92 protein-coding genes, 1 other RNA gene, 2 pseudogenes and 2 riboswitches (1 of these 97 only partly in view) are annotated in these 102618 nt (G+C 67.6%); of the genes and pseudogenes, 42 read left to right on the top strand and 53 right to left on the bottom strand.

Going from position 1 to position 102618, the window contains the following annotated elements:
* Positions 1-496: 496 nt before the first annotated feature.
* Positions 497-1162 carry a peptide-methionine (S)-S-oxide reductase MsrA gene (gene msrA, locus IMX13_RS09160; RefSeq protein WP_053519160.1) on the bottom strand — a complete coding sequence of 222 codons (666 nt, stop codon included), beginning with the start codon at positions 1160-1162 and terminating at the stop codon, positions 497-499.
* Between the two features lie 30 nt (positions 1163-1192).
* A complete protein-coding gene (locus IMX13_RS09155; RefSeq protein ID WP_053519109.1) occupies positions 1193-1456 on the bottom strand; it encodes a DUF2007 domain-containing protein in 264 nt (87 codons plus the stop codon).
* A gap of 185 nt (positions 1457-1641) precedes the next feature.
* On the opposite strand from IMX13_RS09155, the gene IMX13_RS09150 reads away from it, so the two are divergent.
* The 6 genes and pseudogenes from IMX13_RS09150 (at position 1642) to IMX13_RS09125 (ending at position 6605) form a co-directional block, all read left to right on the top strand.
* Positions 1642-3390, top strand: a complete 1749-nt coding sequence (locus tag IMX13_RS09150; protein WP_053519661.1) for a glutamine--tRNA ligase/YqeY domain fusion protein — start codon at positions 1642-1644, stop codon at positions 3388-3390.
* A 43-nt stretch (positions 3391-3433) separates the two neighbouring features.
* Positions 3434-3618, top strand: a pseudogene (locus IMX13_RS09145) (hypothetical protein); the annotation flags it as partial.
* 33 nt (positions 3619-3651) lie between these two features.
* Positions 3652-4116, top strand: coding sequence for a hypothetical protein (locus tag IMX13_RS09140; RefSeq protein ID WP_193396233.1), 465 nt, complete (start codon positions 3652-3654; stop codon positions 4114-4116).
* Between the two features lie 407 nt (positions 4117-4523).
* The gene (locus IMX13_RS09135; RefSeq protein ID WP_065176235.1) at positions 4524-5084 is read left to right on the top strand and encodes a nucleoside deaminase; all 561 of its coding nucleotides are present in this window, start codon (positions 4524-4526) and stop codon (positions 5082-5084) included.
* Positions 5068-6135 (top strand): 23S rRNA (cytidine(2498)-2'-O)-methyltransferase RlmM, encoded by a 1068-nt coding sequence (gene rlmM / locus IMX13_RS09130; protein WP_065176234.1) that lies wholly within the window; start codon positions 5068-5070, stop codon positions 6133-6135. Before IMX13_RS09135 ends, rlmM begins: the two co-directional genes overlap by 17 nt.
* A gap of 71 nt (positions 6136-6206) precedes the next feature.
* Positions 6207-6605 carry a hypothetical protein gene (locus IMX13_RS09125; protein ID WP_065182845.1) on the top strand — a complete coding sequence of 133 codons (399 nt, stop codon included), beginning with the start codon at positions 6207-6209 and terminating at the stop codon, positions 6603-6605.
* Between the two features lie 66 nt (positions 6606-6671).
* Here IMX13_RS09125 and IMX13_RS09120 read toward each other — a convergent pair whose 3' ends face one another.
* Positions 6672-7853 carry a UbiH/UbiF family hydroxylase gene (locus tag IMX13_RS09120; RefSeq protein ID WP_193396232.1) on the bottom strand — a complete coding sequence of 394 codons (1182 nt, stop codon included), beginning with the start codon at positions 7851-7853 and terminating at the stop codon, positions 6672-6674.
* A complete protein-coding gene (ubiH, locus tag IMX13_RS09115; protein ID WP_065182844.1) occupies positions 7850-9058 on the bottom strand; it encodes a 2-octaprenyl-6-methoxyphenyl hydroxylase in 1209 nt (402 codons plus the stop codon). Before ubiH ends, IMX13_RS09120 begins: the two co-directional genes overlap by 4 nt.
* Before the next feature lie 109 nt (positions 9059-9167).
* On the opposite strand from ubiH, the gene IMX13_RS09110 reads away from it, so the two are divergent.
* The 10 genes and pseudogenes from IMX13_RS09110 to IMX13_RS09065 all read left to right on the top strand — a co-directional run bounded on the left by IMX13_RS09110 (position 9168) and on the right by IMX13_RS09065 (position 19012).
* Positions 9168-9752 (top strand): hypothetical protein, encoded by a 585-nt coding sequence (locus IMX13_RS09110; protein WP_053519669.1) that lies wholly within the window; start codon positions 9168-9170, stop codon positions 9750-9752.
* A gap of 8 nt (positions 9753-9760) precedes the next feature.
* Positions 9761-10315, top strand: coding sequence for a cob(I)yrinic acid a,c-diamide adenosyltransferase (locus tag IMX13_RS09105; protein ID WP_193396231.1), 555 nt, complete (start codon positions 9761-9763; stop codon positions 10313-10315).
* 9 nt (positions 10316-10324) lie between these two features.
* Positions 10325-11263, top strand: a complete 939-nt coding sequence (locus IMX13_RS09100) for a histone deacetylase family protein (protein WP_193396230.1) — start codon at positions 10325-10327, stop codon at positions 11261-11263.
* Between the two features lie 89 nt (positions 11264-11352).
* Complete coding sequence (gene lptD / locus IMX13_RS09095) at positions 11353-13809, top strand: LPS-assembly protein LptD (protein ID WP_080375337.1); 2457 nt, start codon at positions 11353-11355, stop codon at positions 13807-13809.
* Positions 13806-15134, top strand: a pseudogene (locus tag IMX13_RS09090) (peptidylprolyl isomerase); the annotation flags it as partial. The gene lptD and the pseudogene IMX13_RS09090, both read left to right, overlap by 4 nt.
* An 18-nt stretch (positions 15135-15152) precedes the next feature.
* Positions 15153-16133, top strand: coding sequence for a 4-hydroxythreonine-4-phosphate dehydrogenase PdxA (gene pdxA, locus IMX13_RS09085; protein ID WP_065176229.1), 981 nt, complete (start codon positions 15153-15155; stop codon positions 16131-16133).
* Positions 16130-16933: a 16S rRNA (adenine(1518)-N(6)/adenine(1519)-N(6))-dimethyltransferase RsmA gene (rsmA, locus tag IMX13_RS09080; RefSeq protein WP_065182841.1), complete on the top strand. Its 804-nt coding sequence runs from the start codon at positions 16130-16132 to the stop codon at positions 16931-16933. Before pdxA ends, rsmA begins: the two co-directional genes overlap by 4 nt.
* Positions 16934-16946: 13 nt before the next feature.
* A complete protein-coding gene (gene apaG, locus IMX13_RS09075) occupies positions 16947-17330 on the top strand; it encodes a Co2+/Mg2+ efflux protein ApaG (protein ID WP_053519676.1) in 384 nt (127 codons plus the stop codon).
* Positions 17331-17345: 15 nt separating this feature from the next.
* Complete coding sequence (locus IMX13_RS09070) at positions 17346-18368, top strand: symmetrical bis(5'-nucleosyl)-tetraphosphatase (RefSeq protein WP_128990584.1); 1023 nt, start codon at positions 17346-17348, stop codon at positions 18366-18368.
* Positions 18365-19012 (top strand): DUF1287 domain-containing protein, encoded by a 648-nt coding sequence (locus IMX13_RS09065; protein ID WP_164153075.1) that lies wholly within the window; start codon positions 18365-18367, stop codon positions 19010-19012. The genes IMX13_RS09070 and IMX13_RS09065 overlap by 4 nt, the downstream gene beginning before the upstream one ends.
* A gap of 59 nt (positions 19013-19071) precedes the next feature.
* On the opposite strand, the gene IMX13_RS09060 is transcribed toward IMX13_RS09065, so the two are convergent.
* The 10 genes from IMX13_RS09060 to IMX13_RS09015 form a co-directional block, all read right to left on the bottom strand.
* Entirely contained in the window at positions 19072-19563 is a 492-nt protein-coding gene (locus IMX13_RS09060) for a dihydrofolate reductase (RefSeq protein ID WP_193396229.1), read from the bottom strand.
* Between the two features lie 13 nt (positions 19564-19576).
* Positions 19577-20140, bottom strand: coding sequence for a hypothetical protein (locus IMX13_RS09055; protein ID WP_227255370.1), 564 nt, complete (start codon positions 20138-20140; stop codon positions 19577-19579).
* Positions 20137-20931: a thymidylate synthase gene (locus IMX13_RS09050; RefSeq protein WP_193396228.1), complete on the bottom strand. Its 795-nt coding sequence runs from the start codon at positions 20929-20931 to the stop codon at positions 20137-20139. The genes IMX13_RS09055 and IMX13_RS09050 overlap by 4 nt, the downstream gene beginning before the upstream one ends.
* A complete protein-coding gene (lgt, locus tag IMX13_RS09045; RefSeq protein WP_065182837.1) occupies positions 20928-21812 on the bottom strand; it encodes a prolipoprotein diacylglyceryl transferase in 885 nt (294 codons plus the stop codon). The genes IMX13_RS09050 and lgt overlap by 4 nt, the downstream gene beginning before the upstream one ends.
* A gap of 60 nt (positions 21813-21872) precedes the next feature.
* Entirely contained in the window at positions 21873-22367 is a 495-nt protein-coding gene (locus IMX13_RS09040; RefSeq protein WP_065182836.1) for a TPM domain-containing protein, read from the bottom strand.
* Positions 22367-23254, bottom strand: coding sequence for a TPM domain-containing protein (locus IMX13_RS09035; protein ID WP_193396227.1), 888 nt, complete (start codon positions 23252-23254; stop codon positions 22367-22369). Before IMX13_RS09035 ends, IMX13_RS09040 begins: the two co-directional genes overlap by 1 nt.
* 3 nt (positions 23255-23257) lie before the next feature.
* The gene (locus tag IMX13_RS09030) at positions 23258-23878 is read right to left on the bottom strand and encodes a LemA family protein (RefSeq protein WP_193396226.1); all 621 of its coding nucleotides are present in this window, start codon (positions 23876-23878) and stop codon (positions 23258-23260) included.
* A gap of 458 nt (positions 23879-24336) precedes the next feature.
* Positions 24337-25497 carry an MFS transporter gene (locus IMX13_RS09025; RefSeq protein ID WP_193396225.1) on the bottom strand — a complete coding sequence of 387 codons (1161 nt, stop codon included), beginning with the start codon at positions 25495-25497 and terminating at the stop codon, positions 24337-24339.
* A gap of 264 nt (positions 25498-25761) precedes the next feature.
* Positions 25762-26511, bottom strand: a complete 750-nt coding sequence (locus IMX13_RS09020) for a TerC family protein (protein ID WP_004144462.1) — start codon at positions 26509-26511, stop codon at positions 25762-25764.
* Positions 26512-26544: 33 nt separating this feature from the next.
* On the bottom strand, positions 26545-26940 hold the full coding sequence (locus IMX13_RS09015) for a diacylglycerol kinase (RefSeq protein WP_193396224.1): 396 nt from the start codon (positions 26938-26940) through the stop codon (positions 26545-26547).
* Between the two features lie 212 nt (positions 26941-27152).
* Here IMX13_RS09015 and IMX13_RS09010 point away from each other — a divergent pair, with 212 nt between their 5' ends.
* Positions 27153-27854, top strand: coding sequence for an SGNH/GDSL hydrolase family protein (locus IMX13_RS09010; protein ID WP_065182787.1), 702 nt, complete (start codon positions 27153-27155; stop codon positions 27852-27854).
* A gap of 80 nt (positions 27855-27934) precedes the next feature.
* Here the strand turns inward: IMX13_RS09010 and IMX13_RS09005 are convergent, their stop codons facing one another.
* From IMX13_RS09005 to IMX13_RS08995, 3 genes are all read right to left on the bottom strand, one after another.
* Positions 27935-29206: a HAMP domain-containing sensor histidine kinase gene (locus tag IMX13_RS09005; protein WP_053516416.1), complete on the bottom strand. Its 1272-nt coding sequence runs from the start codon at positions 29204-29206 to the stop codon at positions 27935-27937.
* A gap of 156 nt (positions 29207-29362) precedes the next feature.
* A complete protein-coding gene (locus tag IMX13_RS09000; protein WP_002811889.1) occupies positions 29363-30076 on the bottom strand; it encodes a response regulator transcription factor in 714 nt (237 codons plus the stop codon).
* 88 nt (positions 30077-30164) lie between these two features.
* Entirely contained in the window at positions 30165-30809 is a 645-nt protein-coding gene (locus IMX13_RS08995) for an arylesterase (RefSeq protein WP_053516417.1), read from the bottom strand.
* A gap of 75 nt (positions 30810-30884) precedes the next feature.
* Between IMX13_RS08995 and IMX13_RS08990 the strand changes: the two genes are divergently transcribed.
* Together IMX13_RS08990 and IMX13_RS08985 are read left to right on the top strand one after the other, a co-directional pair.
* Complete coding sequence (locus tag IMX13_RS08990; protein WP_080375229.1) at positions 30885-31532, top strand: ATP-binding cassette domain-containing protein; 648 nt, start codon at positions 30885-30887, stop codon at positions 31530-31532.
* Positions 31529-34036, top strand: coding sequence for an FtsX-like permease family protein (locus IMX13_RS08985; RefSeq protein WP_053516419.1), 2508 nt, complete (start codon positions 31529-31531; stop codon positions 34034-34036). The genes IMX13_RS08990 and IMX13_RS08985 overlap by 4 nt, the downstream gene beginning before the upstream one ends.
* Before the next feature lie 104 nt (positions 34037-34140).
* On the opposite strand, the gene IMX13_RS08980 is transcribed toward IMX13_RS08985, so the two are convergent.
* From IMX13_RS08980 to IMX13_RS08960, 5 genes are all read right to left on the bottom strand, one after another.
* Positions 34141-35067 carry a DUF6607 family protein gene (locus IMX13_RS08980; protein ID WP_065182789.1) on the bottom strand — a complete coding sequence of 309 codons (927 nt, stop codon included), beginning with the start codon at positions 35065-35067 and terminating at the stop codon, positions 34141-34143.
* Positions 35068-35140: 73 nt separating this feature from the next.
* Positions 35141-35740: a Hemin transport protein gene (locus IMX13_RS08975; RefSeq protein WP_106550134.1), complete on the bottom strand. Its 600-nt coding sequence runs from the start codon at positions 35738-35740 to the stop codon at positions 35141-35143.
* A gap of 4 nt (positions 35741-35744) precedes the next feature.
* Positions 35745-37901: a TonB-dependent hemoglobin/transferrin/lactoferrin family receptor gene (locus IMX13_RS08970; RefSeq protein ID WP_193396248.1), complete on the bottom strand. Its 2157-nt coding sequence runs from the start codon at positions 37899-37901 to the stop codon at positions 35745-35747.
* Between the two features lie 186 nt (positions 37902-38087).
* On the bottom strand, positions 38088-38282 hold the full coding sequence (locus IMX13_RS08965; protein WP_005412278.1) for a hemin uptake protein HemP: 195 nt from the start codon (positions 38280-38282) through the stop codon (positions 38088-38090).
* Positions 38283-38476: 194 nt separating this feature from the next.
* On the bottom strand, positions 38477-39448 hold the full coding sequence (locus tag IMX13_RS08960) for an aldo/keto reductase (RefSeq protein ID WP_053516475.1): 972 nt from the start codon (positions 39446-39448) through the stop codon (positions 38477-38479).
* A 192-nt stretch (positions 39449-39640) separates the two neighbouring features.
* Here IMX13_RS08960 and IMX13_RS08955 point away from each other — a divergent pair, with 192 nt between their 5' ends.
* The 6 genes from IMX13_RS08955 (at position 39641) to IMX13_RS08930 (ending at position 47084) form a co-directional block, all read left to right on the top strand.
* Positions 39641-40939, top strand: coding sequence for a nucleoside transporter C-terminal domain-containing protein (locus tag IMX13_RS08955; protein WP_053516424.1), 1299 nt, complete (start codon positions 39641-39643; stop codon positions 40937-40939).
* Between the two features lie 25 nt (positions 40940-40964).
* The gene (locus IMX13_RS08950) at positions 40965-41930 is read left to right on the top strand and encodes a ribokinase (RefSeq protein ID WP_053516425.1); all 966 of its coding nucleotides are present in this window, start codon (positions 40965-40967) and stop codon (positions 41928-41930) included.
* A gap of 240 nt (positions 41931-42170) precedes the next feature.
* Positions 42171-43166 (top strand): tRNA dihydrouridine synthase DusB, encoded by a 996-nt coding sequence (gene dusB, locus IMX13_RS08945; RefSeq protein ID WP_193396223.1) that lies wholly within the window; start codon positions 42171-42173, stop codon positions 43164-43166.
* Between the two features lie 51 nt (positions 43167-43217).
* Positions 43218-44045, top strand: a complete 828-nt coding sequence (locus IMX13_RS08940) for a class I SAM-dependent methyltransferase (protein ID WP_074901780.1) — start codon at positions 43218-43220, stop codon at positions 44043-44045.
* A gap of 163 nt (positions 44046-44208) precedes the next feature.
* Complete coding sequence (locus IMX13_RS08935; protein ID WP_193396222.1) at positions 44209-46068, top strand: hypothetical protein; 1860 nt, start codon at positions 44209-44211, stop codon at positions 46066-46068.
* Between the two features lie 11 nt (positions 46069-46079).
* Positions 46080-47084: a glycosyltransferase gene (locus IMX13_RS08930; protein ID WP_193396221.1), complete on the top strand. Its 1005-nt coding sequence runs from the start codon at positions 46080-46082 to the stop codon at positions 47082-47084.
* A 27-nt stretch (positions 47085-47111) separates the two neighbouring features.
* Here IMX13_RS08930 and IMX13_RS08925 read toward each other — a convergent pair whose 3' ends face one another.
* From IMX13_RS08925 to IMX13_RS08915, 3 genes are all read right to left on the bottom strand, one after another.
* Entirely contained in the window at positions 47112-48188 is a 1077-nt protein-coding gene (locus tag IMX13_RS08925) for a metal-dependent hydrolase (RefSeq protein ID WP_193396220.1), read from the bottom strand.
* Between the two features lie 64 nt (positions 48189-48252).
* Positions 48253-49056 carry a UDP-2,3-diacylglucosamine diphosphatase gene (locus IMX13_RS08920; protein ID WP_074901785.1) on the bottom strand — a complete coding sequence of 268 codons (804 nt, stop codon included), beginning with the start codon at positions 49054-49056 and terminating at the stop codon, positions 48253-48255.
* Positions 49053-50762 carry a lysophospholipid acyltransferase family protein gene (locus IMX13_RS08915; protein WP_053516432.1) on the bottom strand — a complete coding sequence of 570 codons (1710 nt, stop codon included), beginning with the start codon at positions 50760-50762 and terminating at the stop codon, positions 49053-49055. Before IMX13_RS08915 ends, IMX13_RS08920 begins: the two co-directional genes overlap by 4 nt.
* A 336-nt stretch (positions 50763-51098) precedes the next feature.
* On the opposite strand from IMX13_RS08915, the gene metK reads away from it, so the two are divergent.
* A complete protein-coding gene (gene metK / locus IMX13_RS08910; protein WP_053516433.1) occupies positions 51099-52310 on the top strand; it encodes a methionine adenosyltransferase in 1212 nt (403 codons plus the stop codon).
* Positions 52311-52449: 139 nt separating this feature from the next.
* Entirely contained in the window at positions 52450-52956 is a 507-nt protein-coding gene (locus tag IMX13_RS08905; protein ID WP_053516435.1) for an acyl-CoA thioesterase, read from the top strand.
* A 67-nt stretch (positions 52957-53023) separates the two neighbouring features.
* On the opposite strand, the gene ppc is transcribed toward IMX13_RS08905, so the two are convergent.
* The gene (gene ppc, locus IMX13_RS08900; protein WP_193396247.1) at positions 53024-55735 is read right to left on the bottom strand and encodes a phosphoenolpyruvate carboxylase; all 2712 of its coding nucleotides are present in this window, start codon (positions 55733-55735) and stop codon (positions 53024-53026) included.
* A 169-nt stretch (positions 55736-55904) separates the two neighbouring features.
* Positions 55905-58421, bottom strand: coding sequence for a prolyl oligopeptidase family serine peptidase (locus IMX13_RS08895; protein WP_193396219.1), 2517 nt, complete (start codon positions 58419-58421; stop codon positions 55905-55907).
* Between the two features lie 118 nt (positions 58422-58539).
* A riboswitch (S-adenosyl-L-homocysteine riboswitch) is annotated at positions 58540-58623 on the top strand.
* Positions 58624-58659: 36 nt separating this feature from the next.
* Here IMX13_RS08895 and ahcY point away from each other — a divergent pair.
* From ahcY to IMX13_RS08880, 3 genes are all read left to right on the top strand, one after another.
* Positions 58660-60105, top strand: a complete 1446-nt coding sequence (gene ahcY / locus IMX13_RS08890) for an adenosylhomocysteinase (RefSeq protein ID WP_193396218.1) — start codon at positions 58660-58662, stop codon at positions 60103-60105.
* A gap of 249 nt (positions 60106-60354) precedes the next feature.
* The gene (gene ybaK / locus IMX13_RS08885) at positions 60355-60828 is read left to right on the top strand and encodes a Cys-tRNA(Pro) deacylase (protein ID WP_053516440.1); all 474 of its coding nucleotides are present in this window, start codon (positions 60355-60357) and stop codon (positions 60826-60828) included.
* On the top strand, positions 60828-61313 hold the full coding sequence (locus IMX13_RS08880) for a hypothetical protein (RefSeq protein WP_193396217.1): 486 nt from the start codon (positions 60828-60830) through the stop codon (positions 61311-61313). The genes ybaK and IMX13_RS08880 overlap by 1 nt, the downstream gene beginning before the upstream one ends.
* A 26-nt stretch (positions 61314-61339) precedes the next feature.
* On the opposite strand, the gene IMX13_RS08875 is transcribed toward IMX13_RS08880, so the two are convergent.
* On the bottom strand, positions 61340-61897 hold the full coding sequence (locus IMX13_RS08875) for a DUF3228 family protein (RefSeq protein ID WP_065175850.1): 558 nt from the start codon (positions 61895-61897) through the stop codon (positions 61340-61342).
* A gap of 138 nt (positions 61898-62035) precedes the next feature.
* Between IMX13_RS08875 and metF the strand changes: the two genes are divergently transcribed.
* The gene (metF, locus tag IMX13_RS08870; RefSeq protein ID WP_053516480.1) at positions 62036-62863 is read left to right on the top strand and encodes a methylenetetrahydrofolate reductase [NAD(P)H]; all 828 of its coding nucleotides are present in this window, start codon (positions 62036-62038) and stop codon (positions 62861-62863) included.
* A 40-nt stretch (positions 62864-62903) separates the two neighbouring features.
* Complete coding sequence (locus tag IMX13_RS08865; RefSeq protein ID WP_193396216.1) at positions 62904-63482, top strand: DUF4124 domain-containing protein; 579 nt, start codon at positions 62904-62906, stop codon at positions 63480-63482.
* Positions 63483-63585: 103 nt separating this feature from the next.
* On the opposite strand, the gene IMX13_RS08860 is transcribed toward IMX13_RS08865, so the two are convergent.
* The 3 genes from IMX13_RS08860 to IMX13_RS08850 all read right to left on the bottom strand — a co-directional run bounded on the left by IMX13_RS08860 (position 63586) and on the right by IMX13_RS08850 (position 68592).
* Positions 63586-64539: a Nudix family hydrolase gene (locus tag IMX13_RS08860; RefSeq protein WP_193396215.1), complete on the bottom strand. Its 954-nt coding sequence runs from the start codon at positions 64537-64539 to the stop codon at positions 63586-63588.
* Between the two features lie 102 nt (positions 64540-64641).
* The gene (gene secA, locus IMX13_RS08855) at positions 64642-67374 is read right to left on the bottom strand and encodes a preprotein translocase subunit SecA (protein ID WP_053516445.1); all 2733 of its coding nucleotides are present in this window, start codon (positions 67372-67374) and stop codon (positions 64642-64644) included.
* Positions 67375-67638: 264 nt separating this feature from the next.
* Entirely contained in the window at positions 67639-68592 is a 954-nt protein-coding gene (locus IMX13_RS08850; protein ID WP_053516446.1) for a M23 family metallopeptidase, read from the bottom strand.
* A gap of 12 nt (positions 68593-68604) precedes the next feature.
* Between IMX13_RS08850 and IMX13_RS08845 the strand changes: the two genes are divergently transcribed.
* Entirely contained in the window at positions 68605-69054 is a 450-nt protein-coding gene (locus IMX13_RS08845; RefSeq protein ID WP_053516447.1) for a DciA family protein, read from the top strand.
* Positions 69055-69335: 281 nt separating this feature from the next.
* Here IMX13_RS08845 and lpxC read toward each other — a convergent pair whose 3' ends face one another.
* The 15 genes from lpxC to mraZ form a co-directional block, all read right to left on the bottom strand.
* Positions 69336-70247 carry a UDP-3-O-acyl-N-acetylglucosamine deacetylase gene (gene lpxC, locus IMX13_RS08840; protein ID WP_053516449.1) on the bottom strand — a complete coding sequence of 304 codons (912 nt, stop codon included), beginning with the start codon at positions 70245-70247 and terminating at the stop codon, positions 69336-69338.
* Between the two features lie 188 nt (positions 70248-70435).
* Entirely contained in the window at positions 70436-71671 is a 1236-nt protein-coding gene (gene ftsZ, locus IMX13_RS08835) for a cell division protein FtsZ (RefSeq protein WP_053516450.1), read from the bottom strand.
* Between the two features lie 161 nt (positions 71672-71832).
* Positions 71833-73068: a cell division protein FtsA gene (gene ftsA / locus IMX13_RS08830; protein ID WP_005408083.1), complete on the bottom strand. Its 1236-nt coding sequence runs from the start codon at positions 73066-73068 to the stop codon at positions 71833-71835.
* Positions 73065-73814, bottom strand: coding sequence for a cell division protein FtsQ/DivIB (locus IMX13_RS08825; RefSeq protein WP_053516451.1), 750 nt, complete (start codon positions 73812-73814; stop codon positions 73065-73067). Before IMX13_RS08825 ends, ftsA begins: the two co-directional genes overlap by 4 nt.
* On the bottom strand, positions 73811-74773 hold the full coding sequence (locus IMX13_RS08820) for a D-alanine--D-alanine ligase (protein ID WP_065182802.1): 963 nt from the start codon (positions 74771-74773) through the stop codon (positions 73811-73813). The genes IMX13_RS08825 and IMX13_RS08820 overlap by 4 nt, the downstream gene beginning before the upstream one ends.
* A complete protein-coding gene (gene murC / locus IMX13_RS08815) occupies positions 74770-76206 on the bottom strand; it encodes a UDP-N-acetylmuramate--L-alanine ligase (RefSeq protein WP_053516454.1) in 1437 nt (478 codons plus the stop codon). Before murC ends, IMX13_RS08820 begins: the two co-directional genes overlap by 4 nt.
* A gap of 40 nt (positions 76207-76246) precedes the next feature.
* Positions 76247-77335 (bottom strand): undecaprenyldiphospho-muramoylpentapeptide beta-N-acetylglucosaminyltransferase, encoded by a 1089-nt coding sequence (gene murG / locus IMX13_RS08810; RefSeq protein ID WP_053516455.1) that lies wholly within the window; start codon positions 77333-77335, stop codon positions 76247-76249.
* Positions 77332-78648 (bottom strand): putative lipid II flippase FtsW, encoded by a 1317-nt coding sequence (ftsW, locus tag IMX13_RS08805; RefSeq protein WP_065175812.1) that lies wholly within the window; start codon positions 78646-78648, stop codon positions 77332-77334. Before ftsW ends, murG begins: the two co-directional genes overlap by 4 nt.
* Positions 78649-78650: 2 nt before the next feature.
* Positions 78651-79736: a phospho-N-acetylmuramoyl-pentapeptide-transferase gene (mraY, locus tag IMX13_RS08800; RefSeq protein ID WP_053516457.1), complete on the bottom strand. Its 1086-nt coding sequence runs from the start codon at positions 79734-79736 to the stop codon at positions 78651-78653.
* On the bottom strand, positions 79726-81120 hold the full coding sequence (gene murF / locus IMX13_RS08795) for a UDP-N-acetylmuramoyl-tripeptide--D-alanyl-D-alanine ligase (RefSeq protein WP_193396214.1): 1395 nt from the start codon (positions 81118-81120) through the stop codon (positions 79726-79728). The genes mraY and murF overlap by 11 nt, the downstream gene beginning before the upstream one ends.
* Positions 81117-82616, bottom strand: a complete 1500-nt coding sequence (locus IMX13_RS08790; protein WP_193396213.1) for a UDP-N-acetylmuramoyl-L-alanyl-D-glutamate--2,6-diaminopimelate ligase — start codon at positions 82614-82616, stop codon at positions 81117-81119. Before IMX13_RS08790 ends, murF begins: the two co-directional genes overlap by 4 nt.
* Complete coding sequence (locus IMX13_RS08785) at positions 82613-84457, bottom strand: penicillin-binding transpeptidase domain-containing protein (protein ID WP_193396212.1); 1845 nt, start codon at positions 84455-84457, stop codon at positions 82613-82615. The genes IMX13_RS08790 and IMX13_RS08785 overlap by 4 nt, the downstream gene beginning before the upstream one ends.
* Positions 84454-84717, bottom strand: a complete 264-nt coding sequence (ftsL, locus tag IMX13_RS08780; RefSeq protein WP_053516463.1) for a cell division protein FtsL — start codon at positions 84715-84717, stop codon at positions 84454-84456. Before ftsL ends, IMX13_RS08785 begins: the two co-directional genes overlap by 4 nt.
* Positions 84714-85682: a 16S rRNA (cytosine(1402)-N(4))-methyltransferase RsmH gene (rsmH, locus tag IMX13_RS08775; RefSeq protein WP_053516464.1), complete on the bottom strand. Its 969-nt coding sequence runs from the start codon at positions 85680-85682 to the stop codon at positions 84714-84716. The genes ftsL and rsmH overlap by 4 nt, the downstream gene beginning before the upstream one ends.
* 14 nt (positions 85683-85696) lie before the next feature.
* Positions 85697-86143, bottom strand: a complete 447-nt coding sequence (gene mraZ / locus IMX13_RS08770) for a division/cell wall cluster transcriptional repressor MraZ (protein ID WP_193396211.1) — start codon at positions 86141-86143, stop codon at positions 85697-85699.
* A gap of 324 nt (positions 86144-86467) precedes the next feature.
* Here mraZ and IMX13_RS08765 point away from each other — a divergent pair, with 324 nt between their 5' ends.
* Complete coding sequence (locus IMX13_RS08765; protein WP_193396210.1) at positions 86468-87256, top strand: NRDE family protein; 789 nt, start codon at positions 86468-86470, stop codon at positions 87254-87256.
* 51 nt (positions 87257-87307) lie between these two features.
* Here the strand turns inward: IMX13_RS08765 and rnpB are convergent.
* Both rnpB and rsmI read right to left on the bottom strand, forming a co-directional pair.
* Positions 87308-87659, bottom strand: an RNA gene (gene rnpB, locus IMX13_RS08760) — RNase P RNA component class A.
* 87 nt (positions 87660-87746) lie between these two features.
* Positions 87747-88565 (bottom strand): 16S rRNA (cytidine(1402)-2'-O)-methyltransferase, encoded by an 819-nt coding sequence (rsmI, locus tag IMX13_RS08755; protein WP_065175817.1) that lies wholly within the window; start codon positions 88563-88565, stop codon positions 87747-87749.
* Positions 88566-88646: 81 nt separating this feature from the next.
* Here rsmI and IMX13_RS08750 point away from each other — a divergent pair, with 81 nt between their 5' ends.
* The 5 genes from IMX13_RS08750 to IMX13_RS08730 all read left to right on the top strand — a co-directional run bounded on the left by IMX13_RS08750 (position 88647) and on the right by IMX13_RS08730 (position 95768).
* A complete protein-coding gene (locus IMX13_RS08750; RefSeq protein ID WP_193396209.1) occupies positions 88647-90368 on the top strand; it encodes a penicillin-binding protein activator in 1722 nt (573 codons plus the stop codon).
* Positions 90358-90726, top strand: a complete 369-nt coding sequence (locus IMX13_RS08745; protein ID WP_053516467.1) for a YraN family protein — start codon at positions 90358-90360, stop codon at positions 90724-90726. The genes IMX13_RS08750 and IMX13_RS08745 overlap by 11 nt, the downstream gene beginning before the upstream one ends.
* A 97-nt stretch (positions 90727-90823) precedes the next feature.
* On the top strand, positions 90824-92209 hold the full coding sequence (locus IMX13_RS08740) for an FAD-linked oxidase C-terminal domain-containing protein (protein WP_193396208.1): 1386 nt from the start codon (positions 90824-90826) through the stop codon (positions 92207-92209).
* Between the two features lie 261 nt (positions 92210-92470).
* Positions 92471-94882 (top strand): autotransporter outer membrane beta-barrel domain-containing protein, encoded by a 2412-nt coding sequence (locus IMX13_RS08735; protein WP_193396207.1) that lies wholly within the window; start codon positions 92471-92473, stop codon positions 94880-94882.
* 475 nt (positions 94883-95357) lie between these two features.
* A complete protein-coding gene (locus IMX13_RS08730) occupies positions 95358-95768 on the top strand; it encodes a hypothetical protein (RefSeq protein WP_193396206.1) in 411 nt (136 codons plus the stop codon).
* Positions 95769-95885: 117 nt separating this feature from the next.
* Here IMX13_RS08730 and thiL read toward each other — a convergent pair whose 3' ends face one another.
* The 5 genes from thiL to IMX13_RS08705 form a co-directional block, all read right to left on the bottom strand.
* Positions 95886-96848 carry a thiamine-phosphate kinase gene (gene thiL, locus IMX13_RS08725; RefSeq protein ID WP_111186316.1) on the bottom strand — a complete coding sequence of 321 codons (963 nt, stop codon included), beginning with the start codon at positions 96846-96848 and terminating at the stop codon, positions 95886-95888.
* 126 nt (positions 96849-96974) lie between these two features.
* On the bottom strand, positions 96975-97454 hold the full coding sequence (nusB, locus tag IMX13_RS08720; RefSeq protein ID WP_053516471.1) for a transcription antitermination factor NusB: 480 nt from the start codon (positions 97452-97454) through the stop codon (positions 96975-96977).
* Positions 97451-97918, bottom strand: a complete 468-nt coding sequence (gene ribH / locus IMX13_RS08715) for a 6,7-dimethyl-8-ribityllumazine synthase (protein ID WP_010481977.1) — start codon at positions 97916-97918, stop codon at positions 97451-97453. The genes nusB and ribH overlap by 4 nt, the downstream gene beginning before the upstream one ends.
* Before the next feature lie 146 nt (positions 97919-98064).
* A complete protein-coding gene (ribB, locus tag IMX13_RS08710) occupies positions 98065-99165 on the bottom strand; it encodes a 3,4-dihydroxy-2-butanone-4-phosphate synthase (protein WP_053516472.1) in 1101 nt (366 codons plus the stop codon).
* Positions 99162-99773 (bottom strand): riboflavin synthase, encoded by a 612-nt coding sequence (locus IMX13_RS08705; RefSeq protein WP_111186317.1) that lies wholly within the window; start codon positions 99771-99773, stop codon positions 99162-99164. The genes ribB and IMX13_RS08705 overlap by 4 nt, the downstream gene beginning before the upstream one ends.
* 74 nt (positions 99774-99847) lie before the next feature.
* A riboswitch (FMN riboswitch) is annotated at positions 99848-99993 on the bottom strand.
* A 237-nt stretch (positions 99994-100230) separates the two neighbouring features.
* Between IMX13_RS08705 and IMX13_RS08700 the strand changes: the two genes are divergently transcribed.
* From IMX13_RS08700 to IMX13_RS08690, 3 genes are all read left to right on the top strand, one after another.
* On the top strand, positions 100231-100854 hold the full coding sequence (locus tag IMX13_RS08700; protein ID WP_053518907.1) for a hypothetical protein: 624 nt from the start codon (positions 100231-100233) through the stop codon (positions 100852-100854).
* 146 nt (positions 100855-101000) lie between these two features.
* Entirely contained in the window at positions 101001-101885 is an 885-nt protein-coding gene (locus IMX13_RS08695) for a hypothetical protein (protein ID WP_193396205.1), read from the top strand.
* A 490-nt stretch (positions 101886-102375) separates the two neighbouring features.
* Positions 102376-102618, top strand: partial view of a hypothetical protein gene (locus IMX13_RS08690; protein WP_193396204.1) — the 5' end (the start) only. It continues 717 nt past the right edge of the window; only the first 243 of its 960 coding nucleotides appear in the window; it begins with the start codon at positions 102376-102378; the stop codon falls past the right edge of the window.

Genomic DNA, 102618 nt, shown 5'->3' with positions numbered 1-102618 from the left:
CGCCTTTCCGGGGGCGGTGGTGCGCGCCCCCCCCCCCCCCCCCCCCCCCCCCCCCCCCCCCCCCCCCCCCCCCCCGCCCTCTGACAGTTTCCTGTGGCTGCCCGCCACGGAAGGAAGAAGGAAGAGCAACAGCGGGTCGCGCGCTTCGCTTGCTCGGAGCGGAGCATGGCTCCGCTCTACAAAAGACACCGCAGGATCAAACAAAAAGGACGCGGCGAAGGCCGCGTCCTTTTTGTTTTCCTTCAGTTCGTCAGTAACCAACGCTCTTGCCCACCGTCACCGGGAAATGATCGGAGGCGGGACGGGTACAGATGGCGGGACCGTCCACGGCATGGATGCCGTGGCCGAGCCCCCAAGGACGGGTTTACGGCGTGTCCCGCCATCTGTACCCGTCCCGCCCAACTCACAACAACCCAGAGCCGCTTTGGCTTTGGCTCTGGCTTTTGCTTCGGCAGTTGCTTTCCGCTTCTGCCCGCCGCAGGCGGACCACCGCGCGTCAGCGCGGCGCCTCCACATCCAGCCCGATCGGGCAGCTCACCCCGGTGCCGCCGATGCCGCAGTAACCGTTCGGGTTCTTCGCCAGGTACTGCTGGTGATAGTCCTCGGCGTAGTAGTACTCCGGCGCCGGGAACACGATCTCAGTGGTGATCGGGCCATAGCCGGCCGCGTCCAGCTGCGCCTGGTAGGCCTCGCGGCTGGCCAGCGCAGCGGCGTACTGCGTTTCGTCGGTGGCATGGATCGCCGAACGGTACTGGGTGCCGGTGTCGTTGCCCTGGCGCATGCCCTGGGTCGGGTCGTGGCTTTCCCAGAACAGCTGCAGCAGCCGTTCCAGGCTCACCACCTTCGGATCGAACACCACCTGCACCACTTCGGTGTGGCCGGTCAGGCCGGAGCAGACTTCTTCATAGGTGGGATTCGGCGTGACGCCGCCGGCATAGCCGACCGACGTGCTGTACACGCCCGGCTCCGACCAGAATTTGCGCTCGGCTCCCCAGAAGCAGCCAAGCGCGAAACGGATCTGCTGCAGGCCGGCAAAGCGGTCCTTCAGCGGGTGACTGTTCACGAAGTGCTGGTTGCTGTGCAGCGGCAGTGGCTGATCACGCCCTGGCAGCGCCTCTTCCGGGCGCGGCAGGCGCTGCTTGAAGGCGCCGATGCCCAGGATGCCCTGTCCGATTCCCAACATGATGCGCTCCTACGCCGGAAGGCCGGCAATGTCGTCTGCATCGGAAATGGGGGCGTCGGCGGCGTGGCCCAAGTCCAGGCCGGCAACGATGCCTTCAGCCTCGGCCCGCGCGGCGTCGGGGATGCCGACCCTCAGTACACCAAACAGCGGCAGCTCGCCCATGCCCCCCAGCAGCTGCTCGCCGAACACGAAGGCAGGAATGCCGGCATCTTCCAATGCGTGCTTCACCAGGTGGGCGTCGAACAGATTGTCGGCCTTGTACACGATGTGCATGGGGCGGCTCCACGGGAGAGGCCTCCAGCATACGCCCGGGGGCTGAATGCCGCCGCTGCGCTCGCCGGGCATGGCCCGGCGCTACCCCTGGCCCCCCCTGCGCCCGGTAGCGCGGGTGCAACCCCGGCAGCCCTTCCCCTTACGCGCTAGACTGTTGGTCTTTCTGCCCTTTTTCGCCCAGCCTCATGTCCGAGCACACCCCCGCCAGCCCCGAGACCCCCGCCGACAGCCACGAAAAGCGCGATTTCATCCGCCAGATCGTGCGCGAGGACCTGGCCAGCGGAAAGCACCAGGCGATCAAGACCCGGTTTCCGCCGGAGCCGAACGGTTACCTGCACATCGGCCATGCCAAGTCGATCTGCCTGAACTTCGGCATTGCCGGCGAGTTCAGCGGCGTATGCAACCTGCGCTTCGACGACACCAATCCGGCCAAGGAAGACCCGGAGTACGTGGCCGCCATCCAGGATGATGTCCGTTGGCTGGGGTTCGAGTGGAACGAACTGCGCCACGCCTCCGATTACTTCCAGGCCTACTATCTCGCCGCCGAGAAGCTGATCGAGCAGGGCAAGGCCTATGTGTGTGACCTGTCGGCCGAGGAAGTGCGTGCCTACCGTGGCACCCTGACCGAGCCGGGCCGTCCCTCGCCGTGGCGCGACCGCAGTGTCGAGGAGAACCTCGACCTGTTCCGCCGCATGCGTGCCGGTGAATTCCCGGACGGTGCGCGCACCCTGCGCGCGAAGATCGACATGGCCAGCGGCAACATCAACCTGCGCGATCCGGCGCTGTACCGCATCAAGCATGTCGAGCACCAGAACACGGGCAACGCGTGGCCGATCTACCCGATGTACGACTTCGCGCATGCACTGGGCGATTCGATCGAGGGCATCACCCACTCGCTGTGCACCCTGGAATTCGAGGACCATCGCCCGCTCTACGACTGGTGCGTGGACAACGTCGATTTCGCCCATGACGACGCACTGACCCAGCCGCTGGTCGATGCCGGCCTGCCGCGCGAAGCCGCCAAGCCGCGCCAGATCGAATTCTCGCGCCTGAACATCAACTACACGGTGATGAGCAAGCGCAAGCTGATGGCGCTGGTCACCGAGCAGCTGGTGGACGGCTGGGAGGACCCGCGCATGCCGACCCTGCAGGGACTGCGTCGCCGCGGCTACACCCCGGCGGCAATGCGCCTGTTCGCCGAACGCGTGGGCATCAGCAAGCAGAACTCGCTGATCGACTTCAGCGTGCTGGAAGGCGCGCTGCGCGAAGACCTCGATGGCGCCGCACCGCGCCGCATGGCCGTGGTCGACCCGCTCAAGCTGGTATTGACCAACCTGCCCGAAGGCCATGAAGAACAGCTCACCTTCAGCAACCATCCGAAGGACGAGAGCTTCGGCAGCCGTCAGGTGCCGTTCGCGCGCGAGGTCTGGATCGACCGCGAGGACTTCGCCGAAGTACCGCCGAAGGGCTGGAAGCGCCTGGTGCCGGGCGGCGAAGTGCGCCTGCGTGGTGCCGGCATCATCCGCTGCGATGAGGTGATCAAGGATGCCGACGGCACCATCACCGAGCTGCGCGGCTGGCTGGATCCGGAATCGCGCCCCGGCATGGAAGGGGCCAACCGCAAGGTCAAGGGCACCATTCACTGGGTCAGCGCCGTGCACGGCGTTCCGGCCGAGATCCGCCTGTACGACCGACTGTTCTCGGTGCCGAACCCGGACGACGACTCGGAAGGCAGGACCTACCGCGACTACCTCAATCCGGAATCGCGCCGCACCGTCACCGGCTATGTCGAGCCGGCCGCGGCCAGCGCCGCGCCGGAGCAGTCGTTCCAGTTCGAACGCACCGGCTACTTCGTTGCCGACCGCCGCGACCACACCGAAGCCAAGCCGGTGTTCAACCGCAGCGTGACGCTGCGCGATACCTGGTCGGCCTGAGGACCCGCGCGGGCGCCCGCACGGCGCCCGCACGCCCACGACGATGGTCACCGCCCTGTCCGCCCTGCTCTGGTTTCTGACGCAGCACCCGCTGCTGAAGTTTCTTTCGGCGATGGAGTTGGCCGGGCTGGTCTCGTAGGCTAAGCCATCATGGTCTTCCCGCTGGCGATGCTCGACGTCTTCCCCGGCCACTTCCTCAGCGCTGCCTTCCTCAATGAGGTGAGCGAGGACAGTGTGAAGTTTGGTTGATAGGAATCACTCATGAAGATGGATCGGGATTTCATGATCTTCTGCGCGGCGTTCTCCGGGATCGCTGAACGGGAAAAGAGCGTCGGCATACAAGGGAACGAGTCCGAGCCCTTCATGCTGAAGATCTATGGCGAGTATCTCTCGACGCCTCATCCAAGGCCGGACATAAAGTGGATCGACTCCGTCCCCGCGCCGACCCGGGAGTGGATGGTCGAAACAATCGCCACCCATTTTCTCTCAATGGACGAAGCTCCTCGATGGCTGCGAGAACCCAGTTGGCGCTTCATCGATGATGTCCCCATGGTCTTTGTCAGCCAGATCTATCTGGAAGACAACGCGATAATGAGGAAATACGCTTCGGCAGGCGAAGTTCTTTATCTGTTCAGCGGCAGGAGGGAGTGCGTTGAAGGCTGGGAGCTGAAGGTAAAGCTCGTCATACAGGACAAAGCGACTCCCGGAACGAGCTACCTTGACTAGTTCGGGCCAGACCGGCCCTATGCGTGTTTCTGAACACCAAGCGCACCATGGTGCTGGAGCCGTTGGCGCACAAACGCGCTGCGGGTGGATGCATCCATCCGCAGCGATGTCGACGACAGCTCGTGCCCGTGCTACCTGTTCACCCGAAGCATCGAAGCCTTCGACGAGCTGCTGAAGGCGCGCTCATTCCTGGCCATTCGCCTGTTTGCGCTACGCAATGCCGATCGCCCGTGCGAGCCGATTGCAGGGTCAACGGCCACGCTTTCGCCCCCGTTCTGCACCCGCTGCGCGCCTGTGCCGCGAGCTGGCCACAGGCCGGGCTGACCCTCGCCCACACCCGATACAGGCAGGGGCGGGCTACACTGCGCGCCGTCCTTTCCTGATCCCCCACACGAGGCACCCCCGCGATGCTGTATGCGCAAGTCCACCTGACCCTTCCCGCCTGGATCCACGACCAGATCGACCTGGATCGTCGATATCCGGGCGATGAGGCCAAGGTCGCGCTGGCCATCGAGCTGTCGCGACAGAACGTCGAGCACGCCAGCGGCGGCCCGTTCGGCGCCGTGGTGTTCGGTCCGGACGACAAGGTGATCGCCGCCGGCGTGAACCGGGTGATGCCGCATGCCACCTCGTTGGCACATGCCGAGAACATGGCCTACATGCTGGCCCAGCAGCGCCTGCAGACGCCGCGCCTGAATGCCGTGCTGTCGCCGGTCACCCTGGCCACCAGCTCGCAGCCGTGCTGCCAGTGTTACGGCGCTACGGTGTGGGCCGGCATCGACCGCCTGCTGATCGGCGCCAGTGCCGCCGATGTAGAGGAACTGACCCCGTTCGACGAAGGCCCGCTGCCGGCCGACTGGGTGGGCGAGCTCAACAAGCGTGGCATCGAGGTGGTGCAGGGCCTGAACCGCGACGCCGCACGCAGCGTGCTGCGCGCCTATGGGGAAAGCGATGGCGCCCGTTACTGAAACCGGCATCGGCCTGCTGTGCCTGTGCCGGCAGGGCTTCGAGCCGGAGCTGGCCGGCGAACTGCAGTTCCGCGCCGGTGAGGCAGGCTTCGCCGGCTACGCACGTACCCAGCGCAATGACGGCTATGTGTTGTTCATGTGCGACGAAGCGGCCGCGTTGGCACCGCGGTTGCCGTGGCGCGGCCTGATCTTCGCGCGGCAGAAGCTGGTGGTGCTGGCTGAACTGCCGCAGCTGGATCCGGCCGATCGCATCACGCCGATGCTGGAGGTGCTGGCCGATGCGCCACGCTTTGGTGATCTGTGGGTCGAACATCCGGATTCGGATGCCGGCAAGCCACTGTCCGGGCTCGCCCGTGCGTTCGGCAACGCGTTGCGCCCGGCGCTGCGCAAGGCCGGCAAGCTCAGCGACAAGCCCAATGCACGGCTGCCACGCCTGCACGTGGTGTTCGTCGACGGCACCCACGCCTTCATCTGCGTGGCCGACCCCGCCGACAGCGCACCGTGGGCACTGGGCATTCCGCGCCTGAAACTGCTGCCGGAGGCCCCCTCGCGTTCGGCGCTGAAGCTGGACGAAGCCCTGCTGACGCTGCTGGCGCCGGAAGAACGCGAGGCACTGGTGAAACCCGGCATGCGCGCGGCCGACCTGGGGGCGGCACCGGGCGGCTGGACCTGGGTGTTGACCCGCCAGCACATGCAGGTGCTGAGCATCGACAACGGCCCCCTGCGCCAGCACGTACTGGATACCGGCCTGGTCGAGCACCTGCGCGCGGATGGCTTCCATTGGCACCCGGAGCAGCCGCTGGACTGGATGGTGTGCGACATGGTCGAGCAACCGCGTCGCGTTGCCGAACGCATGGCCACCTGGTTCCGCGAAGGCTGGTGCAGGCATGCCATCTTCAATCTGAAACTGCCGATGAAGAAGCGCTGGGACGAGACCCGGCTGTGCCTGGACCTGTTCCAGGAGCAGGCAGGCACCTCGCTGGAAGTGCGTGCCAAGCAGCTCTATCACGACCGCGAAGAGATCACTGTGCTGGCGTCGCCGATGCGGTGATGCGCGGCAGGGTCATCGCCCGCACAGGATGCCGCGGGTACGCTTCCGTCAACGCCTGCCAGGAGTCCGTCATGTACCGTCCGCGTTTGCCCGTGCTGCTGGCTGCCCTGCTGGCCACGTCCCCCGTGCTGGCGCAGCAGCTGCCGCCCACACCCGCGCAGAGCCAACCGCTGGGTCCGACCGGCGGAGCCATCCGCCAGCAGCCCTTGAATGCCGGACGGGTCACCGGCAGCGTCGATATTCCGATGCCCGCAGGGGAGGCCCAGGTCACGGTGCGCTCGGTTGAACCCAGCAGCGTGACCGGCCAGTACCGCATCCACTTTGCCGCGCTGGATACCGACGGTGATGGCTTCATCAGCCGTGCGGAGGCCCAGGCCAATCCTGCACTGGCCGATGAGTTCACCGCGCTGGACAGCAAGCGCCGCGGCAAGCTGGATCGTGCCGACCTGGCCGGCTGGCTGATTGATTGATCCGGTTCACGGATCCCGCCGGGCATAGCCCGGCGCTACCGGCGGATCAACCGCCAAACGGGGTCGTCACACGCCGGCGGCGCGCTTCCAGAACGCCTGAACCAGTGGCGGCCACTTGCCGACGCAGCCCAGCGCGCGGCCACGGGCCAGGGCCAGGTGCATCTCGTCGTTGGAGAAGAGGCGGTTGATCGCATCGAAACTGTAGGCGGCCACCTGGTTGTCGCTGCGCCGCTCGCGGGCCCAGCGCTGCAGGCGCTGCGGCGACAGGCGCGGCTGGCCACGGCGCTCGGCTGACGGCGCCAGCCATTGCCGCAGGGCAGCGACATCCCGCAGCCCCAGGTTCACGCCCTGCCCGGCCAGGGGATGCACCACATGCGCGGCGTCGCCGAGTGCGAGCACGCGGCCGGCCACATAGTGGCGGGCCAGCTGGCGGCGCAGCGGGAACGCGGCGCGCGGCGACACCAGGCGCAGTTCGCCCAGCCGTGCGGCGAAGGCGCGGGTCAGTTCGCGATTGAATGCCTCCTCCTCCAGCGCCAGCACGCGCACCGCCTCTTCGTCAGGCAAGGTCCACACGATCGAGCTGCGGCGCTCGGCCACCGGCAGCAGCGCCAGCGGACCGGTCGGCAGGAAACGCTGCCAGGCCGTAGCCTGGTTGGGCAGCTCGCTGTCGACGTAGGCCACCACGCCACGTTGGTGATAGTCGTGGCGCACCACGTCGATGCCCGCCAGCTCGCGCAGCGTCGACTCGGCACCATCGGCGGCCACGGCGAGGGCCGCTTCCAGCCTGCGTCCGTCATCCAGGCGCAGTCGCACCCCCTCCTCGTCCTGCTCCAGCGCCTCCACCCGTGCCGGGCAATGCAGCTGCACCCCGGCCGCCGGCAGTGCCGCCCACAGGCGATCCTGCAACAGCCCGTTCTCGACGATGAAGCCCAGCTCGCGACGCCCCAGGCGGTCGGCGTCGAACAGCAGGTCCTCGCCTCCCGCGGCATCCCATACCTGCATGCGGCGATACGGCCAGGCCCGCGCCTGTACGATCGCAGGCCACACGCCGAGACGGTCCAGCAGCTGCACGTTGTCGGCCGCGAAGGCGAACACGCGCAGGTCCGGCTGCGATGCCTGCCAGGGCGCGGGCTCACGGCCCTCCACCAGGGCGACGGCCAGCCCCGCATCGGCCAGCGCCAGTGCACACGCGGCACCGACCACGCCGCCTCCCACGATGACCACGTCCAGGCGCGCGCGGCGGTTCATGCGGCTTCTCCGCGGCACAGTCGCGGCACGACGCCACGGAAACCCATCGCCCCGCCGACCAGCATCGACTGCACCGAACCGCGCTGCGCGGCCACCAGGCCGAGACTGCGCAACGGGCGCATCAACGGCGCAGGATTGCTGGTCAGGCGCGCCAGTCCTCCGGAGAACGCCACCGTCTGCTGGCGATCCTCTTCCCGACGGGCCACATACGCACGCAGCAGCGCATCACTGCCGGCATCGCCTGCATCGTCTTCCAGCAGTTCGGCCAGGGTCAGCGCATCGCGCAGGCCCAGGTTGAAGCCTTGCGCGCCCAACGGATGGATGGTCTGTGCGGCATTGCCGAGCAGCACCGCGCGCTCGCCTGCCAGGGCACGCGCCAGCACCTGGATCAGCGGGTAGGCACTGCGCGGACCCGACTCCAGCAGACGCCCGGCACGCCAGCCGATGGCATGCTGCAGGCGCTGCAGCCACGCTGCATCGTCCAGCGCCGTCACCGCGTCGGCGTCTTCGCGCGCCACCCCGTGCACCGTGCCGAAATGGCGATCGCCACGCGGCAGCAGGGCCGTCGGGCCGGTATCGGTGAAGCGCTCCCAGGCCGTGCCGTCGGGCGCGCGCTGGCTGCGCACGCGGGCCACGAACAGGGTCTGCTGGAAATCGTGGCGGTCGACCTCGATGCCCAGCGCCTCCCGCACCGCACTGGCCGTGCCATCGGCACCGACCACCAGCCGTGCCAGCAGCGTGCGCTCGCCGGCGTCGTCGGCCACATGCACCTGGCGACAGCCCTCCACCACCCCGCCCAGGCCGAGGAAACGCATCGGCCGGTAACGCCGCAGCCGCGGCAGTTCCTGCAGGCGTGCCTCAAGCGCATGACCGAAGTCACGTGCGACCACCACCTGGCCGAACCACGGCCGGTTGTAATCGGCCGCATCGAGCTGCACCCGGCCAAAGTCACCGGCGCGGCTGACATGGATGCGACGGATCGGCCCCGGCGCCATCGCCAGCTTCTGCATCACCCCCAGCGCGGTCAGCGCGTTGACGGTGGCGGCGGCGAAACTGAGGTTGCGCTGGTCGAACACCGCCGGCAGTCCACCGGCAGGGCTGGCCTCGATCAGGCCCACGTCGCGGCCCAGGCGGTCCAGGGCGATGGCGAGGCTGGCACCCACCAGTCCGCCGCCGACGATCAGCACGTCATGTCGTTCACTCATGGCGTTCATGATACGCGCTCGCCCCGGCTGTACACCGAACGCGACGCTGCCTGCGCCAACCCGCGCGGCGGGCTAGAATGAAAGCTGAATCCGCTCCGGGCCCGCCGCCATGTCCGACACCGCCAATCGTGCCTTCGTCCTGTCCGTGCTCGTGCTGTTGCTGGCGGCGACCCGGGTCAACCACTTCGCGGCGATCCCCGATGCCTCCTGGGCGGTGTTCTTCATCGGCGGTTTCTACCTGGCGCGCTGGACGCGCTGGGCCTTTCCGCTGCTGATGCTGTTTGCGGTGCTGGTCGACTGGATCGTGATCCGCAGCGCGGGGCTGGATTTCTGGCAGCACTACTGTGTGTCGCCCGGCTACTGGCTGCTGCTGCCGGCGTACTTCTCGCTGTGGGCCGGCGGCATGCTGCTGGGCCACAACTACCGCGGCGCGCGCTGGCCGGTGCTGGCCAAGGGTGCGCTCCTGCTGGTGGCCTCGGTGGCGCTGTGCCACCTGCTTGCGCAGGGGGGCTTCTACTGGACCACCCGCAACGTTGCCGAGCCGACGCTGGCGGGCTGGGCGCAGAACTACGCACAGTGGTTCGGCCCCTACCTGCGGACCACGGCGATCTACGTGGCGCTGGCCGCCGCCCTGCAACTGGCCGTGGAGCAGGTGCTCAAGCTCCAGCAGGCCCGTCGCGACATCCGGCACTGAGCTGCGCCATGGGCCATCGCCTCTCGCGCATCTACACCCGCACCGGTGACGACGGCAGCACCGGACTGGGCGATGGCCAGCGCGTAGCCAAGGACGATGCCCGCGTCGCCTCCTACGGCACCGTCGACGAAGCCAACGCGGCGCTGGGCCTGCTGCTGGCCACACCGCTTCCGGACGACGTGCGCGCGCTGGTGGTCCATCTGCAGCACCAGCTGTTCGACCTGGGCGCCGAGCTGTGCATCCCCGGCCATGCCGCGATCCATGCCGCCGATGTCTCGGCACTGGAACAGCAGCTGGACCACTACAACGCCACGCTGCCGATGCTGAAGGAGTTCATCCTGCCCGCCGGTGGCGAAGCCGCCGCACGCTGCCACCTGGCACGAACGATTGTCCGCCGCGCCGAGCGCGAGACGGTGACGCTGTCCCGCCATGAGAACGTGCGCAGCGAAGCGCTGCAGTATCTCAACCGGCTGTCGGACCTGCTGTTCGTGCTGGCCCGGGTGCTGGCCCGCGCCGATGGGCAGGGCGAGGCGCTCTGGCAGCCCCAGCACCGGCAGGGCTGAGTCCGTACGATGCTGGTCTTCACCCATCCGTCCTGCCTGCTGCACGATCCCGGTCCGGGCCATCCCGAATGCCCGCAACGGCTGCAGGGCGTGCTCGACGCCCTGCGCGGCGCATTCCCCGGCCAGCTGGACTGGCGCGAGGCCCCACCCGCCAAGTTCGGCGAGTTGAGCCGGGTCCACGACAGCGCCCTGCTCGACTTCGTGCTGCAACCGCAGACCGTGACCCTGCGCCAGCTGGACATGGACACCTGGACCTCGCCCGGCTCGGCCAGCGCGGCGGTGCATGCTGCCGGTGCCGGTGTGGCCGCGGTGGATGCGGTGATGCTGGGCGCGGACCCGCTGGCGTTCTGCGCGGTGCGCCCGCCGGGTCACCATGCCACCAGCAGCACGGCCATGGGCTTCTGCCTGCTCAACAACATCGCCATCGCCGCAGCCTACGCGCGCGACCGCCACGGGCTGGAGCGGATCGCGGTGGTCGACTTCGACGTCCACCATGGCAACGGCACCCAGGACATCTTCCAGCACGACGCACGGGTGTCGTATTACAGCACCCACCAGGCCGGCCTGTTCCCCAACTCCGGCCTGCGCCGTGACCGTGGCGCGGGCAATCTGATGAACATCCTGCTGCCGCCGGGCAGTGGCGGATTCCGCTTCCGCAATGTCTGGGCCGACGAGATGCTGCCGGCCATCGACGACTTCCGCCCGCAGCTGATGCTGATCTCGGCAGGCTTCGACGCCCATCTGCGCGACCCGCAGGCGGATCTGATGCTGGAGACCGAGGATTTCGCCTGGATCACCCGCGAACTGCATGCGCTGGCGCGTCGCCATGCGGCCGGCCGGGTGGTGTCGATGCTGGAGGGCGGCTACGACCTGCAGGCCCTGGCCGAATGCAGCGTGGCCCACGTGCAGGCCCTGATGTCGCCGGCGGCGTCCCCCCCGGCTGGATGAACCCGAACCGGTGCGACCGGGCCGCCTTCATTGCCCCTATGCAAGGGATGGGGCAAGCTACCGTCCGTTTTCGCCCGAATCCGAACCGCGTGCGCCGAGCCCTCCGCCTGCTTCCCCTGCCTCTGAGCATCGCCGTCTGCCTGCCGGCGATGGCCGATGATAAGCCGCTCAACTGGGGCCTGTGCCCGGCAACCGACGTCATTCCCGCGTTCACCGACGCCCCGACCCCGGTTCCGGGCCAGGACAAGGCCGCCGCCAGCGCCGCGCGCGAGCAGCAGCCGACCGATATCGAGGGCGATCAGCTGCTGGGTACCACCACGGTGCCGCAGTACGAGGGCAACGTCGCCCTGCGTCGCGGCGACCAGTTCGTCGGCACCGACAAGCTCAGCTTCGACACCGAGTCCGGCAACTACATCGCCGATGGCAATGTCCGCTACCAGGACGCGTCGATCCGGATGGTCGCCAAGCGCGCCGAGGGCAACCAGGAAAGCGACACCCACAAGATCACCGACATCCAGTACCAGCTGGTGTCCCGCCGTGGCAACGGCGACGCCGAATCGGTCGACCTGCAGGGCGCGGTCGGGCAGATGCACCGCTCCACCTACACCACCTGCGACCCGTCGCAGCCGGTGTGGAAGCTGTCGGCGCCGCAGATCGAAGTGGACAACGACGAGGGCTTCGGCACGGCGCGCAATGCCGTGCTGCGCATCGGCAAGGTGCCGGTGCTGTGGGCACCGTACTTCAAGTTCCCGATCGACGACCGGCGCAAGACCGGCCTGCTGTTCCCGCAGCTGGGCATGTCCGGGCGCAACGGGTTCGACTACACCCAGCCGATCTACCTGAACCTGGCACCGAACTACGACGACACGCTGATGCCACGCTACATGAGCCGGCGCGGCCTGATGCTCGACAACGAGTTCCGCTACCTCTACAACGGCGGCCGCGGCGAACTGCTGACCGCCTACATCCCCAACGACAAGCTGCGCGACCGCGATCGCGGCCGTGTCATGTTCAGCGGCTACCACAACGTGGACAGCCACTGGCAGGCACGTGCCAACCTGGCCTGGGTCAGCGACGAGCGCTACGTCGAGGACTTCGCCAACCGCCTGGTGGGCGTGACCGCCTCGAACCTGCAGAGCACCGTTGGCCTGTACGGCACCGGCCAGAACTGGACGGCCGGAATCATGGCCGACCGCTGGCAGCTGACCGACTACACGCTCAACGAGAGCGCGCTGGCCTACAACCGCCAGCCGCGCCTGTACTTCAACTGGGACAAGCCGGTCCTGTCGTGGCTGGAAACCGGCGTGTACGCCGAAGCCGTGCGCTTTACCCATGAAGACATCAACTTCAAGTACGGCCCCGAGGCCGGACCGGACCTTGAGTACACCCGTACCGGCCAGACCCAGCGGATGTACGGCGGCGCACGCCTGGACCTGAAACCCTATGTGTCGCTGCCGTTCAGCGGTGCGGCCTGGTACGTGACCCCGACCCTGGCCTACCGCTACACCGCCTACGACCTGGACCGGCAGCTGGCCGACAGCATCCGCCGCAACGTGCTGGTTTCGCAGGGCGTTGATCCGGCCACCGCTACCCCCGAGCAGCTGCGCGGCAACACCTCGCCCAGCCGCAGCCTGCCGATCGGCAGCATCGATGCCGGCCTGTTCTTCGACCGCGAGACCACCATCGGCGGCCGCTCGTTCCTGCACACCCTGGAACCGCGCCTGTTCTACCTGCGCACGCCCTACCGCAACCAGGACGAGCTGCCGATCTTCGATACCCGCGACTTCACCTTCAGCTGGGGCCAGCTGTTCCGCGACTCGCGCTATACCGGCGCCGACCGCCAGAACGACGCCAACCAGCTGACCATGGCGCTGGGCACCCGCTTCATCGACCAGACCACCGGCCGCGAGCGGTTCTCGGCGGCCATCGGCCAGATCCAGTACTTCGACGAATCGCGGGTGACCGCCGTGCCGGGTGGCCCGCCGGTGGAAAAGGGCAAGTCGGCCTGGATCGCCGATGCCAACTACATGGTCAACGACCGCTGGACCCTCAGCGCGACCTACCAGTGGGACCCCAAATACAAGCGTGAGGACCTGGCCAGCTTCCGCGCCCGTTACCTGATGCCCAACGATGGCGTGGTCAACCTGACCTACCGCCACCGCATCAACCCGGACGGCACCGACCTGCTGAAGCAGGCCGACCTGTCGTTCCTGTACCCGCTGAACCCCCGCTGGAGCCTGGTCGGCCGCTACTACTACTCGCTGGAAGACAAGAAGCCGCTGGAAATCATCGGTGGCGTCCAGTGGGACAGCTGCTGTCTGGCCGTGCGCGCGGTGGCCCGCCGCTACGTGCGCAACCGCGAGGGCGAGCTGAACAATTCCATCCAGCTGGAGTTCGTGCTGAAGGGCCTCAGCTCCCTGGGCCAGGACACGGACCGCACCCTGCGCCGTGCTATCCTCGGCTACAACCGCGACGACCTCTATCTCGTGCCCCCCAGCAATACCGGGACGACCCGGGACGACTACGATCCGAATCTGATCCCATGACCAAGCGCTTTCCCGTTCTTCTCGCCTCGCTGCTGGCGGTGTCCAGCGTGTCCGCCCCCCTGCAGGTACTTGCCCAGGAGGCGCAGCCGCTGGACCGCATCGCCGCTGTCGTCGATGAGGACGTGATCCTGCAGAGCGAACTCCAGCGCGCCATCGCCAACATCAAGGCGCAGTACGCCGGCCGCGAGGCCCAGCTGCCGCCGGATGACGTACTCAGCCGGCAGGTGCTCGAGCGCCTGGTGCTGGTCAAGCTGCAGGTGGCCCGTGCGCAGGGCAGCGGCATCCGCGTCAGCGACCAGGAGCTGAACCAGGCGATGAATGCCATCGCCCAGCAGAATGGTTCCAATCTGGACGCGCTGCGCCAGCGCCTGGCAAGTGACGGCATCGATTTCAACGACTTCCGCGCCTCGGTGCGTGACGAGATCACCGTGCAGCGCCTGCGCCAGAGCTTCGCGCAGAGCCGCATCAGCGTCAGCGAGGGCGAAGTCGATGCCGCGCTGAAGCAGCAGGCCACCGCCGGCAACCAGTACCACCTGGCGCACATCCTGATCGCCCTGCCCGACGGCGCCAATGCCGAGCAGATCGCCACCGGCCAGAAGAAGGCCGACGGCGTGAAGGCCCTGCTGGACAAGGGTGAGCTGGACTTCAATGCCGCCGCCGTACGTTACTCGGACAGCCCCAATGCACTGGAAGGCGGCGACCTGGGCTGGCGCAGCATGGACGAGATCCCGGCCGCGTTCGCGCAGCTGATGGAAAAGATGAATGCCGGTGACGTGGTTGGCCCGATCCGTGGTCCGAGCGGCTTCCAGCTGCTGAAGCTGGTGGAAGTGCGCGATTCCAGCGCCGCCGCCGGCACCCATACCGTCACCGAGTTCCACGGCCGCCACATCCTGGTGCGCGTGGACGACAACCAGACCGATGCGGCCGCCAAGGCCAAGATCGACACCCTGCGTGCCCGCATTGCCGGCGGCGCCGACTTCCAGACGGTGGCCAGGGAGTCGTCCGAGGACAACAACAGCAAGGGCCAGGGCGGCGATCTGGGCTGGTTCCCGGCCGATGCGTTCGGTCCGGCCTTCGGCCAGCAGGTCCAGAGCGTGCAGGACGGCGGTGTCAGCCAGCCGTTCCGCACCGACGCCGGTTGGCACATCGTGCAGCGCGTGGCGACCCGCCAGACCGACGTGACCAACGACAACCAGCGTGCGCAGGTCCGCGAAACCATCGGCCGCCGCAAGCTGGAAGACGAATACAACCGTTTCCTGCAGGAGCTGCGTGGCGAAGCCTACGTCAGCTTCCGCAGCGGTGACCGCGCGGAAAACACCGCGACGCCGCCGCAGTCCTGACCGATGCGCCCCGAGCTCGCTCTGGTACCGGGCGAGCCCGCCGGGATCGGCCCGGAGCTGTGCATCCGCCTGATCCAGCAGCCGCGCGATGATTGCCGGCTGCTGGCTTTCGCCGACCCGGATACCCTGCGCGCAGCCGCCGCCGCGCTGGACCTGCCCCTGCAACTGCTGCCCGAGGAAGCGGAAGCCCGCTTCCCGGGCGACCTGCGTCTGCGCGTCGTGGCCAATGCCGTCCCGAGCCGCTTCGGCCAAGCCGATCCGGCCAATGCCGGCGCGGTCATCGGCGCCCTGCTCGGCGCCGGCCAGGCCTGCCTGTCGGGCGAACTGCACGGCGTGGTCACCGGCCCGGTACACAAGGCGGTCATCAATGAGGGCGGCATCGCCTACAGCGGCACCACCGAACTGCTGGCCGACCAGGCCGGGGTGAAGGTGGTGATGATGCTGGCCAATCACATCGTGCGCGTGGCCCTGGCCACCACCCACCTGCCGCTGCGTGAGGTCGCCGATGCGATCACCGCGCCCGGCCTGGAGCACACCCTGCGCACCGTGCACGCCGCGCTGCGCCGCGAGTTCGGGCTGGCATCGCCGCGCATCGCCGTGCTCGGCCTGAACCCGCACGCCGGTGAAGACGGTCACCTCGGCCGCGAGGAACTGGATCTGGTCATCCCGCTGCTGCAGCGCCTGCGCGCTGAAGGCATGGATCTGGTCGGGCCGCTGCCGGCCGACACCGCGTTCCTGCCAGGCAAGCTGGCAGGTTTCGATACGGTCCTGGCCATGTACCACGACCAGGGCCTGCCGGTGCTGAAGTACTCCGGCTTCGAGCAGGCCGTGAACCTGACCCTGGGCCTGCCCTACCCGCGCGTCGCTGTCGATCACGGTACCGCGCTGGACCTGGCCGGCCGCGGCATTGCCGATCCATCCAGCCTGCAGGCGGCAACGACGCTGTGTGCGCAGCTTGCGCGGCAACGTACACTGAGCGCATGAATTCCCCGCATTCCCCCTCCGGCCCGGTGTTCACCGCCCCGGCCAAGAAGCAGCTTGGCCAGCATTTCCTGGCCGATCGCCACTACATCGACAAGATCGTGATGGCGGTCAATCCCAAGGACGGTGACCGCCTGGTCGAAATCGGCCCCGGCCAGGGAGCGATCACGCTGCCGCTGCTGCGCGTGCATCCGGCACTGACGGTGATCGAGTTCGACCGCGACCTGATCGCGCCGCTGACCGCCGCCGCCGAGCCGCTGGGCGAGCTGACCATCGTCCACCGCGACGTGCTGCGCGTGGACTTCACCGAACTGGCGGCCGGACAGCCGATCCGTCTGGTCGGCAACCTGCCGTACAACATCTCCTCGCCTATCCTGTTCCATGCGCTCGAGCATGCCGCCGTGGTCCGCGACATGCACTTCATGCTGCAGAAGGAAGTGGTCGACCGCATGGCAGCCGGCCCCGGCAGCAAGGTCTACGGCCGCCTCAGCGTGATGCTGCAGGCCTACTGCACCGTCACCTCGCTGTTCGTGGTGCCGCCGGGTGCGTTCCGGCCACCGCCGAAGGTCGATTCGGCCGTGGTGCGGCTGGTGCCGCATGATCCGGCCACGGTCGGCATCCGTGACCACGCCCGCTTCGCCGAAGTGGTCAAGGCCGCCTTCGGCCAGCGCCGCAAGACCCTGCGCAACGCACTGAACAACGTGGTGTCGGCCGACCAGTTCGCCGCTGCCGGCGTGCGCCCCGATGCCCGTGCCGAACAGCTGGACGTGGCCGAATTCATCGCCTTGGCCAATGCCTCCTGATTACACTGCCGGTATGGAAGACGCTGACGTTTACGCCATTTCCGTCGAGGTCGCACCGCGATTCCTCGATGACCAGTCCGTGCCGGAAGACGGCCGCTATGCGTTCGCCTATACGATCCGCATCCACAACCAGGGCCGGGTGGCCGCGCGGCTGGTCGCGCGCCACTGGCGCATCACCGATGCCAACGGCCGCGTCGAGCACGTCGATGGCGAAGGCGTGATCGGTGAGCAGCCGCGGCTGCGTCCCGGTGAAGACTTCCACTACACGTCCGGTGTCATGCTGGCGACCGATCACGGGACCATGCAGGGCCACTACGACATGGTCGCCGATGACGGCACCGAATTCGCCGCGCCGGTCGCACCGTTCGTGCTGGCCATCCCACGTACCCTGCACTGACACGGAGGCCGGACGATGAGTGTGTGGGCGATCGGCGACCTGCAGGGCTGCTATGACGTGACCCAGCGACTGCTGGAGAAGCTCCGCTTCGACCCCGCGCAGGACACCCTGTGGTTCTGCGGCGATCTGGTCAACCGCGGTGGTCAATCCCTGGAAACGCTGCGGCTGGTGCATTCGCTGCGCGAGCACAGCGTGGTCGTGCTGGGCAATCACGATCTTTCGCTGCTGGCGGTCGGTGCACGCACCGAGGAAGAGCAGCGCAAGGTCAATCCGGACCTGCTGCGCATCGTGCAGGCCGAGGACCGCGACGAACTTCTGGACTGGCTGCGCCTGCAGAAGCTGGTGCATGTGGACCGCGAGATGGGCTGGATGATGGTGCACGCCGGCCTTGCGCCGAAATGGACCACGCAGATGGCCGAAAAGCATGCGGCCGAAGTCGAAGTGCAACTGCACGGCGCGGGCTACCGCAAGCTGTTCCGCAACATGTATGGCGACAAGCCAAGCTGGGCACCGAACCTGTCCGGCTACGACCGTTCGCGGGCGATCATCAACGTGCTCACCCGCATGCGCTACTGCACTCCGCGCGGGCGCATCGGCATCGAGGACAAGGGCACGCCGGGCACGCAGGAACAGGGACTGTATCCGTGGTTTGAAGTGCCCGGCCGGGTCGAGCGCGACCTGAAGGTCGTATGCGGCCACTGGTCGGCGCTGGGCCTGACCATCACCCAGGGCGTGCACGCGATCGATACCGGCGCGGTATGGGGCGGCAAGCTGACCGCGATCCAGCTCGATACCGATGAGCTGCGCGTGGTGCAGGTGCCCGGCCGCGATGTACCTGCTCCGGTTCCGAATGCCCGGCCGCCGGCGCGACCGGCCCACGAGCGGTCTACCGCTGCGGCACAGGGCAAGGAACAGGGCGGCGGAAACACCGCTGCCAACCCGGGCAACCGCGGCCCACGTCGCCGCCGTCGGCGCGGTGGTGGTGGTGGTGGCGGTACGGGTGGCGGCAACAGCACCGGCACACCGCCGCAGGCATGACCGCGCGCGGTCGGGCACCATGGACGGTGCTGCTGCTGACGCTGGCCCTGGCCAGCGGCTGCCAGCCCGGTCCGGCCCCGGTTCCCTCCGGCGGCGAAAACGCCGGCCACGCACCATCGCAACCGCAGGCATCTTCGCCGCCGCTGGTGACCGCGGCGCGCGCACAGATCGGCGTCACCACCCGCTACGACCCGGCCTATCGGGTGCTGGCCTATCCCGGCGGGGACGTCCCGATTGATCGCGGTGTGTGTACCGACGTGGTGGTGCGCGCCCTGCGCGATCTGGGACTGGATCTGCAGGCGCGCGTGCATGAAGACATGCGCAGCAGTTTCGGCGCCTATCCCGCGATATGGGGCCTGTCACGGCCGGATCGCAACATCGATCATCGCCGCGTACCGAACCTGATGCGCTGGTTCGAGCGGCAGGGTTGGCAGCAGCCCATCACGGCCCTCGCCGCCGATTACGCGGCAGGCGACATCGTCGCCTGGAAGCTCAATGGCAACGGCCTGCTGCACGTGGGCATCGTCTCCGACCGGCAGCTGGCCGACGGGACACCGCTGGTACTGCACAACATCGCGCGCGGGACCCGGGAAGAGAACCTGCTGTTCCAGCACGCCATCATCGGGCATTACCGGATGCCGTAAACGATCCTGTAGCCTTGAGGAACGAGGCCGAGCATGGCTCGGCTCTACAGGTGCGGCGATCAGCGGCGCACGTAATGCACGAAGCGGAACGCGTAGGCGTGGCGTTCGTCGGCCGGATGCGGCTCACTGCTTGTTTCCCGCCACAGCTGCGGGTCCACCTGCGGGAAATGGGTGTCGGCCGGCACTTCGGCATCGACCCAGGTCAGGTACAGGTCACTGGCCTGGTCCAGCAGCTGGCGGAAGATCTCGCCGCCTCCGATGACACACAGCTCACCGGCACCCTCGCCTTCAGCGATCGCCTTCGCTTCGTCCAGCGAGCCCACCGCGCGCATGCCCTCGAACGGCACCTGGCCGCTGCGGGTCAGCACCAGGTTGGTCCGCCCCGGCAGAACGCGGCCGATCGACTCGGCCGTCCTGCGCCCCATCAGGATCGGCTTGCCCAGGGTGAGCGCCTTGAAGTGCTTGAAGTCATCCGGCAGGTGCCAGGGCATGGCATTGCCCTGGCCGATGCCACGGTTGCGATCCAGCGCCACGATCATCGAAAGCTTCAATGCTGCGACCTCCTCAGTTGGCATCGATCTGCAGGCGTTCGCAGGCAGCGTTCGCTGCACTGGCAGCCTGCAACGCCGCAGCCAGCGCAGGGCTGGACGTGGACTGCTCGTCCAGGCCACCAAGGATCTTCTGCTTCTGCGCCTCTTCGATATCCTTCAGGCCCGGTCCTGACAGGATCTCTGCCGACAGCGCGGCGGTATCGGTGCTGGCACGACGTGCCAGAAACGCCTGCAACTGGTCGCTGGAATAGACGTTGGCAAGCTGCTGCTCGAGCGTGCGCTGATAGGCCGAATCCTCAATACCGGCCTTCAGGTGGTCGGTCATCGCCGTGTACATGCCCGTTACCGCCTCACGCATCTGCGCGCGGCATCCTTCCGGGACATCCGGGGGCATCATGGTGCTGCCGTTGAATGCCCCGGCGAACGCATGCACTTCCTCGCGCATGTGCGTGTGCACGATCTGCTCATTGACCTGCCGGGCCAGCGACAGCGCATCGGTCGGGGCGGCCTGCACCATGGCCAGCGGCAGCATGCCGCACAACGCCGACAGCCCCTTGGAAAGCAGACGGATACTCATACCGCCACCGGCGCCTTGATCGCCGGATGTGGATCGTATCCGTCGATGCGGATGTCGTCGAACTGGAAGCCGAACAGATCGGTCACGTCCGGGTTCAACCACAGCTTCGGCAGCGCGCGCGGTTCGCGCGCCAGCTGCTCGCGGGCCTGCTCGAAATGGTTGGAGTACAGGTGCGCATCGCCCAGCGTATGCACGAAGTCGCCCACGCCCAGGCCGGTGGCCTGCGCAACCATGTGGGTCAGCAGCGCATAGCTGGCGATGTTGAACGGCACGCCGAGGAAGATGTCGCCGCTGCGCTGGTACAACTGGCAACTGAGCCTGCCATCGGCCACGTAGAACTGGAACAGGTTGTGGCAGGGCATCAGCGCCATCTGCGAGAGCTCGCCCACGTTCCAGGCGCTGACCACCAGCCGCCGCGAATCGGGGTTGCGCCTGATCTCGTCCACCAGCCACTGCATCTGGTCGATCTCGCGACCATCGGCGGTGGCCCAGCTGCGCCACTGCTTGCCGTACACCGGGCCAAGATCACCGTTGCCGTCGGCCCATTCGTCCCAGATCCTTACCTGGTTGTCCTTCAGGTAGCCGATGTTGGTATCGCCTTTCAGGAACCACAGCAGCTCGTGGATGATCGAGCGCAGGTGCAGTTTCTTGGTGGTGACCAGCGGGAAACCTTCGTTGAGGTCGAAGCGCATCTGCCAGCCGAACACGCTGCGGGTGCCGGTACCGGTGCGGTCGCTCTTCTCCGTCCCGTGCTCCAGCACGTGCGAGAGCAGGTCCAGGTAGGCCTTCATGCCTTGCCCTCCACCGCCAGCGGCTGCGGCTGCAGTACCGGTGCGCGGCGCGACATCGCCAGCAGCACCAGGCCCAGCGCGATCAGCGGCAGGCTGAGGATCTGGCCGCGGGTGAGCCAGTCGAACGCTACGTAGATGCCGTTGTCGGGCATGCGCACGAATTCCACCGCGAAGCGGAAGACACCGTACATCAGCGCGAACAGCCCCCCCACCAGATAGCGATGGCGTGGCTTGGCCGACACCGCCCACAGCACCACGAACATCACCAGCCCCTCGAGGAAGGCTTCATACAGCTGCGAGGGGTGGCGTGCGTACTGGTTCAGCGCGCCGGTCGCGAACTGCGCCTGCAGGGTCGCGTGGTCAAGCTGGTTCAGCGGAGCCGGCAGGCCGGACGGAAACACCACGCCCCAGCTGCCGTCGGTGTACTTGCCCCACAGCTCTGCGCCGATGAAGTTGCCGATGCGGCCAAAACCCAGGCCCAGCGGCACCAGCGGCGCCATGAAGTCCATGGTGTCGAAGAAGTGCAGCCTGTGCTTGCGCGACCACCACCAGCAGGCGCCGAGCACGCCCAGCAGGCCACCGTGGAAGCTCATGCCGCCGTCCCATACCTTGAACAGCAGCAGCGGGTTGTGCAGGAAATCGCCCAGCGCGTAGAACAGCATGTAACCGATGCGCCCGCCCAGCACGACGCCCAGCATGGCGTAGAACAACAGGTCGGAGAATCCGTTGGCATCGACGCCGGGCAGGCGCCCGGCGGCGATCCGGCGACGACCGAGCAGCCAGGCGGCGGTGAAACCCAGCAGGTACATGATGCCGTACCAATGCACCTTGATCGGCCCCAGCGAGAGGGCGATGGGGTCGATGTCGTGGAAATAGATCATGGAAGACGCCTGGCAGGAGTACGGGTATTTTAGCGCCCCGACCCGGCCCGGGACCGGGGCTCAGCCCAGGATCTGCGGCGCATTCGGGAGCGCGTCATCCTCCGACCGCGTCGAGGCCGGAAAGTGCCCTTCCACCAGGCTGGAGACTTCGTCGATCGCATCGCGCAGCGCATCCACCGGACTGGCGCCGCGCAGGCCTTCGCGCAGGTGGGTGCACACCCGCTGCCACTGCGCCGCGCTGACCCGGTCGCTCAGGCCCCGGTCGGCGACGATCTCGATGGCATGGTCGGCCAGCAGCAGGTAGATCAGTACGCCGTTGTTGTGCCGGGTATCCCAGGTGCGCAGGTGGGCGAATGCCTGCTCCGCCGCCTGGCGCGGCGTGATTCCGCGCCAGACCGCGTGCAGCGGCAGGTCGGCTTCGACAGCGAACATCACCTGGCCGCCGTGGCGCTGCTCACCGGCAGCGATGGCCGCGGTGATCGCCTGCAGCGTGGCGGGGGGAAACGCCCGTCGTACCGAGGGCGAGAACAGATGACGGCAAAGACGACGGATCATCACCAACCTCCCGAAGCACCACCGCCGCCGGAACGGCCGCCGCCGCCGCCCCAGCCGCCACCACCGCCGAAACCGCCGCCGCCCCCGAAACCACCACCGCCGCCCCAGCTGCCGCCGCCCCAGCCACTGCCGCCGGCAAAGCGGCCCGGGTGGCCGGAGAGCATGGCAACGATCAGGCCCACGACGCCCGCCAGGCCACTGGCCAGCAGGGTGGAGGTGAACAGGAAGGCAGCAACCGCCGCACCCGCACCTCCGAGCAGCCCGCGCACCGGCCGCGGCACCCGCGAGAACACGCCCCGCAGCACCGTGCCTGCGAACACGCCGATGAACAGCGCCAGGAACCAGGTATCGCCGCCACCGCCGGGTTCCCGCCCACGATGGCCGCTGACCGGTGCCGGCAGCGTTTCGCCATCGATCAGCTTGACCAGCACCGCCGTGGCATCGGTGATGCCGCCGGCGTAGTCGCCACTGCGGAAACGCGGCACCAGGTATTCCTGGATGACGCGGTTGGCGATCGCATCGGGAATCGCACCCTCCAGGCCGTAGCCCGGCTCGATGCGCACGCGCCGGTCCTCCTTGGCCACCACCAGCAGCACACCGTCATCGACCCCTTTGCGTCCGATCTGCCACTGGTCGAACACGCGGGTGGTGTACTGGGCGATGTCCTCCGGCTGGGTGCTGGGCACCACCAGCACCTGCAGCTGGCTGCCCTTGCGCTGCTGCAGGTCCAATGCCTGCTGCACCAGCGCCTGCTTCTGCGCGGCATCCAGCGTGCCGGTGGTGTCGACCACCGGCGAGTCCAGCGCGGGGATGGGCGCCAGCGACTGTGCGTGGCCCGCCAGCGGCAGCCACAGCAGCATGACCAGCAGTGCCGTCGCCAGACGCATGGCTCAATGGCCCGGCTGCGGTGCCGGCTGCTGCGGCGGCGCGTTGCCGAAATCGACGGCCGGTGCGTTGGAGATCTGCGCTTCGTTGTCCACGGTGAAGTTCGGCTTGGTCTTGTAGCCGAACAGCTTGGCGGTGATCACCTGCGGGAACGAGCGGATGTAGGTGTTGTAGTCCTGCACCTGCTGGATGTAGCGGCCACGGGCGACGGTGATGCGGTTCTCGGTGCCTTCCAGCTGGGCCTGCAGGTCACGGAAGTTCTGGTCGGACTTGAGCACCGGGTAGTTCTCGGTGACGACCAGCAGGCGCGACAGCGCGCTACCCAGTTCGCCCTGGGCCTGCTGGAACTGCTTGAGCGAGGCTTCGTCATCGGCGTTGACGTTGATCTGGCCGACACGCGAGCGGGCGTTGGTGACTTCGGTCAGCACGCGCTCTTCCTGGCTGGCGAAGCCCTTCACGGTCTGCACCAGGTTGGGCACCAGGTCGGCACGGCGCTTGTACTGGTTGAGCACTTCGGACCAGCTGGCCTTGACCGCTTCATCCTTCTGCTGGATCGCGTTGTAGCCGCAGCCGGACAGCAGGGAGGCCAGCAGCATCAGGGGCAGGACACGGGTGAACAGGCGCATGGCGGAGGTTCCGGGTGGGCTTGGCGCCGAGCATGCCATGGTTCGGGTGAAAGACCGGCCATCGGGCGCCGCCCCCTCCGCGGTGGCCATGCTCATGGATCGCCTGAGTAGTCCGGGCGGGTGGGCATGGCGGGGGACGCCGTGAATCCGTCCCGGGAGGCTTATCCGCGCCATCCATGGCGCGGATACCCCCGCCACGCCCACCCGCCCGGCCTCATACGGTTTCCTGCGCACCGCGGGAAGATCAAAAGAAAAAAATCAAAAGCAAAAGCCGGTTCTTCAGGCATTCGTGTCGACCAAGGTCGACACCTACCAGAGCGCAACGCCGTTGCGACAGATCACGGGAATCTGTCGAAGGCGTGGCGGGGAATGCAGGCTTTTGCTTTTGCTTTTGCTTTTGCCGTTGACGTTGATCCGGCGGGTGCAGGGCTGCAAGCCCTGCCGGAATCCAACACCCCTCAGCAGGCTTCGGCCACCGCAGTGCGGGGACGCCCCAGCCACGCCAGCAGCAGGCCCGATGCCGCCAGCAGGCCACCAGCCACCGGAATGGCCGCGTAGCCCAGGCCCGAGCTGATCACCGCACCGCCGAGCGCCGCACCCACGGCATTGCCGAGGTTGAACGCTCCCACGTTGATCGACGACGCCAGGCCCGGCGCCTCGGTGGCCGCTTCCATCACCCGGATCTGCAGCGGCGGCACGATGGCGAAAGTCGCCGCGCCGAACAGCAGTACACCGAGCGCTGCGGTCACGGGATTCATGAAGGCCAGCGGCAGCACGAACATCAACACGGCCAGCGCCGCCAGCAGGATCCGCGTAGCGCCATCCAGCGACCAGTCGGCCATGCGCCCGCCGATGCCATTGCCGATGGTGAAACCGATACCGATCAGCGCCAGTGACATCGCGATGAAGGCATTGGAGGCACCGGTCAGCTCGGTCAGCACCGGCGCCACGTAGGTGTACAGGGTGAACATGGCACCGGCGCCCAGCACCGTGGTGGCCATGGCCAGCAGCACCTGCGGCTGCAGGATGGCCTTCAGTTCACGGCGCACGTCCGGGCGCGGACCCGGTGCAGACGCCGGCAGCGCGAAGCCCAGCGCAGTGATCGCGACCAGGCCCAGCACCGCAGTCCCGGCGAAGGACAGGCGCCAGCCCAGCTGCTGGCCGACCCAGGTTGCCAGCGGCACGCCGCCGATGTTGGCGATGGTCAGGCCCATGAACATCGTGGCCACCGCCGCCGCCTGCTTGTCCTTCGGTACCAGGCTGGCGGCGACCACCGCACCGATACCGAAGAAGGCACCGTGGTTGAGGCTGGTGACCAGCCGCGACAACAGCAGCAGGCCATAGTTCGGCGCCAGCGCCGACAGCAGGTTGCCGACCACGAAGATCGACATCAGCAGCATCAGCGCGGTGCGCTTGCCGAACCGCCCCATCAGCAGCGTCATCACCGGCGCGCCCAGCATCACGCCCATGGCGTAGGCCGTGATCAGCATGCCGGCGGTGGGAATGCCCACCCCTACACCGTCGGCGATGACCGGCAGCAGGCCCATCGGGGCGAACTCGGTGGTGCCGATGGCGAAGGCGCCGACGGCAAGCGCCAGCAATGCGGCTCTGGACTTCATGGGGGACTTCCTGGGGGCGGGAATCGGGAGCGCGTAGCCTGCGCGCTTTGCCGCACCGGATTAAGCCTTGTCCGGGGAAAACACTGTTGATACGGGTTCACAAGTGAAGGTGTACGCCGGCATTGCAGGCAAAAGCCCCCGCCGGGCATGGCCCGGCGTTGCCCGAGGCGTGGCGTACCCCGGTAGCGCCGGGTCATGCCCGGCGGACGCGGTGGCCCGCAAAGCAGAACCCCCGGCCGGGCCGGGGGTTCGAGGTCATACGCTTTACCAGTCGCCGGCACCCGGCACGTGGTGGTCGCGCGCGCGACGGCGCATCAGCAGGTTCAACCATTCCACCAGCACCGAGAAGCCCATCGCGGCGTAGATGTACGGCTTGGGCACATGCACGTCGAGGCCGTCCAGGATCAGCACCGCGCCGATCAGCAGGATGAAGGCCAGCGCCAGCATCTTCACCGTCGGGTTGGCGTCGATGAAGCGCCCCAGCGGATTGGCCGCCAGCAGCATGACCAGCACCGACAGCAGGATGGCAGCGACCATCACCGGGATGTGGTCGGCGATGCCGACGGCCGTGATCACCGAGTCCAGCGAGAACACGATATCGATGATGGCGATCTGCAGGATGACCATGCCGAACACGCCCGACGCCTTGCTGGTCGCCGGATTCTCGTCTTCGCCACCGGTGATCAGTTCCTTGATCTCCATGTAACCCTTGATGATCAGGAACAGGCCACCCACGATCAGCACCAGGTCGCGGATGGAGATGCCCATGCCGGCCACGGTGAACAGGTTGGCGGACATGTGGGCCAGGTAGGCCAGCGACACCAGCAGTGCGATACGGGTGATGCAGGCCACGGCGATGCCGAGCTTGCGCGCAAAGGGACGGCGCTCTTCCGGCAGCTTGCTGACCGCGATGGAGATGAACACCAGATTGTCGATGCCGAGCACGATTTCCAGCGCGCTCAGGGTGAACAGGGTCACCCAGGCGTTGGGGTCGGCGAGGAACTCAAAGGACATGGAAACTCTTCAAGGCAGTGGGGGAATGGGGGTTCAGCCGTAGCGGCCGGCCAGTGCATGCGGGACCACGATCAGGGCCCAGCACAGCAGTACGTTCATCATCAGCACGAACACGGCGGCCGAACCCATGTCCTTGGCGCGCCCGGCCAGCTCGTGGATCTCGCTGCCGTAGCGCTCGATCACGGCCTCGATGGCGGAGTTGGCCAGTTCCATCGCCAGCACCAGCAGCATCGAGCCGATCAGCAGCGCGCGCTCCACCGGGGTCTGGCCGAGCCAGATCGCCACCGGGGTCAGCAGGACCAGCAGGTAGACCTCCAGCCGGAACGAGGACTCATGCAGCCAGGCAGCCCGCAGGCCCTGCCAGGACCAGCGCGCGGCCTGGAAGATGCGGCGCGGGCCGCGCGGCATGTGGCCGAACTGGTCAGCCACGGGTGGAGCATCCAGCAACAGGGGCGCGGCGCAGCGACCGCTCAGACGCACGGCAGGGAATCATGGGTGCACAGGGATGGGCAGACAGTCGCCATTTTGCCACAAGGCCGCCGGCCATACTCCGCGCGGTCGGGCCGAATGGCCTGCCGGGGACAAGCGCGGGCCGCGCCCGCCTCCTATGATGGCTCCCTCCTTCCTGCCTGGAGTGCACGATGTCCCACCGCCGTCCCGCTCTGCTGATGCTGGGCCTGCTGACCCTTGCGCCGCTGGCGCTGGCACGCGTTCCCTCGCCGTCGCCCCGCGTTCCCGAGCAGGTCTCCAACGTGGCCTGGGCCGCCGACATGGCCGCCTTCGCCGCCGCCGACAAGGTCGCCCCGCCGCCTCGTGGTGGCATCGAGTTCATTGGCAGTTCGTCATTCCGGATGTGGGACAGCCTGGCGGCCGATTTCGCCGGCCAGCCGGTGTTCAACCGGGGCTTCGGCGGCTCGGAAGTCCGGGACAGCACCTGGTATGCCGGACAGATCGTGATCCCGTACGCGCCGTGCAAGGTCTTCCTGTACGCCGGCGACAACGACCTCAACAGCGGCCGCAGCGCCGTGCAGGTGCGCGACGATGTGGTCGCCTTCGTGCAGCGCGTGCATCGCGACCTGCCCAAGACCCGGGTGGAATACGTGTCGATCAAGCCCAGCCCGTCACGGGCGCACCTGCTGCCGGCGATCAACGAGGCCAACACGCTGGTCAAGGCGGCGCTGGCCAGGCTGCCCAACACCGGCTTCACCGACATCTACACGCCGATGCTGGGCGCCGACGGCCAGCCTGATCGCGCGCTGTTCCGTGAGGACATGCTGCACATGACGCCCGCCGGATATGCCATCTGGACCCGCGCGCTGGCACCGAAGGTGACCTGCGACTGAGACACTGCGCACGCCGGGCATGGCCCGGCGCTACCCCCGCCATTCCGCGGAATGCCCGCTTCTGATCCGGCAAGAGCCCTCTAGCGGAAAATCACGGTGGCTTCGGTTCCCTGCCCGGGTTCGCTGGAGAGGCTGACCTTCCAGCCGAAGCGATCGCACAGCCGGCGCACGATCGACAGGCCCAGTCCGGTGCCCTGCGGGCGACTGGGTTCGGCGCGGTAGAACGGCTCGAACGCGCGCGACAGGGCTTCGGCAGACATGCCGATGCCGGTGTCGCGCACCACCACCCGGTCGTCGCGCACATGCACGTCGATGCGGCCTTCGTCGGTATAGCTGCAGGCGTTGCGCACCAGGTTGCTGACCACCACCTGCAGCACCCGCGGCGGCGCATGCAGATTCACCGGTCCGTCGCTGTGCAGGTGCACCACGACCGGGCGCGTACCCAGCAGTTCGTTGGCGTTGTCCACCTCGTGACGGACGATGTCGTTGACATCGAACAGCTCGACCTGCGGCTCGACATCCGCCTCGCGGGCAAGGATCAGGAAGGCATCGATCACCGCTTCCATGTCACGCCCGGCACGCTGGATGCGCTGCAGGCTGCGGCGCAGGCGCGGCTGCAGGGAATCATCCCCCAGCGCCATGTCGCTGGCCACGCGGATCACCGTCAACGGCGTGCGCAGTTCATGGCTGGCATCGCGGGTGAAGTTGCGTTCGCGGGCGACATGCGCGCTGACCCGGTTGGCCAGCGAATGCAGGGCCGCGGCGAGCTGCCGGGTCTCGCCCTGCATGTCCGCCGGCAGTTTGTTCGGTTCCAGATCGGCTGCCTCGGGGTGGCCGGGGTCCCAGCGCGACACGCGCCGCGCCAGCCAGTTCACCGGCGATACCAGACGCTTGGACGCGCGATAGGTGATCCAGCTGGCGCCATACACCGCCAGCAGGGTCAGCAGCACCGGCACGATACCGAACCAGAACGCCAGCATTTCCGCGCGTGAGCGCAGGAATACCAGATACAGGCGGCCGGCCGGCCGCACATCGACCAGGACCAGCTGGTCATCCGCCGGCAGTTCGTGGAAACCGGGCTCCAGGTCGCGCAGGTTGGCCGGCAGCGACAACGCGGACTGGCCGCTTTCCAGCAGGTAGCCGCGGATGTTCTGCGTATTGGGGGGAGGCTGTGCGGGGGACGCGTCGTGCAGCGTCCAGTAATACGCCGCTTCCTCGCGCAGCGCTGCACCGACCAGGCTGTGCTTGATGACCAGCGACACCAGCCATGCGCCCAGCAGGATGCCCAGGCTGGCCAGCACTGCCTGCAGGATGAAGGCGATACGGATCTTGCGCGGCAGGCCGTGCGGCATTGCGGGGTCCCGGTCAGAGCGCTGCGATTATAGGCAGCGCACCGCGCCGTGGTCGTGCAGGGATGATGACCGCCGACACTGCCGGTCGGTCATCCCCTGCCCTGTTGCCCGTCCGCTACCGCACCGGGCCTGCAGCTGCACCGGCACGGTCCCTGCTCAGGCCATCGGCTGGGCGATGTCGGCAATGCGATAGCCGGCGCTCTGCACGGTATGCAGCAGCGGGCGATCGAACGGCTTGTCGATGATCTTGCGCAGGTTGTACAGATGGCTGCGCAGGGTGTCCGAATCCGGCAACCCGTTGCCCCAGATCTCGCGCTCGATTTCCTGGCGGGTGACAACCCGCGGCGATTCGCGCATCAGAATCGTCAACAGGCGCAGGCCGATCGGCGACAGCTGCAGTTCGGTGCCGGCGCGGGTGGCGCGCATGCTGACCGGATCGAGCACCAGGTCGGCGACCTTGAGCACTTCCGAACCCACCTGGCGGCGTTCGCGGCGGATCAGCGCGCGCAGGCGTGCTTCCAGTTCCTGGATCGCGAACGGCTTGGTCAGGTAGTCATCGGCACCGAAACCCAGGCCGGTGAGCTTGTCGTCCAGCGTATCGCGGGCGGTCAGCATCAGCACCGGCGTCGATTTGCGCGCATCGTTGCGCAGCCGCCGGCAGACTTCGATGCCATCCAGCCGCGGCAGCATCAGGTCCAGCACCACCACGTCATAGCTGTTCTCCGCCGCAAGCCGGTAGCCGTCCAGGCCATCCTGTGCATAGTCGACTTCGAAGCCACGACCTTCCAGGTATTCGCCGATCATCTCGGAGATGTTGCGGTTGTCTTCGACCACCAGCACCAAGCCGGAAGTCTCCTTCGTCTGACGCATGTGATTCCCTCTAACTTCAGCTTTGTGAAACATGCCGGATCGACGGTGGAGGCAATGTGAAGTTCCGTCAAGAGGTCCGATCCGCTGCTCAGAGCAGCGGCTTGAGCAGGGGCCAGACGTTGTCGAGCACCTTCGGCTGGGCCTGGGCGGTGGGGTGCAGACCGTCGGCCTGCATCATCCCCGGCTGCAGGGCCACCCCCTCCAGCAGGAACGGCAGCAGCGGCACAGCGTAGCGGTCGGCCAGCGCGCGGTAGGCGGCCGCCAGCCGCTGGCGGTACGCCGGGCCGTAATTCGGTGGCACATCGATGCCCAGCAGCAGCACCTTGGCGCCCGCCTTCTGGCTGGCCTGCACCATCTTTTCCAGATTGCCCTGCACCTGCGCCGGGGTCAGCCCGCGCAGGGCGTCGTTGCCCCCCAGAGCGATCACCACCACGTCCGGCTTCTCCTTCGCCAGCAGGCCCGGCAGCCGGGTCAGGGCGCCGGCGGTGGTCTCGCCGCTCATGCTGGCGTTGACGATCCGCGCCGGCGTTTTCGACTGCTGCCTGACCCGCTGCTGCAGCAGGCTGACCCAGCCGGCATCGGCAGGGATATTGTGGGCAGCACTGAGGCTGTCGCCGAGCACCAGGACGGTACCGGCCGGACCTTTGGCACAGGCCAGCCCGGGCAACAGCAGGAACCCTAGCAACAGCACCATCATCATGCCGGCTCGCCGGCTCCATCCCGTCTTGCGCATTGGAGTCTCCTCATCGACAGCCTGTCCCCCCGCAGCGCGCCCGTCGCCATCGCCGTCGACCAGGTCGGCAAATCCGTGCATGGCCCGGAGGGTGAAGTCCACATACTGGACAACATCACTTTGACGGTCCATGAAGGCACCAGCGTGGCCATCGTCGGCGCCTCCGGCTCCGGCAAGACCACCCTGCTCGGCCTGCTCGCCGGGCTGGACCTGCCCAGCCGCGGTCGCATCGCTCTGGCCGGGCACGAACTGTCCAGCCTGGATGAGGAAGCCCGCGCGCAGCTGCGTGCTCGCGAGGTCGGCTTCGTCTTCCAGAGCTTCCACCTGCTGCCGGCGCTGACCGCCGCCGAGAACGTCGCCCTGCCACTGGAGCTGGGCGGGCGCGAGGATCGCGCGCGGGTGGACGCCGTGCTGGACCAGGTCGGGCTGGCCCATCGCGCCCGCCATTACCCGCGCCAGCTGTCCGGCGGCGAACAGCAGCGCGTGGCATTGGCGCGTGCCTTCGTCACCCGGCCACGCATCCTGTTCGCCGACGAGCCGACCGGCTCGCTGGACCAGAGCACCGGCCAGCACATCAGCGACCTGCTGTTCGAGCTCAACGCCGGCAGCGGCACCACGCTGGTGCTGGTCACCCACGATCTGCGCCTGGCCCAGCGCTGCCAGCACATCCACCGCATCGACAACGGCCGCCTGCAGGCGGTCGCGCACGAGGCCCGCGCATGAACCTGCTGCGGCATGCGTGGCGCGCGCTGCGCCGCGAAGCCCTGGCCGGCGACCTGCTGACCGTGTTCGCCGCGCTGGTACTGGGCGTGGCGGTGATGACCGCGGTCGGCACGCTGGTGAACCGGGTCAACCTGGCACTGACCAGCAGCGCTGCGGAGATGCTCGGCGGCGACCTTGGCGTCGCCGGTCGTGACGACCCGCCGGCCGCCTTCGCCGAAGAGGCCAGGCAGCGGGGACTGGCATCCACCCGCATGGCCAGTTTCGGCACCGTGCTGTTCCAGGGCGATGCCAGCCAGATGGCCAGCATCAAGGCGGTACAGGCCGGCTATCCGCTGCGGGGGACGCTGCGGGTACGCAGCACGCCCGGTGGTGCGCTGATCGACGATGCCGGCATGCCGCCGCAGGGCCAGGCCTATGCCGATCCCCGCCTGCTGCAGGCGCTGGGGTTGAAGGCCGGCGATGACCTCGAGTTCGGCGCCGGTACGCTGCGCATCGCCGGCATCATCGAGGCCGAACCGGATGCCGGCGGCGACCTCCTCACGCTGTCGCCGACGTTGCTGGTCAATCGCGCTGATGTCGACGGCACCGGCCTGCTCGGTCCCGGCAGCCGCATCAGCTACCGGCTGATGTTCGCCGGGCCGGCCGACCGGATCGCTGCGTTCCGGCAATGGCTGCAGCCACAGGTGAAGGGCATGCGCCTGCTCAGCGTGGATGACACCCAGCGCGGCGTGCGCCAGGCCTTCGATCTGGCCGGGCGCTTCCTCGGCCTGAGCGCGCTGCTGGCGGTGCTGCTGGCCGGCGTTGCCACCGCGCTGGCCGCCAACCGCTTCGCCCTGCGCCGCATCGACCAGGTGGCGATCCTGCGTTGCCTGGGAGCACGCCAGCGCGACATCCTGCTGGGCCTGGCACTGCAGCTGCTGATGCTGGCCGTTCCGGCCTGCCTGCTCGGCATTGGACTGGGCATGGCCGCGCAGGAAAGCCTGGTACAGGTGCTGGGCAGCCTGATACCGCAGCGCCTGCCGCTGCCACAGGCAACACCGGCGCTGACCGGTGCAGGCATCGGTCTGTTGCTGCTGTTCGGCTTCGGCCTGCCGCCGCTGCTGCGCCTGCGCGGCGTGCCGCCGATGCGCGTACTCAACCGCTCCTTCGCTGCACTGCCGCCCGCCTCGCTGCTGGCCTACGTCGCCGCCCTGCTGGCCAGCCTGGTGCTGGCCGTGCAGGTGACCGGCGACCTGAAGCTGGCCCTGTGGGTGCTGGGTGGCCTGGCCGCTCTCGCCGCAGCGGCGGGCCTGGGCGGCTTCGTGCTGCTGCAGGTGCTGCGCAGCCTGCAGCACCGCCTGCACGGCAACTGGCGGCTGGGACTGGCCGCCCTGACCCGCCGCCGGATGCTGGCGGTGATGCAGCTGGTGGGCCTGTCGCTGTCGCTGTGCGCGCTGCTGCTGCTGGCCGTGACCGGGCCGGGGCTGCTGCAGCAGTGGCGCGAGCGCCTGCCGGAGGACACGCCGAACTACTTCCTGATCAACATCCAGCCCGAACAACGCGACGGCGTGCTGGCAGCATTGCGCGCGCTGGGTGCTGCCGATGCCAGCATCGAACCGATGGCCACCGGCCGCCTGATCGCGATCAACGGCAAGCCCCCGGTGCGCGTGGACCAGGCGCAGGACGGCCAGGGGCGGGAAAACGGCCCGCGCGAGGACGACGACGAGAACCGGCCACTGAACTTCAGCTGGCGCAGCACTTTCCCGCCGGCCAATACGCTGCTTGAGGGCCACTTCTGGAAGGCGGACAGCACTGCACCCGAAGCCTCGGTGGAAACCGGCTGGGCCAAACGCTACGGCGTCTCGACCGGCGACCGCATCGGCATTTCCGTGGGCGAGCAGCAGCGCGAGTTCACCGTGACCAGCGTGCGCAAGGCGGACTGGAACACGTTCCGGCCGAACTTCTTCGTGCTGTTGAATCCCAACGCCGTGGGCGACACCCCGCACAACCTGCTCTCGGCATTCCACCTGCCGGCCGGCCAGGCAGCGGGGCTGGGCGAACTGGTGCGTGCACAGCCGAACCTGTCGCTGCTGGACGTGGATGCGGTGATCTCGCAGGTGCGCGACGTGATGGAACGGGTGGCACAGGCGGTGCAGCTGGTGATGGTGTTCAGCCTGCTGGCCGGCGTGCTGGTCCTGCTGGCTGCCCTGCAGGCCACGGCCGGCGAGCGCCGCTACGACAGCGCGGTACTGCGCACGCTGGGCGCGACCCGGCGCCAGCTGCGCGGTGCGGTGCTGGTCGAGTTCGGAGCACTGGGCACGCTCGCCGCGCTGCTGGCGGTGGGCGCCACGGCCGTGATCGGGCTGGTGGTGTCGCAGAAGGTGTTCGAGCTGCCGCTGCTGCCGCCGTGGCCGGGCCTGCTGCTGGGCGGCGTGGTCGGCATCGGGCTGAGCCTGCTGGCGGGCTGGTGGGGCACCCGGCGCATCCTGCATACCCCGCCCGCCCTGGCCCTGCGCGAAGCCTGACGCAGGCGCGCGCCGGGAGGCGTGCCGGGCAAGCCCGGCACCCTTCCTTGCGGTAGATCCACGCCATGCGTGGATCCGGCTGTGGCCTCGAGCATGGCTCGACCCTACTGGGCCTTTTCCACGTACCTGGCGAACACTTCGTCGATCTGCGCGTCCTTCACCTGCTTGCCGTCCTGCAGGTCCTGCGCCTGGGTGAACAGCGGAATGATCATCGCCATCCCATCCAGCTTGGTCTTCAGGTGCACGCCCGGAGCCTGGGTCAGGAAACCGTCCCAGCGCTGGCGGACCTTGGCCCAGTAGCCGGCGGTGGCCTTCCAGTAATCGCGCGCCGGGGTGAAGTCGATCTCGGTGGTCTTCACGTAGTCGTTGAAGCCGAACTCACGCGCGATCTCCACCTGGCTGCCGTCGGTGTTGCGCTGCACCTTGGTGTTGAACTGCTCGTGGGTCCAGCCGTTCGGGGTGAGCGTGTGGCGGTTGACCACCGCCAGCGCGTTGTAGTCGCTGCGCTTGGTGTACTCACGGCGCGGCAGCGGGCGCCAGCTCAGGTCGCTGGTCCAGCTCGGCACGTTGTTGGTGTAGGTCCATTTGCCGGTGCCGCAGTAGCGCGGTGCATCGCTTACTTCATACACGCACTGGGTCCAGGCGCCCTGGTTCACCGCCGCCGGGATGCTGCGTACCCGCCAGGTCTGATCGGCACTGAACTCGAAGCGGTTCGGGGCCTCGTAGACCCAGTCCTGGCGCCAGTGCTTGGTGATGTGGCCGCTCTTCTCGTCCAGCAGCAGGTGTTGCAGCACGATGCGCTTCGGGGTGTCCTCGACCACGATGACCATTTCATTGCCGCCGCTGCGCATCGCCGGCGCGCGCTCGTAGCCCGGCTTCAGCAGCACGGTTTCGTCGAAGGCGAAATCCACGGTGTACTCGCCCTGCATGGCCAGGATGCTGTCGTGATCGCGGGCGATGTCGGAGGGCTGCGCGCTGGCCACGCCGCTGCCGGCGAGCAACAGCAGGACGCTGGCTGTCTGGAATTTCATCGGGGTCTTCCTTCGGGGTTGCAGGTTCGTTGAGAGGCCATCCGTGGCCGTCGGGCGTTCCATCAGAAACAGATCAGAGGCGGATCAGCGGCAGGTCGCCGGGGATCCGTGGTGCCGGCCGGCGCGCGGCGTCGGCACAACAGCAGTCGTCGATGGCCAGCTCGCCCTCGGCGCCTTCCAGGCGCGCGATGCGGCGTGCGGTGGCCGCGCCCAGCGACGACAGCGTCGACAGGCTGGCCGCCAGGGTGCGGCCATCATCGGCGGCATGCAGGCGCAGCGCACACAGGCGCCAACGCTGGCCGCCGAGATGACCGGCCAGGCGACGCCACAGGCGTTCACCGACACTGCCGTCGCTGTCGTGCTGTGGGCCCGGCGGCAGTGCGGCCACCAACCGGTCCCAGGCCAGGAAGTCGCTGTCCGGCAGCAGGTACAGGCGCCACACGCAGCGGCCACGGCCGTCAAGGAAGCACAGGCTTTCGCGCAGGCCCTCGCTGTCCACGCCCTGGCAGGCATGCACGCGCACCGCCTGGCGCCAGCCGCCAAGCTCGTTGCCGTCGGCGTGGTAGAGACACAACACGGTGCCAAGCGTGGCCAGCTGTGCCGGGGTCGGCCATGCCGCGCGGTGTGGCGCGGCGATGGAGTCATTCCTGCGTGCGGACAAGGCTCGGCTCATGAGGTCACCAGGAAACGGCAAGGCTGGCGGAGAGGGTGCGGCCCGGGCTGGTGTAGCGATCCAGCACGCGGCTGGTCGGCGACAGCGTCGTACCCACGTTGGACCAATCGATGTAGCGTTTGTCGCCCAGGTTGAACACGCCTACGTTGAAGGTCGCACCCGGGGCGAAGTTCCAATGTGCCATCAGGTCGGCCACGCCATAGCCGGCCGGGCGGTACACCGTGGCCGAGGCGACGCGGTCCTTGCGCTTGACGAACGTGCCGGCCAGTTCGACACCCCAGGCATCGGTGTCGTACATCAGGCCGACGGTGCCGCGCAGCGGGTCGACCGAATCCAGCGAGGTGTCCTCGGTCTTGTTGTCGCCACGCGACCAGGCCACGGAACTGCGCAGTGCCCAGCCCTGCAGGGTCGGGCTGATCTGGCCGAAGTCGACGCCGGCCTTCAGTTCAGCGCCGTAGATGCGGGCGTCGGCGATGTTGCGCGACTGGAACACCATCAGGCCCTGCGCATTGGTGCCGACCAGCGACTGCGACTCGATGAAGTCCTTGTACTCGTTGTAGTAGCCGCTGACGCTGACGTAGGCAGCCGGCGACAGGAAGCGCAGGCCCAGTTCCATGCCATCACTGGTTTCCGGCTTCAGGTCCGGATTGGGAATGGCCGTGTAGCCGAAGGCGAAGTTGGTGAAGCCGAGATTGACGTCGTTGTACGGCGGCGAGCGGAAGCCGTGCGAGTAACCGGCAAACAGCGACCATTCGTCGGTGAAGCGATAGACCATGCCAAGCTTGGGCGAGACGCTGGTCTTGGTCAGCTTCGCCACCGCCACGCCGGGATTGTCCTCGGCGAAGATGTTGTCCACTTCCGGCTTCAGCTCGTAGCGGTCCACGCGCACGCCCGGCACCAGCGACAGCTTGCCGCCGGCCATGCGCATTTCATCCTGCGCATACAGGCCCAGCTCGGTGGTCTTGCTGATCGGGAAATCGCGTACCGGGAACGCATCGGGCAGGATGGTGGTGCTGGTCTGGCCGTTGGCCAGTACCTGGAAACCATCGCGCTTCTGGCGGATCTCGGTGCGTGCACCCTCGAAGCCATAGGTCAGCGCGTGCTCGACGCTGCCGGTGCTGAAGGCCTTGTTGAACTGCGCCTGCAGGCCGTACACACGCTGGTCGAAGTTGAACTCGCGGTGGCGACGGCTGCGGTTGGCACGGTCCTCATCGGTGATCTGGGTGGTTTCGCTGTGCTGGGTATACAGCTGCCAGTGCAGGCTGTCGGCGAAGCCTTTGTCCAGCGCATCCATTTCATGCGCGAACGACACGCGGGTGCGGTTCTGCTTGTCGCGCGCCTTCATGCCGGTGGTGGTGGTACGGTCGATCGAAGACAGCACGTTGGTCTCGGTCTTGTCTTCGTTGCCTTCCACGGTCAGGCGGAAGCGCTGGTCCTCGCTCGGTGCATAGACCAGCTTGGCCAGGCCGCTGCGACCGTCGCGGTCCTGCGGGTTGGGGGCGGTGCGGGTGTTGTCGTTGCTGCGCACGTCACCCTTGTTGTCGGTTTCCTGGCCCTGGCGATGGTTGATGTTGACCATGCCGCTCCAGTGTTCGCCGCCGAACGCCGTGGTGACACCGCCGAGCAGGCCCTTCCATTCACCGTCGTAGCCGAACTTCAGGCCGACGTAGCTGTCCTTGCCATCCTTCAGGTAATCGGCCGGATCCTTGGTGACGAAGGCGACCACGCCGCCCAGCGCATCGGAACCGTACAGCGCGCTGGCCGGGCCGCGCACGATCTCCACGCGCTTGAGCGTGTCCAGATCGGTGAAGTTGCGGTTGGCGTTGGAGAACGAACCAATGTTGAAGCTGGTCGGCATCGCGATGCCATCGGTCTGCACCCGCACACGGTTGCCGTCCAGGCCACGGATACGGATGCTGCCCAGGCCGAAGCGCGCGGCGCTGCGGCTGACCGACAGGCCCGGTTCGTAGCGCAGCAGGTCCTTGATGTCCTGGACCAGGTGCCGGTCCATCTGCTCACGGTCGATCACGTCTACCGTCGCGGCGACGTCACTCACTGCGCGCTCGGTGCGCGTGGCGGTGACCTGCACGCGATCGAATTCGCGCGCATCGGGCGCGGCGCTGGCGGCAGTGGCAGCGTGGGCGGACAGCGGCAGCGCCATCCAGACAGCAAGGCAAAGGGCGGTATGGCGGGTCATCGGGTTCGTTCGGTCAGGCAGGGGAACCCCCGGCCACCGGCACGCCGGAGCGTACGCGGTAGACCGAGGGGGAGAGAGCGGGAGCGGTCGGGTCGCCCACCCTGCGGGCGGCGCCCGGCAGGAGGGAGGGAGGCGGGCGACCAGGCCGCGTTACTTGGTCAGGATCAGCTTGTCGTTGCTGGTGTGCCGCAGGCGATAGAAGCGATCGCCGTGCTGGATCAGGATTTCACGACGGCCCTTGAGCAGGGCTTCGCTGTCGATGACCTCTTCCGGCGGAACGACGCGGACCGGACGATCGCGGAGGGTCAGTGTTTCAGGGCGCAGCAGTACAGGTTGAGCGTTCATGAGCATCTGGACTCGTGCGAGGGACGAGTTAAATGATAATTATTCTCAGTTGACAATCAACAACCATTCTCAATTTGATTGATGAGATTAATGATCGAAATCCAAAATTCGATAGATTTTGTGAATCGAATGGTGGGTGGCGGCGACCCTGGGGTCGAGCACAGCTCGACTCCCCGGCGGGAAAATGCTGCGGGTCAGACGAAGGCGGCTTCGATCCGGGCCCAGCCGGCGGCGTCGATCTGCTCCAGCACCTCCAGGGCCTGCAGGTTCTGCAGCAGCTGTTCGACCCGGCTGGCGCCCAGGATCACGCTGGACACCTGTGGATTGCGCAGGCACCAGGCGATGGCCACGCTGGCCGGGGCGTGTCCGAGTTCGCGTGCCACCGCGCTGAAATGGCGGACCTGGGCCAGGCGCGCCTGTGCATCGGCGCCCAGAACCAGATCCTGCAGCCACTCCATGCCCTCGCGGCCCAGCCGGGCGTCGGCCGGAATGCCACGGTCGTACTTGCCACTGAGCAGGCCGGACGCCAACGGCGAGAAGATGGTGGTGCCCAGGCCGGCCCCCGCGTACAGCGGGGCGTACTCGGTTTCCACCCGCTCGCGGTGCAGCAGGTTGTACTGCGGCTGCTCCATCGATGGCCCCTGCAGGTTGTGTCGCGCGGCGATGTCCAGCGCCTGCTGGATCTGTGCCGCCGACCACTCGGACGTGCCCCAGTAGAGCACCTTGCCCTGCCGGATCAGGGTATCCATCGCGTGCACGGTCTCGGCAATCGGCGCGTCGGGATCCGGGCGGTGGCAGTAATAAAGGTCCAGATAGTCCACCCGCAGGCGCTTGAGCGCGGCATGGCAGGCATCGGTGACGTGCTTGCGCGACAGGCCGCGCTGGGTCGGTCGCGGATCCTTGGCACTGCCGAAGAACACCTTGCTGGACACGCAGAACCCATCGCGCGGCAGGCGCAGGTCGGCGATCACATCGCCCATCACCTGCTCGGCGCGGCCATTGGCATACCCCTCGGCATTGTCGAAGAAGTTGATGCCATGGTCCCAGGCCGCAGCAACCAGGTTGCGGGCCTCGTCGCGCGGAATCTGGTCACCGAAGGTCACCCAGGCGCCGAAGGACAGGGCGGATATCGGCAGGCCGGTGGAGCCCAGGCGGCGGTAATGCATGCGAATCTCCTGCTGCGGGCCCGCATCCGGGCCGGAATCGAGCCCCATTCTACCCGTCGTGCCGACCGCAACCCCTTGCCGTTGCTGGCCCGATCGGTGCCGATGGCCGCGCGCACGCTGCTTTTCCTTGCCCCGGCCCCTGCCCTGCACTAGGCTTCCCGTTTTTCGCGACGCCCCAGGGGAGTCACTCACATGGTCGAAGGTTTGGGCAGGATCGGCTTCGGCCTGTTCGGGTTGGCGGTGCTGATCGGCATCACCTGGTTGTTTTCCAACAACAAGCGCGCGGTGGACTGGAAGCTCGTCGCCACCGGCATCACCCTGCAGATCGCCTTTGCGGCGCTGGTGATCCTGGTCCCCGGCGGCCGCGACGTGTTCGATGCGCTCGGCCACGGCTTCGTGAAGGTCCTGAGCTTCGTCAACGAGGGCTCGAAGTTCATCTTCGGCTCGCTGATGGACGTCCAGAACTACGGCTTCATCTTCGCCTTCCAGGTGCTGCCGACCATCATCTTCTTCTCCGCGCTGATGGGCGTGATGTACCACCTGAACGTCATGCAGGCGATCGTCCGGGTGATGGCGTGGGCGATCACCAAGGTGATGCGCGTGTCCGGTGCCGAAACCACAAGCGTCTGCGCCAGCGTCTTCATCGGCCAGACCGAGGCGCCGCTGACCGTGCGCCCATACATCGCCAAGATGACCCAGTCCGAGCTGCTGACCATGATGATCGGTGGCATGGCCCACATCGCTGGCGGCGTGCTGGCGGCCTACGTGGGCATGCTCGGCGGGGGCGACCCGACCCAGCAGGCGTTCTACGCCAAGCATCTGCTGGCGGCCAGCATCATGGCCGCACCGGCCACGCTGGTGGTGGCCAAGCTGCTGATCCCGGAAACCGGCACCCCGCTGACCCGCGGCACGGTGAAGATGGAAGTGGAGAAGACCTCCAGCAACATCATCGACGCGGCGGCGGCCGGCGCCGGCGACGGCCTGAAGCTGGCGCTGAACATCGGCGCGATGCTGCTGGCCTTCATCGCCCTGATCGCCCTGCTGAACGCCCCGCTGACCTGGCTCGGCGAAGTGACCGGCCTGGCCGCACAGATCGGCAAGCCGACCAACCTGTCGACCATCTTCGGCTACCTGCTGGCACCGATCGCCTGGGTGATCGGCACTCCGTGGGCCGACGCCACCACCGTGGGGTCGCTGATCGGACAGAAGGTCGTGATCAACGAGTTCGTCGCCTATACCGAGCTGTCGCAGATCGTGAACGGCCAGGTCGCCGGCGTGACCCTGTCCAACGAAGGTCGCCTGATCGCCACCTATGCGCTGTGCGGCTTCGCCAACTTCAGCTCGATCGCAATCCAGATCGGCGGCATCGGTGGCCTGGCCCCGGAACGTCGCCACGACCTGGCCAAGTTCGGCCTGCGCGCGGTACTGGGCGGTACCATCGCCACCTTCATGACGGCGACCATCGCCGGCGTGCTGACGCATTTCAGTTGAACCCTAGTTCGAGAAAAGATTCCCTATGAGCAGCAGTGTCGTTGTCGTCGGTTCCTTCAATGTCGATCACGTGTGGCGGTGCGAGTCGCTGCCGGCACCGGGCGCGACCATTGCCGGCCGCTACAGCACCGGCCCCGGTGGCAAGGGCTTCAACCAGGCTGTGGCCGCATGCCGCGCGGGCGCCGACACCCACTTCGTGTGCGCCCTGGGTGATGACGCCGGCGGTGCCACCGCCCGCGACCTCGCCGGCCAGGACGGTTTCGCGCTGATCGCCGAAGCCAGCAGCGAACCGACCGGCACCGCCGGCATCTATGTCGATGCACGGGGTCGCAACACCATCGTGATTGGCCCGGGCGCCAATGCCGCCCTGAGCACCGATTTCCTGCAGCAGCAACAGGCGCTGCTGACCGGTGCCCGGGTGGTGCTGGTGCAGCTGGAGTCGCCGGTGCAGACCATCGAAGCGGCACTGGCTGCCGCCCGCGAGGCCGGTGTCACCACCGTGCTCAACACCGCACCGGCCGACGCCCCCTCGACCATCGGCCTGCTCAAGCTGGCCGATGTGATCACCCCGAACGAGACCGAGTTCGCCGCCCTGCTGGGCCGCCATGTCGGCGAGCGCGTGGATGCCAACGACGTGGCCGCGCTGGATGGTGCCAGCCTGCATGCGCTGTGCCGCAAGCTGGTCGGCAACGGTACCGTGGTGGTGACCCTGGGCTCGGTGGGCGTGTTCGTTTCGCATGCCGATGAGAACCTGCGCGGCGACACCCAGCCGTACTACCGCGTGGGTGCCGAGCAGGTGCAGGCGATCGATACCACCGGTGCCGGCGACGCCTTCAACGGCGCGCTGGCCGCCTCCCTTGCCCAGCTGCCGGAGGCGCCGTTCGCACGCCATGTGCGCTTCGCCAACCAGTTCGCGGGCCGCTCGACCGAGAAGGAAGGCGCCGCAGCGGCGATGCCACGGCTGACCCCGGCCGACGTGGAAATCCGGTAGGTCCACGCCGCAGCTGCATGAACCGGCCCGGGCGCGCAGGTGCCCGGGCCTTTTTCTGCCTGCGCCCATGCAGGGCACGCAGCCCTGCCCCAGCCGCCCACGATGACCCGCCACTGGGGGCGGCGGAAGCAACCGTCAAGCATCTGCTGATGCCCGTACGGCATGAGGTCGGTCCGGATCGGCCTGAACCGGCGCCTCGCCGACCCGGCCATGTGACCGCCTGCGGCCTACAATGGGCGTATGCAGATCGGCCCCTACACCATTGCTCCCAACGTCGTGCTGGCGCCCATGGCCGGCGTCACCGACAAGCCGTTCCGCCTGCTGTGCAAACGGCTGGGCGCGGGCCTGGCCGCCTCCGAGATGACCATCAGCGACCCGCGCTTCTGGAACACGCGCAAGTCGATCCACCGCATGGACCATGAGGGTGAACCGGCACCGATCAGCGTGCAGATCGCCGGCACCGAGCCGCAGCAGCTGGCCGAGGCGGCGCGTTACAACGTCGACCATGGTGCGCAGATCATCGACATCAACATGGGCTGCCCGGCCAAGAAGGTCTGCAATGCCTGGGCCGGTTCGGCGCTGATGCGTGACGAATCGCTGGTGGCGCGCATCCTTGCTGCCGTGGTCAACGCGGTCGATGTGCCGGTCACGCTGAAGATCCGCACCGGCTGGGACTGCGACCACCGCAATGGGCCGCTGATCGCGCGCATCGCCGAGGACAGTGGCATCGCCGCCCTGGCCGTGCACGGCCGCACCCGCGATCAGCACTACACCGGCCAGGCCGAGTACGCCACGATCGGCGAGATCAAGGCAGCGCTGCGCATTCCGGTGATCGCCAATGGAGACATCGATTCGCCGCGCAAGGCCGCCTTCGTCCTGCAGCAGACCGGCGTGGACGCAGTGATGATCGGTCGCGCGGCGCAGGGCCGGCCGTGGATCTTCCGCGAGGTGGCGCACTACCTGGCCACCGGCGAGGAACTGGCCCCGCCGTCACTGGCCGAAGTGCGCGATATCCTGCTTGGCCACCTGCACGCCCTGCATGCCTTCTATGGCGAGCCGCAGGGCGTGCGCATCGCGCGCAAGCACCTGGGCTGGTACGCCAAGGACCGGCCCGAGAATGCGGCGTTCCGCGCCGTGGTCAACCGCGCCGAAGATCCGCAGAGCCAGATCAAGCTGACCACCGAGTACTTCGACCGACTGATCGCCGGGCAACCGGCGCTGCCGTCGGCTGCCTGACCCCGCACGCCCCGCAGTCGACCCTGCACGACGCACCACGAGCCCGCGACCATGACACCGCCGATTTCCTCCCCCACCTACCTGCACGGGTTCTCCGGCACCGAACAGCAGCGCCTGATGACCCAGGCCCGCCTGCTGGAGTCGAGCATCTTCGGCCAGATCGACTACGGCGGCGCACGACGCCTGCTGGAAGTCGGCAGCGGCGTGGGCGCGCAGACCGAGATCCTGCTGCGCCGCTTCCCCGACCTGCACGTGACCGGCGTGGACCTGAGCGAAACGCAGCTGGCGACCGCCCGCGAGAACCTCGCGCGCACGCCGTGGTGCAGCGATCGCTACACCCTGCAGCAGGCCGATGCAGGCGAGCTGCCGTTCGAGGCACGCAGCTTCGATTCGGCATTCCTGTGCTGGGTGCTGGAGCATGTACCTTCGCCGGCCCGCGTGCTCAGCGAAGTGCGCCGCGTACTCGCACCGGGATCGCCGGTCTACATCACCGAAGTGATGAACGCATCGTTCCTGCTCGATCCGTATTCGCCGCACATCTGGCGTTACTGGATGGCGTTCAACGATTTCCAGTACGACCATGGCGGCGATCCCTTCGTCGGCGCCAAGCTCGGCAACCTGCTGCTGGCCGGTGGTTTCCGCGATGTGCATACCGAGATCAAGACGATCCACCTGGACAACCGCGAGCCGGCGCGGCGCAAGACGATGATCGCGTTCTGGGAGCAGCTGCTGCTGTCGGCCGCCGAGCAGCTGCTGCAGGCCGGCACCGTGGACGAGGATACGGTGGAGGGCATGCGTCGCGAGTTCCGGTTGGTGCAGAACGATCCCAATGCCGTGTTCTTCTTCTCGTTCGTGCAGGGCCGCGCGACGGTGTATTGACCGGCGCCTGCACCGCTGCGCTGCGGCAGTGCCACGCGCCGCATGGCTGGCAACCCGCTAGAATCGTCGCGGGCTGGCGTCGAGGACGGGCGCGCGCTGGACCCGGCCCCTTCCGCATGCGCGGCAACGGGACCACCGAGCTCCGCGCCTGAAGGGATTCCTGATGACAGCACGCGCAACGACTCCGGGTAGCACGCTGCCCCTCGCCGCCCGGGAAGGCGGCCTGCTGGATGGCCTCGACTCCCGCCAGGCCCGTCTGTGCCTGGGCATCGTGGCGGTGCTGTGCCTGCTGTATGTCGCATTTGCACTGACGCCCTCGTCGTATGCGATGGCCAGCCAGTACCTGGGGCTGGCGCCGATCGAGCCCCTGCTCGGCAAGGCGCGGGGCATCCGCATGGACGAGTGGATGGTCTACACCCCTTACGTGCAGATCGCGGTGGCCAACGACTTCGGCGCGACCAACGCGTTTTCGCCGTACCACGAGACGCTGCGCTCGTTCCAGGCGCTTCCGCTGCTGGACTGGGGCCTGCTGTTCAAGCCGTACCACTGGGCCTTCTTCATCCTGCCACCGGCCAACGCCTACTCGTTCTTCTTCATGTTCATGGCGATGGCGTTCCTGTGCGGCTGGACGCTGTTCCTGCGCCAGCTGCGGGTTCCGCCACTGGCGGCCGTGCTGGTCGCGTTGACCCTGTACTTCTCGCCCTACGTGCAGGTGTGGTGGACGACCAACTGGGGCGCGTTCGCGCTGGCCCCGTGGGTAGCCGTGGCCTGGCTGCGGATCGACAACCGCTGGCTGCGCATCCTCGCCAGCGCCTACGCACTGGTGGTCTGGCTGCTGGCCGTGGCCTATCCGCCCTTCATCATTTCAGCGCTGCTGGCCATGGGCGTGCTGGTGCTGGCCTTCCGCCGCGATGCGTTGACAGTGGCACGCCTGCTCGATGCGGCGGTCGCCGGCGGCCTGGCGTTGCTGGCGTTCCTGGGCTATTTCCACGAAGCGATCGAGATTGTCCGTAACACCGTCTATCCCGGCCAGCGCGAGAGCGCCGGCGGCGGGGTCAGCCCGGTCGCGCTGCTCACCCACGGGTTCCCCAACCTGATGACGCGCGGGTTCTATCCGCTGCCTGCGTTCGAGCCGTCCAACGCCTGCGAGATCGCAGTGTTCAGCAGCCTGCTGCCGCTGTTCACCGCCGTCCTCGCCGACTGGACGCAGGTGCTGCGCTGGGCGCGCGGCCACCGGCTGTCGCTGGGGGTGCTGGCCGCCGGCATCGCGCTGGTCGCCTGCTGGATCTTCCTGCCGGTGCCGCTGCGGATCGGCCAGCTGACCGGACTGTCGATGGTGCCGCCCACCCGTGCGTTGCTGGCATTGGGCCTGCTGCTGAACATCGGCTGCGCGATCGTGCTGGTGCGCGGCGGGGTGCGCCTGGGACGCGGCCGCCTGCTGCTGCTCGCGGCCCTGCTGCTGGCGGGATGCCTGCTCAAGTTCGCCTTCGGCCAGGGCAGTTTCAGCCGGCTGCATGCCACGGCCGATGCATGGCCACTGCTGTGCGTGGGCGTGCTGGCCTTCGCCGCGCGCCGCCCGCGGCTCGCCGCGCGTCCGGTGGCGCTGGTGCTGGCGGTGGCCGCGCTCGGCAACGTGCTGACCAACGGGCTGTTCAATCCGGTGCAGTCGGCCCGGCCGATCTTCGACATGGACCGCAGCGCCGTGCTGGCGTCGATGCAGGCGCGCGGTGCACGGCAGGCTGCGGACGGAGCGCTGGTGGTGGAAGGGCGCTACGGTGCGCTGCTGTCCGGCGTCGGTATCCCGGCAGTCAACCACACGCTGTATTTCCCGCAGCTGGCGTACTTCCGCGCGCGCTTCCCGGACATGCCCGAAGACCGCTTCAACACCACGTTCAACCGCTATCACCATGTGATGGTCAGCGACGTCGCCGAACCCCGTTCGATGTACGCCGACCTGGTGGAAGTGCCCGCAGCCGCGATGCTGGCCGCGCCCGCGCAGCCGCCGGCACCGCCGCAGCCCTGAGGACGATGCAGATGAACGCCCACGCGCGCCCGGCCACGCCACCGATGATCGCCGTCATCATTCCCTGCTACCGGGTGACCCGCCACGTGCTCGGCGTGCTCGCAGCGATCGACGATGCGGTCACCGCGATCTACTGCGTTGACGATGCCTGCCCGGATGGCAGCGGCCGGATGGTCCAGGACAGCACGCGCGATCCCCGGGTCAGGGTGCTGTTCCATGCGCAGAACCGCGGCGTCGGTGGTGCGATCAAGACCGGCTACCGCGCGGCCATCGCCGAGGGCATGGACATCCTGGTGAAGGTCGATGGCGACGGCCAGATGGATCCCACACTGCTGATGGACTTCGTCGCTCCCATCGCCGAGGGCCACGCCGACTACACCAAGGGCAACCGTTTCTGGAACCTCAGCCACATCCGTCGCATGCCGCTGCTGCGGCGGATCGGCAACCTCGCGCTGTCGTTCATGAGCAAGGCGTCTTCCGGCTACTGGCAGGTGTTCGACCCGACCAACGGCTACACCGCCATCCACGCCCGCGTTGCCAGCCACCTGCCCCTTGATGCGATCAGCGACCGCTACTTCTTCGAGACCGACATGCTGTTCCGCCTCAACACGGTGCGTGCCGTGGTGCAGGACGTGGCGATGGACGCGCGCTATGCCGACGAGACCAGCAACCTGCGCATCAGCCGGGTACTGGGCGAGTTCGCCTTCAAGCACGTGCGCAACACGCTCAAGCGCGTGGGTTACAACTATTTCCTGCGCGACCTGACCATCGCCTCGCTGGAGCTGATCGCCGGGCTGGGACTGCTCGCCTTCGGTGGCGTGTTCGGCGCGTACCACTGGATCGCATCGGCATCGGCAGAGGTTGCGACGCCGGTCGGTACGCTCATGATCGTCATGGTTTCGCTGATTTCAGGTCTGCAGTTCCTGCTGGCATTCGTCGGCTTCGACATCGCCAATGCGCCGCGCCAGGTCCTGCATCGCTCGATCCAGCTCAACCGCACAGCACCGCCGGCCTGACGCCGGCACAGCATCCCCGCCTGCCGATCAATCGCCCGCGTGCACCGGGGCACCACCGCCGGTGGCGCCCGTCGCTGCCGGCGCATGCCAGATCCGCTGCCACATCGCGGCCAGCCTGACGCCGACATCGGCGCGCGCCGCTGGGCTGCTGTAATCCGTGCGCCGCTGCTCGGGCACGATCGCCTGCCAGCGCCCATCGACCTGCCGTGCTACCGCGAAGTTGAAGGTGTAATCCGGCTCCAGGCCCATGCGCAGATCACTCAGCACCAGCGTTGCGTCCACGACCTGCGCACGCATGAAGCCACGGTTGAACCACTGCAGGCGTTGAACCGCCGGAATCGACTGCGCTTCACGCAGGGCCTGCACATTGGACGGGTGGCCTTCGAACTGCATCGGGCCGCGGTCGGCCACCAGCGAGCGATCGCCGACCACGTAACCGTTCGGGGTCATCGCCACCACCCGCCACAGCAGGGTGTTGAACGGCATCGGCACCGAGAATCGTGGTGCATCGCCCAGCCCCATGGCCGCAAGGCTCTGCTGGGCGGCACGGTCGACCTGAGCCTTGGCCAGCAGGCCCCATCCCAGGTAGCCGGTACTGAGCACCAGGGCGAGCCCGAGCACCTTGCCGGCCCACGGCCGCGCGCGCCCGAACCACGCCACCACGCAGCCCAGCAGCAGCCATACCGTGTACGCCGGGTCGATGATGAAAACACTTGAGCCCATGGTCGGGTGTGGCCGCAGTGGCCACCACAGCTGGGTGCCGTAGACGGTGAGCGCATCCAGCAGCGGATGGGTGACCAGCGCCAGCTGGATGGCCCAGAACCAGCGCAGCGGCGACTGCGCCACCCGCCCCCGTCCGTAGCGCTTGAACAGCCACCAGATCAACGCCGCCACCCAGGGCAACACCAGCAGCGAATGGCTGAAGCTGCGGTGGTCGACCATCACCGCTACGGGATCCTCGGCAGTGAAGCCCAGCCACAAGGCATCCAGATCCGGCAAGGTGCCCAGTGCGGCACCGGCCAGCAGGGCCGCGCGGCGATGTCCGGGCGGGGCGATGGCGGCGGCAACGGCGCCGCCGAGAACGATCTGGGTCAAGGAATCCATGGCCCGATGCTAACGGCTTTGCCGGGCGACAGCAGAGCCCGGACGGTGGCCGGTGCCGCTGGGCTCAGGCAGCTGCCGCGCGCCGGGCTGCGCCGGGCAGCTCCACCAGCGTCCGCCCATGGTGATCGAGCAGGCGCAGCGCGCCGTCATGATCTTCGGCCAGCGCGGTCAGGCTCTCCACCCAGTCGCCGTCGTTGGCGTAGACCAGGCCATCGCGCTCGACCAGCGCCGCACGGTGGATGTGCCCGCAGATGATGCCGTCCAGGCCGCGCCGGCGCACGTCGTCCAGCCCGGCCTGCACGAAGCGCTCGATGTAGCGCTCGGCCGCACCACTGCGCTTCTTGAGGAATTCCGACAGCGACCAGTAGCGCATGCCCAGCCGGCGGCGTACCGCGTTGAGCGCCTGGTTGCCGGTCAGGATGCGGTAGTACAGCCAGTCGCCGAACTTTTCCTGCAGGCCGCCGAAATGGGTGACACCGTCGTAGTCGTCGCCATGGGCGACCAGCAACCGTCGCCCATCGGCGGTCACATGGATCGCACGACGACGCACCTGCATCGCCGGCAGCATCAACCCGCAGACATGGCGCAGCGAGGCATCGTGATTGCCGGGGATGTAGATGATCTCGGTACCGTTGCGACGCAGTGCATGCAGCGCCTGGATGACGTCGCTGTGCGACTGCCGCCAGTTGGCGCGGTGATGCGCCATCCACCACAGGTCGATGATGTCACCGACCAGGTACAACCGTTCACAGCGCAGCTGGGCGAGAAACACGGCCAGTTCGGCCGCATGGCAATGGCGCGACCCCAGATGCACGTCGGAGACGAACACGGCGCGACGGTGTGGCGACAACGTCGCCAGCGCGCTCATGCCTGCGCTCCGGCATCACGCAGGTAGCGCTTGCGCTTGTGTGGTCGGATCGCGCACAGGTCCACCTCGATCAGACCGTCGATCGAGTCGCTGAACGCCGGGTCGACACCGAACGCAAGGAAGCGCGCGCCACCGGGCTCGCACAGGTCGGTGTACTGGCGGTACAGGGTCGGCACGCCGGTCCCGAGTGCGGCCAGGTTGGCCTTCAGGACATCGAAGGCTGCGCCCGCATCCAGTTCGCCGAAACTGGGCGGTGCCGCGAAGTACTGGAAGGGCCGGTTCGACTCGGCCAGGCCGGCGATGCCGCCGTAGTAGCGCTGGTAGTAGGCCACCAGTTGCTCGCGCGCATCGCGCGGCAGCGCCGCACTGATCGATACCGCACCGAACAGGTAGCGGATGCCGGGCCGGCACTGCAGGTAGGCGCCGATTCCCTGCCACAGGTAGTCCAGGCTGCGGCTGCCCCAGTAATCGGGCACCACGAAGCTGCGGCCCAGCTCCAGCCCCTCGGCGATATGGGTGATGGCATCATCGGAATAGCGGAACAGCGACGCGCTGTAGAGCCCTGCCAGTCCGCGCCGGGCCAGCGCGTGCGCGCCCCGCATGATGCGGTACGCGCCCGCGATGCGCTGCGCGGCAGCGTCCCAGATCACGATGTGCTCGTACTGCGGATCGAAGGCGTCCAGGTCGCGGCTGTGGCCGGTACCCTCGCCCACCTGGCGGAACGTCAGCTCGCGCAGGCGTCCCAGTTCCAGCAGCAGCGGCGAGTCGGCGCTGCAGCTGGCCAGCAGGATCTGCTTGCCGTCGGCGGTCTGTCCGAGCCGGACAGCGCCAGCGATGGCGGCCGCCACCTGCGACGGCGGCACCGGTGCGGCCAGTGGTTCGGGGCCGGCGCTGGCAGTCTCGCCGGGGCGCAGGTCGCGGCCCAGCGCATACACCGCGCGCCGTACCGCCAGCAGCTGCTCGCCCGGGTCGCCCTGTCCCAGCTGCATCGGTTCACCGACGCGCAACCGCAGCGGCCGACCACGCCGCGCGAACATCTCGCGCGCCAGCAGCGCGGTGCCGGCTGGCTTGAACAGGGTCGAGGCGCCGTAGAACAGGGCCGAATTGCGTGCCTCCACCCTCACCGGCAACACCGGGGCGCCGGCGGCCCGGGCGAACCTGACGAACCCGCGCTGCCAGCGACCATCACGGATGCCGCGCAACGACAGCCGGGATACCTCGCCGGCCGGAAACACGATCACGCACTGCTCGGCGGCCAGCGCCTGCTCCACCGCCTGCAGGCTGCCGCGCTGGACCTTGCCGCCGAGGATGCGGACCGGCAGCAGCAGGTCCTGCAGGGGGCCGATGGCGCCCAGCAGATCGTTGGCCACGATCCGCACATCGCGGCGGATGCGGCCGACCGCGTCCAGCAGCGCCAGCGCGTCGAGTGCACCGGAAGGATGATTGGCCACGATCAGCAGACGGCCCGTGGCCGGAATGCGAGCCAGGGCTGCCGGATCCACCTGGTACTGGCCGTCCAGGAACTCCAGTCCGGCGGCCACGAAGCCGAATCCGCGCACGTCCGCGTTGCGCCGCAGGAAGTCCTCCACCCGGTCCAGCCGCGACCAGCGACCCACACTGCGCAGCAGTGGCCGCGCGAGCTGGCCGCGGCGGCCGTGGAACCACTCCGGAAAGCGTTGCTGCAGACGCTGTTCGAGTTCCTGCATGGCGTGCTCACTGATACCCGGCGGCCGGATTGGCCGACAGCCTGCGCCTGGCACGCGGCAAGCAAATGGCGGTTTCGGGGCAGAACGATGACGGCCGGTCCCGCTCCGGCAACGCCGGAACCGCCCCTTCCCCCCCGCAACACGGCCTTGCGGCAATGGTCACGCCAGTGGAACACTGCCTGCGCACCGTGTCCTGCAGACGCCCGCCAGGCCTTGTGCCAGAGGGCACGTCACCTTAACCACCGGCAACCCGTACGGGTTCACAATGCACAGGCGGCGCACCCCGTGTATGATGCGCGCCCATCTTTCCATCCGAATCAAGGGATATTAAGCCTGATGTCCAGCTACCTGTTCACCTCCGAATCGGTCTCCGAAGGCCATCCGGACAAGATTGCCGACCAGATCTCCGACGCGGTGCTGGACGCGATCCTGACCCAGGACCAGCGCGCCCGCGTGGCCTGCGAGACCATGGTCAAGACCGGTGTGGCCATTGTTGCCGGTGAGATCACCACCAGCGCCTGGATCGACCTCGAAGCGCTGACCCGCAAGGTCATCCTGGACATCGGCTATGACAGCTCCGACGTCGGCTTCGACGGCGCCACCTGCGGCGTGCTGAACCTGATCGGCAAGCAGTCGCCGCACATCGCCCAGGGCGTGGACCGCAAAAAGCCGGAAGAAATGGGCGCGGGCGACCAGGGCCTGATGTTCGGCTACGCCACCAACGAGACCGACAGCTACATGCCGGCCGCGATCCACCTGTCGCACCGCTTGGTCGAGCAGCAGGCCAAGATCCGCAAGAAGAAGAACTCGCCGCTGTCGTGGCTGCGCCCGGACGCCAAGAGCCAGGTCACCCTGCGCTACGAGAACGGCGAAGTGGCCGCCATCGACGCGGTGGTGCTGTCCACCCAGCACGCCCCGGGCATCAAGCAGAAGGACCTGATCGAGGCCGTCCGCGAAGAGATCATCAAGCCGGTGCTGCCGGCCAAGTGGCTGCACAAGGGCACCAAGTTCCACATCAACCCGACCGGCAAGTTCGAGATCGGCGGCCCGGTGGGCGACTGCGGCCTGACCGGCCGCAAGATCATCGTCGACACCTACGGCGGCTGGGCCCGTCACGGTGGCGGCGCGTTCTCCGGCAAGGATCCGTCCAAGGTTGACCGCTCGGCCGCCTACGCTGCCCGCTACGTCGCCAAGAACGTGGTCGCCGCCGGCCTGGCCGACCGCTGCGAAGTGCAGGTCTCCTACGCCATCGGCGTGGCCGAGCCGACCTCGATCTCGGTCACCACCTTCGGCACCGGCAAGATCAGCGACGACAAGATCGAGAAGCTGATCCGCAAGCACTTCGACCTGCGCCCGTACGGCATCATCAAGATGCTGGACCTGATCCACCCGATGTACCAGCAGACTGCGGCCTATGGCCACTTCGGCCGCAAGCCGAAGGAGTTCAGCTACCTCAACGGTGCCGGCGAGACGGTCAACGCCACGGCCTTCTCCTGGGAGAAGACCGATCGTGCCGCCGCCCTGCGCGCCGATGCGAAGCTGAAGTAAGACAGACGAAGGGCCGCGCAAGCGGCCCTTCTGCTTTCTGTAGAGCCGAGCCCATGCTCGGCTTTCTTTTGCCTGCGCCGAGAGCAGCCGAGCACGGCCCGGCTCCACACGAGCTGCGCCACGCCGATACAATCGCTGCATGTCGACCGAACTCAAAACCCACCAGCTGTCCATGACCGTGCTGATGTCGCCGGAGATGGCCAACTTCTCCGGCAAGGTCCACGGCGGCGCCATCCTGCGCCTGCTCGACCAGGTTGCCTACGCCTGCGCCAGCCGCTATGCCGGCAGCTACGTGGTCACCCTGTCGGTGGACCAGGTGATGTTCCGCCAGCCGATCGCGGTGGGCGAACTGGTGACGTTCCTGGCCTCGGTGAACTACACCGGCACCTCGTCGATGGAGATCGGCATCAAGGTCGTGGCCGAGGACATTCTCAAGCGCAGCGTGCGCCACGCCAACAGCTGTTTCTTCACCATGGTGGCGGTGGACGAAGAGGGACGGCCAACGCCTGTCCCCCCGCTGCAGCCCGCCAGTTCGGACGAGAAGCGCCGGCAGGCCGCTGCGCTGATCCGGCGCCAGCTGCGGCAGGAAATGGAGCAACGGCACCTGGAACTGCTGGCGTCCAATCCGCCTTCGCCTGAAGAATGAGAGCGTGCGGGGCAAGCCCCGCACCCACCGAGGCGGGTAGCGCCGGGCCATGCCCGGCGGATGCGGATCACCCGGTGTTCTGCACGCCCTGCGAGACACCATTCACGCAGGCCACCAGCGCGCGCAGCAGTTCTTCGTCCTCCCGCCCGCTTTCGCGCCAGCGCTGCAGCAGGTCCACCTGCAGCACGCTGATCGGATCGACGTAGGGATTGCGCAGGCGGATCGACAGCGCCAGTCGCGCATCGTGCTCCAGCAAGGTCTGCTGGTCCATCAGTGCCAGCAGCCAGCGGCGGGTAAGCGCCAGTTCGTGCTGGATCTGCGGGAAAAAGCGCCCGTGCAGGTCACCGGAGAGACGCGAGAACTGTTCGGCGATGGTGATATCGCCCTTGGACAGCACCATTGCGATGTCGTCCAGGAAGGTGCGGAAGAACGGCCAGTCGCGCGCCATGTCGCGCAGGACAGGTTCATGGCCGGCATCCACCGCCGCCTGCAGGCCGCTGCCCACGCCATACCAGCCGGGAATCACCGCGCGGGCCTGGCTCCAGGCGAATACCCACGGGATCGCACGCAGGTTGCCCAGTGCCGCATCCTGGCCGAGACGACGCGACGGCCGTGAACCCAGCGTCATCCGCTCGATCACATCGATCGGCGTCGCCGTACGGAAGTAATCCATGAAACCGGCCTGGCCGACGAAGGCGCGATAGACCTCGCTGCTGGCGGCGGCGACCCCGTCCATCACCGGTCGCCAGCCCTCCTCGCGAGGTTCCGCGGCACGCGGACGCAGACTGGCCCGCAGCACCGCACCGGTGGCCTGCTCGAGCGATCGCAGCGCCAGCGCGCGGATGCCGTACTTGCGGTGGATCACCTCGCCCTGCTCGGTCACGCGCAGGCGACCATCGATGCTGCCACGTGGCGACGCGTCCACCGCGTGCGTGGTCTTGCCACCGCCCCGGCTGATCGAACCACCACGGCCGTGGAAGAAGGTCAGGCGGATGCCGGCCTCGGCCGCCACGTCCAGCAGTTCTACCTGCGCACGCTGCAGGCCCCAGCGCGAAGCGGCGATGCCGCCGTCCTTGCTGCTGTCGGAATAACCCAGCATCACCATCTGCACATCACCGCGTGCCCGCAGATGAGCGCGATAGACCGGATCGGCCAGCAGGTCACGCAGCGTCGCAGTACCGCGCTTGAGATCGTCCACCGTCTCGAACAGCGGTGCGATGTCCAGCGGCACCGCGCCGTCCTCGTCAGCCAATCCGCCACGGCGCGCCAGCGCCAGCACGGCCAGCACATCGCTGCGATCATGTGCCATCGAGATGATGTAGCTGCCCAGCGCCTCGCTGCCATGCCGCGCGCGCGCGTCGGCCAGCGCCGCGAACACCGCATCCAATCGCTGGTTGCCTTCGTCGTCGCCCACCGGCAGCGGCTGCTCGCCGCTGGCGTGTGGGCCGAGCAGGCCGGCGCGCGCCAATGTATCCATTCCTTCCCAGGCCGCTTCACCGCCCAGCACTGCCGCCAGCGCGCGCGCATGCACGCTCGACTCCTGCCGCACGTCCAGCCGCGCCAGATGGAAGCCGAACGTCTTCACCCGCCACAACAGTCGCTGCACGGCGAATCCGCCGGCATGCTCGCCACGGTTGGCACGAAGGCTGTCGAGGATCAGCTGCAGATCGTCGATCAGCTCGTCCGGGCCTGCATAGGCTCCCTCTGCATCGTCCAGGGTGGCCTGCAGGCGCGCACGCATGCGGTCGTTGAGCAGCCGGTACGGCATGTCGGCGTGCCGCGGGCGCGACTGCACCTTCGGCAACAGCTGCTGGTAATGCGACACGCGCGCCTGCAGCGCATCGCTCACGCCCACCCGCTCGGTGGACTGGCTGAGCAGGCTGGCCAGCTGCAGCAGTTCCTTCTGGTAGCGCCCCAGCACTGCCTGTCGCTGGGCATCGAGTGTGCTGCGGATGGTGCGGGCGTCCACGTTCGGGTTGCCGTCCATGTCGCCGCCCACCCATGTGCCGAAACGCAGCAGGCGCGGCAGCGCCAGTTCTTCGCCATAGGTATCACGCAGCGCCTGCTGCAGGGATTCGTACAGCACGGGTATCACCCGGTACAGCACCTGCACCAGATAGAAGCCGACATGCTCGCGCTCGTCATCGACCGTCGGCCGCACCGGCGAGGAGTCGGTGGTCTGCCAGGAAGCGGTCAGCGCCATGCGGAAGCGTGCAGCATCCGCTGCCGCCTCGCCCGGCGTGCGCTGGCCGTCGAGGTTGTCGACCAGGCTGGCCACCATCAGCTGCTCTTTCTCCAGCAGTGCGCGGCGCACGGCTTCGGTCGGATGCGCAGTGAACACCGGTTCGATATCGATGCGCGGCAGCCACTGCGCCAACTCATCCAGCGTCACGCCCTGAGCCTTCAGGTGTTGCAGCGCATCCTGCAGGCCATCCGGCTGCGGCGCGGCAGTACCGGCACGTTGGTAGTCGCGGCGGCGGCGGATGCGGTGCACGCGCTCGGCGATGTTGACCACCTGGAAGTAGGTGCTGAATGCCCGCACCATCGTCTCGGCCTGCTGCGGCGTACGACCGGCCAGGCCTTCGGCCAGCTCCGACAGCGGCGCCTGGTTTTCGCGGCGGGCGATGGCCCGCGTGCGCACATCCTCGACATCGTCGAGGAAGGTTGCCGAAACCTGCTCGACCAGCAGGTCGCCGACCAGCGCGCCGAGCCGGCGCACGTCATCGCGGAGCGGAAGATCGGGAGAAGCGAACTCGATGCTGCTGCGGTACTCGTTCATCGGCGACGCACAGGCCTCGGTCAACGGATCCAGGATCCAAGCCTATCCCAGATCGTGGGCTGTGCTGCGATGCAGAAATGGTTTCATCTGCATGCAACGCCAGCGCTGCCGGTGTGGATTGCAGCCGGGCCGGGGCGGCCCCCTCACAGGGGCCGCCGGCATGCACGTGTCAGCGCTTCTTCTTCGCCTTGCCGGAGGCTGCCGGGCCGATGGTCTGCTCCAGCCAGCGCTCGCTCTCGGCCAGCATGGTCATGATCGATTCGCGTGCACGATAGGCATGCGATTCGTTCGGCAGCATCACCAGGCGCGCCGTCCCTCCAAGGCCCTTCACCGCAGCGAACATGCGCTCGCTCTGCATCGGGAAGGTGCCGGAATTGTTGTCATCCACGCCGTGGATGAACAGGATCGGATCCTTGATCCGGTCCGCATAGTTGAACGGCGCCATCTTCTGATACACGTCCTGCGCCTGCCAGTAGTTGCGCTCTTCGGCCTGGAAGCCGAACGGCGTCAGCGTACGGTTGTAGGCGCCACTGCGGGCGATGCCGGCCTTGAACAGGCGCGTATGCGCAAGCAGGTTCGCGGTCATGAACGCACCGTAGGAATGGCCGCCGATGGCGATATGGTTGCGGTCGGTCACGCCACGGCGCACCACTTCGTCCACCGCAGCCTGGGCATTGGCCACCAGCTGTTCGATATAGGTGTCGTTGGGTTCCTTGTCGCCCTCGCCGATGATCGGCATCGAAGGACTTGCCAGCACCACATAGCCCTTGGCCAGGAAGGCCTGCGGCCCCCAGTAGCTGATCGCGTTGAAACGGTACGGCGAATCGGTGACCTGGCTGGCGGCCGCGGCGCTCTTGAACTCGCCCGGGTAGGCCCACATCAGCAGCGGGCGCGGGCCGTCGCGCGTGGGATCGTAGCCCGGCGGCAGCAGCAGCGTGGCCGTGAGGTCCACGCCGTCGGCACGCTTGTAGCGGATCTGCTCCTTCTGCACGCCCTTGAGCTGCGGCAGCGGATGCGGGAAGTGGGTCAGCGCGCGCGATGCCGCGCCGGCATCGGTGAGCGACTGCACATGGAAGTTGGTCGGCTCGTCCGGGCTTTCACGGCTCAGCAGCAGCGAGCTGCCCTGGTTGTCCAGCAATGCCACCGGCACCGAATAGTTCGGCGCCTGCGAGTGGAACAGGCGGGTGGCCTTTCCGCTGGCGATGTCGAAGCGGTCCACGAACGGACGGTCACCTTCCGGCGAAGCACCGGCACCAACCAGATACAGGCTGCCACCATCGGGGCTGGTCTGCAGCAGCGAGCGGCCGCGATCGTCGCTGGACAGCTGGGGCCGGCCAGGATCGGAATAGCGGTCCTGCGCATCACGATCCCACAGCAGGCGCGGCTCGGTACCGGCGTTGTCCGGGGCAATCAACCAGGTCTTGGTCCTGCGGGTCTTCCACCACGACTCGGTCAGCAGGGCCAGGTCGCCACGGCCCCAGCTGATGCCGGCCAGACGGCTGCCGAGCTGGGCCAGCGTCACCGGCGGCCTGTCGAACGGGGCGGCCTGCATCAGCACCGCGTCGCGCACCTTGGCGTCGCGGTTCGGATCACCACCGTCCTGGGCCTCGGCCCAGACCAGCGTGGCATCGGCATCGCCGCGCCAGATGATGTCGCGTACGCCGGTCACTTCGGCGTCGTTGCCGGTCGGCAGGCCTTCCACCAGCGGGCGCACGGCCACGGTGTGCACCAGTTGGCCGCTGGCACGGTCGATCACTTCAATGCGGCGCGGGAAGCTGCTGACCGGCACCACATAGGAGTAAGGCCGCTGCACCGGCTGGCGCAGCACGAAGCGGCCATCCGGCGATACCGAGAAGCCCATGAAGATGCCCGCCGCGCCGATCGCGCGGGTGCGGCCATCCAGGCTGACTTCCATCGGCTGGGTGGTGGCGTAGTAGTCGAACTGGCGCGCGTCGGCCTCGTTCTTCAGCAGGTCCTGATAGGTACGGATCGACACCACGCCGCCGCCCTGGCTGGTCTGCTGCACGGCGGGGCCGGTGGGAATGCCGTCGGCGGCCGGGGCGGCGCCGAGGTTGGCCGGGCGGGTGAACACCACCAGACCACGGCTGTCCGGCAGCCACTGGTAGCCGCTGCCGATCACCGTGTTCAGGCCGGCGACCAGGCGACGGGCGCTGCCGGCGGCCACATCCACCAGCCACAGTTCATTGGCGCCACTGGCGGCGTCGACCTGGTTGAAGGCCAGCCACTTCTGGTCCGGCGACCATGCCAGGCTGGCAATCGACAGCGTGCCCGGCAGGCCGCTGATCTGCCGCTCCCTGCCGTCGGCCACGCTCATCAGCCACAGCTTCTCGCCGAAGCTGAAACGGCTGTCGGAGAACGTGCGCGGGTTGATGCGCAGGCCTGCCAGCTTCAGTTCCGGCTGGGCCACCACCTGGATCGACGGCAGCGACGGCATCTGCATCAGCGCGGCCACATCGCGGCGCGGCGACAGGTACAGCGAGGGCGCACGCGGGGCGTCGACCACCGCCTGCAGCGCGGCCGAGGGCAGCTCGTAGCCGTTTGCCCCCTGGGCCTGGGCCGCCGCAGGCTGCGGCGCTGCCGCCCAGGCCAGCGGGGCCACCGCCAACAGGGCCATGGACAGGACCAGGCCGGTCAAGCGCCGGTTGCGGCGTACATGCGTGCTCATCGTTCCACCTGAGGGTGCGTTAAAACCCGACCTTAACAGTCCGTGCACAGGCGCCCATCTGCCGATGGTTGGGTCACGCCGATGAAACACCGGGCGCGCGATATAATGGCCGTTCTCCCCTCCCGAGGGGCGCTGCGACCGGACCCCCATGAGGCCGGCCAGGCTCGGTGAGGTGGCTCTGTAACAACGGCGCCCGGCTAGATGCGAGCACCCGCTCGCCCACAACCGGAGCTACTGCATGAACGCTGTTGCCAAGGCCTTCTCCACCGAAGGCGATTACAAGATCCGCGACATCACCCTGGCCGACTGGGGCCGCAAGGAACTGGACATCGCCGAGCATGAAATGCCGGGCCTGATGTCGATCCGCCGCAAGTACCAGGCCGAGCTGCCGCTGAAGGGCGTGCGAGTGACCGGCTCGCTGCACATGACCATCCAGACCGCGGTGCTGATCGAAACGCTGAAGGACATCGGCGCCGACGTGCGCTGGGCCTCGTGCAACATCTTCTCGACCCAGGACCATGCGGCTGCGGCCATCGCCGCCACCGGCACCCCGGTGTTCGCCTGGAAGGGCGAGACCCTGGAAGAGTACTGGGACTGCACCCTGGACGCGCTCACCTTCACCCTGGCCGACGGCACCCTGACCGGTCCGGAGCTGGTGGTCGATGACGGTGGCGACGTCACCCTGCTGATCCACAAGGGCTACGAGCTGGAAAACGGCAGTGACTGGGTCAACACCGCCTCCTCCTCGCACGAGGAACAGGTCATCAAGAACCTGCTCAAGCGCGTGGCCAAGGAGCGCCCGGGTTACTGGGGCCGCGTGGTCAAGGACTGGAAGGGCGTCTCCGAAGAGACCACCACCGGCGTGCACCGCCTGTACCAGCTGGCCCAGGCCGGCACCCTGCTGATTCCGGCGATCAACGTCAACGATTCGGTCACCAAGAGCAAGTTCGACAACCTGTACGGCTGCCGCGAGTCGCTGGCCGATGGCCTGAAGCGTGCCATGGACGTGATGCTGGCCGGTAAGCTGGCCGTGGTCTGCGGTTACGGTGACGTCGGCAAGGGCTGCGCCGCCTCGCTGCGTGCCTACGGCGCACGCGTGGTCGTGACCGAAATCGATCCGATCTGCGCCCTGCAGGCAGCGATGGAAGGCTATGAAGTCAACACCATCGAATCGACCCTGGGCCGCGCCGACCTGTACGTCACCACCACCGGCAACAAGGACATCATCCGCATCGAGCACCTGAGCGCGATGAAGGACCAGGCCATCGTCTGCAACATCGGCCACTTCGACAACGAGATCCAGGTCGATGCGCTGGTGTCCTACCCGGGCATCAAGCACGTCAACATCAAGCCGCAGGTCGACAAGTACGTCTTCCCGAACGGCAATGCGATCTTCCTGCTGGCCGAGGGCCGCCTGGTGAACCTGGGCTGTGCCACCGGCCACCCGAGCTTCGTGATGTCCAACAGCTTCGCCAACCAGACCCTGGCACAGATCGACCTGTGGGCGAACAAGGACAGCTACGAGAAGAAGGTCTACCTGCTGCCGAAGAAGCTGGACGAGGAAGTGGCACGCCTGCACCTGGAGAAGATCGGCGTGAAGCTGACCACCCTGACCCAGGAACAGGCCGACTACATCGGCGTGCCGGTGGAAGGCCCGTTCAAGCCGGACCACTACCGCTACTGATGCCGCGCCCGGGATAACGGAAGCAGAAAGAACGGGCGCCTTCGGGCGCCCGTTCTGCATTCGGCACGCCGCTAGCGCCAGCCCATGAGCATCCCGGCAGCGCCGGGCCATGCCCGGCGGGTGCAGGGCGCCTGCTCATCGACACGCAGGCAATACGATCTCCACGCCACCGGGCATGGTCCGGCGCTACCAGATCATGGCAACAGCCTCGGTCAAGGCAGCCGCGTCGCCCCACGCTACGATGCACCCATGACTCCGGCCATCACCCTGCTCAAGCGCGAGAAGATCGCCCACACCGTGCGCAGCTATGTGCACGATGCCCACGCCGAATCGTATGGTGGCGAGGCCGTCGACAAGCTGGGCCTCGATCCGGCACAGGTATTCAAGACCCTGCTGGCCAGCACCGAAACCCACGAGCTGCTGGTGGCGATCGTGCCGGTGGCCGGCCAGTTGGACCTGAAGGCGTTGGCGGAAGCAGCCGGCTGCCGGAAGTGTGAGATGGCCGCTGCCGACGCCGCCCAGCGCGCCACCGGCTACGTGGTCGGTGGCATCAGCCCGCTCGGGCAGAAGAAGCGCCTGCGCACGTTCCTGGATGCCAGTGCGCAGGTGTTGCCCAGCCTGCATGTCAGCGCCGGGCGTCGTGGACTGGAAGTGGAACTGGCGCCGGCCGACCTGCTGCGCCTTACGGCCGGCCATTACGCCGCCATCGGCAAGGCCCGCTGATGCGCTGGCCGTGGTCCGCAGCGCCGATACCCCGGCTCGACGATGCACAGGCCGACGTGCTGCTGCAGGATCTGCTGTCGCGCGACGCCAGCCGCATCACCGACGCCGCGCGTACGGTTGCACGGTTGTTCACCCCCTCCTCGCTGGAAGCTCTGGCATCGCACGCCGACCTGATCGAGCGACACTGCCAGCCCGTCGAACTCGGCGGCATGCTGGTCAGCAACCAGGCGCACCTGAAGGCGGCGCTGCGACGATTGCGCTACTGGAAGGCGCACGAGGGTTGCCTGTGCGCGCTCAACCCCACCTACCCGTTCTTCGATCCCCGGCGCCTGATCGAAGAGGGCCACATGCAGCTGCTCTCGTTGCAGGAGGCCGAGGATGGGTGGGGCGATTGCCACACGGTCGCCTGTGCACACTGCGGCCAGCACTGGCAGGCAATCGACCGCGAATACCATTACCCGTGGTGGGAATGGCTTTCCGGCTGAGCGCGGCCGGACGCACGTGACCGGGCTTACGGCCGCCAGTTGGCGTTGTTCTCCCAGAACGCCACCGAACGCTGGTAGGCCTCACGGTCCAGCGGCACGCCGGAACCGCCCTCCTCCACACCAAGCGCATTGCGCATCATCGTGATCGGCGCCATCGGCACCTCCTCCGGTTCGGCAGTGTAGATGCAGCCGACGATGCCCCAGTCCGCATCGATCGGTGAGCCCTCTTTGGCCAGCTGCTCGGCGCTGTACAGGATCACCACCAGGTAGTTCGCACGCGGCGATTCGACGCCTTCGAACCAACGCACCAGCACCGGCAGCTCATCGCGGTTGCGCGCTTCGTAGCCGCTGCGCAGCAGGTGGCGGTTGGCGTCGGTGACCGGCACGGTCAGGCAGCGCGTGCTGGTCCAGTTCTCGTAGACGAACAGCTTGCAGAACGGCGCGTAGCCGTCGAGCACCTTCAGCGGTGCGTGTGCGTTGAGATACGCCTCGAACTGCTCGGCAGTGCAGTCCTGGATGGTGTTGCCGCGCGGCACGCGCGGGAACAGGCGGGGACGGGCGAAATCGGTAAGGACGATGGACATGGTGTGCGGCGTGATCAGGAATTCAGTGGCACAGGGTACCCGCCCTTCCCCCTTCGCGGCAGGCGCTTCACACATTAATTGCACATCCATCTTGATGAAGCGATATACTGGTTCGCACCCGCCGCCATCGCCCGTGCCATGACCGCCATCAGCTTCGAGTTCTATCCGCCCAAGACCGACGAACAGCGCAGCCAGCTCGACCGTGCCGCGGCGAAGCTGAAGGACTACGCGCCCGAGTACGTGTCCTGTACGTTCGGCGCCGGTGGCTCGACCCTGAGCTACACCTCCGAGACCGTGCGCCATCTCAACCAGCACCACGGCTTCGAGGCGGCGCCTCATCTCTCCTGTGTCGGCGGCACCCGCCAGGAAATCCGCGAGCTGCTCAAGCTGTATCGCGCGATCGGCTGCCGCCGGCTGGTCGCACTGCGCGGTGACCTGCCCTCGGGCATGGGCTTTCCTGGCGACCTGCGCTACGCCGCCGAACTGATCGCCTTCATCCGTGCCGAACATGGCAATGCCTTCCGCATCGAGGTCGGTGCCTACCCCGAAACACATCCGCAGGCCTCCGATGCCCTGGCCGACCTGAAGCACTTCAAGGCCAAGATCGATGCCGGCGCCGACGCGGCGATCACCCAGTACTTCTTCAACCCCGACGCCTACTTCCACTTCGTGGATGAAGTGCGCCGGCTTGGCGTGGACGTGCCGATCACGCCCGGCATCATGCCGATCGCCAACTTCAGCCAGCTGCGCCGCTTCTCCGAGCAATGCGGCGCCGAGATCCCGCGCTGGATCGGCCGCAAGATGCAGGCCTACGGCGATGACGCGGCATCGGTGCGTGCATTCGGCGCCGAAGTGGTGGCCAAGCTGTGCCAGCGCCTGATCGAAGGCGGCGCGCCGGGCCTGCACTTCTACACACTGAACCTGGCCAAGCCGACAACGGCCGTGTTGAAACTGCTGCAGGGCTGAAAGCACGCTGCACGCGTGCATTCGGCGCTACCCTGCGTCGATGAGATCCATTTCACTCCTGCTGCTGCCGCTGCTGCTGTCCGCTGCGCCCGGCGTTGCCCACGGCCAGGCCTCGCGCCTGAACCGCTGCACCGATGCACAAGGCCAGAGCGTCTACACCGACCGGCCCTGCGACAGCATCGGCGCGCGATCACGGCTGCCACCTCCCGCTCCTGCCGGCAACCACCTGCCGCAGGACTCGCTGGGGGCGCGCTGCCCGCGCCGCCTGAGCGAGCTGGTACAGGCCCTGCGCACCGGCATCACCGGCAACGACGTGAACCGCTTGTCCTCACTCTATCTCTGGGGGGCGGTGTCCGACGCGGGCGCGCAGCGCATCCTCGGCCAGCTGGAGTCGCTGGCGCGGCGGCCACTGGTGGACGTCGTGCCGGTCTATCCGCAGCAGGCACAGGCCCTTCTCCAGGACGAGGATCCTGCACTGGCCGGATCCGCGCCCGAGCCCTCCACGTCGCGCCATCCCGTAGGCCTGCGGCTTGAGCAGACGCTGCCTGGCAGCGCCACCCGCGCCGCGACCGTGCTGGGACTGCGGCGTCAGTACGGTTGTTTCTGGATCACCTTGTGACCGGTCGGGATCGGATCCCTTTCCAGCGGAAAGGGCTCCGATCCCGGATCTCGGCAATGTGGCAGAGCCCGGCTGCGCGGGGATCTGACCCCGCGAGCGTGCTCTACTCCGGCCACAGGCTGCGGATGGCGGCGATGCCCTGCCCACCATGGCGGCGCGCCTCGGCGACCTGGCCGCGTGCCATCCCACCCAGCGCGTAGATGGGCAGCGATACCTGTGCACGCAGGGCGGCAAACGCATCCCAGCCCAGCGGCGTTGCCTCGGGATGGCTGGCGGTCGCCTGCACCGGCCCAAGCACGGCGAAGTCGCATCCCAGCCGTTGTGCGGCCTGCAGCTGCTCAAGATCGTGGCAGGAGGCTCCCACCAGCTGCCCATCCGGCAACGGTCGCGCCTGCAAGGACAACAGCTGTTCGCTACCCAGATGCACGCCGACACCCAGCGAGCGCGCCAGTTCGATATCGCGGTTCAGCAGCCACTGCACCCCGCGCCGGTGCGCACGCAGCGCCTGCTCGATCAGGGCCTGACGGCGAGGATGCTGCAGCGGCAGGCGCAGCTGGATGCGCTGCTGGCCGTCACTGACCGCGCGCTGCAGCCGTTCCTGCCACTGCCGTTGACCGGCCTCGTCCTCACCCGGTGCAGGAGTGACCAGGTAGCAGTCGGGCTCGCGCAGTGCCGCCACCACCGGCAGGTCGGCCGGCGGCATCGAGTAGCGTCCGAGCTTGTCCTGCGCGACCCAGGTGATGGCCTGGCCTTCGCGACCGCGCGGTGTGCCCTTCCAGCTGCGGACGTGCCGCACTTCCAGCGTCAGGTGCTTGTCCGGGTACCGCTGTGGCACGTCCATGATCCAGTCGCCGACCTCGGCTTCGATGCCCAGTTCCTCGCGCAGTTCACGCACCAGGGCCTGCGCGGAGGTTTCGCCCGCTTCGCGCTTGCCGCCGGGGAACTCCCACAGGCCGGCCATGTCGCGGTTCTCGGTACGACGGTTGAGCAGCACGCGGCCACGGGCGTCGGTGATGACGGCCGCCACGACATGGATCGATCGGGTGGGGGAAGGCATGCAGGGAGCATGCCTACAACAGGGGGACCGGCGCAATCGCGGATCGCGTACTTTCCTGCCCCAGAACGGGAGAGCCCCGCTTTCGCGGGGCTCTCTGGCCGGTCAGCTCAGCTGGCCGTGGCAGTGCTTGTACTTCTTGCCACTGCCGCACGGGCACGGATCGTTGCGGCCGATCTTGGCTTCTTCGCGCTGCACCTGGGCCACGCCCTGCTGCGCGGCCTGCACCTGCGCCGCTTCCTCGTCGGCGCTGTAGCCGCCGGCGTCCTGGTGCTGGAACTGCGACTGGCGCAGGCGTGCCTCGACCTGCTGGCGCTCGGCCGCTTCCAGTGCCTGCACTTCCTCGTCGCTGCGGATGCGCACGCGGGCGAGCAGGGTCACCACTTCGCGCTTGACGTTCTCCAGCATGTCCGAGAACAGCTCGAAGGCTTCCTTCTTGTACTCCTGCTTCGGCTGCTTCTGCGCGTAACCCCGCAGGTAGATGCCCTGGCGCAGGTAGTCCATGCGTGCCAGGTGCTCCTTCCAGCTCTGGTCCAGCACGGTCAGCATCACATGCTTTTCCAGCGCGCGCATGGTCTCGTCGCCGACGCTGGCTTCCTTCTCGGCGAAGTGCTGGTTGACGCGCTCCTGCACCTTGGCGGCGATGGTTTCGGCGTCCAGTTCCTCGTGCGACTTGACCAGGTCGGTCAGCGACATCTGCAGGCCGAACTCCGACTCCAGGGTCGCTTCCAGGCCACGCAGGTCCCACTGCTCGTCCACCGAGTTCGGCGGCACGAAGCGCGCAACGATGTCGAAGACGACGTCGTCGCGGATGCCATCGACGTTCTCCTTCACCGATTCGGCGTCGAGCAGTTCATCGCGCTGGGCGTAGATGACCTTGCGCTGGTCGTTGTTGACGTCGTCGAAGTCCAGCAGGTTCTTGCGGATGTCGAAGTTGTGGGCCTCGACCTTGCGCTGCGCCTTCTCGATCTGGCGGCTGACCAGGCGGTCTTCGATGACGTCGTCTTCCTTCATGCCCATCATGCGCATGGCCTTCTGCACCCAGTCGGAGGCGAAGATGCGCATCAGGTTGTCTTCCAGCGACAGGTAGAAGCGGGACGAACCCGGGTCGCCCTGGCGGCCCGAACGGCCACGAAGCTGATTGTCGATACGACGCGATTCATGGCGCTCGGTGCCGACGATGTGCAGGCCGCCTGCCGCCTTCACTGCTTCGTGGCGCTGCTGCCAGTCGGCCTTGATCGCCGCCTTCTGTTCATCGGTGGCATCTTCGCCCAGCGCATGCAGCTCGGCTTCCAGCGAACCACCGAGCACGATGTCGGTACCACGACCGGCCATGTTGGTGGCGATGGTCACCGCGCCGGGACGACCGGCATTGGCGACGATGGTCGCTTCGCGGTCATGCTGCTTGGCGTTGAGCACTTCGTGCTTCACGCCCGCCTTGCGCAGGTGCTCGGACAGCATTTCCGAGGTTTCGATCGAGGTGGTACCGACCAGCACCGGCTGGCCGCGCTTGGCGCATTCCTCGATGTCGGCCAGCACCGCGTTGAACTTGCCCTTGCGGTTGAGGAACACCTGGTCCGGGCTGTCCTTGCGGATGGTCGGGCGGTTGGTCGGGATCACCACCACTTCCAGGCCGTAGATGCTCTGGAACTCGAATGCTTCGGTATCGGCCGTACCGGTCATGCCGGACAGCTTCTTGTACATGCGGAACAGGTTCTGGAAGGTAATGCTGGCCAGCGTCTGGTTCTCACGCTGCACCGGCACGCCTTCCTTCGCCTCCACCGCCTGGTGCAGGCCGTCGGACCAGCGGCGACCGGCCAGGGTACGGCCGGTGAACTCGTCCACGATCACCACTTCACCATCGCGCACGATGTAGTCCACGTCACGCTGGTAGATGGCGTGTGCGCGCAGGGCGGCGTTGAGGTGGTGGACCACGGTCAGGTTCTGCGCCGCGTACAGGCCTTCGGTGTCGCCGTTGAGGATGCCGGCCTCGACCAGCAGCTGTTCGGCGTGCTCCATGCCCGCTTCGGACAGGTGCACCTGCTTGCCCTTCTCGTCGACCCAGAAGTCGCCCTCGCCGTCTTCCACTTCCTGCTTGACCAGGTTCGGCACGATGCGGTTGACGCGGATGTACAGCTCCGGGGAATCGTCGGCCGGGCCGGAGATGATCAGCGGGGTGCGTGCTTCGTCGATCAGGATGGAGTCGACTTCGTCGACGATGGCGTAATGCAGGCCGCGCTGGTAGCGATCGGCCTTGGACAGCGCCATGTTGTCGCGCAGGTAGTCGAAACCGAATTCGTTGTTGGTGCCGTAGGTGATGTCGGCGGAATAGGCTTCGCGCTTGTCGCTGTGCGGCATGCCCGGATACACCACGCCCACGCTCAGGCCCAGCCAGTTGTACAGCTTGCCCATCTGCGCGGCATCGCGGCGGGCCAGGTAGTCGTTCACGGTGACCACGTGCACGCCCTTGCCTTCCAGCGCGTTGAGGTACACCGGCAGCGTGGCCACCAGGGTCTTGCCTTCACCGGTACGCATTTCGGCGATCTTGCCCAGGTGCAGGACCATGCCGCCGATCAGCTGCACGTCGTAGTGGCGCATGCCGAGCACGCGGCGACCGGCTTCGCGGCAGACCGCGAATGCTTCCGGCAGGACCTTGTCCAGGGCCTCACCGCCGGCGATGCGCTGCTTGAACTCCGGCGTCTTGGCCTGCAGCTGCTCGTCGGAAAGCTTCTCGATCTCCGGCTCCAGCGCATTGATCTTGGCGACGATGCGGTTGAGCTGGCGCAGCTGTCGTTCGTTACGACTGCCAAATACGCGGGTAAGCAGGCTGTTGATCATTGAAGGAACCGGGTTGGATGGACACGACGCCCGGCCTTCCCTGGGGAATCCGTCCGCCGCAAACGAAACAGGGCGCTTGGCGCCCTGTCGATGGCAACACCCATTGTAGCTTGGGACGGCCGGGAGGGGTTTCAAGCGTCCCGTGCGGCGTGATCGGCCCGGATCCGGCAAACCGGGGTTGAGCAAAGGGGTCAGATCCCTTTCGCCGTGGCGAAAGGATCCGACCCCAAGGAGGGTGGCGCCGGGCCATGCCCGGCGCTGGAATCAGCCGCGGCTGATACGGCCGACCGGCGTGTTGCCGCCGTCGCCGAGGAACTTGCGCGGGTTGACCACGTTGCCGTTTTCCCACACCTCGAAGTGCACGTGGGCGCCGGTGGAGCGACCGGTGGAACCGGCCTTGGCCACTTCCTGGCCGGCACGGACCAGATCGCCGACCTTCACCACCAGGCGCGAATTGTGCGCGTAGCGGGTGACGTAGCCGTTGCCATGGTCGACATCAACGACGTTGCCGTAGCCGCCCTTGACGCCGGAGAAGCTGACCACGCCATCGGCCACGGCCATGACCGGATCGCCGACCCGGGCGTGGAAGTCCATGCCCTTGTGAGTGGCGGCACCGCGGCCGAAGGGGTCGGCACGGGTGCCGAAGCCGGACGTGACATAGCTGTTGCGGATCGGCATGCGCGAAGGCACGGCGTTCTGCTGCAGCTGGTGATCGAACATCAGCGATTCCATCACCGACAGCTGGCGGCCTGAAGCAGCGAAACGCTGCTCCAGCACCTGTAAGTCGGCGTTGACATCCTTGACCGGGATGTCCGAGGTCGGGCCGCCGGCATCGCCGTCACCCAGGCCGGGAGTTTCGTTGAAGTCGAACTCGCCATCTTCCAGCTTGCCCATCTGGGTCAGCCGTTCGCCCAGGGCGTTGAGGCGGGTGGCCTGCGCCTGCAGCTCGCCGAGGCGGGCCGCCAGCGCGTTGACCTGGGTCTGCGCATCGCGCTGGACCTTGGCCAGTTCAGCCTCCTGGCGGTCGACCTTGGCCTGCAGCCGCGAATCGTTGAACGCGTTGGCGCCGATTCCGCCTGCAAAGCCGATAATGCAGCCTACCCCGAGCACGCTGCCCAGCAGGGCACGGGGGCGGTCCTCGAAATAGAACCGCAAACGCGTGAGCGCCGATTTGGCCTGACCTTCACGCGTTTTGATTACGATCTTTTTGAATGCCATCAGTGAGTTTTCATGTCTGAGCCGAAATCCAGCGTTCGCCCCGCTTCCGTGCCGAAACCGGCACTGGATGCGGTAATGGCGGACAAAAGCGGGAACCCGCTGCGGCGTGCCTTGTGGCTCGACGCGCTGGACCGTCAGTTGCGCCCCCAGTTGCCGCCACCTCTGCGCAGCCGTTGCCGGCTGGCCAATGTGGACGGGGAACACCTCGTTTTTCTCGTCGAGTCCCCGGTCTGGCATGCCAAGTTCCGGCTTGCCGAGGCCCAGCTTCTCGACGCGGCCCGGTCCATCGGGCTGAAGGCCACCAGGGTGACCATCAAGACTGCGTCCACCACTCCCTCACGCTCCCCAGCGATCGACAACCGGAATGGCCCCCACGCAGTTTCAGCCGCCACGCACAAAGGGCTACGCGACGCCTTGGCAGCCCTGCAGGATGTTCCTTCGAAGCCGAAGAAGCGGTCCTGAGGACAACGGAGCCTCCTGCTCCGCTCCCCGTCGCGCGTGTCACCGCAGCGTGAAACATTTCGGGGGCCGGGTCGCATCCTAGCGGTCCCCGGTGGACCTGTCGTTAGATTGTTGTTAAAACAACGTTAAATTCAGGCTTCCGATCCAACAGGTTCACGAAACCGTGACGACAGACCGACAGTCGCGTCACCTGCTGCGTCGTATCCATCGCAGCCTCCAGAAATGCGGACGCCGCCCTGAGAGGCGGCGTTTTTTCCTTTTAATTCAAAGCGTTATGTGGATCAGGCGTAGGCCGGGGTGGCGTACTCGACCGGATCCGGTACCGCCGGCGAGTCATAGCTGACCCACTCCCACGCGCTGGCATCGGCCATCAGCGCGCGCACCAGCTTGTTGTTGAGCGCGTGACCGGACTTGAAGCCCTCGTAGGCGCCCAGCACCTGGCCACCGGCGAGGTAGAGGTCGCCGATCGCATCAAGGATCTTGTGGCGCACGAATTCGTCGGCGTAGCGCAGCCCGTCTTCGTTGAGCACGCGGAACTCGTCAAGCACGATGGCGTTGTCCATCGACCCGCCCAGGCCCAGATTGCGTTCACGCATGTACTCCAGGTCGCGCATGAAGCCGAAGGTGCGCGCGCGGGAGATTTCCTTGGTGTACGCCAGCGTGGAGAATTCGATTTCCTGGCGTGACTGCTTGGCCGGGATCATCGGGTGGTCGAACTGGATGGTGAAGCCCAGCTTGTACCCCTCGTAGGGCGTGAAGCGGGCCACCTTGTCACCCTCGGTCACTTCCACGGTCTTGAGCACGCGGATGAAGCGCTTGGGCGCATCCTGTTCCACGATGCCTGCCGACTGCAGCAGGAACACGAATGGGCCGGCCGAACCGTCCATGATCGGCAGCTCGGCCGAGGACAGCTCGACGATGATGTTGTCCACACCCAGGCCGGCCAGAGCCGACATCAGGTGTTCAACGGTCTGGACCTTGGCGTCGTTGCAGGTCAGGCCGGTGCACAGGGTCACTTCGGTGACCAGCTCCGCCTTGGCCGGCACTTCCACCACCGGATCCAGATCCACGCGGCGGAACACGATGCCGTGGTTGACCGGTGCCGGGCGCAGGGTCATGTAGACCTTGTCCCCGCTGTGCAGGCCAACGCCGGTGGCGCGGATCGTGTTCTTGAGGGTGCGTTGCTGGATCATGGGGGCAGACCGGAAGTGACACATTAGATTAACACGCGCACTCCCCTACCCCGGCTGAAACGGCGGCAGGACACACCGGCGCGCGGGTGGGACACGCGTGAAGGGCCGCCGGGCCTATCCTGGCCCGGCGCCCGCACTTCAGGACATGGTGGCGCGACCCGGGGAGGACAAGCCCCGGGCAGCTCCGCTCAGTCCGCCTGGCGGCGCAGGAACGCCGGGATGTCCAGGTAATCGTTCGGCAGTTCCGCCGCCGCCGGGGCCGAAGAGGCCGGGGCCGACGCGGTGGAGGCTGCCGCGGTATCGCTGCTGGCACGACGCAGGCCCAGGCCCATGCCGCCCACGGCCTTGGAGACCGCGTCGCCACCCGTGTCGAACTCGCCGAACTCCGGCTGGCCGGTGGTGGCATTGCGCACCAGCTTGATCGGCGCACGCTCGCCCGGACGCTGGCTCTTGCTGGCCGACACGCGGTTCAGGCCGGTAGCCACCACCGTCACGCGCACTTCGTCCTGCATGTCCGGATCCAGCACGGTACCGACCACCACGGTGGCATCTTCGGACGCGAAGCCATCGATGGTGCGGCCGATCTCGTCGAACTCGGCCATGGTGAAGTCGGCGCCGGCGGTGATGTTGACCAGGATGCCGTTGGCACCGGCCAGGTTCACATCGTCCAGCAGCGGGTTCTGGATCGCCGCTTCGGCGGCAGCCTGGGCGCGGTCATCGCCACGGGCGGTGCCGGTACCCATCATCGCCAGGCCCATTTCGGACATGACGGTGCGCACGTCGGCGAAGTCGACGTTGATCAGGCCCGGACGCACGATCAGGTCAGCAATGCCCTGCACGGCGCCCTGCAGCACGTCATTGGCGGCACGGAACGCCTGGATCATGGTCGCGTTGCGGCCCAGCACGGTGATCAGCTTCTCGTTCGGAATCGTGATCAGCGAGTCGCAGTGCTGGCTCAGTTCCTCGATGCCCTTCAGCGCAACCTGCATGCGGCGACGGCCTTCGAACGGGAACGGCTTGGTGACCACGGCCACGGTCAGGATGCCCATTTCCTTGGCCAGCTGCGCCACCACCGGCGCCGCACCGGTGCCGGTGCCGCCGCCCATGCCGGCGGTGATGAACACCATGTCGGCGCCCTGCAGGGCGTCCATGATGCGCTCACGGTCTTCCAGGGCGGCCTGGCGGCCCACTTCCGGGTTCGCGCCTGCGCCCAGGCCCTTGGTCACGTTGGTGCCCAGCTGCAGCTGCAGCTTCGCACCGCAATTCTTGATGGCCTGCGAGTCGGTGTTGGCGGTGATGAACTCCACGCCGTCCACCGCCGAGTTGACCATGTGCGCCACGGCATTGCCGCCGCCGCCGCCCACGCCAACCACCTTGATCACCGCATTGGGTGCCATCTTTTCGATCAGTTCAAAATGCGCCATGTCCGTGTCCTCGTTGTATCCGCTTTCGATGGCATGGGCATTCGGGCGTCCTGCCGTCCTGCTGCATGCCGCCGTTGCGGCTGTGTGGGTTGTGTGTTGCCGGTGTTGCGTTGTGTTGCGGGTGCTGCATCCGGGCGATGCCCGGCGTTACGGGTTCCGCGTCAGAACTCGCCGCGGAACCAGGTCTTGAGTTTCTTGAACATGCTGCCGGCGCGCCCGGTCGGCAGCGATGGCCGGCGCGGATGCTCGATCTGGCTGCCCATCAGCAGCAGGCCCACGCCGGTGGCGTGCACCGGGTTGCCGACCACTTCGCCCAGGCCGGTGACGTGCTGCGGAATGCCCACGCGCACCGGCATCTGCAGCATCTCTTCAGCCAGCTCGACCACGCCTTCCATCTTCGATGCACCGCCGGTGAGCACCATGCCCGCGCGCACCAGCTCTTCGAAGCCGGAGCGACGCAGTTCGGCCTGCACCATCTCGAAGATTTCCTCGTAGCGGCCCTGCACTGCCTGCGCCAGCGAATGGCGCGGCATGCGCCGCGGCGGGCGATCACCCACCGACGGCACCTGGATGCTCTCCTCGGCAGTGGCCAGCTGGGCCAGGGCGCAGGCATAGCGCACCTTGATCTGCTCGGCTTCCGGGGTCGGCGTGCGCAGCATGTGCGCGATGTCGTTGGTGACATGGTCGCCGGCAATCGGCAGCGATGCGGTGTGGCAGATCGCGCCCTGCACGAACACTGCGATGTCGGTGGTGCCTGCGCCCATGTCGACCAGCACCACGCCCAGCTCGCGTTCGTCGGCGGTCAGCACCGCCACGCTGGAGGCCAGCGAGGACAGCACCAGATCATCCACCTGCAGGCCGCAGCGCTGCACGCACTTGCTGATGTTGGCGGCGGCGGACTGCGCGCACACCACCAGGTGTGCATGCACTTCCAGGCGCACACCGGTCATGCCCACCGGGTTGCGGATGCCTTCCTGCGAATCATCCAGCACGTACTCGCGCGGGATCGCATGCAGGATCTTCTGGTCGGCCGGAATCGCCACCGCCTTGGCAGCGTCGAGCACGCGGTCCAGGTCGCCCCAGGTCACCTCGCCATCGCGGATCGGCACGATGCCCGGCGAGTTCTTGCACTGCACGTGGTTGCCGGAGATCGAGGCGTAGACCGAACGGATCTCGCAGCCGGCCATCAGCTCGGCCTCTTCGACCGCACGCTGGATCGACTGCACGGTCGATTCGATGTCCACCACCACGCCGCGCTTGAGGCCGCGCGACTCGTGCGATCCGATGCCGATCACTTCGATCGGATTGCCCGGCGAATACTCGCCCACCAGCGCCACCACCTTGGAGGTGCCGATATCCAGGCCGACGATCAGCGATTTGTCACCCTTGCGATTCATGTCCTTTCCTGCGTCCTTCTTGCCGGGGTCGCCGGCGCGTCAGCCGGCGCGGCCGGGGTGCCCCAGCTCAGCGTGAAACCATTGGTGTAGCGGAGATCGGCGCGCTCGATCGGCGCAGCCTGGTTGGCCAGTTGTGGCAGCACGCGCACGAAGCGCTGCAGGCGCGAACGGGCGTCATCGCGTCCTACCACCACTTCGGTGCCGTTGCTCAGCACCAGCGACCAGCTGCCGCGCGCATCCATGGTCAGCCGGCGCACGTCGACGCCGGCAGGCGCGAACAGCGCGCGTGAATCGTTGTACAGCTTGACCACTTCCTCGGTCTGGCTGTCGGGGCCATCCAGCTCGGGCAGCTGCAGGTCGGCCAGCTTCTTCGGCGTGGGGAACAGCTTGCCCTGCTCGGACAGCAGGCGACCCTCGCCCCAGCGGGCGAAAGGCTTGTGCTCGACCAGGGTCACTTCCAGCACGTCAGGCCACTGCTTGCGCACCTGCGCGCTTTCCACCCACGGCAGCTTCTCCAGTGCGTCCTGCGCATCCTGCAGCTTGACCGCGAAGAACCCGGCACGCGCATACGGCAACAGCACCTGCTGCAGCTGCTCGGCCGGCACGCGCTTGAATTCACCGTGCACGCGCAGCTTCGCCAGCGGCCAGCGCTCGGCGCCGACCCAGCCATTGACCACGGCCACCACCGGCAGTGCCACCACCGACAGCGCCAGAAGCCAGACGAAGATGCGCAGCACCGCGTTCATGCGTGGCCAGCCTCCAGGGTCTGTTCAAGCACGCGCCACACCAGCTCCTCGAAGCCGATGCCGGCCTGGCGGGCCGCCTTGGGCACCAGCGAGTGGCTGGTCATGCCCGGCGCGGTGTTCACTTCCAGCAGGAAGAAGCGGCCACTTGCGCGGTCACGCATCACGTCCACGCGCCCCCAGCCACGGCAGCCGGCGGCGCGGAACGCGGCCAGCGCGATGCGACGGATCTCGTCCTCGGCCTCGCCGTCCAGGCCCGGGCACAGGTACTGGGTATCTTCTGCGATGTACTTGGCGTTGTAGTCGTACCACTGGCCCTTGGGCACGATGCGGATCGACGGCAGTGCGACGTCGCCAAGGATGGCGACGGTCAGCTCGTCGCCGACCACCATCTGCTCCATCAGCAGCTGGCCGTCGTAGCGCGCGGCCAACGCCACCGCCTCGTCCAGGCCTGCTTCGTCGGTCACACGGCTGATGCCCACGCTGGAGCCTTCGTTGGCCGGCTTGACCACCACCGGCAGGCCCAGCTCGCGCGCCTGTGCGTGGACGGTCTCGGCAGTGACCTTCCGGTACTGCGGGGTGGGTAAACCGACCGAGAGCCACACCTGCTTGGTGCGGATCTTGTCCATGCTCAATGCCGAACCCAGCACGTCCGAGCCGGTGTACGGCACGCCGAAGGCGTCCATCAGGCCCTGCACGATGCCATCCTCTCCGCCACCGTTGTGGCCGTGCAGGATGTTGAACACGCGATCGATGCCGCCGCCGGCCAATGCCCGGGCCAGGGCCGGAATGCCGTCTACGGCGAACGCATCGACGCCGCGCGACTGCAGCGCCTCCAGCACGTTGCGGCCGGAGTCCAGCGACACCTCGCGCTCGCTGGAGGTACCGCCGAGCAGCACGGCGACGCGGCCGAACACGGCCGGGTCGGTACTGCGCAGCGGCGGGAAGGTGAGCGTGCTCACGCCTCGCCCTCCGCCTTGAAGCCTTCCACTGCGATGTGGGTGGCGACGGCGCCGATATCGCCGGCCCCCATCATCAGCAGCAGGTCACCATCCTGCAGCACGTCCGGCAGCACGCTCGCCAGCTCGGCGGCCTTGCCCACCACCACCGGCTCGCTGCGGCCGCGGGCGCGGATGGCGCGTGCCAGCGCATGCGAATCGGCACCTGCGATCGGCTCCTCGCCGGCCGGGTAGACCTCGCTCAGTACCAGCGCGTCGACGCTGGACAGCACTGCAGCGAACTTGTCGAACTGGTCGCGGGTGCGGCTGTAGCGGTGGGGCTGGAACGCGACCACCAGGCGCTTGTCGGCCCAGCCGCCGCGGGCAGCGGCGAACACCGCCTCCAGTTCGCTCGGGTGATGACCGTAGTCATCGATGATCCGCACCCTGGCACCGCTGGCGGTGGTGACTTCGCCCAGGTCGTTGAAGCGACGGCCGACGCCGGCGAAGGCCTCCAGCGCACGCGCAATCGCATCCGGTGCCACGCCCAGCTGCCAACCGACCGCAGCGGCGGCCAGCGCGTTGAGCACGTTGTGCCGGCCCGGCAGTGCCAGCACCACTTCCTGGCTGGTGCCCTGCGGCAGGCGCAGGGTGAAGCGCATGCGCGAGCCCTCCTGCACCACGTTCTCGGCGCGCACGTCGGCCTGCGGGCTCATGCCGTAGCTCATGACGTGGCGCGGCGTCCTGGCGGCCAGTGCAGCCACTTCCGGATCGTCGATGCACAGCACCGCCAGCCCGTAGAACGGAAGGCGCTGCAGGAACTCGGCGAATGCGGCCTGCACCCGGGCGAAGTCGTTGCCGTAGTTTTCCAGGTGGTCCGCATCGATGTTGGTGATGATCGACATCAGCGGATTCAGGCGCAGGAAGCTGCCATCGCTCTCATCGGCCTCTGCCACCAGCCACTGCCCACCGCCCAGCTTGGCATTGGCGCCGGCGGCCAGCAGCTGGCCACCGATCACGAAGGTCGGGTCCAGGCCGCCCTCGCTCAGCACCGCTGCCGTCAGGCTGGTGGTGGTGGTCTTGCCATGGGTGCCGGCCACGGCGATGCCACGCCGGAAGCGCATCAGCTCGGCCAGCATCGCCGCACGCGGCATGATCGGAATGCGCTGGCTGCGCGCCTCCATCAGCTCCGGGTTGTCTTCGCGGATCGCGCTGGACACCACCACGCAGTCGGTGCCCAGCACATTGGCCGCCGAATGGCCACGCATGATGCGTGCGCCCAGGCCGGCCAGGCGGCGGGTGGCCGCATTGTCGGCATTGTCCGAACCGGACACTTCGTAACCCAGCGTCAGCATCACTTCGGCGATGCCGCTCATGCCGGTGCCGCCGATGCCGACGAAGTGCACGCGCGGGAAGGCGCGCACCAGGTCGTTGGTGTCGTGCAGGCGACGGATCATGCGCGGCCTCGCGCAGGGCAGGCGCGCTGGCATGCCTTCTTCATACAGCTTCCTCGAGAATGATATCGGCGATGCGCTCGGCGGCATCGACCTTGGCCAGGGCACGCGCGGCTTGCGCCATCTGCATGCGGCGGCCGGGATTTTCGGACAGATCGCGCAGCAGTGCGGCAACGCCGTCTGCCAGCGTTCCGTCCTGCTTCAGCAAAACCGCCGCGCCGCGCTCGACCAGATACTCCGCGTTGCGGGTCTGGTGATCGTCGACGGCGGCGGGGAATGGCACCAGCACGCTGCCGACACCGACCGCGCACAGCTCGGCCAGGGTGGATGCCCCGGCACGGCACACGACCAGGTCGGCCCACGCGAATGCCTCGGCCATGTCCGCGATGAACGGCGTGATCTGCGCCTGCACGCCCGCCTTGGCATAGGCCTCGACCGCTTCGGCGTGCAGCTTCTCGCCGCTCTGATGGCGCACCTGCACCGGCACTTCGGCACCGAGCGCTGCGATGGCCTGCGGCACGCCGCTGTTGAGTGCGCGCGCACCCTGGCTGCCACCCACCACCAGCACGCGCAACGGACCGTGGCGATCGGCGAAACGCTGTTCCGGCGGCGCGATCGCGGCGATCTCCGCGCGCACTGGATTGCCCACCGCTTCTTCACCCTTGGCGAAGGTGCCCGGGAACCCGGTCAGCAGGCGGCGCGAGTAGCGCGACAGGATGCGGTTGGTCATGCCGGGTGCGCGGTTCTGCTCGTGCACCAGCAGTGGCAGCCCATGCAGGCGGGTGGCCATGCCACCGGGTCCCGAGGCGAATCCGCCGAAGGCAATCACCGCACGCGGCTGGCGACGGCGGATGATCATGCCGGCCGCACGCAACGCGCGCATCAGCCGCCACGGTGCGCCCAGCAGTGCCAGCTTGCCCTTGCCACGCAGGCCGGTGATGGACAGCGTGTCGATCGGAATGTCGTGCTGCGGCACCAACCGGGTTTCCATCGCGCCTTCGGCGCCCATCCAGGTGACCGGCACGCCACGCTCGCGCAGCACGCGGGCCACGGCCAGCCCCGGGAAGATATGCCCGCCGGTACCACCGGCCAGGATCATCACCGGGCGAACGTTGTGGTCGGCAGCGCTCATCCGAGCCTCCCGAAAGTCGGTTCGACGCGGGACTGCAGGCGGCTGGTACCACGCACGGCAGGGCCCGCGCCGGCAGGCGCGTCCGCGCCCATCGGCAGCGACCCCGCGGACGGGGCGGACGGCTCTTCGGCCGGTGCGGTGGCAGCATCGTCGCCGCCGCCGATGCGCACGGCCTGGCGGCGCTCGGCACGCTTCAGCTCGTAGGACACGCGCAGCAGCAGGCCCATCGCCACGCAGGTCATCAGGACCGACGAACCGCCCGAGGAGATCAGCGGCAGGGTCAGGCCCTTGGTCGGCAGGATGCCCAGGTTCACGCCGATCGAAACGAAGGTCTGCATGCTGATCCACAGGCCGATGCCGAAGGCGATGTAGCCGGAGAAGTGGCGCTTCATTTCCACGCAGCGCATGCCCAGCCAGAAGGTGCGGCCGACCAGCAGCGCGAACAGGGCGATGATGACGCAGGTGCCCATGAAGCCGAATTCCTCGGCGGTCACCGAGAAGATGAAGTCGGTATGTGCTTCGGGCAGGTAGTACAGCTTCTGTACCGAATTGCCGAGGCCGACGCCGGTCCACTCGCCGCGCCCCACCGCCATCAGCGCGTTGGACAGCTGGTAGCCGTCGCCCTGCTGGTCGGCCCACGGGTCCAGGAACGAGGTGATGCGGCGCATGCGGTACGGCTCGATGATCGCCAGCGCGCTCATGCCGACCAGGCCGATGATCACCGGCATCGACATGCGCGGCATGTTGACTCCGCCCAGCACCAGCATGCCGGCCGTGATCGCCAGCAGCAGGGTCGACGAACCGAAGTCGGGCTGCAGCAGCAGCAGCACCACCAGCGCACCGGCCACGCCCAGCGGCTTGAGCATCGCCGGCCAGGTCGCGTTGACCTCGTCGCGGAAGCGCACCAGGTAGCTGGACAGCCAGACGATGTACAGCACCTTCACCGCTTCCACGGTCTGGAACTTGGAGACCCCCAGGTTGATCCAGCGGCGGGCACCATTGACGCTGCTGCCCAGACCGGGAATGAACACCACCAGCAGCAGTGCGAAGCAGCCCAGCAGCAGCACCTGGTTGTACTGCTCGATGGACTTCAGCTCGGTACGCGCGGCAATGGCAGCCAGCACAATGCCGATCGCCAGGAACACCAGGTGGCGGTTGAGGTAGTAGAACGGGCTGCTCATCAACGCGATCGAGCTCGACGCCACCATCACCACGCCCAGCCCGGTGAGCGCGAGCATCGCACCCAGCAGCCACTTGTCGTAGCTGCCTTCGATGGCTTCGAGGCGTGTTGCCTGGCGGGACAGGTCGTTCATCGTCAGCGCACCTTCAACGTGGCCAGGCCGATCAGCACGAGCACGACGGAGATGATCCAGAAGCGCACGATCACGCGCGGCTCCGGCCAGCCCTTCAGTTCGAAATGGTGGTGGATCGGCGCCATGCGGAACACGCGCTTGCCGGTCAGCTTGAACGAGGCGACCTGGATCATCACCGACAGGGTCTCGATGACGAATACGCCGCCCATGATCACCAGCACCAGTTCTTGGCGGGTGATCACCGCGATCGTGCCCAGCACCGCGCCCAGCGCCAGCGCGCCGATGTCGCCCATGAAGACCATCGCCGGATAGGTGTTGAACCACAGGAAGCCCAGCCCGGCGCCCGCGATGGCGGCGCAGATGATGACCAGCTCACCGGCACCGGGAATCTGCGGGATCTGCAGGTAGTTGGCGAACACCACGTTGCCGGAGGCGTAGGCGAACACGCCCAGCGCGCAGGCGACCAGCACGGTGGGCATGATCGCCAGGCCGTCCAGGCCATCGGTCAGGTTGACCGCGTTGGAGAAGCCGACGATCCAGAAGTAGGCGATGGTCACGAAGCCGATGCCGGCCAGCGGCAGCGCCACCGACTTGAACATCGGAATGTAGAAGGTCAGTGCGGCAGGCACATCGGCGGTATAGAACAGGAACAAGCCGGCGGCCAGTCCGAAGATCGACTGCAGCAGGTACTTCCAGCGCGACTTCAGGCCGTTCGGGTCGCGGCGGACGATCTTGATCCAGTCGTCGTACCAGCCGATCGCGCCGAAGCACAGCATCACCGCCAGCACCAGCCAGACGTAGCGGTTGCGCAGGTCGGCCCACATCAGCACCGACAGGGTGACGGTCAGCAGGATCAGCGAACCGCCCATGGTCGGCGTGCCGGCCTTGGAGAAATGGGTCTGCGGGCCGTCCTTGCGGATCGGCTGGCCGCCCTTGAACTGGGCAAGCTTGCGGATCATCGCCGGGCCGAGCCACAGCGACAGGAACAGGGCCGTCAACGCGGCAAGGATGGCGCGGAACGTCTGGTAGTTGAACAGCCCGAACAGGCTCTCCAACTGCTGCAACCATCGAGCCAGTTCATACAACATGCGGGGATTCCTCTCCTTGCGCCAGCAGCGCTTTGACGATCGTGTCCATGGCGCTGCCACGGGAACCCTTGACCAGGCAGCGCACGCCGGCGTGCAGCTCGTCCTTCAACGCCTGCGACAGCGCGTCATGGGTGGCGAATTGGCGGCCGCCTTCGCCGAACGCGGCGGCGGCGGCGGCACTGAGCGGACCGAGCGCATACAGGCGCTTCAGCCCTGCGGCGCGCGCGCGGACGCCGGCCTGCGCGTGCAGCGACTGCGCATCCGGGCCAAGCTCACGCATGTCACCCAGCACCAGCCAGCCCTCTTCCGGGGCGGCCGCCAGCGCATCGATGGCGGCGGCCAGCGAACCGGGATTGGCGTTGTAGCTGTCGTCCACCAGCACCGCACCATTGCGCAGCTGGTGGGCGATCTGGCGTCCGGGCACCGGCTGTGCGTCGGCCAGGCCGGCGGCGACCCATGCCAGGTCGATGCCGGCAGCCAGCGCCAGGCTGGCGGCAGCAAGCGCGTTGCTGACGTTGTGGCGGCCCGGCAGGCCCAGCACCACGCGTGCTTCGCCCATCGGCGAGACAAGCGTGAACTGGCTGCCCTGCGCACCGGCGCGGATGTCACGCGCGGTGATGTCGGCAGTGTGTTCCAGGCCGTAACGCAGCACGCGGCAGCGCGGCGGAACGCCGACGAAGTGCTGCTCGAACCAGCGTCCGTAGGCATCATCGGCATTGATCACCGCCACGCCGTCGGCCGGCAGTGCGGCGTAGATGGCGCCTTTGGTGGTGGCCACGCCGAGCAGACTGCCCATCCGCTCAAGATGCGCAGGCGCGATGTTGTTGACCAGCGCATAGCGCGGGCGGGCGATATCGGTCAGGTAGGCGATGTCGCCCGGCTTGCCGGCGCCCATCTCGTAGACGGCGTAGTCGGCATCTTCCGGCGCATCGATCACCGCCAGTGGCAGGCCGATCTCGTTGTTGCGGTTGCCCGGGTTGGCATAGACCACCTTGTGCGCGTGCTGTGCCACCTGGTGCAGGATGGCCAGCAGCAGGCTCTTCACGCTGGTCTTGCCGTTGCTGCCGGTGATCGCGAAGACCTCGGTGCTGCGGTCGCGCTGCATGCCCGTGGCGATCTTCGCCAGCGCCAGTTCGCTGTCGGCGACCAGCACCTGCGGCAGCTCGACCGGCAGCAGGCGCTCGACCAGCAGCGCGCTGGCGCCACGGGCCTGCGCGTCGGCGGCGAAGTCATGGCCATCGAAGCGCTCGCCACGCAGGGCCACGTACAGGCTGCCCGGGCCAAGACTGCGGGTATCGTTGCTGATGGCATCGATGGCGACATCGTCGCCGTGGATCTCGCCGCCGGCCCAGTGCGCGATCAGCGACAGCAGGGTGCGCTTCATCGTGCACCCTCCGCCGCCAGCACACCGGCCTTGGCAGCCAGTGCAGCGGCCGCCACTTCGGTGTCGTCGAAGTCGTGGCGTACGCCCTTGATCTCCTGGTAGGGCTCATGGCCCTTGCCGGCGATCAGGATGATGTCGCCGGCACCGGCGCGCTTCACGGCCAGGCCGATCGCGCGCGCACGGTTGCGCTGCACCGTCACCGCGCCGGCATCGGTGAATCCTGCAAGGATGTCGGCGACGATGCGGTCACCGTCCTCGCCACGCGGGTTGTCATCGGTCACGATGACCTGGTTGGCCAGCCGCTCGGCAATGGCCGCCATCTGCGGGCGCTTGCCGGTGTCACGTTCACCGCCACAGCCGAACACACAGTACAGCGTGCCCTGCAGGTGCCCATGCAGGCTGTCCAGTGCCTGTTCCAGTGCATCCGGCGTGTGCGCGTAGTCGATGACCACGGTCGGCAGGCCCTGCTCGCCGCCAAGGCGGTTCATGCGGCCGCGGATCGGCTGCAGCGCCGACAGTACCTCGGCGATACGCGGCAGTGACTGGCCCTGTGCGTGCAGGGTGCCGGCCACGGCCAGCAGGTTGTCGACGTTGAAGCGGCCCAGCAGCGGCGATCGGACAGCTGCGCGCTGTCCTTCGATCACCAGGTCGAAGGCGATGCCACGGCCATCAAGCTGCAGCGCGTCGGCGAGCACGACGGCGCCGTCGGTACCGCGCGAGCTCAGGCCGATCGGCAGCACGCCGGCCGGCAGGTCGGCGAACAGCTGGCGACCGAACGCGTCGTCGAGGTTGATCACCGCGGCCTTCAGGCCAGGACGATGGAACAGGCGGGCCTTGGCCGCGCCGTAGCTGGCCATGTCGCCGTGGTAATCGAGATGATCGCGGGTGAGGTTGGTGAACACGGCCACGTCGTAATGCACGGCATCGACGCGGCCCTGGTCCAGCGCATGTGAACTGACTTCCATCGCCACCGCACGCGCACCCTGGTCGCGCAGCTGCGCCAGCAGGGCATGCATCTGCAGCACCAGCGGCGTGGTGAAGCCGGTCGGCTCGACCGCGCCGTAAAGTCCAGCACCCAGCGTGCCGATACTGCCACTGGGAGTGCCCAGCAGATGCCAGGCCTGGGCCAGCAGCTGCACGGTGGACGTCTTGCCGTTGGTACCGGTGACCCCCACCATCGCCATTGCCCGCGACGGTGCACCGTGGAACTGGTCAGCCATTGCGCCCATGCGTGCGCGCAGGCCCGGCACCGCGATGGCATCGGCCGGTGCGGGCAGATCGTCCGGTGCCGGTGGCTCGAACAGGATCGCGCCGGCGCCCGCCGCGCGCGCCTGATCGACGAAGCCCAGGCCATGTGCGCCGAAGCCGGCGATGGCCACGAAGGCATTGCCGGGGCGTACGGCACGGCTGTCCAGCACCAGGCCGGTCAGAACGGGATCATGGCCCGCCAGGGCCACGTCCGGAAGCAACTGCGAAAGCAACATCGAAGGGCTCATTGCGTGCCTCCCGTGGCGGGCGGCGTCTGGACCTGCGCGCTGGGCAGCGCGGCATCGAATTCGGCGGCGGCATCGACCGGCAACGCGGTCTCGGCCGGCGGGGCCGGCAGGATCGAGGCCGAGTGCCCCATCTTTCCGGACTGCTGCGCGGCCAGCCACGACTGCAGGTCGTCCAGCGGCACATCCATCAGGCGCAGAGTGCCTTCCATCACGTTGTGATAGACCGGGGCCGACACCAGGCCGCCGTAGAACTTGCCGGCCTGCGGATCATTGATGACGATGACAGTGGCGAAGCGCGGGTTGGTGGCGGGCACCACGCCGGCGAACAGCGCGTTGTAGTGACCGCGCTCGTAGCCGCCGGGGCCGGCCTTGCGCGCAGTACCGGTCTTGCCGGCGACGTGGTAGCCCAGGACCGCCGCCTGCTTGGCGCCGCCCTGGGTGACCACCGTTTCCATCATCGCCACCACCTGCTTGGCGACGTTCTCGTCGATGATCTGCTGGCCTTCGTTGCGCTGCCCCTTGACGAAGGTCGGTGCAATCAGGCGACCACCGTTGGCCAGCGCCGAGTACGCGGTGGCGATCTGCAACGGCGTGACCGACAGGCCGTAGCCATAGGACATGGTGGTCTTGGTGGTTCCCGACCAACGGCCCGGACGCATCACCACACCTCCCGACTCACCCGGGAAACCGCTGTGCGGTACCGAGCCGTAGCCGAAGCGCCGCACACCGTCATAGAAGGTCTGGTCGGGCATCTTCGCCGCGACCTTGGCGGCACCCACGTTGGAGCTGCGGGTGATCACGCCGGTCACGTTCAGTACCCCGTTGTTGCGCGGCACGTCGCGGATGGTGAAGCGGCCCAGGGTCATGTAACCCGGATTGGTGTCGACGATGGTGTCCTTGGTCACCACGCCTGCCTGCAGCGCGGTGGCGATGGTCAACGGCTTCATCGTCGAGCCCGGTTCGACCAGATCGGTCACCGCGCGATTGCGGCGCGAATCGGGCAACGCACCGGTCAGCGAGTTCGGGTTGTAGGTCGGCAGGTTGACCATGGCCAGGATCTCGCCGGTGGTCACGTCCATGATGACCATCGAACCGCCGGCCGCCTTGTTGGCCACCAGCGCATTGCGCAGTTCCTTGAAGGCCAGGTACTGGATGCGGCGATCGATGCTGAGGGTCAGGTCCTTGCCCGGTTCGGCGGCACGCAGCAGATCGCTCTCGACGGTCTCGCCCTTGCGGTTGCGGATCACCCGCTTCGCGCCCGGCTTGCCGCGCAGCCATTCGTCGAACGCCAGTTCCAGGCCTTCCTGGCCGCGGTCGTCGATGTTGGTGAAACCCAGCACATGCGCCATCGCTTCGCCCTGCGGGTAGAAGCGGCGGAACTCGCGCTGCGCGGCCACGCCTGGAATCTTCAGCGCGACCACCTTTTCTGCCTCGTCCGGATTGATCCGGCGACGCAGGTACATGAATTCCTTGTCCGACTTCTGCGACAGGCGGCTGCTCAGCTCGTCCACCGACATGCCCACGGCCTGCGCCAGTTCGGGAATGCGGTCAGGGGCGCGCAGCAGGTCCTGCGGGTTCACCCAGATCGAGGCCACCGGGGTGGAGACCGCCAGCGGTTCGCCGTTGCGGTCGGTGATCATGCCGCGCGAGGTCTTGATCGGCAGCTCGCGCAGGTAGCGGGCCTCGCCCTGGCGCTGGTAGAAATCGCTGTTGATGATCTGCACGTAGGCCGCGCGGCCGACCAGCGACACCGAACACAGGCCGAGCGCCAGTGCCACCCAGCGCAGGCGCTGGCGCAGGTTGAAGGCGTTGCGTGGACGGTTGCGGCCGGTCTTGTTCATGGGCGCACCACCACTACGTCGGCGGCTTCGGGGAACTTCATGCCCAGCTTTTCACGGGCGATGCGGTCGACGCGGTTGGCTTCGGCCAGGGTGGCCTGTTCCAGCTGCAGGCGGCCGAATTCGATGTTCAGGTCATCGCGCGCACGCTCGGCGCGCGACAGCTCGATGAACGTCTGCCGGTGGCGGTGGCGCACGAACACCACGCCGATCGCCGAGGCCACGGTGGAGGCCAGCAGAATGATCAGCAGCAGGCGGCTCATGCGTCGGCCTCCCGCTTCTGGGCCACGCGCAGCACGGCGCTGCGCGCGCGCGGGTTGGCGGCCAGTTCGTCGTCCGTGGCCTTGATGGCCCCGCCGATCAGGTCCAGGGTCGGCACGAACGCGACCGCTTCAGGCAGGCGGCGGTTGGCAGGCGGCGCCTTGGCCAGACGGTTCATGTACTGCTTGACGATACGGTCTTCCAGCGAATGGAAGCTGATGACCGCCAGCCGGCCGCCGGGCTTGAGCCGCTCCACCGCCGCGTCGAGCCCGGCCTCCAGATCGGCCAGCTCGCGGTTGATGTGGATGCGGATGGCCTGGAAACTGCGGGTGGCCGGATGGATCTTGTCCTTGCCACGGGGCATCACCGACGCGATCAGTTCGGCCAGTTCGGCCGTGCGGGAGAACGGCTGCTTCTCGCGGCGGGCAACGATGGCGCGGGCGATGCGCCGGCTCTGCCGCTCTTCGCCGTAGGTCCACAGCACGTCGGCGATCTCGCGCTCTTCGACGCGGTTGATCCACTGCGCGGCACTTTCGCCGCTGTCCGGATCCATGCGCATGTCCAGCGGGCCGTCCTTGCCGAAGCTGAAACCACGTTCGGCCACGTCCAGCTGCGGCGAGGACACGCCGAGATCGAACAGCACGCCATCCAGGCCTTCGGCCGTCTCGTTCCACTGCAGCAGCTGGGCGAAGCTGCCACGGAAAATCGACACGCGCGGGTCCGGCGCGAAGTCGCGCTCGGCCACAGCGATGGCTTCCGGATCCTTGTCCATGACCAGCAGGCGTCCCTCCGGCCCCAACTGGGTGAGCACGCCACGTGCGTGACCGCCACGACCGAACGTGCCATCCAGATAACGTCCGTTTTCGATCACCCTCAGGCCGTCCAGGACCTGGGTGTACAGGACCGGCAGGTGCACCGCCGGCGACTGCGACACCGGAAGGTGACCGGCCTGCGCTTCTGGGCGCATCCGGGCACCCCGGCTCACAACTTCAGGTCGAGCAACCCATCGCCCAGATCCTCGTCAGACAACGTCTGCTGGATCAGGGCACGATGCGCCTGCTCGCTCCACAATTCGAACTTGTCGCCCATACCGAGCAATACCGCCTTCTTTTCTATGCCCACCGCACCGCGGTGGCTGGCGGGAATGCTGATACGACCGTTGCCGTCCAGCTCCAGGTGGGCGGCCGAGCCGACCAGCTTCTGCTGCAACAGGCGCACGACGCGCTGGGTATTGGGCTTGGACATGACATCGTCGCGGACCCGCTCCCATTCGGACTCGGCATACAGCCACAGGCAGCCGGCTTCGAACGGGTTGTAGGTCAACACGAGACGGTTGTTGCTGGCGCGCGCGACGACGTCGCGGTAAGCGGTGGGAACCGCCATGCGCCCCTTGTCGTCAACTGTGATGGCCGTCTCGCCCTGAAACACGACGCCTGCACCTTGTCCTTCGCCCGGTGAAACATTGAACCACGAAAACCCACAAAACACCCGGATTTCCCTCTGATGCCCACCTTAGCAGCGAGCGAAGGGTTGTCAACAACTTTTCCGCAGGGAAATCGCCAGCCACATCAATGGCTTGCAGCAACCTTTAGAGAATTGTTCAAGGCTTATCCACAAGTTGCTGATCCGTCTCAATTTTTGAGATTGAACGGAAGTTCAGGCCTGTGCAGGGGGCGTGAAACATCGCCCCCGCATTCATCGGGAACTGGCTGAAAGCGGCGCCAGACTGCGCAAACCGGGCACAATGACGTCATGTGCCTGCTTGCTCTTGGCTGGATGCACCATCCGCGCTGGCGGCTGGTGATGACCGGCAACCGTGATGAGTTCCACGCCCGCCCCACTGCGGCGCTGGCCCGCTGGCAGGATGAGACCTCCGTCATCGGCGGGCGCGACCTCCGCTCCGGAGGAGGCTGGGCCGGCGTCGGTGCCGGCGGCCGGATGGCGGTGGTCACCAATGTGCGCGATCCGCTGGCCGCCCAGACCGGTCCCTCGCGTGGCGCGCTGGTGGCCGACTTCCTGCGTGGCCGCGACCCGGCCGCAGTGCATATCGACCGCTTGGCGGCCGTGGCCGGCGCCTACGCCCCGTTCAACCTGCTGCTGGCCGATAGCGACAGCCTGGAGTATCTGGGCAACCACCCTGCCGAACGGCAGCGCCTGGGGCCGGGCGTGCATGGCATGTCCAACGGTGCACTGGATGCCCCCTGGCCGAAGACACAGCGGCTGATGGCGGCGCTGACGGCCTGGCTGGAAGAAGACGGGGTCAGATCTCCTTCGCAAAGCGAAAGGGATCTGACCCCGCACCTGACCCCGCTATGGACCGCGCTGGCCGACGAACACCGGCCTGCCGACAGTGACCTGCCGGACACCGGCATCGGGCTGGAACGCGAGCGCTGGTTGAGCCCGGCCTTCATCCGCGGCGACGACTACGGCACCCGTGCCAGCACCGTGCTGCTGATCGATGGCAACGGCCACGGGCAGATCCATGAACGCCGCTTCGGGCCGCAGGGCGTATTCGTTGCCGGAAGCCGCATCGACTTCTGAGCGCCCGGCCGGATGCCGCCGGGCGTGGCCTGGCGCTGCAGAAGTGAATGGAGGCGGAGCCGGCCGATAAGCCGGGTTCTGTCGTGGACAGTCATTCCTCTAGGCGTTACGTCACCGCAACGCTCAAGCAACCTACCCGGATCCAACGCGGGCCGCGCCAAAGGATCCCTATTTGGTCTTGCTCCAGGTGGGGTTTGCCGTGCCGGTCTGTTACCAGACTCGCGGTGCGCTCTTACCGCACCATTTCACCCTTACCGGCCTTCCGAAGAAGACGTAGGCGGTATCTTTCTGTTGCACTTTCCGTCGGCTTGCGCCGCCCAGGCGTTACCTGGCACCTTGCCCTGTGGAGCCCGGACTTTCCTCGGCACCCCGCAAGGGATGACGCGACTGTCTGGCCGGCTCCGCCAGCGCGCATTCTAGCGTACGCGGGTGGTTCCTGCCCGGTGGCTGTTCGATGCCGCGCGACGCGCACGCCGGGCATGGCCCGGCGCTACCGGCCGTACAACGCCTTGCGCGGTGCGCCGGTCAGCTCGGCGGCCAGCTTGGCGGCGGTCGACGGCGGCAGGTGCTCGCTCAATGTGGCGTAGACGCGACGGCCATGGGCCAGCTGCGCTTCCTCGTCGTCGCCGGCCCCCTGCACCATCACCACAAACTCGCCCTTGCGCTGGTTCTCGTCGGCTTCGACCGTTGCCCGCAAGGCCGCCAGATCGCCATCCAGCACGGTCTCGAACAGCTTGGTCAGCTCCCGCGCCAGCACCGCAGGCCGCTCACCGCCGAAGATCGCGGCCATGTCCGCCAGGGACTCGGCGATCCGGTGCGAGGATTCGTAGAACACCATCGTGCGCACCTCGCCGGCGAGCGCCTGCAGCCGGTCGCGGCGCCCGCTGGCCTTGGCCGGCAGGAATCCCTCGAAACTGAAGCGATCGCTGGGCAGGCCGGCCACGCTGAGCGCGGCAATGGCGGCACAGGCACCCGGAACCGGGCTGACCCGGATGCCCGCCGCGCGCGCGGCCCGTACCAGGCGGAAGCCGGGATCGCTGACCAGCGGCGTGCCGGCATCGCTGACCAGCGCCAGCGATTCGCCCGCCTGCAGGCGCGAGACCAGTCGCTGCGCCAGGGCGTCTTCGTTGTGCTCGTGCAGCGCCACCAGCGGCTGCTGGATGCCGAAATGGGACAACAGCTGGCCGCTGCGCCGCGTGTCTTCGGCACAGATCGCCGCTACCGAACGCAGCACCTCCTGTGCGCGCGGACTCAGATCGGCCAGGTTGCCGATCGGCGTGGCGACGACATACAGGGTGGGGACACTCATTTCAGCGGTACTCACGGGGCAAGGGTAGAATCCTAGCGTGTACCTGGCCAAGGCCGCTGCCCTCATCGCATGGACCCGATCATGAACAAGCCCGCCGCACGCATCTCCGCCCTTTCGTTGTCGCTGATGCTCCTGGCCGGCTGTGCCACCACCAGCTTCACCAGCGCGCCCGAATCGCCGGCCCAGAGCCAGGCGCTGGCGCTGATCGAACAGGGCAAGCCTCGCGACGCCGCGATGCAGCTGGAGGGCCTTGCGGCCACCCTGCGCGGCAGCGCGCGCAGCAATGCCCTGGCGGATGCAGCCTGGGCGTGGCACCTGGCCGGCGACAGCACCCGCGCGCGCAGCCTGTTGGGGCAGCTCAGCGCCCGACAGCTGTCCGGTGCCAGCCTGCAGCGTTACCAGCTGACCGGCGCCGAGCTGGCACTGGCTGACAAGCAACCCGCACAGGCGCTGGCCCTGCTCAAGGACAATGGCGACAACGTCGCACCCGGCCTGCGCACGCGCTGGCTGCTCGCCCGTGCCCAGGCCCTGCAGGCCACTGGCGATGCCTTCGGCGCCGCCAGCGACCGCGCACGCGCGCAGGCCGGCCTCACCGGCAGCGCGCGCAACGAGAACCAGGCGGCTATTTCAGGCCTGCTTGGCACCCTCGATGATGCCACGCTGCGCAGCCGTGCCGCCGCGCTGCCGGCCAACGATCCGCTGTACAACTTCGCCGGCCGTGCGTTGATCGCCCGCGGCCTGCCGCTTCCGCGTCCGTTCGACCGCGACGGTGCCGCCCAGTTCGACACCAGCAAGCGCCCGCCGGCAATGAGCGATGGCTACCGCCCGCCGGCGAAGCTGGCCGTGCTGCTGCCACTCAGTGGCCGCCTTGCCACCGCGGCACAGCCGGTGCGCGATGGCCTGCTCGCCGCCTATTACGGCGAATCGCGCCGCCGCCCGGACATCAATTTCTTCGATACCGCCGGCACGCCGGCCGGTGCATTGGCTGCATACGACAAGGCAGTGGCCTCCGGTGCCGACTTCGTCGTCGGCCCGCTGGGCCGCGATGAAGTGGATGCGGTATACGGCCGCCAGCCGCTGCAGGTGCCGGTGCTGGCGCTGAACCGTGGCAAGGATTCACCGCCGGCCGGTAGCGCCGGCTTCTCGCTCGCCCCGGAAGACGACGGTATCGTCGCCGCCGAATACCTGCGCGGCCGTGAGCGCAATCGCGCCCTGGTCATCAGCAGCAGCGACGATACCGGCCGCCGCGCCGCCGCGGCCTTCTCCCAGCGTTTCACCCAGCGCGGCGGCCAGGTGGCCGCCACGGTATCGGTCCCTGAAGCAGTGGGCGATGTCGGCGCCCAGCTGCGCAATGCCGGCCAGGTCGACGCTGTGTTTCTCGCCGTGCGCGCTCCGCAGGCGCGGCTGCTCGCGCCGCAGCTGGCGCTGGCCGGTGTCGGCGGCGCCACCCGCGTCGGCACGTCCCAGCTGACCATCGGCAGCGGCAAGGTGGAGGAAGACGTGGCACTGGACGGCATCGTCTACCCGAATGAAGCCTGGAACGTGCGCAGTGTCTCCGGCCTGCCGTCGGCCAGCCAGGTCGCCAGCACGCTGCCCAGCGCGCGCGGTGCCGCCGGCCGCCTGTTCGCCTTCGGCGCAGACGCGTGGAAGATCAGCAGCTATCTGGACAAGCTGGCCAACGAAGGCGGCCTGGAAGGCGCCACCGGCACCCTGTTCCTCGATGGCAACGGCAACATCCTGCGCCAGCCGGCGTGGTCGACCTTCAGCGGCGGCCGGCCGATGCCGATCGTCGGTGGTCGCTGAGCGCACGCAGCGGGGCTCGGCGGTGGAAACCGCCGCCGAGCTGCACCTGCAACAGGCCGGGCTGCAGCCACGCGCGCGCAATGTCCGTTATCGAAGCGGTGAACTGGACCTGGTGATGGACGACGCCGGCACCGTGGTTTTCGTGGAGGTGCGGTACCGCGCGCGCAGCGACTTCGGAGGCGCTGCCGCATCGATCGATCCCCGCAAATGCCGGCGCCTGGTACAGGCCGCACAGTTGTACCTGCAGGCGCATCCTGCACTGGCCGATGCGCCCTGCCGCTTCGACGTGGTCGAGGCCAGCGGCGAACCGCCACAGCTGCACTGGCTGCGCGACGCATTCCGGCTGGACGACTGCTGATGCCCTCGATCATCACCCACGCTGCCGTGCCGATGCCCGGCGCAAAGGCCGCCTGCAAGGCCATCCACTCCGTACCGGTTGTTCCACGAGATCCAACATGAGCCCTGCCCTGCCCGCTGCCCTGGTTGCCGAACTGTCCGCCCTGCTGGGCACGGAGGGCTGGCGCATGGATGACACCGCGCTGGAGGCGAATGCGCAGGACAACTCATGGCGCCGGCAACGCCCCGCCGCCGTCGCGCTGCCGGCCGACACCGAACAGGTGCAGGCGCTGGTCCGCGCCTGCCGTGTGCACGGCGTGGCCCTGGTCGCGCGTGGCGCGGGCACCGGTACCACCGGGGCGGCGGTGCCCCTGCCGGGCAGCATCGTGCTGTCGTTCACCCGCATGGATCGCATCGTCGAGATCCGTGCCGGTGATCGCTGCGCGGTGGTGCAGCCTGGGGTGCTCAACGGCGCCCTGCAGCAGGCGCTGACACCGCATGGGCTGTTCTGGGCGCCGGACCCGTCCAGCGCGGAGATCTGCAGCGTCGGCGGCAACCTCGCCTGCAATGCCGGTGGCCCACGCGCGGTGAAGTACGGCACCAGCCGAGACAACGTGCTGGGGCTGGTCGCGGTCACCGGCACCGGCGAGGTGATCCGCTGCGGTGGTGCCTATACCAAGGATGCCACCGGCTACGACCTGACCCACCTGCTGGTGGGTAGCGAGGGCACCCTGGCGCTGATCGTGGAAGCTACCTTGAAGCTGACGCCGCTGCCGGTCGCGCAGGCCGGACTGCGCGTGCTGTACCGCGATGCCGATGCCGCCGCCGCCGCGGTATCGCGGCTGATGTCGCAGCCGGTGGTACCCACCCGCCTGGAGTTCATGGACGCGCGCAGCCTGGAACTGCTGCGCCTCAATGGCGCCGACGTGCCCGAGGCCGGCGCGATGCTGCTGGTCGAGGCCGATGGCGACCACGACACCCTGCCCTACCTGCTGCAGGCGCTGGCCAGCGCTGCCGAAGGCGACGGCATGATCGAACTGGACGTAGCGATGGAGGGCCGCGCACGCGACCAGCTGTGGGCGGCGCGCAAGGCACTGTCGCCCGCGCTGCGCAGCGTTGCGCCCGGCAAGATCAACGAAGACGTGGTGGTGCCGGTATCACGCATTCCCGATCTGGTTGCTGGCGTACAGGCGCTGGCTCGCGAGTACAGCCTGACCATCGTCACCTTCGGCCATGCCGGCAACGGCAACCTGCACGTCAACATCCTGTACCACCCGGACGATGCCGACGAGAACGCGCGAGCGCATGCGGCGCTGCCAAAGATCTTCGCGCTGACGCTGGCGCTGGGCGGCACGCTGTCCGGTGAACATGGCATCGGCCTGGCCAAGCGCGATTTCATGGCGCAGGCGTTCACTCCCGCCACGCTGGCGACCATGCGCGCGATCAAGGCCACGCTGGACCCGGATGGCATCCTCAACCCGGGCAAGGTGCTGCCGCCGGCGTAGGCAAGCGGCCGGACTGCTGAACGCCGTCTGGCTCATATCTGCACGCACGGACGCTTTGCAAGTTATTGCATGGGGTACAGCGCTGCGGACCGCGACACTTCGCGCCGCAGCTGACACCAATGACGTAACGCACCCCGACCCTCTTCACGGCGCCATCATCTCGTTGGGAGACGAATGCCGCTGCGGGAGCGCGGTGACGGGGGCGCGGCAGTCGCTTGAAGTGTTCAGCCAGGTTTTCCCTTCTGACACGAGATCAAGACGATGAAAGCAGTGAGTTCGCGTGTGTCCGGGCGCCCGTCGGTGCGTCCGCTGGCGTGTGCCGTGGTCCTTGCACTGACCTGCCTGCCGTTCACGGCGCTGGAGGCGCGGCAGCTGGATGGCGAAGAGGCTGAAGTGGTGCCCGGCGATGCGCCGGAAGCCTGGAAGCTCATCAATGGTTCCGCGCTGCGGGTCGATGGAGGAAGAACCCAACAGATCGAGGCCTGGGACACCTCCACGCTGACGCTCAACAACGCAGAGGTCTCGGCTGTGCCAGCGGCTTCACCGTATGCGGTAGCACTCAGAGACAATGCCTCGCTCGACGCAAGCAACAGCCGCTTCAATGGAGTGATCTCCGTTGGCGGGGGCGCAATCGCCCGTCTGATGAACAGTTCCATTTCGGTCACTGCCGCCGGCATGGCTCCGGATCAGGCGCTTGCAGTCGGGCTGGACCTGGCATCCGTCCCGTCGGGCAACGGCGCACGGAATCCCTACGCGCTGCTCGACTCCAGCTCGATCCATGTGGAGGACGCTCCGGCACCCCAGCGCGACATCTCCAGCGGCGTCGGTGTTCGCCTGCAGTTCGGTCGCGTGGACATCGTCAATGGCAGCCGTGTCGAGGCATCCAATATCGGGGTCGTGATGTGGGGCGAGTCCAACCCCGACGAGCACCTCTCGCTCAACGTCGACGCATCGACCATCCAGTCCGGACGCGGCGCCGCGATCCGGGTGGTTCCCCTGTCACCCAACACCTATGACATCACCATCGCCAACGGGTCCCGGCTGGTCGGGGGCGATGGCAACCTCCTGTTGGTCGGTCATGATCGCGGGCCATCGGAACAGCGTACCGATGTACGTTTCACCGTGGACAACTCCCGCCTCGCCGGCAACATCACGTTCGATACCCGCACTGTCAACGGCACGCTCGACGTCTTCCTGCGCAACAAGGCGCAGATTGATGGCCGCTTCTTCGATGTCACCTCGGCGAGCATCGATACCGGCGCCACCTGGCTGATGACCGGCGACAGCAACGTGGGTCACCTCACGGTGGGCAGCGGTGGTACCGTCGCCCTGGGCGACGGCAGCACCTTCAATACCCTGGCCGTGGACGACTTCACCGGTGCCGGCGGCACCCTGCTGTTCAACACCCAGCTCGGTGACGACAGCTCGGCCACCGACAGGCTGGTCATCTCCGGCGATGCCAATGGACAGGCCAATGTGCGCGTGCTCAACGCCGGCGGTGCCGGCGCGAAGACCGACAAGGGCATCGAGCTGATCCGCATCGGCGGCGCGTCCAACGCGCAGTTCGACCTGCAGGGGCGCGCGGTGGGCGGGCAGTACGAGTACTTCCTGTTCAAGGATGAGAGCGACGGCGGCTGGTACCTGCGCTCGGAACTTGCAGGCAGCCCGGACCCCTGCGTCATCGATCCGAGCCTGCCCGAGTGCAACCCGATCGATCCGGTCGATCCTACCGATCCCAGCGATCCGGGCACGCCCACCCCGGTGCTGCGGCCGGAAGCCGGCGCCTACCTGGCCAACCAGTTCGCCGCCCACCAGCTGCTGCGTCACGGCTGGCGCGACCGCCAGGGTGGCCGCGCAACCGATGACGGCGTTCACGGCTGGGCGCGCGCGGACGGCACGCAGAGCCGATTGGCGGCCGTGCAGGAGCAACTCGATCTGCATGTGGACCGCTCGCGCCTGCAGCTGGGCGCCGACGCAGGCGTGTTCGACAGCGGCCGCGGCCGTGTCGGCCTGATGGCCACGCTGGCACAGTCCAGCGCAACCTCCCGCTCCCAGCTGACCGGCTACAGCGCCCGCGGCAAGGTCGAAGGTGGCGCGGTGGGTGCCTACGGCAGCTGGAGCCGCGATGCGCTGTACCTGGATGCCAGCGTGCAGCGTGGCCAGTTCCGCAACCGCGTGCAGGGCGAAGGCCTGGCCGAGGAGCGGTACGACTCGGACATCTGGCAGTCCTCGCTGGAAGCCGGCTACCGCTTCGGTATCGGCCAGATCGGCAGCACCAGACTGAGTCTGCAGCCGGAGCTGCAGCTGGTCTACACCGATGTCCACACCGACCGCCATGAAGAAAGCAACGGCACCATGGTCCGCAGCCTGGGCGGCAGCGGCCTGTCCGGCCGTGTGGGCCTGCGCCTGCAGGGTGAAGGCCACAGTGATGCAGGCGCTTCGGTCAGCCCCTACGTGGTGGCCAACTGGTATCGCGACGGCGCCAGCAACGGCATGGCGTTCGACGATGACGTGCTGCAGGCCAGCGTGCCGCGCAACCGCTACGAGCTCAATGCCGGTGCGCGCGTGGACTTCCGTTCGGGCCTGAGTGGGTGGGGCGGCTTCGGTGTGATGCGTGGCGACCACGGTTACCGCGAAGCAACGGCCAATGTGGGTGTCGCCTACCGGTGGTGAAGCGAGGTAATGCAGCGCGATGCCGATGCGAACATCGAGCGCTGATGACACGTTCCGCCTGACAGGAATTGCGGTAGCGCCGAGCATAGGCTCGGCTCTGCAAGGGATGTCGTGATCCGCATGCATTGACGGCTTCCGCCGCGTCGCTGCGAACATTCGCATCTGTCTGCTTTCCAACTTTTCTCATTGGCAGCATTAGCGCTGCATGCAAATGATGGATCGCCACCGACAACGGGTGGCACGGGCTTCCAATCCCGTTTGGTAAGTATGTTTGTTTACGCTTGTCTGTCGGCGTCGCCCCTCCCTGGGACGGCGTCGGCAGACATTCTGTCCGCGCTTACGTGGCGGGCGGTGCGTGGGGGCCTCGTGCCCGCCGGCGTTTCACATGCTTACCACCGGTATTGGAACCACGCACCGTCCGCCACCCTCGCCATCCAGCGGGGTGGCCCCTTGCTTCACATACAAGGACGCCGCCATGACTGCCACGCACTATCCCTATCTGTTCGCCACCCTCGGTGAAGCGGCCCACCAGCTGCCCGAGCCAATCGCCCGCGCACTGGAAACCACACTCAGTGCCACGCACGACGACACTGCACCCACCGGCACCACCTTGCTGGAGTGCCTGCGGCGCATCCGCCAGGTGGAGGCCGCCGACGGCCAGCCCTGGCCGGACAAGGGCCGTACAGCCGGACAACGCATGGCCATGGCGCGCGTCGACCGCGCAAATGCCGGCCTGACGCTGCTGCTGGAACTGCTGCATGCGACCGAACGCGCACGCGTGGATGGCGATGATGATCAGCAGGTGGACGACGACGTGCGCGACGGGCTGCTGCTGGCCTGTCGCGGGCTGGCCGAGTATGTCGAGGTGCAGTTGCATGCGACGTGAGCACCTCGCGTTCTGAACTGTGGTAACAACGCTTGGGGTCAGAGCCCTTTGCGGCGCAGAGGGCTCTGACCCCACTTCGATGTGGCAGCGCCGGGCCAGGCCCGGCGTCTTCATTCGTCAGGCGAAGTGCTGATAACCACCGTCGGCCACTTCGCCATCCACGTGCACGCCCTGCCCTTCGGCGATGCGGCCAATGCGGGTGAGCGGCAGGTCCAGCGATTCGGCGAGGTAATGCAGTGCGTCGCGCTGATCGGCGGCCGCGGTGAAGCACAGCTCGTAGTCGTCTCCGCCACGCAATGCACAGTCGCGCGCGCCATCGCGGCCGAGCAGCTCACGCAGCGCGTGCGAGATCGGCAACGCATCGGTATCGACATGCGCTGCCACGTCACTGAGGCGGGCGATGTGGCCCAGATCGGCCAGCAGTCCGTCGGACACATCCACTGCCGCATGCGCGAAGGCACGCAGGCGCAGGCCGAGGGTCACGCGTGGCGTCGGCCGCAGCAGGCGCAGGCGGAGGCTTTCGTAATCGGCCAGCAACGTGGCCGTGGCCACGTTCAGCGCCCCCTGTTGCCACAGGCGCAGCGCACCTGCCGCATCCCCCAGCGTGCCACTGACCCAGATGTCATCGCCGGCCTGTGCACGGTCGCGGCGCAGGGCCTGACCACGGCCCACCTGGCCCATCGCGGTGACAGACAACGACAGCGGTCCGCGCGTGGTGTCACCCCCGATCAGCGCGACGTCATGCTGGTCGGCCAATGCGAAGAAGCCATCGGCGAATGCCTCGATCCAGTCTTCGGACGTTTCCGGCAATGACAGCGCCAAGGTGCACCAGGCCGGTCGCGCGCCCATCGACGCAAGATCGGACAGATTGACCGCCAGCGTCTTCCAGCCGATATCGAAGGCCGGCGTCTCCACCGGGAAGTGCACGCCACTGTTGAGTGTATCGGCGGTCACCACCAGCTGTTCATTCGCGCGCGGCTGCAGCAGCGCGGCATCGTCACCGATGCCGAGCAGCACGTCATCGCGCTCGGCGGTGCGGGCGCGGATACGGTCGATGAGGGCGAATTCGGCCAGGGACATGGGGCGTTCTGCTCTTATGTAGCAGCCGGGCCATGCGCGGCTGCAGTTCGATCACGCGCCACACTACCGGACGCAGCCCTGCCCTGCGCGGCAAGCCAGGCAGGGCACGGCTCTACAGCGATCGGGTCAGTGGCCCGATTCTACCTTGCGCCATTCCACGGCGGCGCGGTCCAGCACACCGTTGACGTAGGTGTGGCCGTGTTCGGAGCCGAAGCGCTTGGCCGATTCGATGGCCTCGTTGATCACCACGCGGTACGGCACGTCCAGGCGGTAGCGCAGCTCGTACGCGGCCAGGCGCAGCACCGCGCGTTCGATGGCATCGACTTCCTCGATGCCACGGTCCAGATACGGGCCCAGCGCTTCGTCGATGTCGGTGCGGTTGTCGAGCACGCCGTGCATCAGCGCCTCGAAGTACGCCAGATCGGCGATCTCGCGGGCCTGCTCATGCGCGAACTGGGCGATCAGCGACTGTGCGTTGCCGCCGGAGATCTGCCACGCATAGACGGCCTGCACGGCACGACGGCGCGCGCGCGAGCGCAGCACCGGATCAATGCCATCGCGGCGGACGGGTTTACCGGAGGGCTTGCCCTGGGTGTTCTTGTTCATGGCAGCTGCTCCAGAAGATTGACCATTTCCAATGCGGCGAGTGCGACTTCCTCGCCCTTGTTGCCGTGGCTGCCGCCGGCGCGGGCCTCGGCATCTTCCACGCGTTCCACCGCCAGCACGCCGTTCAGTACCGGCACGCCGAAATCCAGCTGCACGCGCATCAGGCCTTCGGCGCAGCGGTCGGCCACGTGTTCGTAATGACGGGTGTCGCCGCGGATCACACAGCCGAGGGTGAGGATGGCGGCGTGTTCATGGGCGGCGGCCAGGCGTGCGGCGACCAGCGGCAGTTCCCAGGCGCCCGGCACCCGGATCACGTCGATGTTGGCTTCGGTGATGCCGTTGCCGGCCAGGCTCTGGCGTGCGCCGGCCACCAGCGTATCGGTGATGCGGGCGTTCCAGCGGCTGGCCAGGATGGCAAAGCGCGCCGACTCGGGAGTGCGAAGATCGCCTTCGTAGTGGCTCATATGCGGCTTGGGGGACTCGATAAGGGGTAATTCTAGCGTGGATGGGCCCCGGCCGTGGTTGGCGGGGGCCTGGCATCCGCCGGGCATGGCCCGGCGCTACCGGGGTCGGATCCCGCACCGCGGCCTCCGACCCCACGGGGCGACCGTTACAGGGCCACCGTCTCCACCACTTCCAGGCCATAGCCGGCCAGGCCGATCTGCCGGCGCGGCGTGCCCAGCACGCGCAGCTTGCCCAGCCCCAGATCGGACAGGATCTGCGCACCCGCGCCATTGCGGCGCCACTGGCCCACATCCTTGTCCTTGCCCGGCACCACCGGTGCGGGCTGCTGGCGCAGGCGCGCGAGCAGCGCCTCGCCATCGCGCGGCGCCGACAGCACCACCATCACGCCGGCACCTTCGGCGGCGATTGCACGCAGCGCGTCGGTGGCGGCCACGCCGAAATCGTCACGACGCCAGTGCAGCAGGTCGGCCAGCGGATTCTCCACCTGCACGCGCACCAGCGTAGGCGTGCCAGCGTCGGGAGTGCCGCGGACCAGGGCGAAGTGCAGGTCGTGGGCGATGCGGTCGCGGTAGGTCACCAGCCTGAACGGGCCGAACTCGGTATCGATGTCGCGCTCATCGACGCGTTCGACCGTCTTCTCGGTGGCCAGGCGGTAGGCGATCAGGTCGGCGATGGAGCCCATCTTCAGGCCGTGCTCGCGGGCGAACACTTCCAGCTCCGGGCGACGCGCCATGCTGCCATCCGGGTTGAGGATCTCCACCAGCACGCCGGCCGGTTCCAGCCCGGCCAGCATGGCCAGGTCCACACCCGCTTCGGTGTGGCCGGCGCGGGTCAGCACGCCGCCCGGCTGGGCGATCAGCGGGAAGATGTGGCCGGGCTGGTGCAGGTCCGACGGCCGCGCGTTGGGCTTCACCGCGGTGCGGATGGTATGCGCGCGGTCATGGGCGGAGATGCCGGTGGTCACGCCCTCGGCCGCTTCGATGCTGACGGTGAAATTGGTCTGGAACTGCGCGGTGTTGGCCTGCACCATCGGCGCCAGGCCCAGGTCGGCGGCGCGGGTGCGGGTCAACGGCAGGCACACCAGGCCACGGCCGTGGGTGACCATGAAGTTGATGTCGCTGGCCTTGACCAGCTCGGCAGCCATGATCAGGTCGCCTTCGTTCTCGCGGTCCTCGTCATCGACGATGACGACCATGCGGCCCTGGCGGATGTCTTCCAGGATCTCGGGGATCGGCGCGAAGTTCATGCTGCGCCTCCCTGCAGGTGCCCGCCAACAAGACGTTCGACATAACGGGCGACCAGGTCGATTTCCAGGTTCACCGCACTGCCCACGCCGGAGGCGGAGAAGGCGGTGTTGGCCACGGTATGGGGGATCAGCGCGACCTCGAAGCCTTCCTCGTCCACTTCGTTGACGGTGAGGCTGACGCCGTCCACGCAGATCGAGCCCTTCTTGGCGATGTAGCGCAGCAGCGAGGCCGGCGCGGCGAAGCGCCAGCGCTGGGCGCGCGCGTCATCGTGGATGGACAGCACCTGGCCCAGGCCATCAACGTGGCCGCTGACCAGATGCCCACCCAGACGATCGGTCGGGCGCATGGCACGCTCGAGGTTGATGACCGCGCCCTGCTCGAGTTGGCCCAGCGTGGTCAGGCCCAGCGTCTCGGTGGAGGCATCGGCCTGGAAGCTGTTGGCGTCGAATGCGATGACCGTCAGGCAGACACCGTTGATGGCGATGCTTTCGCCCATCTGCACGTGATCGAACGGCAGGTTGCCGACATTGAAGGTGAAGCGGACATCGCCGCCGATGGACTCGCGTGCGGCCAGACGGCCGACGCCTTCGATGATTCCAGTAAACAAGTAACGTTCTCCGCAGGATGTGAGCGAAAAACGCCGCAAGGCAAACAGGCACGCGCAGGGCATGAGCCCTGTGGCACCGTCTTCTTTCATCCGGACTATGACCGTCGGCTCCGGCCTTGAACCGGATCTGCTGACCCCCGGCCGTGGGCCGGGGCGCTCGCGGGCTCGTGCTTGCGCACCTACCGCCGGTGGGGAGTTGCACCCCGCCCTGAAGACGTTTGTGTACCGGCGAACCGGCGCAGCAAGTGTACCAGCCCGGGCTGAACGGGGTGGGATGCCCGGCGCCGCAGCCGTTTCCCGGCGGGAAACGGATCTGACCCCAAGCCTGCCCAGCCTGTGACGGCTGTCTCTCGCATTTTGTAAAACTTTCATTAAAATTCGCCGCGGACGACATGAGGTCGCCACGGGCTGCGCCTCCGGCGCGCCCGCCAATGGACTGCAATTCACAGGAATTCCCATGCGCAAGCTCCTGATCATCGCCAGCCTGCTGGCCGTCGCTCCGCTGGCCTCTGCCGCCGAAGGGCTGAGCTACACCTACGTCGAAGGTGGCTGGACCCAGGTCAAGACCGACGACAGCGATTTCAACGACCCGAAGCTTGACGGCGGCTACGTGCGCGGTTCGTTCGCGCTGGCCGAGCAGGTGCACGTGTTCGGCAGCTGGTCGCGTACCAGCAAGAGCTACCACTTCACCGGTGCGTCGGCCAAGTTCGAACTGGACCAGCCTGAGCTGGGCATCGGCTACCACATGCCGTGGACGGACCGCCTGGACTACACCGCCGACATCGCCTGGGTGCGCCAGAACGCCGAGCTGACCGTGAAATCGGATCTGTTCGGCCGCGAACACCTGAAGGATCACACCAACCTGGCCCGCGCCACCATGGGCGTGCGTGGCAAGCCTTCGCCGAAGACCGAAGCGTGGGCCAAGGCCGGCTACATGGATGGCGGCAACGACTTCAAGGGCACCTGGGTCGGCACCGTCGGTGGCCAGATCAATTTCACCCCGACCTGGGGCCTGGTGGGAGAAGTCTCCGGCCAGCGCGATGTCACCCAGTTCTCGGCCGGCGTCCGCGCCAGCTTCTGATTGCCCGATCCTCGTCGTGCGATCGAACGGGCCCCGCAAGGGGCCCGTTTTTTTTCCGCTGCACACCGTTACCTGGCTGCATCGCGCCATCGAAAGCGTGGGCAGATGCGCTAGGCTTGCCCGCCTCTGGACCCGGAATCACTGTCATGAAGACCCCCCTGCGCTCCCTGCTGGCCACTGCACTGTTGTGCGCTCCCCTGTTCGCCAGCGCCGCCTCGACGCAGCTGAGCCCCGAACAGACGTTCGATCTCTATGCCCGCGTACTGCTGGAAGACGACGCGACCGCCACGCGCACGCTCAACGACGCGCTAAAGCCGGCGTTCGAGGGCCAGGACGCCGTGACCCCGAACCCGGGCGCGCTGGCCAAGGCATTGGCCGAACCCTGGCAGACGGTACTGACCAGCACCGGCGCTTCGATCGACGCTGCGGCCACCGAAGCGCTGTACGCCAAGGCGCTGCGTGATTCGAAGTGCCGCGCAACCCAGAGCGTGATCGAAGACAACGAATACGTTGAAGACCAGAAGCTGGCGCGGATCACCTACACCTGCCAGGTGCCCGACCTGGGCAAGGTCCGCCCGCTGTTCGCCGCCAGCCTGGCCGACCATGCCAGCCCGGCCTCGCGCAAGCAGTTCACCGACGCCTACACCCAGGCGCTGCAGAGTGGTGCACGCGTGCCGGTCAGCGGCACCTTCACCCTCTACCCGGCCAAGGACAACGGCTACTGGTACAGCGGCAACTTCGATGACCTGGTGGGCACCGTGGCCGGTGCGCTGGCACCGTTCGAGGACTGGATGCAGGACGCGCAGGCGGCCAACGCGCCGAAAGTGACCGGCATACCGGGCTGCGACCTGCTGCTGCAGCAGCACCGCGCCTGCGTGGCGAAGATCGCACCCGACCAGATCAGTGGCGTGGACGCGATGGCCGAAGAGCTGAAGGCCAAAGCGCAGGTGCAGTCGGCCGAGGAGATGACGCAGGAGTGCAAGGCACTGCGCCCTCTGGCCGAAATGATGTGGACCGACGAATGCACCTGAGCCGCTAAGTGGTAGCGCCGGGCCATGCCCGGCGACACTGCGCTGCCGTGAACCTTCGTCATCGTCGCCCGGATGTTGCCGAACACCTGGCGATGCGGGTGGCGCTCGCCGTCGTGCAGGGCTTTTGCCCGGTTCTCCAGGCGCGTGCAATGCGCGCACCGTGCTCCAGCTGTCAGTGTCAGTGACCGCTGAAGTCCGACTTTCGGAACTGTTGCATGGACAGGTAACTCCCGCCGCGTGAAGCTTGGGGGTGGACGGTGCACGCGCGTCGTTCGCCAGCGCGTTCCATGCTCGCTGGCCCGCGATGACGAATTCTCCCGGCGTGTGTTACGCCTGAACAACGCTCATGAGCAGGCCGTCCAGCGACGCGCCGATGCCGAGCCGTGGACGCAGCACTGCTCACAAGGCACACCGAGAGCCATCGGTGTCTGCTGGCAGAGCCGGCACGAGTCACCACGTATCTCTTCTCTCTATCATGTTGGAAATACAGATGTTCGCTTCGCTCAGACCCCTTGCTCGCGCCGCGCTGCGGCTGCTGCCCTCCCTGCTGCTGATCGGCTGCGCGCAGGGCGCTCAGACCCCGATGGCCATACCCGGCTCGGTCGTCAGCCTCGCGCCACCTCCGGGATTCGCGCCAGCACCCCATTTCTCCGGCTTCGCCAGCGAAGATGGTCGCGCCAGCATCCTGGTCGCCGAACTGCCCGCCGACGCCCGTGCCGCCGTCAGCGGACTG

The organism is Stenotrophomonas sp. B2 (genome assembly GCF_014947095.1).
In the GTDB taxonomy this organism is placed as follows: domain Bacteria; phylum Pseudomonadota; class Gammaproteobacteria; order Xanthomonadales; family Xanthomonadaceae; genus Stenotrophomonas; species Stenotrophomonas maltophilia_P.
The sequence above is the reverse complement of the archived record's forward strand: the minus strand, read 5'-3'. Positions and strand labels throughout refer to the sequence as shown.

Bases quoted from the DNA above. Each gene is read 5' to 3' on its own strand.
- IMX13_RS08875 (WP_065175850.1), bottom strand. From the start codon at position 61,897: ATGTCCATCGTCCTTACCGATTTCGCCCGTCCCCGCCTGTTCCCGCGC.
- nusB (WP_053516471.1), bottom strand. From the start codon at position 97,454: ATGAACAAGAACACCCAGGGCAAGCCCTCCGGTAAACCCGTCCGCCGC.
- secA (WP_053516445.1), bottom strand. From the start codon at position 67,374: ATGATCAACAGCCTGCTTACCCGCGTATTTGGCAGTCGTAACGAACGA.
- IMX13_RS08785 (WP_193396212.1), bottom strand. From the start codon at position 84,457: ATGAACAAGACCGGCCGCAACCGTCCACGCAACGCCTTCAACCTGCGC.
- IMX13_RS09005 (WP_053516416.1), bottom strand. From the start codon at position 29,206: ATGCCGCACGGCCTGCCGCGCAAGATCCGTATCGCCTTCATCCTGCAG.
- IMX13_RS09135 (WP_065176235.1), top strand. From the start codon at position 4,524: ATGCTGTATGCGCAAGTCCACCTGACCCTTCCCGCCTGGATCCACGAC.
- rsmH (WP_053516464.1), bottom strand. From the start codon at position 85,682: ATGCGCCCAGAAGCGCAGGCCGGTCACCTTCCGGTGTCGCAGTCGCCG.
- IMX13_RS09020 (WP_004144462.1), bottom strand. From the start codon at position 26,511: ATGTCCTTTGAGTTCCTCGCCGACCCCAACGCCTGGGTGACCCTGTTC.
- IMX13_RS08735 (WP_193396207.1), top strand. From the start codon at position 92,471: ATGAAAGCAGTGAGTTCGCGTGTGTCCGGGCGCCCGTCGGTGCGTCCG.
- IMX13_RS09025 (WP_193396225.1), bottom strand. From the start codon at position 25,497: ATGAAGTCCAGAGCCGCATTGCTGGCGCTTGCCGTCGGCGCCTTCGCC.
- IMX13_RS08825 (WP_053516451.1), bottom strand. From the start codon at position 73,814: ATGAACGCGGTGCTGCGCATCTTCGTCTGGCTTCTGGCGCTGTCGGTG.
- mraY (WP_053516457.1), bottom strand. From the start codon at position 79,736: ATGTTGTATGAACTGGCTCGATGGTTGCAGCAGTTGGAGAGCCTGTTC.
- IMX13_RS08925 (WP_193396220.1), bottom strand. From the start codon at position 48,188: ATGGATTCCTTGACCCAGATCGTTCTCGGCGGCGCCGTTGCCGCCGCC.
- IMX13_RS08865 (WP_193396216.1), top strand. From the start codon at position 62,904: ATGAGATCCATTTCACTCCTGCTGCTGCCGCTGCTGCTGTCCGCTGCG.
- ftsL (WP_053516463.1), bottom strand. From the start codon at position 84,717: ATGAGCCGCCTGCTGCTGATCATTCTGCTGGCCTCCACCGTGGCCTCG.
- IMX13_RS09030 (WP_193396226.1), bottom strand. From the start codon at position 23,878: ATGCGCCTGTTCACCCGTGTCCTGCCCCTGATGCTGCTGGCCTCCCTG.
- IMX13_RS08960 (WP_053516475.1), bottom strand. From the start codon at position 39,448: ATGCATTACCGCCGCCTGGGCTCCACCGGCCTGCCGATATCCGCCCTG.
- IMX13_RS08935 (WP_193396222.1), top strand. From the start codon at position 44,209: ATGACAGCACGCGCAACGACTCCGGGTAGCACGCTGCCCCTCGCCGCC.
- IMX13_RS08950 (WP_053516425.1), top strand. From the start codon at position 40,965: ATGAGCAGCAGTGTCGTTGTCGTCGGTTCCTTCAATGTCGATCACGTG.
- ftsA (WP_005408083.1), bottom strand. From the start codon at position 73,068: ATGAATCGCAAGGGTGACAAATCGCTGATCGTCGGCCTGGATATCGGC.
- IMX13_RS09035 (WP_193396227.1), bottom strand. From the start codon at position 23,254: ATGCGTCTGGCGACGGCACTGCTGGTCATGCTGCTGTGGCTGCCGCTG.
- ftsZ (WP_053516450.1), bottom strand. From the start codon at position 71,671: ATGGCGCATTTTGAACTGATCGAAAAGATGGCACCCAATGCGGTGATC.
- ahcY (WP_193396218.1), top strand. From the start codon at position 58,660: ATGAACGCTGTTGCCAAGGCCTTCTCCACCGAAGGCGATTACAAGATC.
- rsmI (WP_065175817.1), bottom strand. From the start codon at position 88,565: ATGAGTGTCCCCACCCTGTATGTCGTCGCCACGCCGATCGGCAACCTG.
- IMX13_RS08905 (WP_053516435.1), top strand. From the start codon at position 52,450: ATGTCGACCGAACTCAAAACCCACCAGCTGTCCATGACCGTGCTGATG.
- IMX13_RS08920 (WP_074901785.1), bottom strand. From the start codon at position 49,056: ATGAGCGCGCTGGCGACGTTGTCGCCACACCGTCGCGCCGTGTTCGTC.
- IMX13_RS09070 (WP_128990584.1), top strand. From the start codon at position 17,346: ATGAGTGTGTGGGCGATCGGCGACCTGCAGGGCTGCTATGACGTGACC.
- IMX13_RS08850 (WP_053516446.1), bottom strand. From the start codon at position 68,592: ATGGCATTCAAAAAGATCGTAATCAAAACGCGTGAAGGTCAGGCCAAA.
- IMX13_RS08845 (WP_053516447.1), top strand. From the start codon at position 68,605: ATGTCTGAGCCGAAATCCAGCGTTCGCCCCGCTTCCGTGCCGAAACCG.
- IMX13_RS09105 (WP_193396231.1), top strand. From the start codon at position 9,761: ATGGGCCATCGCCTCTCGCGCATCTACACCCGCACCGGTGACGACGGC.
- IMX13_RS08740 (WP_193396208.1), top strand. From the start codon at position 90,824: ATGAGCCCTGCCCTGCCCGCTGCCCTGGTTGCCGAACTGTCCGCCCTG.
- IMX13_RS08790 (WP_193396213.1), bottom strand. From the start codon at position 82,616: ATGAGCCCTTCGATGTTGCTTTCGCAGTTGCTTCCGGACGTGGCCCTG.
- IMX13_RS09040 (WP_065182836.1), bottom strand. From the start codon at position 22,367: ATGATCCGTCGTCTTTGCCGTCATCTGTTCTCGCCCTCGGTACGACGG.
- IMX13_RS08940 (WP_074901780.1), top strand. From the start codon at position 43,218: ATGACACCGCCGATTTCCTCCCCCACCTACCTGCACGGGTTCTCCGGC.
- murG (WP_053516455.1), bottom strand. From the start codon at position 77,335: ATGAGCGCTGCCGACCACAACGTTCGCCCGGTGATGATCCTGGCCGGT.
- lpxC (WP_053516449.1), bottom strand. From the start codon at position 70,247: ATGATCCAGCAACGCACCCTCAAGAACACGATCCGCGCCACCGGCGTT.
- IMX13_RS09065 (WP_164153075.1), top strand. From the start codon at position 18,365: ATGACCGCGCGCGGTCGGGCACCATGGACGGTGCTGCTGCTGACGCTG.
- metF (WP_053516480.1), top strand. From the start codon at position 62,036: ATGACCGCCATCAGCTTCGAGTTCTATCCGCCCAAGACCGACGAACAG.
- IMX13_RS08750 (WP_193396209.1), top strand. From the start codon at position 88,647: ATGAACAAGCCCGCCGCACGCATCTCCGCCCTTTCGTTGTCGCTGATG.
- IMX13_RS09150 (WP_053519661.1), top strand. From the start codon at position 1,642: ATGTCCGAGCACACCCCCGCCAGCCCCGAGACCCCCGCCGACAGCCAC.
- IMX13_RS09000 (WP_002811889.1), bottom strand. From the start codon at position 30,076: ATGCGTCAGACGAAGGAGACTTCCGGCTTGGTGCTGGTGGTCGAAGAC.
- IMX13_RS08730 (WP_193396206.1), top strand. From the start codon at position 95,358: ATGACTGCCACGCACTATCCCTATCTGTTCGCCACCCTCGGTGAAGCG.
- IMX13_RS09100 (WP_193396230.1), top strand. From the start codon at position 10,325: ATGCTGGTCTTCACCCATCCGTCCTGCCTGCTGCACGATCCCGGTCCG.
- dusB (WP_193396223.1), top strand. From the start codon at position 42,171: ATGCAGATCGGCCCCTACACCATTGCTCCCAACGTCGTGCTGGCGCCC.
- IMX13_RS08985 (WP_053516419.1), top strand. From the start codon at position 31,529: ATGAACCTGCTGCGGCATGCGTGGCGCGCGCTGCGCCGCGAAGCCCTG.
- IMX13_RS08700 (WP_053518907.1), top strand. From the start codon at position 100,231: ATGCGCAAGCTCCTGATCATCGCCAGCCTGCTGGCCGTCGCTCCGCTG.
- IMX13_RS09010 (WP_065182787.1), top strand. From the start codon at position 27,153: ATGTCCCACCGCCGTCCCGCTCTGCTGATGCTGGGCCTGCTGACCCTT.
- IMX13_RS08965 (WP_005412278.1), bottom strand. From the start codon at position 38,282: ATGAACGCTCAACCTGTACTGCTGCGCCCTGAAACACTGACCCTCCGC.
- ppc (WP_193396247.1), bottom strand. From the start codon at position 55,735: ATGAACGAGTACCGCAGCAGCATCGAGTTCGCTTCTCCCGATCTTCCG.
- rlmM (WP_065176234.1), top strand. From the start codon at position 5,068: ATGGCGCCCGTTACTGAAACCGGCATCGGCCTGCTGTGCCTGTGCCGG.
- lgt (WP_065182837.1), bottom strand. From the start codon at position 21,812: ATGATCTATTTCCACGACATCGACCCCATCGCCCTCTCGCTGGGGCCG.
- rsmA (WP_065182841.1), top strand. From the start codon at position 16,130: ATGAATTCCCCGCATTCCCCCTCCGGCCCGGTGTTCACCGCCCCGGCC.
- ubiH (WP_065182844.1), bottom strand. From the start codon at position 9,058: ATGAGTGAACGACATGACGTGCTGATCGTCGGCGGCGGACTGGTGGGT.
- IMX13_RS08915 (WP_053516432.1), bottom strand. From the start codon at position 50,762: ATGCAGGAACTCGAACAGCGTCTGCAGCAACGCTTTCCGGAGTGGTTC.
- pdxA (WP_065176229.1), top strand. From the start codon at position 15,153: ATGCGCCCCGAGCTCGCTCTGGTACCGGGCGAGCCCGCCGGGATCGGC.
- IMX13_RS09120 (WP_193396232.1), bottom strand. From the start codon at position 7,853: ATGAACCGCCGCGCGCGCCTGGACGTGGTCATCGTGGGAGGCGGCGTG.
- ribB (WP_053516472.1), bottom strand. From the start codon at position 99,165: ATGAACTTCGCGCCGATCCCCGAGATCCTGGAAGACATCCGCCAGGGC.
- ybaK (WP_053516440.1), top strand. From the start codon at position 60,355: ATGACTCCGGCCATCACCCTGCTCAAGCGCGAGAAGATCGCCCACACC.
- ribH (WP_010481977.1), bottom strand. From the start codon at position 97,918: ATGAGCCACTACGAAGGCGATCTTCGCACTCCCGAGTCGGCGCGCTTT.
- murC (WP_053516454.1), bottom strand. From the start codon at position 76,206: ATGATCCGTCGCCTGCACGACACCAACGACCTGGTGCGCGCCTTCCCG.
- thiL (WP_111186316.1), bottom strand. From the start codon at position 96,848: ATGTCCCTGGCCGAATTCGCCCTCATCGACCGTATCCGCGCCCGCACC.
- IMX13_RS08765 (WP_193396210.1), top strand. From the start codon at position 86,468: ATGTGCCTGCTTGCTCTTGGCTGGATGCACCATCCGCGCTGGCGGCTG.
- IMX13_RS09155 (WP_053519109.1), bottom strand. From the start codon at position 1,456: ATGCACATCGTGTACAAGGCCGACAATCTGTTCGACGCCCACCTGGTG.
- IMX13_RS09050 (WP_193396228.1), bottom strand. From the start codon at position 20,931: ATGAAGGCCTACCTGGACCTGCTCTCGCACGTGCTGGAGCACGGGACG.
- murF (WP_193396214.1), bottom strand. From the start codon at position 81,120: ATGAAGCGCACCCTGCTGTCGCTGATCGCGCACTGGGCCGGCGGCGAG.
- IMX13_RS08880 (WP_193396217.1), top strand. From the start codon at position 60,828: ATGCGCTGGCCGTGGTCCGCAGCGCCGATACCCCGGCTCGACGATGCA.
- IMX13_RS08955 (WP_053516424.1), top strand. From the start codon at position 39,641: ATGGTCGAAGGTTTGGGCAGGATCGGCTTCGGCCTGTTCGGGTTGGCG.
- IMX13_RS08895 (WP_193396219.1), bottom strand. From the start codon at position 58,421: ATGAGCACGCATGTACGCCGCAACCGGCGCTTGACCGGCCTGGTCCTG.
- IMX13_RS08930 (WP_193396221.1), top strand. From the start codon at position 46,080: ATGAACGCCCACGCGCGCCCGGCCACGCCACCGATGATCGCCGTCATC.
- IMX13_RS08970 (WP_193396248.1), bottom strand. From the start codon at position 37,901: ATGGCGCTGCCGCTGTCCGCCCACGCTGCCACTGCCGCCAGCGCCGCG.
- ftsW (WP_065175812.1), bottom strand. From the start codon at position 78,648: ATGAACGACCTGTCCCGCCAGGCAACACGCCTCGAAGCCATCGAAGGC.
- IMX13_RS09125 (WP_065182845.1), top strand. From the start codon at position 6,207: ATGTACCGTCCGCGTTTGCCCGTGCTGCTGGCTGCCCTGCTGGCCACG.
- IMX13_RS08980 (WP_065182789.1), bottom strand. From the start codon at position 35,067: ATGAAATTCCAGACAGCCAGCGTCCTGCTGTTGCTCGCCGGCAGCGGC.
- IMX13_RS09110 (WP_053519669.1), top strand. From the start codon at position 9,168: ATGTCCGACACCGCCAATCGTGCCTTCGTCCTGTCCGTGCTCGTGCTG.
- IMX13_RS09140 (WP_193396233.1), top strand. From the start codon at position 3,652: ATGAAGATGGATCGGGATTTCATGATCTTCTGCGCGGCGTTCTCCGGG.
- metK (WP_053516433.1), top strand. From the start codon at position 51,099: ATGTCCAGCTACCTGTTCACCTCCGAATCGGTCTCCGAAGGCCATCCG.
- IMX13_RS08860 (WP_193396215.1), bottom strand. From the start codon at position 64,539: ATGCCTTCCCCCACCCGATCGATCCATGTCGTGGCGGCCGTCATCACC.
- IMX13_RS09055 (WP_227255370.1), bottom strand. From the start codon at position 20,140: ATGAGTATCCGTCTGCTTTCCAAGGGGCTGTCGGCGTTGTGCGGCATG.
- IMX13_RS08995 (WP_053516417.1), bottom strand. From the start codon at position 30,809: ATGCGCAAGACGGGATGGAGCCGGCGAGCCGGCATGATGATGGTGCTG.
- IMX13_RS08695 (WP_193396205.1), top strand. From the start codon at position 101,001: ATGAAGACCCCCCTGCGCTCCCTGCTGGCCACTGCACTGTTGTGCGCT.
- IMX13_RS08975 (WP_106550134.1), bottom strand. From the start codon at position 35,740: ATGAGCCGAGCCTTGTCCGCACGCAGGAATGACTCCATCGCCGCGCCA.
- apaG (WP_053519676.1), top strand. From the start codon at position 16,947: ATGGAAGACGCTGACGTTTACGCCATTTCCGTCGAGGTCGCACCGCGA.